At 46.1% G+C, this 115343-nt stretch carries 109 protein-coding genes, 2 pseudogenes and 4 riboswitches; of the genes and pseudogenes, 65 read left to right on the top strand and 46 right to left on the bottom strand.

What is annotated here, in order from left to right; translation table 11 throughout:
• Positions 1 to 13: 13 nt before the first annotated feature.
• The 9 genes from yycF to L985_RS16625 all read left to right on the top strand — a co-directional run bounded on the left by yycF (position 14) and on the right by L985_RS16625 (position 10174).
• Positions 14 to 721 carry a response regulator YycF gene (gene yycF, locus L985_RS16665; RefSeq protein WP_023469844.1) on the top strand — a complete coding sequence of 236 codons (708 nt, stop codon included), beginning with the start codon at positions 14 to 16 and terminating at the stop codon, positions 719 to 721.
• Between the two features lie 2 nt (positions 722 to 723).
• Positions 724 to 2574: a cell wall metabolism sensor histidine kinase WalK gene (walK, locus tag L985_RS16660; protein WP_029343019.1), complete on the top strand. Its 1851-nt coding sequence runs from the start codon at positions 724 to 726 to the stop codon at positions 2572 to 2574.
• Positions 2571 to 3887 carry a two-component system activity regulator YycH gene (yycH, locus tag L985_RS16655; protein WP_047394943.1) on the top strand — a complete coding sequence of 439 codons (1317 nt, stop codon included), beginning with the start codon at positions 2571 to 2573 and terminating at the stop codon, positions 3885 to 3887. Before walK ends, yycH begins: the two co-directional genes overlap by 4 nt.
• 6 nt (positions 3888 to 3893) lie before the next feature.
• Entirely contained in the window at positions 3894 to 4730 is an 837-nt protein-coding gene (locus L985_RS16650; protein ID WP_023469841.1) for a two-component system regulatory protein YycI, read from the top strand.
• A 10-nt stretch (positions 4731 to 4740) separates the two neighbouring features.
• Entirely contained in the window at positions 4741 to 5532 is a 792-nt protein-coding gene (locus L985_RS16645) for an MBL fold metallo-hydrolase (RefSeq protein WP_023469840.1), read from the top strand.
• 106 nt (positions 5533 to 5638) lie between these two features.
• The gene (locus L985_RS16640; RefSeq protein WP_047394940.1) at positions 5639 to 6928 is read left to right on the top strand and encodes a S1C family serine protease; all 1290 of its coding nucleotides are present in this window, start codon (positions 5639 to 5641) and stop codon (positions 6926 to 6928) included.
• A 145-nt stretch (positions 6929 to 7073) separates the two neighbouring features.
• On the top strand, positions 7074 to 7235 hold the full coding sequence (locus L985_RS16635) for a CxxH/CxxC protein (RefSeq protein ID WP_071908844.1): 162 nt from the start codon (positions 7074 to 7076) through the stop codon (positions 7233 to 7235).
• 72 nt (positions 7236 to 7307) lie between these two features.
• Positions 7308 to 7787: a 23S rRNA (pseudouridine(1915)-N(3))-methyltransferase RlmH gene (gene rlmH / locus L985_RS16630; RefSeq protein WP_023469837.1), complete on the top strand. Its 480-nt coding sequence runs from the start codon at positions 7308 to 7310 to the stop codon at positions 7785 to 7787.
• 134 nt (positions 7788 to 7921) lie between these two features.
• Positions 7922 to 10174, top strand: a complete 2253-nt coding sequence (locus L985_RS16625) for a P-loop NTPase fold protein (protein ID WP_047394937.1) — start codon at positions 7922 to 7924, stop codon at positions 10172 to 10174.
• Here the strand turns inward: L985_RS16625 and L985_RS16620 are convergent.
• Positions 10149 to 10280, bottom strand: a pseudogene (locus tag L985_RS16620) (helix-turn-helix domain-containing protein); the annotation flags it as partial. The gene L985_RS16625 and the pseudogene L985_RS16620 sit on opposite strands and share 26 nt — an antisense overlap.
• A 213-nt stretch (positions 10281 to 10493) precedes the next feature.
• Between L985_RS16620 and L985_RS16615 the strand changes: the two are divergent.
• Entirely contained in the window at positions 10494 to 12809 is a 2316-nt protein-coding gene (locus L985_RS16615; RefSeq protein ID WP_047394933.1) for an AAA family ATPase, read from the top strand.
• Positions 12810 to 13022: 213 nt separating this feature from the next.
• Here the strand turns inward: L985_RS16615 and L985_RS16610 are convergent, their stop codons facing one another.
• A complete protein-coding gene (locus tag L985_RS16610) occupies positions 13023 to 13262 on the bottom strand; it encodes a hypothetical protein (protein ID WP_047394930.1) in 240 nt (79 codons plus the stop codon).
• Between the two features lie 15 nt (positions 13263 to 13277).
• Entirely contained in the window at positions 13278 to 13898 is a 621-nt protein-coding gene (locus tag L985_RS16605; protein ID WP_442856724.1) for an HNH endonuclease family protein, read from the bottom strand.
• Positions 13899 to 14090: 192 nt separating this feature from the next.
• On the opposite strand from L985_RS16605, the gene L985_RS16600 reads away from it, so the two are divergent.
• The 5 genes from L985_RS16600 to L985_RS16580 all read left to right on the top strand — a co-directional run bounded on the left by L985_RS16600 (position 14091) and on the right by L985_RS16580 (position 20135).
• A complete protein-coding gene (locus L985_RS16600; RefSeq protein ID WP_047394923.1) occupies positions 14091 to 14288 on the top strand; it encodes a hypothetical protein in 198 nt (65 codons plus the stop codon).
• 82 nt (positions 14289 to 14370) lie between these two features.
• Positions 14371 to 15558 (top strand): DUF4317 domain-containing protein, encoded by a 1188-nt coding sequence (locus tag L985_RS16595; protein WP_035395462.1) that lies wholly within the window; start codon positions 14371 to 14373, stop codon positions 15556 to 15558.
• Positions 15559 to 15750: 192 nt separating this feature from the next.
• Entirely contained in the window at positions 15751 to 16815 is a 1065-nt protein-coding gene (locus L985_RS16590; RefSeq protein WP_047394920.1) for an alpha/beta hydrolase, read from the top strand.
• 16 nt (positions 16816 to 16831) lie between these two features.
• Positions 16832 to 19591: a glycoside hydrolase family 3 protein gene (locus tag L985_RS16585; RefSeq protein WP_047394915.1), complete on the top strand. Its 2760-nt coding sequence runs from the start codon at positions 16832 to 16834 to the stop codon at positions 19589 to 19591.
• 31 nt (positions 19592 to 19622) lie between these two features.
• The gene (locus tag L985_RS16580) at positions 19623 to 20135 is read left to right on the top strand and encodes an SF0329 family protein (protein WP_047394912.1); all 513 of its coding nucleotides are present in this window, start codon (positions 19623 to 19625) and stop codon (positions 20133 to 20135) included.
• A 45-nt stretch (positions 20136 to 20180) separates the two neighbouring features.
• On the opposite strand, the gene L985_RS16575 is transcribed toward L985_RS16580, so the two are convergent.
• Positions 20181 to 21176, bottom strand: a complete 996-nt coding sequence (locus tag L985_RS16575; RefSeq protein WP_047394909.1) for a tRNA dihydrouridine synthase — start codon at positions 21174 to 21176, stop codon at positions 20181 to 20183.
• Between the two features lie 230 nt (positions 21177 to 21406).
• On the opposite strand from L985_RS16575, the gene L985_RS16570 reads away from it, so the two are divergent.
• Both L985_RS16570 and L985_RS16565 read left to right on the top strand, forming a co-directional pair.
• The gene (locus tag L985_RS16570; protein ID WP_047394907.1) at positions 21407 to 21901 is read left to right on the top strand and encodes an LURP-one-related/scramblase family protein; all 495 of its coding nucleotides are present in this window, start codon (positions 21407 to 21409) and stop codon (positions 21899 to 21901) included.
• Between the two features lie 18 nt (positions 21902 to 21919).
• Complete coding sequence (locus L985_RS16565) at positions 21920 to 22441, top strand: NUDIX hydrolase (protein WP_047394902.1); 522 nt, start codon at positions 21920 to 21922, stop codon at positions 22439 to 22441.
• Between the two features lie 57 nt (positions 22442 to 22498).
• Here L985_RS16565 and L985_RS17305 read toward each other — a convergent pair whose 3' ends face one another.
• From L985_RS17305 to L985_RS16550, 4 genes and pseudogenes are all read right to left on the bottom strand, one after another.
• The gene (locus L985_RS17305) at positions 22499 to 23353 is read right to left on the bottom strand and encodes an IS3 family transposase (RefSeq protein ID WP_419718458.1); all 855 of its coding nucleotides are present in this window, start codon (positions 23351 to 23353) and stop codon (positions 22499 to 22501) included.
• Positions 23338 to 23496, bottom strand: a complete 159-nt coding sequence (locus L985_RS17300) for a hypothetical protein (RefSeq protein ID WP_235147593.1) — start codon at positions 23494 to 23496, stop codon at positions 23338 to 23340. The genes L985_RS17305 and L985_RS17300 overlap by 16 nt, the downstream gene beginning before the upstream one ends.
• 18 nt (positions 23497 to 23514) lie before the next feature.
• Positions 23515 to 23655, bottom strand: a pseudogene (locus tag L985_RS17295) (helix-turn-helix domain-containing protein); the annotation flags it as partial.
• Between the two features lie 272 nt (positions 23656 to 23927).
• A complete protein-coding gene (locus L985_RS16550) occupies positions 23928 to 25151 on the bottom strand; it encodes an MFS transporter (RefSeq protein WP_052169462.1) in 1224 nt (407 codons plus the stop codon).
• Positions 25152 to 25372: 221 nt separating this feature from the next.
• On the opposite strand from L985_RS16550, the gene L985_RS16545 reads away from it, so the two are divergent.
• Positions 25373 to 26347, top strand: coding sequence for a PD-(D/E)XK nuclease family protein (locus L985_RS16545; RefSeq protein ID WP_052169463.1), 975 nt, complete (start codon positions 25373 to 25375; stop codon positions 26345 to 26347).
• Here L985_RS16545 and L985_RS16540 read toward each other — a convergent pair.
• Entirely contained in the window at positions 26339 to 26878 is a 540-nt protein-coding gene (locus L985_RS16540) for a histidine phosphatase family protein (protein ID WP_047394056.1), read from the bottom strand. The two genes, L985_RS16545 and L985_RS16540, sit on opposite strands and share 9 nt — an antisense overlap.
• 209 nt (positions 26879 to 27087) lie before the next feature.
• Positions 27088 to 27165: riboswitch (glycine riboswitch) on the top strand.
• A 160-nt stretch (positions 27166 to 27325) separates the two neighbouring features.
• Between L985_RS16540 and L985_RS16535 the strand changes: the two genes are divergently transcribed.
• Positions 27326 to 28693 (top strand): amino acid permease, encoded by a 1368-nt coding sequence (locus L985_RS16535; protein ID WP_047394058.1) that lies wholly within the window; start codon positions 27326 to 27328, stop codon positions 28691 to 28693.
• A 40-nt stretch (positions 28694 to 28733) separates the two neighbouring features.
• Here the strand turns inward: L985_RS16535 and L985_RS16530 are convergent, their stop codons facing one another.
• Positions 28734 to 30263, bottom strand: coding sequence for a cryptochrome/photolyase family protein (locus L985_RS16530; protein WP_047394059.1), 1530 nt, complete (start codon positions 30261 to 30263; stop codon positions 28734 to 28736).
• Between the two features lie 244 nt (positions 30264 to 30507).
• On the opposite strand from L985_RS16530, the gene L985_RS16525 reads away from it, so the two are divergent.
• Positions 30508 to 32001: a malate:quinone oxidoreductase gene (locus L985_RS16525; protein WP_047394061.1), complete on the top strand. Its 1494-nt coding sequence runs from the start codon at positions 30508 to 30510 to the stop codon at positions 31999 to 32001.
• A 45-nt stretch (positions 32002 to 32046) separates the two neighbouring features.
• Here the strand turns inward: L985_RS16525 and L985_RS16520 are convergent, their stop codons facing one another.
• Positions 32047 to 32589 (bottom strand): ECF transporter S component, encoded by a 543-nt coding sequence (locus L985_RS16520; protein WP_047394067.1) that lies wholly within the window; start codon positions 32587 to 32589, stop codon positions 32047 to 32049.
• Positions 32590 to 32839: 250 nt separating this feature from the next.
• On the opposite strand from L985_RS16520, the gene L985_RS16515 reads away from it, so the two are divergent.
• Complete coding sequence (locus L985_RS16515; RefSeq protein WP_047394071.1) at positions 32840 to 33409, top strand: hypothetical protein; 570 nt, start codon at positions 32840 to 32842, stop codon at positions 33407 to 33409.
• A gap of 43 nt (positions 33410 to 33452) precedes the next feature.
• Here L985_RS16515 and ahpF read toward each other — a convergent pair whose 3' ends face one another.
• From ahpF to L985_RS16485, 6 genes are all read right to left on the bottom strand, one after another.
• A complete protein-coding gene (ahpF, locus tag L985_RS16510) occupies positions 33453 to 34982 on the bottom strand; it encodes an alkyl hydroperoxide reductase subunit F (protein ID WP_047394074.1) in 1530 nt (509 codons plus the stop codon).
• 14 nt (positions 34983 to 34996) lie between these two features.
• Positions 34997 to 35560, bottom strand: a complete 564-nt coding sequence (gene ahpC / locus L985_RS16505) for an alkyl hydroperoxide reductase subunit C (RefSeq protein WP_012371860.1) — start codon at positions 35558 to 35560, stop codon at positions 34997 to 34999.
• A 221-nt stretch (positions 35561 to 35781) separates the two neighbouring features.
• On the bottom strand, positions 35782 to 37182 hold the full coding sequence (gene gnd, locus L985_RS16500) for a decarboxylating NADP(+)-dependent phosphogluconate dehydrogenase (RefSeq protein WP_029342996.1): 1401 nt from the start codon (positions 37180 to 37182) through the stop codon (positions 35782 to 35784).
• 20 nt (positions 37183 to 37202) lie between these two features.
• Entirely contained in the window at positions 37203 to 38549 is a 1347-nt protein-coding gene (locus L985_RS16495) for a GntP family permease (protein ID WP_029342995.1), read from the bottom strand.
• Between the two features lie 24 nt (positions 38550 to 38573).
• The gene (gntK, locus tag L985_RS16490) at positions 38574 to 40115 is read right to left on the bottom strand and encodes a gluconokinase (RefSeq protein WP_047394083.1); all 1542 of its coding nucleotides are present in this window, start codon (positions 40113 to 40115) and stop codon (positions 38574 to 38576) included.
• A complete protein-coding gene (locus tag L985_RS16485; protein ID WP_023469811.1) occupies positions 40108 to 40824 on the bottom strand; it encodes a GntR family transcriptional regulator in 717 nt (238 codons plus the stop codon). Before L985_RS16485 ends, gntK begins: the two co-directional genes overlap by 8 nt.
• 182 nt (positions 40825 to 41006) lie before the next feature.
• On the opposite strand from L985_RS16485, the gene L985_RS16480 reads away from it, so the two are divergent.
• The 4 genes from L985_RS16480 to mmuM all read left to right on the top strand — a co-directional run bounded on the left by L985_RS16480 (position 41007) and on the right by mmuM (position 46196).
• Positions 41007 to 41921: a ketopantoate reductase family protein gene (locus tag L985_RS16480; RefSeq protein WP_029342992.1), complete on the top strand. Its 915-nt coding sequence runs from the start codon at positions 41007 to 41009 to the stop codon at positions 41919 to 41921.
• Between the two features lie 206 nt (positions 41922 to 42127).
• Complete coding sequence (locus L985_RS16475; protein ID WP_029342991.1) at positions 42128 to 43594, top strand: polysaccharide pyruvyl transferase family protein; 1467 nt, start codon at positions 42128 to 42130, stop codon at positions 43592 to 43594.
• Between the two features lie 109 nt (positions 43595 to 43703).
• Positions 43704 to 43805: riboswitch (SAM riboswitch) on the top strand.
• Between the two features lie 77 nt (positions 43806 to 43882).
• Positions 43883 to 45286, top strand: coding sequence for an amino acid permease (locus L985_RS16470; RefSeq protein WP_047394090.1), 1404 nt, complete (start codon positions 43883 to 43885; stop codon positions 45284 to 45286).
• Entirely contained in the window at positions 45261 to 46196 is a 936-nt protein-coding gene (mmuM, locus tag L985_RS16465; RefSeq protein WP_047394094.1) for a homocysteine S-methyltransferase, read from the top strand. The genes L985_RS16470 and mmuM overlap by 26 nt, the downstream gene beginning before the upstream one ends.
• 67 nt (positions 46197 to 46263) lie before the next feature.
• Here the strand turns inward: mmuM and L985_RS16460 are convergent, their stop codons facing one another.
• Entirely contained in the window at positions 46264 to 46686 is a 423-nt protein-coding gene (locus L985_RS16460; protein WP_047394099.1) for a MarR family winged helix-turn-helix transcriptional regulator, read from the bottom strand.
• A gap of 182 nt (positions 46687 to 46868) precedes the next feature.
• On the opposite strand from L985_RS16460, the gene L985_RS16455 reads away from it, so the two are divergent.
• Complete coding sequence (locus L985_RS16455; RefSeq protein WP_047394102.1) at positions 46869 to 47324, top strand: CBS domain-containing protein; 456 nt, start codon at positions 46869 to 46871, stop codon at positions 47322 to 47324.
• Between the two features lie 26 nt (positions 47325 to 47350).
• The gene (locus L985_RS16450; RefSeq protein ID WP_047394105.1) at positions 47351 to 48589 is read left to right on the top strand and encodes an MFS transporter; all 1239 of its coding nucleotides are present in this window, start codon (positions 47351 to 47353) and stop codon (positions 48587 to 48589) included.
• Between the two features lie 50 nt (positions 48590 to 48639).
• Here L985_RS16450 and L985_RS16445 read toward each other — a convergent pair whose 3' ends face one another.
• Entirely contained in the window at positions 48640 to 49065 is a 426-nt protein-coding gene (locus tag L985_RS16445) for a DUF1801 domain-containing protein (protein ID WP_047394110.1), read from the bottom strand.
• A gap of 91 nt (positions 49066 to 49156) precedes the next feature.
• Here L985_RS16445 and L985_RS16440 point away from each other — a divergent pair, with 91 nt between their 5' ends.
• Positions 49157 to 49504: a WapI family immunity protein gene (locus tag L985_RS16440; protein ID WP_047394116.1), complete on the top strand. Its 348-nt coding sequence runs from the start codon at positions 49157 to 49159 to the stop codon at positions 49502 to 49504.
• A 66-nt stretch (positions 49505 to 49570) separates the two neighbouring features.
• Here L985_RS16440 and L985_RS16435 read toward each other — a convergent pair whose 3' ends face one another.
• Positions 49571 to 50743: a M20 family metallopeptidase gene (locus L985_RS16435; RefSeq protein WP_052169464.1), complete on the bottom strand. Its 1173-nt coding sequence runs from the start codon at positions 50741 to 50743 to the stop codon at positions 49571 to 49573.
• 139 nt (positions 50744 to 50882) lie between these two features.
• A complete protein-coding gene (locus L985_RS16430; protein ID WP_029342982.1) occupies positions 50883 to 51713 on the bottom strand; it encodes an SDR family oxidoreductase in 831 nt (276 codons plus the stop codon).
• Positions 51714 to 51848: 135 nt separating this feature from the next.
• Here L985_RS16430 and L985_RS16425 point away from each other — a divergent pair, with 135 nt between their 5' ends.
• On the top strand, positions 51849 to 52718 hold the full coding sequence (locus tag L985_RS16425; protein WP_029342981.1) for a hypothetical protein: 870 nt from the start codon (positions 51849 to 51851) through the stop codon (positions 52716 to 52718).
• 82 nt (positions 52719 to 52800) lie between these two features.
• Positions 52801 to 54663, top strand: coding sequence for a molecular chaperone HtpG (htpG, locus tag L985_RS16420; protein ID WP_029342980.1), 1863 nt, complete (start codon positions 52801 to 52803; stop codon positions 54661 to 54663).
• A gap of 65 nt (positions 54664 to 54728) precedes the next feature.
• Here the strand turns inward: htpG and L985_RS16415 are convergent, their stop codons facing one another.
• From L985_RS16415 to L985_RS16405, 3 genes are all read right to left on the bottom strand, one after another.
• Entirely contained in the window at positions 54729 to 56312 is a 1584-nt protein-coding gene (locus L985_RS16415) for a Na+/H+ antiporter NhaC family protein (RefSeq protein ID WP_047394119.1), read from the bottom strand.
• A 111-nt stretch (positions 56313 to 56423) separates the two neighbouring features.
• Positions 56424 to 56602, bottom strand: a riboswitch (Lysine riboswitch).
• A 92-nt stretch (positions 56603 to 56694) separates the two neighbouring features.
• A complete protein-coding gene (locus tag L985_RS16410; protein ID WP_047394122.1) occupies positions 56695 to 57432 on the bottom strand; it encodes a uracil-DNA glycosylase family protein in 738 nt (245 codons plus the stop codon).
• Positions 57433 to 57556: 124 nt separating this feature from the next.
• A complete protein-coding gene (locus tag L985_RS16405; RefSeq protein WP_023469797.1) occupies positions 57557 to 57877 on the bottom strand; it encodes a heme oxygenase in 321 nt (106 codons plus the stop codon).
• Between the two features lie 89 nt (positions 57878 to 57966).
• Here L985_RS16405 and L985_RS16400 point away from each other — a divergent pair, with 89 nt between their 5' ends.
• The 5 genes from L985_RS16400 (at position 57967) to L985_RS16380 (ending at position 63021) form a co-directional block, all read left to right on the top strand.
• Complete coding sequence (locus L985_RS16400) at positions 57967 to 58626, top strand: methyltransferase (protein ID WP_069940104.1); 660 nt, start codon at positions 57967 to 57969, stop codon at positions 58624 to 58626.
• Positions 58627 to 58638: 12 nt separating this feature from the next.
• Positions 58639 to 59520 (top strand): ABC transporter ATP-binding protein, encoded by an 882-nt coding sequence (locus tag L985_RS16395; RefSeq protein ID WP_047394125.1) that lies wholly within the window; start codon positions 58639 to 58641, stop codon positions 59518 to 59520.
• Complete coding sequence (locus L985_RS16390) at positions 59517 to 60323, top strand: ABC transporter permease subunit (protein ID WP_029342975.1); 807 nt, start codon at positions 59517 to 59519, stop codon at positions 60321 to 60323. The genes L985_RS16395 and L985_RS16390 overlap by 4 nt, the downstream gene beginning before the upstream one ends.
• 124 nt (positions 60324 to 60447) lie before the next feature.
• Positions 60448 to 61521, top strand: coding sequence for a dual-specificity RNA methyltransferase RlmN (rlmN, locus tag L985_RS16385; protein WP_023469793.1), 1074 nt, complete (start codon positions 60448 to 60450; stop codon positions 61519 to 61521).
• Positions 61522 to 61584: 63 nt separating this feature from the next.
• A complete protein-coding gene (locus tag L985_RS16380) occupies positions 61585 to 63021 on the top strand; it encodes a DEAD/DEAH box helicase (RefSeq protein ID WP_047394137.1) in 1437 nt (478 codons plus the stop codon).
• Between the two features lie 21 nt (positions 63022 to 63042).
• Here the strand turns inward: L985_RS16380 and L985_RS16375 are convergent, their stop codons facing one another.
• The 5 genes from L985_RS16375 to L985_RS16355 all read right to left on the bottom strand — a co-directional run bounded on the left by L985_RS16375 (position 63043) and on the right by L985_RS16355 (position 67082).
• Positions 63043 to 64359 carry an NAD(P)/FAD-dependent oxidoreductase gene (locus tag L985_RS16375; RefSeq protein WP_029342973.1) on the bottom strand — a complete coding sequence of 439 codons (1317 nt, stop codon included), beginning with the start codon at positions 64357 to 64359 and terminating at the stop codon, positions 63043 to 63045.
• A 76-nt stretch (positions 64360 to 64435) separates the two neighbouring features.
• Positions 64436 to 65071, bottom strand: a complete 636-nt coding sequence (locus L985_RS16370) for a nitroreductase family protein (protein WP_029342972.1) — start codon at positions 65069 to 65071, stop codon at positions 64436 to 64438.
• 50 nt (positions 65072 to 65121) lie between these two features.
• Entirely contained in the window at positions 65122 to 65757 is a 636-nt protein-coding gene (locus tag L985_RS16365; RefSeq protein ID WP_029342971.1) for a nitroreductase family protein, read from the bottom strand.
• Between the two features lies 1 nt (position 65758).
• Positions 65759 to 66214, bottom strand: a complete 456-nt coding sequence (locus tag L985_RS16360) for a MarR family winged helix-turn-helix transcriptional regulator (protein WP_029342970.1) — start codon at positions 66212 to 66214, stop codon at positions 65759 to 65761.
• 154 nt (positions 66215 to 66368) lie between these two features.
• Complete coding sequence (locus L985_RS16355; RefSeq protein WP_235609848.1) at positions 66369 to 67082, bottom strand: YczE/YyaS/YitT family protein; 714 nt, start codon at positions 67080 to 67082, stop codon at positions 66369 to 66371.
• A gap of 103 nt (positions 67083 to 67185) precedes the next feature.
• Between L985_RS16355 and L985_RS16350 the strand changes: the two genes are divergently transcribed.
• The 6 genes from L985_RS16350 to L985_RS16325 all read left to right on the top strand — a co-directional run bounded on the left by L985_RS16350 (position 67186) and on the right by L985_RS16325 (position 72864).
• On the top strand, positions 67186 to 67971 hold the full coding sequence (locus L985_RS16350) for a DUF817 domain-containing protein (RefSeq protein WP_047394154.1): 786 nt from the start codon (positions 67186 to 67188) through the stop codon (positions 67969 to 67971).
• An 87-nt stretch (positions 67972 to 68058) separates the two neighbouring features.
• Complete coding sequence (locus L985_RS16345; RefSeq protein WP_047394157.1) at positions 68059 to 69324, top strand: DUF2325 domain-containing protein; 1266 nt, start codon at positions 68059 to 68061, stop codon at positions 69322 to 69324.
• 63 nt (positions 69325 to 69387) lie between these two features.
• Complete coding sequence (locus L985_RS16340) at positions 69388 to 70026, top strand: DUF975 family protein (RefSeq protein WP_047394162.1); 639 nt, start codon at positions 69388 to 69390, stop codon at positions 70024 to 70026.
• Between the two features lie 113 nt (positions 70027 to 70139).
• Positions 70140 to 70242: riboswitch (SAM riboswitch) on the top strand.
• Between the two features lie 75 nt (positions 70243 to 70317).
• On the top strand, positions 70318 to 71376 hold the full coding sequence (locus L985_RS16335; RefSeq protein WP_029342965.1) for an LLM class flavin-dependent oxidoreductase: 1059 nt from the start codon (positions 70318 to 70320) through the stop codon (positions 71374 to 71376).
• Positions 71373 to 72320, top strand: coding sequence for an ATP-grasp domain-containing protein (locus L985_RS16330; RefSeq protein WP_047394164.1), 948 nt, complete (start codon positions 71373 to 71375; stop codon positions 72318 to 72320). The genes L985_RS16335 and L985_RS16330 overlap by 4 nt, the downstream gene beginning before the upstream one ends.
• Before the next feature lie 76 nt (positions 72321 to 72396).
• Positions 72397 to 72864 carry an SRPBCC family protein gene (locus L985_RS16325; RefSeq protein WP_029342963.1) on the top strand — a complete coding sequence of 156 codons (468 nt, stop codon included), beginning with the start codon at positions 72397 to 72399 and terminating at the stop codon, positions 72862 to 72864.
• Between the two features lie 222 nt (positions 72865 to 73086).
• Here the strand turns inward: L985_RS16325 and L985_RS16320 are convergent, their stop codons facing one another.
• Together L985_RS16320 and L985_RS16315 are read right to left on the bottom strand one after the other, a co-directional pair.
• Entirely contained in the window at positions 73087 to 73467 is a 381-nt protein-coding gene (locus L985_RS16320; RefSeq protein ID WP_051656320.1) for an NUDIX domain-containing protein, read from the bottom strand.
• Positions 73468 to 73533: 66 nt separating this feature from the next.
• Positions 73534 to 75156, bottom strand: a complete 1623-nt coding sequence (locus L985_RS16315; protein WP_023469778.1) for an ABC-F family ATP-binding cassette domain-containing protein — start codon at positions 75154 to 75156, stop codon at positions 73534 to 73536.
• 299 nt (positions 75157 to 75455) lie between these two features.
• On the opposite strand from L985_RS16315, the gene L985_RS16310 reads away from it, so the two are divergent.
• The 4 genes from L985_RS16310 to L985_RS16295 all read left to right on the top strand — a co-directional run bounded on the left by L985_RS16310 (position 75456) and on the right by L985_RS16295 (position 79931).
• Positions 75456 to 76325: a prohibitin family protein gene (locus L985_RS16310; protein WP_047394168.1), complete on the top strand. Its 870-nt coding sequence runs from the start codon at positions 75456 to 75458 to the stop codon at positions 76323 to 76325.
• A 213-nt stretch (positions 76326 to 76538) separates the two neighbouring features.
• Positions 76539 to 78179, top strand: coding sequence for a hypothetical protein (locus L985_RS17085; RefSeq protein ID WP_071908840.1), 1641 nt, complete (start codon positions 76539 to 76541; stop codon positions 78177 to 78179).
• 16 nt (positions 78180 to 78195) lie between these two features.
• The gene (locus tag L985_RS16300; protein WP_029342959.1) at positions 78196 to 78888 is read left to right on the top strand and encodes a WxL domain-containing protein; all 693 of its coding nucleotides are present in this window, start codon (positions 78196 to 78198) and stop codon (positions 78886 to 78888) included.
• A 23-nt stretch (positions 78889 to 78911) separates the two neighbouring features.
• Positions 78912 to 79931, top strand: coding sequence for a WxLIP family cell surface protein (locus L985_RS16295; protein ID WP_047390631.1), 1020 nt, complete (start codon positions 78912 to 78914; stop codon positions 79929 to 79931).
• Between the two features lie 39 nt (positions 79932 to 79970).
• Here L985_RS16295 and pepT read toward each other — a convergent pair whose 3' ends face one another.
• Complete coding sequence (gene pepT, locus L985_RS16290) at positions 79971 to 81206, bottom strand: peptidase T (protein WP_047390634.1); 1236 nt, start codon at positions 81204 to 81206, stop codon at positions 79971 to 79973.
• Positions 81207 to 81315: 109 nt separating this feature from the next.
• Here pepT and L985_RS16285 point away from each other — a divergent pair, with 109 nt between their 5' ends.
• On the top strand, positions 81316 to 82314 hold the full coding sequence (locus tag L985_RS16285; protein ID WP_029342956.1) for a zinc-binding dehydrogenase: 999 nt from the start codon (positions 81316 to 81318) through the stop codon (positions 82312 to 82314).
• Between the two features lie 85 nt (positions 82315 to 82399).
• Here L985_RS16285 and L985_RS16280 read toward each other — a convergent pair whose 3' ends face one another.
• Positions 82400 to 83584 carry a class I SAM-dependent rRNA methyltransferase gene (locus L985_RS16280; RefSeq protein WP_047390637.1) on the bottom strand — a complete coding sequence of 395 codons (1185 nt, stop codon included), beginning with the start codon at positions 83582 to 83584 and terminating at the stop codon, positions 82400 to 82402.
• Between the two features lie 196 nt (positions 83585 to 83780).
• Here L985_RS16280 and L985_RS16275 point away from each other — a divergent pair, with 196 nt between their 5' ends.
• A complete protein-coding gene (locus tag L985_RS16275) occupies positions 83781 to 85034 on the top strand; it encodes a DNA cytosine methyltransferase (protein ID WP_047390639.1) in 1254 nt (417 codons plus the stop codon).
• A gap of 47 nt (positions 85035 to 85081) precedes the next feature.
• Here L985_RS16275 and L985_RS16270 read toward each other — a convergent pair whose 3' ends face one another.
• Positions 85082 to 86800: a hypothetical protein gene (locus L985_RS16270; RefSeq protein ID WP_047390642.1), complete on the bottom strand. Its 1719-nt coding sequence runs from the start codon at positions 86798 to 86800 to the stop codon at positions 85082 to 85084.
• Positions 86801 to 86840: 40 nt separating this feature from the next.
• Between L985_RS16270 and L985_RS16265 the strand changes: the two genes are divergently transcribed.
• Complete coding sequence (locus tag L985_RS16265) at positions 86841 to 87659, top strand: HNH endonuclease (RefSeq protein WP_052169373.1); 819 nt, start codon at positions 86841 to 86843, stop codon at positions 87657 to 87659.
• Between the two features lie 81 nt (positions 87660 to 87740).
• Here L985_RS16265 and L985_RS16260 read toward each other — a convergent pair whose 3' ends face one another.
• From L985_RS16260 to L985_RS16245, 4 genes are all read right to left on the bottom strand, one after another.
• Positions 87741 to 88187, bottom strand: a complete 447-nt coding sequence (locus L985_RS16260) for an OsmC family protein (protein ID WP_047390777.1) — start codon at positions 88185 to 88187, stop codon at positions 87741 to 87743.
• 80 nt (positions 88188 to 88267) lie between these two features.
• Complete coding sequence (locus L985_RS16255) at positions 88268 to 89200, bottom strand: aldo/keto reductase (protein ID WP_029342952.1); 933 nt, start codon at positions 89198 to 89200, stop codon at positions 88268 to 88270.
• Positions 89201 to 89213: 13 nt separating this feature from the next.
• The gene (locus L985_RS16250; RefSeq protein ID WP_047390645.1) at positions 89214 to 90104 is read right to left on the bottom strand and encodes an aldo/keto reductase; all 891 of its coding nucleotides are present in this window, start codon (positions 90102 to 90104) and stop codon (positions 89214 to 89216) included.
• Between the two features lie 86 nt (positions 90105 to 90190).
• Positions 90191 to 90676, bottom strand: coding sequence for a cupin domain-containing protein (locus tag L985_RS16245; protein WP_029342950.1), 486 nt, complete (start codon positions 90674 to 90676; stop codon positions 90191 to 90193).
• Between the two features lie 156 nt (positions 90677 to 90832).
• Here L985_RS16245 and L985_RS16240 point away from each other — a divergent pair, with 156 nt between their 5' ends.
• The 3 genes from L985_RS16240 (at position 90833) to L985_RS16230 (ending at position 93670) form a co-directional block, all read left to right on the top strand.
• Entirely contained in the window at positions 90833 to 91114 is a 282-nt protein-coding gene (locus L985_RS16240) for a putative quinol monooxygenase (protein WP_029342949.1), read from the top strand.
• A gap of 231 nt (positions 91115 to 91345) precedes the next feature.
• Positions 91346 to 92749 (top strand): YfcC family protein, encoded by a 1404-nt coding sequence (locus tag L985_RS16235; RefSeq protein WP_047390648.1) that lies wholly within the window; start codon positions 91346 to 91348, stop codon positions 92747 to 92749.
• A 99-nt stretch (positions 92750 to 92848) separates the two neighbouring features.
• Positions 92849 to 93670: a DUF1028 domain-containing protein gene (locus L985_RS16230; protein ID WP_047390650.1), complete on the top strand. Its 822-nt coding sequence runs from the start codon at positions 92849 to 92851 to the stop codon at positions 93668 to 93670.
• Between the two features lie 41 nt (positions 93671 to 93711).
• Here the strand turns inward: L985_RS16230 and L985_RS16225 are convergent, their stop codons facing one another.
• A complete protein-coding gene (locus L985_RS16225; RefSeq protein WP_034786150.1) occupies positions 93712 to 95349 on the bottom strand; it encodes a glycosyl hydrolase family 28-related protein in 1638 nt (545 codons plus the stop codon).
• Between the two features lie 139 nt (positions 95350 to 95488).
• Between L985_RS16225 and L985_RS16220 the strand changes: the two genes are divergently transcribed.
• From L985_RS16220 to L985_RS16205, 4 genes are all read left to right on the top strand, one after another.
• On the top strand, positions 95489 to 96262 hold the full coding sequence (locus tag L985_RS16220; protein ID WP_047390653.1) for a hypothetical protein: 774 nt from the start codon (positions 95489 to 95491) through the stop codon (positions 96260 to 96262).
• Positions 96263 to 96311: 49 nt separating this feature from the next.
• Positions 96312 to 96818, top strand: coding sequence for a hypothetical protein (locus L985_RS16215; RefSeq protein ID WP_029342945.1), 507 nt, complete (start codon positions 96312 to 96314; stop codon positions 96816 to 96818).
• 254 nt (positions 96819 to 97072) lie between these two features.
• The gene (locus tag L985_RS16210; protein WP_029342944.1) at positions 97073 to 98056 is read left to right on the top strand and encodes a YhdH/YhfP family quinone oxidoreductase; all 984 of its coding nucleotides are present in this window, start codon (positions 97073 to 97075) and stop codon (positions 98054 to 98056) included.
• A gap of 68 nt (positions 98057 to 98124) precedes the next feature.
• A complete protein-coding gene (locus L985_RS16205) occupies positions 98125 to 98991 on the top strand; it encodes a hypothetical protein (RefSeq protein ID WP_029342943.1) in 867 nt (288 codons plus the stop codon).
• Between the two features lie 106 nt (positions 98992 to 99097).
• On the opposite strand, the gene L985_RS16200 is transcribed toward L985_RS16205, so the two are convergent.
• The 3 genes from L985_RS16200 to L985_RS16190 form a co-directional block, all read right to left on the bottom strand.
• Positions 99098 to 100594 (bottom strand): M4 family metallopeptidase, encoded by a 1497-nt coding sequence (locus L985_RS16200; RefSeq protein WP_029342942.1) that lies wholly within the window; start codon positions 100592 to 100594, stop codon positions 99098 to 99100.
• A 173-nt stretch (positions 100595 to 100767) separates the two neighbouring features.
• Complete coding sequence (locus L985_RS16195) at positions 100768 to 101199, bottom strand: GyrI-like domain-containing protein (protein WP_029342941.1); 432 nt, start codon at positions 101197 to 101199, stop codon at positions 100768 to 100770.
• Positions 101200 to 101218: 19 nt separating this feature from the next.
• The gene (locus L985_RS16190) at positions 101219 to 102706 is read right to left on the bottom strand and encodes an HD domain-containing phosphohydrolase (RefSeq protein WP_047390656.1); all 1488 of its coding nucleotides are present in this window, start codon (positions 102704 to 102706) and stop codon (positions 101219 to 101221) included.
• Between the two features lie 254 nt (positions 102707 to 102960).
• On the opposite strand from L985_RS16190, the gene L985_RS16185 reads away from it, so the two are divergent.
• From L985_RS16185 to L985_RS16155, 7 genes are all read left to right on the top strand, one after another.
• Positions 102961 to 105351 (top strand): immune inhibitor A domain-containing protein, encoded by a 2391-nt coding sequence (locus tag L985_RS16185; protein ID WP_047390658.1) that lies wholly within the window; start codon positions 102961 to 102963, stop codon positions 105349 to 105351.
• Between the two features lie 275 nt (positions 105352 to 105626).
• Positions 105627 to 105827 (top strand): cold-shock protein, encoded by a 201-nt coding sequence (locus L985_RS16180; protein WP_023469752.1) that lies wholly within the window; start codon positions 105627 to 105629, stop codon positions 105825 to 105827.
• Between the two features lie 119 nt (positions 105828 to 105946).
• Positions 105947 to 106912, top strand: a complete 966-nt coding sequence (locus tag L985_RS16175; RefSeq protein ID WP_029342938.1) for a ring-cleaving dioxygenase — start codon at positions 105947 to 105949, stop codon at positions 106910 to 106912.
• A gap of 78 nt (positions 106913 to 106990) precedes the next feature.
• Positions 106991 to 107290, top strand: coding sequence for a DUF3817 domain-containing protein (locus L985_RS16170; protein ID WP_023469750.1), 300 nt, complete (start codon positions 106991 to 106993; stop codon positions 107288 to 107290).
• Positions 107291 to 107394: 104 nt separating this feature from the next.
• Complete coding sequence (locus L985_RS16165; RefSeq protein ID WP_047390664.1) at positions 107395 to 108627, top strand: DEAD/DEAH box helicase; 1233 nt, start codon at positions 107395 to 107397, stop codon at positions 108625 to 108627.
• A gap of 292 nt (positions 108628 to 108919) precedes the next feature.
• Complete coding sequence (locus L985_RS16160) at positions 108920 to 109180, top strand: FAD:protein FMN transferase (protein WP_052169374.1); 261 nt, start codon at positions 108920 to 108922, stop codon at positions 109178 to 109180.
• A gap of 1 nt (position 109181) precedes the next feature.
• Positions 109182 to 109736 carry a hypothetical protein gene (locus L985_RS16155; RefSeq protein ID WP_235609847.1) on the top strand — a complete coding sequence of 185 codons (555 nt, stop codon included), beginning with the start codon at positions 109182 to 109184 and terminating at the stop codon, positions 109734 to 109736.
• A 9-nt stretch (positions 109737 to 109745) separates the two neighbouring features.
• Here L985_RS16155 and L985_RS16150 read toward each other — a convergent pair whose 3' ends face one another.
• From L985_RS16150 to L985_RS16140, 4 genes are all read right to left on the bottom strand, one after another.
• The gene (locus tag L985_RS16150) at positions 109746 to 110531 is read right to left on the bottom strand and encodes an alpha/beta hydrolase family protein (protein ID WP_047390666.1); all 786 of its coding nucleotides are present in this window, start codon (positions 110529 to 110531) and stop codon (positions 109746 to 109748) included.
• Between the two features lie 132 nt (positions 110532 to 110663).
• Positions 110664 to 112220, bottom strand: coding sequence for an ABC-F family ATP-binding cassette domain-containing protein (locus L985_RS16145; protein ID WP_029342933.1), 1557 nt, complete (start codon positions 112218 to 112220; stop codon positions 110664 to 110666).
• A gap of 31 nt (positions 112221 to 112251) precedes the next feature.
• Positions 112252 to 112425: a hypothetical protein gene (locus tag L985_RS17080; protein WP_197499335.1), complete on the bottom strand. Its 174-nt coding sequence runs from the start codon at positions 112423 to 112425 to the stop codon at positions 112252 to 112254.
• 86 nt (positions 112426 to 112511) lie between these two features.
• A complete protein-coding gene (locus L985_RS16140; RefSeq protein WP_029342932.1) occupies positions 112512 to 112955 on the bottom strand; it encodes a hypothetical protein in 444 nt (147 codons plus the stop codon).
• A gap of 147 nt (positions 112956 to 113102) precedes the next feature.
• On the opposite strand from L985_RS16140, the gene L985_RS16135 reads away from it, so the two are divergent.
• From L985_RS16135 to L985_RS16125, 3 genes are read left to right on the top strand one after another with little or no spacing between them, the layout of a single operon-like run.
• Positions 113103 to 113432: a hypothetical protein gene (locus L985_RS16135; protein WP_029342931.1), complete on the top strand. Its 330-nt coding sequence runs from the start codon at positions 113103 to 113105 to the stop codon at positions 113430 to 113432.
• On the top strand, positions 113429 to 114652 hold the full coding sequence (locus L985_RS16130; RefSeq protein WP_047390668.1) for a glutathionylspermidine synthase family protein: 1224 nt from the start codon (positions 113429 to 113431) through the stop codon (positions 114650 to 114652). The genes L985_RS16135 and L985_RS16130 overlap by 4 nt, the downstream gene beginning before the upstream one ends.
• Positions 114649 to 115284, top strand: a complete 636-nt coding sequence (locus L985_RS16125; protein WP_029342929.1) for a Rossmann-fold NAD(P)-binding domain-containing protein — start codon at positions 114649 to 114651, stop codon at positions 115282 to 115284. The genes L985_RS16130 and L985_RS16125 overlap by 4 nt, the downstream gene beginning before the upstream one ends.
• Positions 115285 to 115343: the final 59 nt, after the last annotated feature.

Here is a 115343-nt window from a genome sequence, read left to right as displayed (position 1 = left end):
GGGGGCACACCCAGTGACGGAACGCAAAATTCTAGTCGTCGATGACGAGTTACCGATTGCAGATATACTCAAGTTTAAATTAGAAAAAGAAGGCTACCAGGTCGCGATCGCAAATGACGGCGTGGAGGCATTAGAGAAATTCGAGGAGTTCAAACCGGATTTGATGTTACTCGACATCATGCTCCCGTTAATGGACGGGATGGAGGTCTGCCGGGAAGTCCGGAAGACGTCGAAGATTCCGATTATCATGTTGACAGCGAAGGATTCCGAGATCGATACGGTACTTGGTCTTGAGCTTGGCGCGAACGATTATGTGACGAAGCCATTCAGCTCACGTGAGTTACTCGCCCGTGTCAAAGTCCACCTCCGCAACACAAGCCCGGAAGCTACACCACAACCGGTTGGACCAGGTCCACTCAAAGTCGGGGAACTGTATATCGATACGAATTCGCATACGGTGACACGGAAGGATCAAAAAATCGAGCTGACGCAGCGTGAGTTCGAATTGTTGCACTACCTCGCGAAAAATATCGGTCAAGTCATGACACGTGAGCATTTGTTGCAAACGGTCTGGGGCTATGACTACTTCGGTGATGTCCGGACAGTCGACGTGACAGTACGTCGTCTCCGTGAGAAAGTCGAAGATAACCCAAGTACGCCGGTTTACATCATGACGCGTCGTGGTGTCGGCTATTATCTCCAAGACGGGGAGAATGAATAACGATGTTAAAAGGAACGAACTTCTTTAAATCCATCCAATGGAAACTCGTCGTCATCTATGCCTTATTGATTTTAGTGGCGATGCAGGTCATTGGCGTCTATTTCGTTCGTTCCCTTGAAAAGCAGTACATTACGAACTTCTCGAAGTCGGTCGAGGACCGAGCAGGCCTTGTCGCCTATAACGTCGGGAAGGAATTCGATAAAACAGGCGATGATGACGCCTCCAAGCGGCAGTTGTCCCAATCACTAGGGCAACTGCTGTCTGAGTTTAGTAATGGCTCCACCTCAAGGAACGACATCCTCGAAGTCCAGATCATCGACCAGGACTCAATCATCCAAGCGACATCGGATAACGAGAACCAATCAGCAGTCGGACAACGGGCGACGAATTCACTGATTAAAAAGGCACAGGCAACGAGCTCGACCCGGACGGACACCGTGCTTGATCCGGAATCAGAGGATAAGATCCGGATCTTTGCCGTACCGGTCACCTCGGAACGAGACGGTGTCACGACCGGGATGATTTATGTTCGCGCTTCGATGGAGTCAATCTATTCGCAGATGCAACAGGTCACACGGATTCTCGCGACCGGAACGGTCATCGCCCTCGTCATCACGTCGATTCTTGGTGTCTTGCTGTCGCGGACGATCACGCGTCCGATTTCCGATATGCGGCGTCAAGCAATCGAAATGCGACGCGGGAACTTCTCGCGGAAGGTTAAGGTCTATTCGGACGATGAGATCGGGCAACTTGCTCGTTCCTTCAACGAATTAACAGATGAGCTACTCGAAGCGAACGCGACGACGGAAGCCGAACGACGGAAGTTGACGAGCGTCCTTGAGAACATGACCGATGGCGTCATCGCGACGGATCGAACACTGCGCGTCATCTTGATGAACGATCAAGCGAAGGATATCGTCGGTGCGGACGATGCGAGCGTCGTCGGAACGAACTTGAAGGACTTACTGGCACTCGGTGATGATTTCATGATTCCGGAAGACGGTACGATGCCACCGCGTCTGCTTGATTTCAGTAGTGAGGACGAACTGTTCCTCGTCCGGGCATTCTTCTCGCCCGTCAAGAAACACAGTGGTCCGATTACCGGGATGATCGTCGTCCTGCATGACGTCACGGAACAGGAGCAGGTCGAACAGGATCGTCGCGAATTCGTCGCGAACGTCAGTCACGAGCTCCGAACACCGCTGACGACGATGCGCAGCTATCTTGAAGCCTTGGCAGAAGGCGCGTATCAGGACGAGGAGCTCGCACCACGTTTCCTTGAGACGACACAGAACGAGACGGAGCGGATGATCCGCCTCGTCACCGATCTCTTACAACTGTCGAAGATGGACAGTAAGGAATACAAAATGAACAAGGTCCGCTTTGATTACATTCAGTTCCTGAATGAGATTCTCGATCGCCATGACATGACGAAGCCGGAACGGATTCGTTTCCGTCGTAAGATCATGAAGCGGAAAGTCTATATCCGTGGTGATCAGGATAAATTGATTCAGGTCGCAGATAACATCCTGACGAACGCAATCAAGTACTCACCGGAAGGCGGAACGATCACCGTCAGGACGATGCTCCGGGCAAAACGGATCGTCATCAGCATCAAGGATGAAGGTGTCGGAATCCCGAAAGCGAATCTCCAAAAAATCTTCGAACGCTTCTATCGTGTCGATAAAGCCCGCGCCCGTAAAATCGGCGGCACCGGTCTTGGTCTGTCGATCGCAAAAGACGTCGTTTCGGCACATGGTGGCGACATCTGGGCAGAAAGTGAATGGGGACGCGGCACGACGATTTACTTCACGCTTCCGTATGAGGTGATCGAAGAGGTGGATGCCGGATGAAGAGACAACACTGGAGTTCGCTGTTACTCGTCCTGCTCGTCGCCGGTTCGATCGCTCAGACAGCGATGCTCTGGACCTATCATCCAAGCAGTGAATCAATCGAGCGGGAACAGGTCTCGTTCAACGAGATCGATGCCTCAAAGACGATTGAAAGCAACCAACTGATTAACCCGGAACTACTCGTCTATTCGGATCAGGAAGGGATCTATCAGACACAAATCATCGGTCGGACCTTCCTTAACCGAATCGGTGCGTCGTTTAACATCGGTGTCCTCGTCTTGACGGATAAAGCGAATAACATCCCGGTCGGTGACCGGAGTGTCGAGATGATTTTCCCGACACCGATCAGTGCGACGATTCTTGAAGAGTTACTCGGAGAAAAACAAATCGCCTTCTCGGAACCGATCAAACGGCTCTATTTACTCGATTATGATGGACCGATCCTCCGTCTTGAGTCGGCGACCGGTCGCCTGAAGGACTTCAAGCTCGTCGGTGATGAGACGGTTCTGAAGCGACTATTCGCGCATGATAAGAAAAAACCGATGACACGCGTCGAACTCAAAGGTGGCGATTATACGTATGTCGCGAGCGGTACGACGCGACTAGAGCAAGTCTTCGTCTATGACGAGGTCGGACAATCGCCAAAACCACTCGATCGCATTCGGAGTGCCTTTTTCGCCGAGAACTCGAACGTCCAGCAAATCAAGAGTCGGGATGATCTCGACGTCTTGACGGACGGTGTCAGCGTTTCGACGTATGACCGAAACTATAATGTGTATCGTTTCAATACATTATCGCCGAATACCCAAAGCTCGACTGTCGATTACAGCACGCTCGTCAGCTATGTCAACATTCATGGGGGCTGGCTCGATCAAGATACCCAACGCAGTGGCTTCCGGTATTACTTTGATCAGATGAGTAAAAAGAGTGAGGAACAGACGGCGACGTTCCGATTGTACTTGAACCGGTATCCGGTATTTGGGGAGAGTGGTCCACTACTTGAACAGACGAAGTTCGATCTCGCGACACTCAAGATCATGTATGAGGAGAACCAAGTCCGGTCGCTCAGTCGTAGCATGCTCCGAGCGAAGCGGAAACTGATCCTTCGGGAAGAAACGGTGCCAGCCGTTGAAACGGTTCTCGAACGTCTGAACCGTGCTGATCTCTTAAAAGAGATCAGTGGAATCCGGATTGGATATGAGATGACGTATAAGATTTCAACGAGCCGCTATGCCGTCTTTGAGCCGACGTGGTTCATCAAAATCGACGGCGTCTGGCAATCGATCAATCAAGCTGTCGGGAATGAGGGGTGAGGATGAATGGACTGGAGTAAAGCGAAGACCTTATTGATGCTGACCTTTTTGATCCTGAACGTCTACCTTGCCATTCAATTGATGGACCGGATGGTCGAACCGCGGATCGTCGCGACGAGTGCGACCGGTAAATCGATCTTGAAGGATCGTCAAATCGATGAGAAAAAACTACAACCGGTTACGCGAGACATCGGCTATTTAACAGCCGAAGTCGATGCGCGGACGCTAGCGCCACTCGCGAGTTCACCGATTCGTGACGCGGTCGCTTCCGTCAAGAACGATGTCGAGTGGTCGGTCCGGTTGACGAAACCGTATCGACTCGATGCGAAGACGATGCGGGATTCTGCTTCATCGTTCGTTCAAGCGTCCGTTCGATATGGTGCCGAATATACATTTTGGAAGTATGATAGTAAGTATCAGGAGATGACATTCGTTCAGACGTATAAGGGACAGCCGCTCTATTCGACACCACAGCAGTCGCGTGAGGACGATGCGATGATCGGACCGTCCCTGCTCGTCTTGCAGCTGAATGATGCAAAGGAAATCGTCAGCTACAAACAACGCCACTTGAACAAGGTCGTCCGGCAAGCACAGGACGTGACGTTGTTATCGGCAAGTGAAGCAATCGTCCAGTTGTCGGAGCAAGGCTTGTTCCCGGCATCAAAACGGTTGACGAGTCACAAGCTCGGTTATTTTTGTCTCGTCACGGAAGGCACGGAATCGGTTCAAATCCTGCCGCCGACGTGGCAAATCGAGCTCGACAATGAAGAAGTCTACTTCGTCAATGCGATTGACGGCGGTGTCCAGACCGTCGAACGATTGGATACAGTCTCAGAGAAATGAGGAATGCACGATGAGCCTACACTACAGCGTTATGGCCAGTGGCTCGACGGGGAACGCCCTCTATATCGAAAGTGAACAGACCCGCTTGCTCGTCGACGCGGGACTGACCGGCAAGGCGATGCTCGCCTTGTTCGACCAGATCGACCGGTCGCCGCATGGCATCGATGGTCTGTTCGTCACCCATGAACACTCCGACCATATCAAAGGCGTCGGCATCATGGCACGGAAGTACAACATCCCGCTCTATGCGAATGAAAAGACATGGGCAGCGATGGAAGCGAAGATCGGTAAGATTGATCCGGCGCTGAAGTTCCTCTGGGAAGTCGGAGAGGTCAAGCAGTTCGGTGACATCGAAGTCGAATCATTCAACGTCAGTCATGATGCAGCGGATCCGATGTTCTTCCAGTTCGCCCATGAGGGAAAACGATTGGCGCATATCACCGATACCGGATACGTCTCGGACCGGATGAAAGGTGTCATTCGGGGCGCTGATGCCTACATCTTCGAAGCGAACCATGACATCGGCATGCTCCAGATGGGACATTACCCGTGGAGCGTCAAACGACGGATCCTCGGAGATTACGGACACGTCTCGAACGAGGACGCCGCAATCGCGATGAGCGAGGTCCTTGATGACCGGACGAAACGCATCCACATGGCTCACTTAAGCAAGGACAACAACATGAAGGAACTCGCCCGGATGAGTGTCTCCCAGACGCTCGCGAGCCGTGACGTCGATCTGAGTAAGATTCAGCTTCTCGACACGGATCCGGTCATTCCGACGCCTCTCCTAAAGCTTTGATTATGGGAAATTACTGAATATGCTCAAAAGACCCCCACATTTGGCTCACTTGCCACGTGATGGGGGTATACTTGTGTAAAGAGAGTCATAAAGGAGGCGTATGTCGATGGATCGACCCGAAGAACCACGGAACGAATCCGAACGATACGAACAGTCATCCGATGAGAGCGGCTTCCCGCCCCGTCAGCCGGCAACGAGCGAACCGGTCAGCCCTTATCGTGAACCATATGAAGAACAACCAGAACCACCGCGTCGTCGCGGTGCCGGAAAAGCCTTTTTCGTCGGTCTGATCGGCGGAATCGTCGGAGCCTTGTTGATTGCTCTTGTCGCGTGGCCGTTCGTCCGCGATGAGATGACGAGTCCGACTCCGGTTTCGTCGACGACAGCGGAACAGACTGCAACACAGACGACAGAGGATGAAGCCGATATCGTCGGTGCGGTCGGTAAGACGAAGGAAGCCGTCGTGAGCGTGACGAACCTTCAGAGTTCGTTCCAAGGAACCGATCAGGAAACGGGTGCAGGGTCCGGCGTCATCTATAAAAAAGACGGCAATAAAGCTTACGTCGTTACGAACTACCACGTCGTTGAAGGGGCGAGCCGCTTGTCTGTCACGTTATCCGACGGAACAGCACTCGAGGCAAAAGTCCTCGGCGAAGATCCGACGTACGATTTAGCGGTCCTCTCGATTGATTCATCGAAAGTGACACAAGTCGCAAAACTGGGGGATTCGGATACGTTACGTGCCGGTGAAACGGTGCTTGCGATCGGAAATCCGCTCGGGATTTTTGCAAACTCAGTCACGCGAGGTGTCATCAGTGCGCAGCAACGGACGGTTCCAGTCGATACGAACAAGGATGGACAGCAAGACTTCAATACGGAAGTTATCCAAACGGATGCAGCGATCAACCCGGGTAACTCCGGTGGAGCGCTCATCAACACAGCTGGTCAATTGATCGGGATCAACTCGATGAAGATTGCGGAAGCGAGCGTCGAAGGAGTCGGATTTGCGATTCCAATCAACGAAGCGTTACCAATCATGCGTGATCTCGAGCAAAACGGTGAAGTCGTTCGTCCACAGCTCGGGATTCAGATCCGTGACGTGCAGGAATTCCCAAGCGGATACCGCGAAGATCGGTTAAAATTACCAAACGATGTCACGAAAGGGATCGTCGTCGTCGGTTTGACACGTAATAGCGGAGCCGAAAAAGCGGGAATGAAAGCAAACGATGTCATCGTTGAAATCAACGGAAAAGCAATCGCGTCGTTCGCTGATCTGAAAAGTGTCCTCTACCGGGATGCAAAAGTCGGTGATACGGTCAAAGTCACGTTCTACCGTGGCGGTGAAAAACAGACAGCAGATGTGAAGTTGTCGGCTCAGTCACCAACTGTTCAATAAGGCATAACCTGAAAAACCATCCACAGGTCCGACCTGTGGATGGTTTTTTTGAGCGAGGAAACCTGCGGCTTTTTCGGTCAGGAAGGTCGATATTTGTTATACTGGAAGCGGATAAATGTGGATAAGTGAAAGGAGGAGACCACCTGTGGATAAGTACGTTTGTTTAGAACATGTCGAGCTCGCACTCGACGAAATCGTAGATGAAACAGAACAATACCCGATTCTCGATCAGCTAAATCCAGAAAAAAACATCACGTGTGAATACTGCGAGGCATCGGCAACATATCTTGTGTCAAGCAAAAAATAAATATCAACATGTGGATTTGTGGATAACTCTGTGGATAACTCCTGAATTTTCTGTCAGAAAGCGAGAAAAAAGATGCAAATTACCATCATTACAGTCGGAAAGCTAAAAGAGAAGTATTTGAAGCAAGGCATCGCTGAATATACGAAGCGTCTCGGCGCCTACTGTTCGATCCAAGAAATCGAGGTCGCGGACGAAAAAGCACCAGAGCAATTGAGTGAAGCGGAGATGGCGCAAGTGAAGAAAAAAGAGGGCGAACGGATTTTAGCGAAGATCGGACCGGACGTTCATGTCCTCGCACTTGCTATCGAAGGAAAACAACGGACGAGTGAACAGTTCGCAAAAGAACTCGATCAACTCGCGACATATGGCAAGAGCAAAATTGCCTTCGTCATTGGTGGATCACTCGGTCTTGCACCAGAAGTAATGCAGCGTGCGAACGATACGATTTCGTTTTCGAAGATGACATTCCCGCATCAATTGATGAAGATGATCCTCTGTGAACAGATTTATCGGGCGTATCGGATTAATCGGAATGAGCCGTATCATAAATAATTTAAGCTTTTAGTATAAGTGTAATAAGACAAAAAACGAATGCATATCAATATTTCCGATAGATTGTAACTTAGTGAATCTTGTAAATGAATAAGTTAATTACAAAATAATTCTGTTTGGAGCAAATTTACATTATGAAAATAAAAATAGATTCACAAAAAATAAATTCTAATTATATAGATGGAGATGTACGAAACACCAATGTAGAAGTGCAAGAAATCAAAGATCAATTAGTGCAACAATTAAAATTTGGTAATAATTCTTCTTTTTTAATATCCGGATATAGAGGCGCAGGTAAAACAACTTTAATTAGTGATATAGAAGATGAAATTAAAAAAGACAACAACTATGTGTTTGTACATTTAAATATCTCTAAATATGAAAGCTATTCTTTAATATTACGAAAGCTTATCCGAGAAATATACCTCACGTTGTCATCGAGTGAGGTATATAAAAAAATAGAAGATAAACAATTGAAAGAAACAATCGAACTTTTGTATGATCATACATTTTATGAAGTTTTTAAAAGTTCAAGTGTTAAAAATTTAAAAGAACTTAATATTAGCATGGAGGGAAGTTTTAATTTAAAGGATGTATTAAAAGCTATAAGTCCTTTATTAGCTGTAATTATAGCAAGTTTAAATATTAGCTTTGATATCATCTCTATTATGTCAGGATTTTGGAATATTATAGTACTAATTTTAAGTATATGCTGGTTTTTTATTACAAGCTTTAAGTTAAATTTAAAAAAACAAAAAAATAATTCTGCTTTGGAAGAATTAAATAGAAAATCATTATACGATGATGAAATAGCTGAATATCACTTAAAGAATATTTTAGAAAAATTAAAAAAAGAGGATATAAAAGTAATATTTGTTTTTGATGAGTTGGATAAAATTGAAAACGAAGTGGATATGAATAATACTATATCTGACTTAAAGCCACTTCTATTATCAAACTTGGCAAGCTTTATTGTTATATCAGGTCAAAAACTATATTATAAATTTATAAATTCAAGTGTTTTAGATGATTCGATTATGACAAGTATATTTGCAAAGACTATACATGTTCCATTGTCTACAAATATAAGTTTAAAGAAATTATTTAATTCTTATATAAATGAACCGTCGGATGTTAACAACGAATTAATAAATAATTACAGCGATTCATTGATATTAAATTCTTATAGAACACTAAGAAAATTTAATAATTTAATATTACAAAATATAGAATGGGAAAATAATGAATCTTATTTATACATAGATGAATTTAATCTAAATTCGTATAAAACTGACTCAATAATATTAGAAATATTAATGGAAATGACAGAAAATAGCATTGAAATTTCTGATCATGATAATGGTGTGAAAGATTTTTTAACTTATCAATTATTTATTTGGATAAAAAAGATGAAGTTAAAAGGAAAGTTGTATTTTACTAATAATGAAATATATTCGTTTGAAGAAGATTATTCAGAGCAATATCCAATTTGGACTAAATTTCAGTTAAATGAAATATGTAATGAATTAATTAGTAAATTATTAGATAAAAAACTACTTGAAAAAACTATTCTTAACGATGGTGACGAAATTTTATATCGGTGGACAGTAAAAGCCGATATAAAAGTAGAAGGTATCAATAAAGAAGATGAGCAATCTATAGATAAAATAAGGTTTTTAGACAGTATGAATGAAATAGAAAGACATTCTAGAAATATATTAATGGATTTAAAAGAAAATGATCAGGATTATAATAAAAAGAGCTTAAATAAAATTAGAGAAGAATTAATAAATATAGGTATAGTAAAGGAATACTGGTTAAATAATAAAAATATAGATTTAGTTGAAGTAAGTAGTAAAATTAAGCATGGTCAAAAATTAAGTGTAAAAGATACTGATAATATATTAAAAAACAGCAATTATGTTAGAAATGTTATGCCACAATTATTTGAAAACTATTGTTTTTATGTCGTAGATAAATATTTATCACCTTTGAATTATAATGTAACTAAAAACAATAGAGAGCTTGACATCATTGCGCAACATAATGAGTTACCTGATATTGTTATTGAAGTAAAATATAAGAATTTTTCGACAAATCATGATATCGATATAGCATATAGACTATTAAAAACGCTAGAAAAGTATAATGATAATACTCAAAAGAAAAATAAGTTAGTATTATTTTGGTTCTCTCGAGAGAATGAAAAAGCGTATGAAAAGTTTAAAAATCAAATTAAGAAAATAATTTCAAATGATTATCCTGAATTAAAAGATGATGTGTATCTATTTTATGCATCTGAAAATGAATCTGGTGTCAATTCAGATAAAATGAAAGTTTATCTAGATGAAGTAATCCAATCCTCTTCAGTTCGCACAAGATTGTAGACGGGTGACACTCTAAAAGGTTAGCGATCTTTCGTATTGAAAATCCAAGTTCTAGATAAGTTTCTATATTGACTCTTGCTGATGTAGTAAGATGAACATAGCTCATAATGAATCCTCCGTTGAATGTGGTGTATTAACTTTATTCTACACGAGGTCGTTATGAGTTTTTTCGTGTTTTCCGTTAGATTTTGCACTTAATATTACAATTCGTCCTTCAAATAGAACATTTGAATTAAAACTATTAATTTTCTATTTAGTTATTATCTTATATTCATTATATAATAGTAAAAAAAGTATATTTTGGAAAGAAGGTACTATATTGATTGAAAAAATAAACATTGAATCTTTTGGAACGTTTAAAGATTTTAAGTGGACGAAATGTGTCGATTCAAATTTAGGAAAATTGAATATTATTTATGGTAGAAATTATTCAGGTAAAACTACATTGTCAAGAATTTTCAGATCTATTGAACAAAAAAAGATGCACAGTGATTTTGAAAATGGAAGTTTTACAATTGATTGTTCTGACCAAAAATCTTTGTCATCTATTAATTTAGAAAATAATGATTTAAAGTTTCGAGTATACAATTCAGATTTTAAGTTAGAAAATCTAAGTTTTCTCTCAAACAAATCTGGAGATATTTTACCATTTGCAATTTTAGGCGAACACAACGTAGAAATCGAAAAAATGATTGTTGAAAAAAATAAACAATTAGATCAATTAAAAATTTCTCTTTACGGTAATGAAAGAGAACAAAATAGTATAAAGTTTGAAGCTGATGAAGCGAAAAAAGAGCTAAAAAACTTGAATGAAAGCTTAGACAATAAATTAAGAACTCGAGCTAAAAATATTAAAAGGAATTCGAAATTATTTCGAATAGGTATGAGGGGTGATTATAATATAAAAAATATAAAAAATGAAATAGAATTTGCTAATGAACTTTCTGAGACCGAAGTAACTAAGCTTGAACAAGTATTGAATGAAGAATTAAAAAAAACACTAAAAAAGTTACCACAGTTTAAAAATAAAATAAAAGAATACATAGAAAAAAGTAGCCAATTAGTCCAAAAATCAATTAATCCAAGTGAAGCAATTAGCTACTTAATAAATAATCCTGACTTACAAGACTGGGTAAAAGAAGGAATTAGACATCATAAACATAAAAAAGATCGTTGTGCATTTTGTAACTCTGAACTAACGAATATTATTTGGAGTCAATTAGAGAAACATTTTACCGAAGAAGCTGAGACACATAAAAAATTAGTAAATAGTTTAATTCATGATATTGAAAATCATATAAAGAATGTGAACTCAAAAAACCTTTATAAAAAAGAAGATTTTTATATAGAATTTCAAGATGAATATCAAACTCAGCTAGAAAAATTAGCAAAATACGAAAATATTTATTTTGATAATTTAAATTATTTATTAAGCAAACTTATGCTAAAATCTTCAAATATTTATAATGAATATTTTATTGATAAGACACTAATCAATGATTCTCAATCGAAGATAGATAATTGTATTTCTTATATCAATAGCCTAATTGAAAAAAATAATAAGTTTAGTTCAGGAATAGAAAAAAGAGAAGACACTTCATTAAAAAAATTAAGGCTACACGACATTAAAAAGTTTATCGATGAAATAGAGTATCAAAAAGAAATTGAAAAGATTCAACTACAAGCTGAAAAATGTACAAAAAAAAATAGGGAAATGAATAATACAGAAATTAGAATTCGTCGGTTGACTAAAGAAATTTATCAGTTAAAAAGTCAATTAAGTGATGAATTGAAAGCAGCAAAAAAGGTGAATGAATATTTAAGTGTTTATTTAGGACATCCAGAACTATTTTTAGAAGTAAATCAGAATGAATCTCATAGTACTTTTGTAATAAAAAGAGGCGATGAGATTGCATATAATTTAAGTGAAGGAGAACAAACTTTAATATCTTTTAGTTATTTTTTAGCTACACTAAAAGATATTTCAAAAGATAAAAAGAATGAGTATTCAATTTTTATAGATGATCCAATTTGTAGCTTAGATGGTAATAACATATTTTATATTTTCAGTTTAATTGATTCTGAAATTGTTGAAGAACAATACAAACAGATTTTTATTTCTACTCATAATCTTGATTTTTTCAAATATCTTCGACGTGTTGGAAAAAAGAAAACATATCTAATGATTGAGCGACAAGAAAAGGAAGAAAACTTTAGCAATAGTATATTGATGAATATGCCAAATTACATGAAGGAATATGTTACTGAATTTATTTTTCTTTTTAATCAAATAAATATAGTAGCAACAAAGCCTCAAAATAATGAAAATTATCACATTTTCTATAATTTTCCTAATAATGCGAGAAAATTTTTAGAGAGTTATTTATTCTTTAAATATCCAAATACTAAAATTAAAAATGATCATAGAATGAAACTATTTTTTAAAGATTCCCCGGAATTAATTTCATTTATGCAGAGAATTAACAATGAATATTCACATGGCGAAGAGCAATTTGATAGACTATCGAAGCCCATAGATATTCCAGAATTTCAAAAGGAAGCAAAATTAATTTTGAATACTATTGAAAAAATAGATAAAGAACAATACGATGCTTTTATTAATAATATCTCGTAAGCTTTTTACAATCTTTAATTTCAAAATTTTTCTTCGATTTTGTGATGAATTTCTCAGTTGAATTTTAAGATTAATTTATATTCAAATTTTTTTATTTTATTGCAACAAGTCTTTTAGTTAAGAACAGATTTAATGAATTATTGTATGACATTTATTAATAACTAATAATTTAAACAGACGCCGTCCATTGACTTGGACAGCGTCTGTTTTTCATTATGTTCGCTCTAGTATATTGACGAGCATCTGATGGATGACGTCATGATCACGGACGTCGTGGACACGATAACTTCCGGGTAACGTATAGACATCTATCGCTCCGACGTAAGCAATCTTCAGTTCCAACGTCCCATCCTCCTGACAGGTCGTCCGGAGTTCGAGTTCACCGCTGATGACACCGACTTCTTGCGTCATGACACCATGTGTGGCGGTAAAAGTAGAGGTTTTCGTTTCCATCGAATCGACTCCTTTTTAGTATGTACATGTGTTCAACATCGTTTGTAAGGCGGTTTTTTCACTCGACTGTAAGCTGAGGTTCCAGCGGCTCTTCGTATTGATCCACATCTTTGAGTAAGCACAGCTCGCACCTGCTCGTGTCGGCTTCCATGTCGACGGATCCTGATCCCCTTTTGAACGGTTCGAGCTTGCAGAGACAGCAATCAATTGCGGACCTGTTAAATCGTTTGCGAACGCTTGACGTGTCGTCGTCGTCCAGCTGCTTGCTCCTGAACGCCATGCTTCCGCAAGCGATACGACGTGATCGATGTCGAGGTCAGACGGATTCGTGAATGTCAGTCCGTCATAGTAACTATACCAAGAACCGGATGTAACGGGGCACGATCCGACATATGAATCGGCGTCACGTTTTAAGACGACTTGTCGTGTGTCACAGCCGCTTCCTTGACTGCTCCAGTGCGGGAACAAATCACGTGAATAACCGGTCATGCTGCCTTCTGTTTTAACCGTTAAGGCATCGAGTTGAGACTGGGCCGTCGCTTTCGATGAGATGCCCGATGGTAACGCGGAAACAGACGTCGTATCAAATTGGAAAGCGGTCAGGCAGACGAGCGTAGTGATGACGATGGACTTGATGGCTTTGAACACGTGTCATTCCTCCTATGTATGAGACGAGATGATGTGAAGACACCCTTCACAATTTTTAGTATGGCATCACTTATTTAGGAGAAAATGAATATCGTGTAAATGTTATTAAAATTAAACTTTTGTCATTATATTGAAGAGTCTGATGTTAGGATTTAGGTGGAGAAGAAAGGGGACTACATCATGAACGAACGAATCAGAGGATGGTTGATCGTGTTCGGTATCTTTTTAGTCGTAAGTGGCACTTTGACGGAAGCGCAACGTTATTTCAACACAAAAGAACTAGAAAATTGTATCGCGCAAGCTCGCGCTGCCAACCAAGAATATGAATATGAGATCGTTAATCCTGTCACACGCGCGTATTCATTCCGTGCGCATTAATTTTCTAAAAGATGTCGGGTCATCTCGCATATGGTACGCTTTTCAGGAAGCAGGATTTTAATGATTCGAGGAGCTGGTATGCATGAATAAAAAAGACATCGCCGACATCCGTCGTCACTTCAAGATGGATGCCGATTTACTAAAAATCCATGAAATCTACAACGTCTATATTCGAAAAGAGACGAGTGAAATCTATCATGAGGAAGCCCGACCGTTTCCATTGCTTGATCCGGAGCAACAGGAGCTGTTTCTTGCGAACTTCAAGAAAGTACTAGGTGGAAAACTCGACGTTAAGCTGTTCGAGGTCAAGTTCACCCATCCGGAAGAAGGAGAGACGGGTCATACGCAACAGCTCCTTTATGAAGGACTGTATGCGGAAGAGCCGGAGGACTGGGTCGAACAGATGCAGACGATGGCGTTGAAGATGGTTCAAGACGTCCAGTACGAGAATGACCTCGTCGTCACGTTCATTCGCGGACAATACTATAAAACGACGAAGCGCCAAGCGGATGAGACAGAGATCGATCCGAATGACGACGTCTATACGACGCCGTTCATCCTCGGTAGCCTTAACTTAACGGAGTTACCGAAACAATCGCTCGTCTTTGATTTTGTCGAACGGGAATTCAAGTCGAACTTATTCATCAATCCGGTCATCAAACTGGCGTCGCCGATCGGTGGATTTCTCTTCCCGACCTTTACCGACAACGCAGCAGACGTCAATCATGTCTTGTATGCGGCGGGCAAACCGAATAAACCGGATTTCGGCTTCCTTGAAAACGTCTTGAACGGTCAACCAATCGTCACGGCAGATGAGGATAAAGCGATCTTCGAGGAGATTGTCAAATCAGTCGTCGGTGAATCGATGGATACGAAGACGTTAGCTGGTGTCTATGAAAACATCAACCAGTTGATCGTCGTCGAAGAGGATCAGGATGAAGAAGAAGTACCGATGCTCGACGTCCAGGAAGTCGAGCGTGTCCTCAAGGCGAGCGGTGTCGAAGACGTCAGCACGGAGCAGGTCGAACGGGCGTTCAAGACGGTCGTCGACGATCCGACATACGAGATGAAGGCGAGTAACATCGTCCCGAACTATGAAGCGAAATCGATTAAAATCAATACGAAGGTCGCAAACATCGCAATCAGTCCGCAAGACTTGAAGTACGTCAAACAAGTCAACTACCAAGGCAAACGCTGCCTGTTGATCGAGGTTGAGGAAGACACGGTCATCGATGGTTTTACGATCGTTTCACAAGAACAATTACGATGAGGATCAGCGCAGGTGACTGCGCTGATTTTTTTAGGTGAAACATTTGCTTCTCCTGTCAAAGACAGGTATATTGTGATGTAAGCGGTCTTTTTTTTGAAAAAGAGGCATTCGAAATTTTTTTTAGTGGTTATCGAAAGCGCTTTCGATAACGGTTTGAACAGAAAGGAAGCGATCCATTTGTCTACCGCCTCGATGCAAGATTTGCTACGAACGTTACGAAATCGTTCATCCATCCATCAAGACGGACTTGAAATCGTCGATAAGCCAATTCCTGACGTCTTGACCCCGGGAACACTCGATCCGCGTGTCCGTGAGGTCGTTCTCACGCAACGTCCATCGGTCTCGATGCCAGAAGGGGCGTCGCCAGTTGAACTGGCGCGTGCCGGCATGGGCTGGGACAACGAAGACGTGACGACTCGGCAAATCTCAACGGATGTCCTCGTGATCCCAAGACCCGGTACCACGATCGAAGCACGGCTGTATCGTCCGGAAGCGGCGCGTCCGCTCCCACTCGTCGTCTATTTCCACGGCGGTGGTTTTTTCGGTGGCGCGCTCGAGACGGTCGAGAATCCATGTAAGGCATTAGCCGATAAAGGGAACGTCGCTGTCTTGTCGGTCGGCTATCGATTGGCTCCGGAGCATCCGTTTCCGACAGGACTTGAGGATTGTCATGCAGCGATCGATTGGGCAGTCGAACACGCTGATCGACTTGGGATTGATCCGGGTGCAATCGCTGTCGCCGGCGATAGCGCCGGTGGGAACTTGGCGACGGTCTGTTGTTTACTTGACCGCGAGCGTCCGACGCCGTACATTCGCTATCAAGTCTTGTATTATCCAGTCGTCAATGTTGGTGAACATCCGAATTCGGAATATAACTGGACGCTTGAAGCGTATGATCGACAAACGGAACCGCAGTTACTCGAACGGATCATTCTCTCGCTTCAAGATGAAGAGGGTGTACTCGAGCAATGGTATGTCCAAGCGAGTGATTCAAAGGATCAACGGATTTCACCGTTGTTCGCGACGCTCGATGATCTACCAGAGGCACTCGTCATTACGGGAGAGTTTGATTACTTACGTCTTGAAGGAGAAGCGTATGCGAAAAAACTGGCGCGCGCCGGCGTCAAGACCCGTTATCTCCAGTACCGCGGGATGGAACATGCCTTTCTTGATAAACTCGGTCTGTATCCGCAAGCCGAAGACAGCTTAGACGAAATCGCGAAGGACTTAAAACGATTCTTTTCTCAAACTAACTAACAAAGGTGGATGACGCATGACATACACGCTCGATTGGCAAGCCTATACAAAACTCGCACGACAGACCGTTGCGGAAGGGGCGGTCCTCTTACAAAATGATGGTGTGCTCCCGTTGCAACCCGCATCGACGGTCGCTGTCTTCGGACGTAATCAGTTCAACTACTATAAAAGTGGAACAGGATCAGGCGGGATGGTCAACGTTACGAACGTCGTCAGTCCGCTCGACATGCTACGCGAAGACGTAACGCTGAATGCAGACGTCCTCAAGGCGTACGAGAACTGGCTTGAAGACCATCCGTTTGACCAAGGGGAAGGCTGGGCAGCCGAGCCGTGGTCGCAAGAAGAGATGCCGCTTGACGCGACACTCGTTCAGCAAGCAGCGCTTGACTCCAATGTTGCCTTGATCATGATCGGTCGTACGGCTGGGGAAGACCGCGACAATACGGCGGATCCAGGGAGTTATTTTTTAACGGAGACAGAACAGGAGATGCTCGGACTCGTGACGACACACTTCAAACAGACCGTCGTCGTCTTGAACGTCGGGAACATCATCGATATGCGCTGGGTTGAAGAAACGGCGCCAAGTGCTGTCCTCTACGCGTGGCAAGGAGGAATGGAAGGGGGAACCGGACTGAGTGATCTTTTGCTCGGCCGCGTCTCACCGTCCGGAAAATTACCGGATACGATCGTCCGTTCACTCGATGATTATCCGTCAACACCACACTTCGGTCATGCCGATCGCGCGTTGTATCAAGAAGACATCTATGTCGGGTACCGTTATTTCGAGACGTTCGCACCGGAAGCGGTCTTGTATCCGTTCGGGTATGGATTATCGTATACGTCGTTTGACCTGACGACAGACGTGACGACGTCAGCTGATGCTTGGACTGTTACAGCGACGGTGACGAATACCGGGCAGACGAGTGGGAAGGAAGTCGTACAAGGATACCTCGAGAAACCACAGGGACAACTCGGGAACCCGACGCGTCAACTTGTTACGTTCGGAAAGACAGAAGAACTCGCACCAGGTGAGCAAGAATCTCTCACACTCGTCGTACCGTTCGCCTCATTTGCGAGTTATGACGATAGTGGCGTCACCGGGCATAAATCGTCTTATGTCATAGAACCTGGCACGTATCAGCTCTATCTCGGAACGGACGTCCGGTCGGCGGTTCCAGTCGCAAGCCATTCCGTCGAGACGCTTGACGTCACGGACATCTTAACGGAGAACATGGCACCGGTGACGGCGTTTGAACGCATCAAACCGCAAGCGACCGAAACGGGATATACGGTGACGTATGAAGCGACACCATTGCGGACGATCGATCCGGAACAACGTCGTCAACAGGAGCGTCCTGTTGAACGGACGCAGACGGAAGACGCTGGTTGGAAGTTACGCGACGTTAAAGAAGAACAGGTCACGCTCGAGACGTTCCTCGATCAATTGACGGATGCGGATCTCGCAGCGATCGTCCGAGGGGAAGGGATGAACTCACCGCGCGTCACACCGGGAACGGCGGGCGCCTTCGGTGGCGTGACGGCAGAACTCGAAGCACTTGGCATTCCAGCAGGTTGCTGTGCGGATGGTCCGTCCGGAATCCGGATGGACATCGGGACGAAAGCCTTCTCGTTACCGAACGGAACATTGCTTGCCTCGACGTTCAACACAACATTGATTGCCGATCTATTTGAGATGACAGGTCTTGAGTTACGGAAGAACGAGATCGATACGTTGCTTGGACCCGGGATGAACCTCCACCGTCATCCACTCAACGGACGGAACTTTGAGTATTTCTCGGAAGATTCGTATCTGACCGGAAAAATGACCGTGGCGCAGCTTGACGGGATGCACCGTGTTGGTGTGACGGGAACGTTGAAGCACTTCAGTGCCAACAACCAAGAGTTCCACCGACACGATCTGGATTCGATCGTATCAGAACGGGCGTTACGTGAGTTGTACCTGAAAGGATTCGAGATGGCCGTCAAGGACGGGAAAGCTTACTCGATCATGACGACGTATGGTGCCGTCAATGGGATCTGGACTGCTGGCTTGTACGATCAGAACACACGCATCTTGCGCGATGAGTGGGGCTTTGACGGAATCGTCATGACCGACTGGTGGGCGAAGATTAACGCGGAGGGAACGGAAGCAAACCGCCAACAAACGGCGACGATGGTCCGTTCGCAAAACGATCTCTACATGGTCGTCGGCGAACCAGGAACGAATCCGTTCGAGGATGATACGTTGACGGCTCTCGCTGACGGAACACTTCGACGTTCCGAGTTACTGCGGAGTGCCGCGAACATCTGTCAGTTCTTACTCCGGTCACCGATTATGGACCGTGTGATGGGAACAGCAACATCGATTGAAGTCCTCGGGGCACCGGTCGAAGAAGAGACACTCGAAGATCAAGCCGTCTCGCACCAACGTCTCGTCAGTGGGGATGCCTTCTCGTTAACGGATGTCGCGACGACGACGGGCAGCAGTCACGTCTTCGCTGTCACGGCAGAAGAGACAGGGATGTATCAGGTCACGTTGACGGCACGTTCGAATGCCGGTGAGCTGGCGCAGATGCCGGTGACGTTGTTTGCGAACAACATGCCGGTCGCGACATTTACTTTCAACGGGACGAACGGCGAGTGGGTCAGTCAGACGAAGGACGTCTTCGTCTTCAACCCGCACAACTATTTAAAACTCTACTTTGCACTCGGTGGTCTGGAGTTAAAAGAGTTGACGTTTACACTTGCGGAATCGTTTCATATGAAGAACGGCTAATCACATTAGCCGGACGGAAAGGACGGATCGCTTGCAGTTTTCCATCATCAAAAAACGGGTCGAGCAACTGCTTGCCCCGTCGTTACAGGGGCGGATTGCTTTTCATGCAGCTGTCTACCGGATTCAAGATAGTCCTAGTCGCGTCTGGGTGACGTTTGACGGAGAAGAGATTCTCGGAGCAGACGACTTTCACTTCGAACGGGAAGTCGAGCGGCGTTATGCGTTACAAGCTGCACAGTTACCGGAAAAATCAGCCGGATTGCTAGGGCAGTCCGACTGGTTGAAGCAGTCGCATGCGTTATCCGCTGAAATTGAACGACAGGTCAAACAAGACGGGTATCTAGAGAACTATGAGATGCAACAAGATTTGTTGCAGTACCCGAATCTCGCGTTTGAACAAGCGCTCGTTCATCCACATCCTTTCATCCGTGGCATCGCACGGCTCGATCGGCGACTCGGCAAACGACGTTTCCTGTCGCTGACGCATCAGTCTGACTTTGAACGGTGGTGTGCAGATACGCGGCAAACCGTTGAACACTGGTGACACGAAAAAGCACGCTTCCTCAAGACGAGGAGGCGTGCTTTGCTGTTAGATTGAAAACGAGTTGACCTCGTGAATCCCTTCTTCTTCAACGAAGGCGTCGAGTAAGGCACGCACTTCGTCCGTTGAGTTCGTCTCCATCAATTTGACCCGCAGTTCACTCGCACCGCGGAATCCGCGGACGTAAATCTTGAAGAACCGGCGTAATGGCTTGAAGAGACGTGGCTCGAATTGAGTCGAGTAATGATCGTGCAGATCAAGCTGCAGACGTAACAAATCGAGGAGTTCTTGGCTCGAATGTTCTTTTTTCTCGACTTCGAACGCGAACGGGTTGTGGAAGATCCCGCGACCGATCATGACACCGTCGACACCGTATTTCTCGACGAGTTCAAGCCCGTGTTGGCGATCGTTGATATCCCCGTTGATCGTCAGTAACGTCTGTGGTGCGATCTCATCGCGTAACTTCTTGATTTCCGGAATCAATTCGAAGTGCGCTGGAACGGCGCTCATCTCTTTACGTGTCCGGAGGTGAATCGAGAGATTCGCGATATCTTGCTCGAGGATGTGGCGCAACCAATCGTGCCACTCTTCGACCTTCGTATAACCGAGACGCGTTTTGACGCTGACCGGGAGACCGCCCGCTTTTGCAGCTTGGATCAGTTCAGCTGCGACTTCCGGACGATTGATCAAACCGGAGCCTTTACCGTTAACAGCAACGTTATGGACGGGACAACCCATGTTGATGTCGATCCCGCTAAAGCCCATCTCTGCCATGCCGATACTCATTTCGCGGAAATATTCCGGTTTGTCGCCCCAGATGTGAGCAACCATTGGTTGTTCATCCTCCGTGAACTCAAGACGTCCGCGGACGCTCTGTTTGCCTTTCGGGTGACAATAGCTTTCTGTATTCGTGAATTCCGTGAAGAAGACGTCCGGACGCGCCGCTTTTGCGACGACGTGGCGGAAGACGACGTCGGTGACGTCTTCCATCGGAGCTAAGACGAAAAATGGTCGTGGTAAGTCCTGCCAAAAGTTCTTTTTCATAGTATATTAAACCCTTTCCTTAAGGTAATGCACATGTGTGGTTAAAGAATTTCATCAACTATACACTTTAAGCGCTCTGGCTAAAAAGTGCAAGTAAGGGATGCGATTCACTAGATGCAGGAGGGAATGAAGGAAATAAGAGAAAGTTGGACGGAGGTAGTTTCCAGATATTGAATCTTTTCCGTCGATGATCGCGTAAATGAGACTATACATTAAAGGAGGAGACCGGTATGCATACACTCTATATGAAAGAAAAAGCGTTTAGTTTACGTGGACGATTCTCGATTCAAGACGAGGCAGGGCACGACGCCTATCACATCGAGGGCAGTTTTATGAAACTTCCGAAGTCGTTCAGCGTGACGAACCGAGATGGAGAGGAAGTCGCGGAAATCACGAAGAAAACGTTCAGTTTCCGACCGGTCTTTTATGTCGAAGCAGCAGGGCAATCGTTTGAAATCATTAAAGAGTTCACGTTCTTCAAGGACCGCTATACGATCAACTCGGATCAATTCGAAGTGACGGGTGACTGGTGGGATGTTGATTTTGAAGTCCTACAACAAGGGCAACGGATTGGTCGCGTTCAGAAAAAATGGATTTCTTGGACCGATCAGTACATCATTGAAGTCGAAGATGAAGCGATGGAAGAATTGTTGATCGCCCTCGTCGTCGCGATTGATTGCGTCAAGGCGGAGGAAAGTTCGAACTCTACATCTTTCATTGATTAAAAAGGGGAATGATTTAGGATGGAACAGTGGGACGTATATACAGCAGATCGCAAGAAAACAGGACGACTCTGGACACGGGGAACGCCACATACAGCCGGGGATTATCACATGACGATCCACGTCTGTGTCTTTAACGCCAAAGGAGAGATGCTCGTCCAACAACGGCAACCGTTCAAATCTGGTTGGCCGAACATGTGGGATGTGACGGTCGGCGGCAGTGCGATTAGTGGGGATACGAGTCAGATGGCGGCGCAACGTGAATTGGCGGAAGAGCTTGGACTCGACATCGATTTCACGGGCATTCGTCCCCATCTGACGATTCCGTTTGAAATCGGTTTTGATGATTATTATCTCGTCGAGCAGGAAGTGGATCTGTCGACGTTGACGCTACAGGAAGAAGAAGTCCAGCGCGTCGCCTGGATGACAGAAGAAGCGATCGTCAACGGGATCGAAGAAGGATGGTTCATCGGTTATCATGAATCATTGATTCGGCTGTTATTTGCTCTTCGTCATAGTTACGGCGCGCATAATGAAGTATAAAAACAAGCCCTTCCGGTGATTGAACTGAACCAAAAAAGTTAGACAATAAATAATTTGTCAGGCGACCTTGAGGACCTGAGTCCGGTATTCCACCGGGCTCAGGTTTTTTAGTCGTCTCTTGATACGACGATGGTTATAGTACTCGATGTAACGCTCGAGCTCACATTTGAAGTGGTCCATGTCATCGAACTCCTTGAGATACAGGAGCTCTGACTTGAGCACAGCGAAGAAGCTTTCGATGGCTGCGTTGTCGAGGCAGTTGCCCTTACGGGACATGCTTTGCGTAATGCCGTGCTCGTGAAGCGTACCGACGAACGCTCGATATTGATAATGCCACCCTTGGTCGGAATGCAGAATCGGTCGGGCTTTCCCGTCGAGCTTCCCGATTGCCTGATCCAACATTTCACCAACGAATTGATAGGTAGGGCGGTCCGATAGGGTATAAGCAATGATCTCACGATTTCCCAAGTCCATCATCGGCGAGAGGTAGAGTTTCTCCCCGAACAGGTGAAACTCAGTGACGTCAGTCACCCATTTCTGGTTCAGGCCGGTGGCCTTGAAGTCACGTTGGAGAAGATTCGGTGCGACCTTTCCGACCCGTCCTTTATAGGAGCGGTATCGCTTCATACGGACAAGACATTTTAGACCGAGCTCATTCATGAGACGGCGTACGGTCTTCGGATCGTGCCGGAAGCCTTGGCGTTCGAGAAGTGCGTGGATGCGACGATAGCCACATCGTCCCTCGTGTTCGTGGAAGAGAGTATGGATAGCTGTCTTCACCTCCGCATACTTGTCCTCGCCCGTCAGGCGCGTCCGCCAATAGTAATAGACGCTTCGTGCCATACCGAGCACGCGAAGGAGTCCCGGAACGGGATAGACTGACCGCAATTCGTCGATTACTTGTGCCTTGATCCGGTTCGTCGCGCATTCTCTTCTTGAACCAAGGCTTTCAATTTTTTTAACGCAGCGTTCTCCATCTCGAGATACTCGATCCGCTCTTTGAGCTTCTCGACTTCTGTCATCTCTTCAAATTCCTTCTTCTTGCGTCTCGCCATCGGGGCACGTCCTTTCGGTCTGGCGACCAGACCTGCGGTCCCTTCCCGTTCATACGTCGATCGCCATCTCGAGATCGTCCCTGGGGAAGAAATTCGGTACTTTACGGCCGCCTCTATATTGGACAGCCTGTTGGTCACCATGTCGTTTAATACCTCCAGTTTAAATGCCAGCGAGTGGCTTGTATAGGAAGGATCGAAGATCGTTTCCCCCCAACGCTCATAGAGACGCGACCACTCGCGGATCAGTTCACGTGCTATCCCGAATTCTATCGCTACACCTCAGTATCCGTCTCGTCCTGTCAGATAACGCTCAGCGACTTGGACTTTAAACGCCTTTGTATATTTGACCATAAAAAACACCCCATAAAAGTTGGATTTTTATGTCCAACTTTTATGGGGCAGTTCATGATTCGGAAGGGCTTGTTGGTGGATTAAGCGGATTTTCGAAGTGCATCCGTCCGTTTTGGTTTTGTTTCTGGTAAGAAGAACGTGAAGAACAGATACACGGAACAGCAGAGGAAGAAGACGATCATTGAGACCGTGTACCCCGCATGTCCGAGTGCATAACTCCAAATGATCGTAAAGATCGTCTGCGTCGCATAAGCGATTGCCCAGAAGAGACCGAATAAGACGGTGATCTTTTGCGGTGTCATACCTTTTCGTTCGTGTGCCAAGTTCATGAAAATCGGATACTGGATGTACATCGCAAATCCGGAAATGAACGCAAAGACATACGAAACGACTGGCGAGATGTTTCCGAACAAGATCGTGACGAGGAAACTCGCGATCATGATCGTCCCGCTGATCAACAGAATCGGTTTACGAGGTGTTCCTTTGTTACCGATCCGTAGACCAACGAACGTCCCGACGATACCAGCACCTGAGACCAACAGGTTGACGAGCGAACCGTTCAACTGCGTATACGTATCGAAAACGGGTTTCAAGCCGACGAGCGATAAGATATAGAGCGTCAAGAAACCGCCGAAGGCAACCGCATATTTCCAAAGGAATGGATCGCGGACAGCATCTCCATAACCGTAAGGCGTTTCGTCTGCGTCCGCAGCATCGTTCAACTCGAACGACTCACTACCAATCCACCATGCGAAGAAGAGGATTGCTGTCAGACTCGCGAAGATCGTCAACGTCAGTTTCCAGTCACTGACGAATTGATCAGCGAACAAGGTGAACAAGAGTGACACGACGAATGCACCTACGTTATACGAGACGGTATTGAAAGCGTTGATCCGTAATTTTTCAGCCGGATCCTGGACGTAACGTGTCACTACCGGATTCATATAGACGATGACCATCGAACCACCGAGTCCCATGACCATGCGAGCGACTGTATACGCCCAGTAGTTCGGTAGATAGATGGCGACGATCGACATCATCAGGAACAACAATGCGAGTAACGGTGCTTTTTTCGGACCGAGCTTCATCAAGATGAGCGCAGCGAGAATGTTCGCGAAAACACGTGCCGTCGTGATCGAATAGTTGACGAGTTGTGAGATGAGGGGGTCAACGGTCTGATTGCCGAAGAAATACGCCGTGATTTGTGGTGTCAACGACGAACCCGCGACCCAGTTCATGGCGAAGGTCGCATAGGCGAACCAGAGAACGATCATCATGAAATAGCCTTTTTTTGTGGTAGACATAAAAATCCCTTCTTTTCTGAAGTTCCGCTTCATACATGAATCGAAAACTACTTAACTTTATTATCAATTCATTCAATATAAAGCCGTTCCGAAGGGAAGTAAAATAGATAGTTCTTATGAAATATATAAGCAAATTGAATGAGTAGGGTTAGTTATTATTCTTCAAATGAATAATAAAAGGGAATTAAATGGTTATAATTGTAATAAAAGGAGGCGTTCATTTGAAACCTAATATTTTTGATTATGCCACAAGTGAGTTATCGCAAGATGCTTTTCTATGTTGGTTATTGAAGTGGGCAGAAGAAGAAGCACGAAGTGACGATGCACAACTCCATACGATTGCAAATGTATTTATTAAAGAAATTTTTGATCTTCATAACTGTCAATTAAACGAATCGATTCAAAGTGTGTGTATTAAAAGACAGTTCAATAGTCTAGATATATTAGCGATCATCAATGAGAAATATGCCATTATGATTGAGGACAAAGTATTTACGAGTCATCATTCAGATCAATTACGTCGATATCTAGAAATTGTCAAAACTCACCCCGAAACATGGTATTTGAAGCCGATACCGATTTATTACAAAATCGTAGAACAAGGCGACTACTCCGGCGTGACAGAGGCAGAATATAAAATATTTACGCGAACGAAGATGATCGAAGTACTGAGCGGTCTTCATGTTTCGACGACCAATGATATTTTGAACGATTATCTTAAGTATCTCAAGCAGATCGACACTTCGATCGAATCGTATAAATCACTACCAATCACCGAATGGAATTCTTTCTCTTGGCAAGGATTCTATAGAGATCTGCAAAAAGAATTGAAGAACGGAAAATGGGGACGCGTTGCAAATGCACGTGGAGGATTTTGGGCATTCTGGTGGAAAGGAGACGATAGTCAACCGCACTATTGGCAGTTAGAAGAATCAGTGTTAAAAGCAAAGGTAGAAGCTGCTGATAGTCAAAATATAAGAGAGTATCGAGATCACTGTATGCAAGCATTACTAGAGTATTCTCAAAAAAATAAGTTGAATTTAAGTCGACCAAAAAGTGTTCGTAGTGGAAAAACGATGACGATTGCACAACGCCCCGATTACATACAAGTCTTTGATGATCAAAAAATTAATTTTGAACAAACCGTATTAGAGTTGAAGCGTTATGCGTATTTTAGTCAGGCTCCGTTAGTGTAGATCGATTCGTTGAAAAGATATTACATCATCTACTTGTGTCACCTTAAAAATATCCGGATTCTTCAGCTGTAAACTTTCTTCGAATCCAAACGTTGGATCAATTGAATGCAGATATAAAGATAATAAATTCCCATGTGTCACAAGAATCGATCCATCATGCTGTTGCAACGCTTCCTCAACGACACGCGTGATGCGCTTAGTTGCTATCCGGCTAGATTCACCACCAGGACACGTATAGTCTGGATCGCTGAACGTTCGACGAAGATGGTCCTGCCAATCGTCAAGTGGAACAGCACTTAACCGTCGTTCTTTTAAGTCCTCTTCTTGTGCAACGGACAGTTTCAGAGCAGTCGCAAGGGGTTGAATCGAGTCGAGCGCACGACGATACGGACTCGAAATAAGATGCGTGATCGGAAGCTCAAGTAGCTGCATACACAGTCGTTGCGCCTGTTCTTCTCCACGAGGTGTTAATGGGGCATCAGGTGCTTGACCAGTCGTTTCGCAGTGGCGAATCAAGTAAATTGTCAACATGTCTCATCTTTCCTTTCGTGATCAAGTCGTGCTGTATGATTTCTGGAAAAGATGGTAAAGTCCTTTTCATGAATTGAAAAATCATTTTGAAAAAGGCGTTGACAAACGCTGTCGAGATTACTAGAATTAGAAACAATTCATCGATGCAGCGACGCATCGGATAATCAAATAAAGAGAAAGCTATGATTGTCATGGGTCACACTATGGCAGGAGCAGCTTCTGGAGAGACCGTGTTGACACGGCGCCGAAGGGTTCACAATCTCAGGCAAACGGACAGAAGAGTAATCACATGCAGCGACGGGCATTCATGGAATGTCGTAGTGGCGTGTATGGGTTATTCCTTTGATTTTGTTGAGATTGGACATTCGTCCAGTCTCTTTTTTTCTTTTTCAGGACCGACAGAACGGTCTGAAGCGTAGAGAAGCCATCATAAGGAGGAGTTCAGGTTTGGAACAGCAAGGATTAAAGCGGGATTTATCGAATCGTCATGTACAGTTGATTGCCATTGGTGGAACGATCGGAACGGGCTTGTTTTTAGGATCAGGAAAAGCGATCCAACTCGCCGGCCCATCGATCATTTTTGCTTACTTACTCGTCGGGATCGCAATCTTCTTCGTCATGCGCGCACTTGGGGAATTGTTATTGTCAAAAGCAGGCTATCAGTCACTCACGGATATCGCAGAAGATTATCTCGGACCACGTGCCGCGTTCGTGACCGGTTGGACGTACTGGTTCTGTTGGATCATGACGGCAATGGCGGACATCATCGCCGTCGGTCTGTACGTCAAGTATTGGTTTGATATCCCGCAATGGATTCCAGCCGTTCTTGCGCTCTTGATTTTACTTGGTTTTAACTTATTGACCGTTAAATTGTTCGGAGAACTCGAGTTTTGGTTCGCCTTGATCAAGGTCGTGACGATCCTCGCCTTGATTGGTGTCGGAATCGTCCTGCTCATCATCGGTTTTAAAACGGACGCTGGTCCTGTGACGGTGTCGAACCTCTGGTCACATGGTGGCTGGATGCCAAACGGAATTACTGGATTCTTGCTATCGTTCCAAATGGTCGTCTTCGCCTATGTCGGCGTCGAGCTCGTTGGGGTGTCAGCAGCAGAAACAGCGGATCCAAAAAAGAACATTCCGTCCGCGATCAATAAGATTCCGCTTCGGATCTTATTCTTCTATGTCGGTGCTTTACTCGTCCTCTTGATGATCAACCCATGGACAGGACTGAGTGCGACAGAAAGTCCGTTCGTCAAGACGTTCAGTCTGATCGGGATTCCACTCGCAGCAGGAATCATCAACTTCGTCGTACTGACGTCTGCTGCTTCTGCGTGTAATAGCGGAATGTTCTCGACGAGCCGGATTCTGTATAACCTGGGAAATCAACAGCAAGCGTCGAACAAGTTCTCGAAGTTGAACAAAAACCATGTCCCAGCAAACGCCTTGTTCGTCTCGACGATCGTCGTCTCAGTTGGTGCTTTGCTCAGTAAAATGTTACCAGGACAAGCATTTAGTATCGTCACGACGATCAGTGCAATCTGCTTCATCTGGGTTTGGGGTGTCATCCTCGTCTGTCATCTCCGGTACAAGAAACAAAATCCGGAATTGCATGCGGCGTCGACATTTAAAGCACCATTGACACCATTCGTCAATTACCTCGTGCTCGGATTGTTTGCAGTCATTCTCGTCGTCATGCTGTTTGCTGACGATACACGTCCAGCCTTATTGCTGACACCGGTTTGGTTCCTCGGACTATTCGGACTGTATCATCTCCGAAAAAAGAAACAACAAGCAGTTGACCAAAAAAGTGCGTAATTCAAAACAAGCCGGTCGGATCTAATCCGAGCGGCTTGTTTCATGGTGTATCGAAAGCGCCATCCTGTAGTTGTTTCCGAAGTGCTTTCGCTTTCTTTCGAATATCACGTTTGCTGTCCGCATCGCGTTTTCCCCATTGCCGATACATCATCGACATCCGCTGATTATAAGCGAAGCGTTTTTCGTGCCGGTCGATGAAGTCCCAGTACAAGGCGTTAAACGGACAGGCATCCTCTCCGAGCATGTCCTTTTGATGAAAAGGACATCCCTTGCAATAATCACTCATCTTATGGATGTAATTCGCCGAAGCGATGTACGGTTTAGTCGATAATGTTCCTCCGTCGGCATGAAGCGCCATCCCGAGGACGTTCGGTAAGACGACCCAGTCATAGGCATCGATGTACATCTCGTTGAACCAATCTGCCGTCTGTTGCGGCGAGATCGCAAACAGATTAGCGAAGTTTCCGAGCACCATCAAGCGCTGGATATGGTGATTATGGGCATGCTCGACGACGGGACATAACGATTCAGCGACACAGTTCATGTTCGTCTTCCCGGTCCAGAAAAAGTCCGGTAAATTCGCTTCATGACGTAGCGCATTGACGGAAGCATAGTCTGGCATCTCGGCTAGGTAGACGGCACGCATGTACTCGCGCCAGCCGAGGATTTGTCGAATAAAACCTTCGACCGCATTGAGCGGAGCATCTTGATCTTCGAGGGCTGCCTCGACTTGACGAATGACCTCTTCCGGTGTCAATAGACCAAGATTGATTGCTGCTGACAAGAGCGAATGCGATAGCGTATCTTCACCGGTCAGCATGGCGTCTTGATACGTTCCGAACGTCTCGAGTCGTTCTTCGATGAAACGATGGAGAGCCCGCGTCGCTTCCTTGCGCGTGACCGGCCAATGGAAGGAATCAAGTGCTCCCGGATGATTGGAAAAATCACGCTCGACCTTGTCGATGACGTCCTTTGTGATGCGATCGGGACGAAACTGAACAGGATCCGGAAACGTTATACCGGACTTCGCTGGTTTTCGGTTCTCGGCGTCAAACGACCACTTTCCACCAATCGGTTTGGAGCCGTTCATGAGAACGTTTCGTTCCTTACGCAGTTTGCGATAAAACCGATCCATCTTGTATGGCTTGTCGCCGATTGCTTCGACCGCTTCTTCTTGTGTCATTAAAAACAATGGTACGTCGGAACAGACTTCGACCGTGATCTTCTTCGGTAAAGCGTCCTGCCATTTCTGCATCGCCTTGCGCATCGGTTCGTCCGTGATTGCCGTATAGAATACATGATCCGGATCATGATCTTTCTGGTGTGCCTTGAATGCCTGATCAAACGAATCGGCTTCCCGGTAATCGACGGTGAAGCCTTTTTCGCGCAGTTCTTCCGCAAAATGTCGCATCGCTGAGAAGACGAGGACGAGCTTTTGTTTATGGTACGTCTTCCACTTGGAGCGCGAAGTCGCTTCGACCATCAGGATGACGTCGTTTTGTTTGTTTGCTTCCTGCAATAAGGGGAGATCGTGATTCAATTGATTGCCGAATATCCAGCGTGTCGCCATGAGCGTTCCTCCTTTTACTTTCGTTATATGATTACCGTTTTTCGTCAAAGTCATGCCTGATTGTGTGCCGGCTGACGAAAATCAACTTACCTGAATCATCGCTTTTACACATTTCTGAATGTAAAAGAAGTTCCTTTCTGTGCAAGCTATGATAGGGTTATAATGGAAAGGTAAGTTGTCGTCATGAGGGGGAAGTTTTTCATGACAGGTAGTCCATAATATCAACGGGGATAGGAAGGATATCATGAGCAGTATGCCTAAAAAAACAGACGTTATTTTAATTGGTGCCGGAGTCATGAGCGCGACGTTAGGGGTCTTGTTAAAAGAACTCGCGCCTGAGATGAACATCAAGGTATTCGAGAAACTCGCGAGTGCCGGGGAAGAGAGCTCGAATGAGTGGAACAATGCAGGAACAGGTCACGCCGCACTATGCGAACTAAACTATACGACGGAAAACGCCGATGGTTCGATCGATATCAGTAAAGCGGTCAAAGTAAATGAACAGTTCCAACTGTCACGTCAATTCTGGTCGCATCTCGTCAAGGAAGGTGTCTTGCCGAATCCGAAAGAATTCATCATGCCGATTCCACATATGAGCATGGTTGAAGGAACAGAAAACGTCGAATTTCTGAAAAAACGATTGGAAGCGCTATCAGCGAATCCGTTGTTTGCGGGAATGGAATATTCAGAGGATCCAGCGAAATTAGCCGAGTGGATTCCACTCATCATGAACGGTCGGACGTCACCAGAGCCGATCGCTGCGACAAAAATCGATTCAGGAACGGACGTCAACTTTGGTGCGTTGACACGAATCCTGTTTGAATATCTCGCACAGCACGATGTTACAATCAACTACCAGCACGGTGTCGAGGATTTGAAGCGTGTTGACGGTGGTTGGGAAGTCAAAGTGAAGAATGAGCGCGATCACCGGATCGAGCATCATACGGCGCAGTTCGTCTTCATCGGGGGTGGCGGCGGTAGTCTACCGTTGCTGCAAAAAACAGGCATCGAAGAATCGAAGCAAATTGGTGGTTTTCCGGTCAGCGGCTTGTTCCTCGTTTGTAAAAATCCTGAGATCATTGAACAACACCATGCGAAAGTCTACGGAAAAGCGAAAGTCGGAGCACCGCCGATGTCAGTACCGCACTTGGATACACGGTACATCGATGGAAAGAAATCGCTCCTCTTCGGACCATTCGCTGGCTTTTCACCGAAGTTCCTTAAGACAGGATCGAATCTTGATTTGATCGCGTCCGTCAAACCGAATAACGTCTTGACGATGCTTGCTGCGGGAGCAAAAGAGATGGGATTAACGAAGTATCTGATCGAACAAGTTCTCTTGTCGACGGAACAACGGATGAACGAATTACGGGAGTTCATCCCGAATGCGAAGACGGAAGACTGGGATGTCGTCGTCGCTGGTCAACGTGTTCAAGTCATCAAGGATACACCGCAAGGAAAAGGGACACTCCAGTTCGGGACAGAGGTCGTCAGTGCAGCCGACGGATCTGTCGCTGCTTTACTTGGAGCATCTCCAGGTGCCTCAACAGCGGTTCCGGTCATGCTTGAAGTACTCGGAAAATGTTTCCTGTCCGAATTACCGGCGTGGGAAGCAAAAATCAAGGAGATGATTCCGTCTTACGGGATCTCACTTGTTGAACATCCGGAACTGTTCGAACAGATCCATGCCGAAACAGCTAAAACGCTTGAGCTTGAACAAGGTCAACCGATTCGCTAAACGAAAACCGTCCGGCTCTACGAGGAGCCGGACGGTTTTTTTGATTTAGCGGAAGTTACGGAAGAAGCGAGTTTTCTTCAGTGCGATCCCGACTGGAATCGCGACAAGGATTCCGAGGACGTTTTGAATAATGTTTCCTGTAATTGAACCTAATGGTGCGACCCAGTTGCTGAACATAATCCCTTCATGCACGAAGTAGACGAGCAGCATGACAGGAGCGGAAGCGATCATCCCGATCAAGTTGAACGTGACATTCGTTCCGTTACGACCACCCGACCACGCGATGTAACCAACGATTAATCCTTGAAGTCCACGTGCGATGATCGTACCAGGTGCCCAAATTGTATAGCCCAATAAAAGATCGAATAACCCCATCCCAACAGCACCGGCAATCAATGCTGTCCGTGGACCGAATAAAATTGCGATGAGAAAGAGCATCGCTGTTCCCATATGAATGAGACCACCGTTTGGAGCGATGGGTAATTTGATATTGATGAACATTGTTGCGACAAGAACAAGTGCGATCGACATCGCAGTGATGACGAGCTGGCGGGTACGAGTGCTAGAATACGGTGCTGCTTTTTGCATGTGGCTAACCTTCTTTATGATAGATTTTAAGATATCTTCAATCTATCAGATGACTGGACTAGTCAAAAGTGTCAACTTTGAATTATTTATAGGGGTCAGATTGACTGAACAATCCTCATTTGTTCTTAATTCTAGAAGCGTACAATCTATTGATATCGTATTGAATGAAAAAATCTCTAAAACGGTTGTCGTTTTCGAATCTATTCCTCATTTTTTTCGTACAATGAACAGCGAAAGGAAGGGGAAATCAATGAAATATCAGATCGCGACAGCCGTTCTCATACTTGCTTCATTATCACCAGTCACATCGGAGGCAAAGGATCAGACGACACAACATCAACGCTATTACGCAGCATATGAAAAAATCGTGCGAGAACTGAATCGGACACATGAAAATGCGGACGTCACATTGCTTGCAGCAAATCAATTCGCAGATGAGGATTGGGTTTCACCGGAACGTTTTCAGGAACGGACAATCAAACGGTTAAAACCGTTGCGTGTTCAATTAAGTATTTATGGAGATGGTCAACGAGCACTTGAACGAACACAAGGTGGAAAAGAAGTTCGGATCACAGGGAATTTCGAAACCGAACTTTTGGAGCGAAGTGAGCGACAATGGTTCTCTGATGTCTTTTCGATGACATCTCAAGCCATCAATGATGGCATTTGGACACAGAAAGGATTCGATGGTACCCGAATTGATGCAGGACAAACGATGGTCGTAACAGTCAGTGGTACATACGCGAAGCAAGGCATCTTAACAAAGCACCACATCACAAAAGAATTTCATTGTTCATCCGTTGGTGAAATCTACTATTGAAATAGAAAAAGAGCGAAACTCGTCTGAGTTCCGCTCTTTTCATTTAATTTCGGATCAAGTGATCGAAAGCACCGAGTGCAGCTGTTGCACCAGATCCCATCGAGATGATGATCTGTTTATACGCGCTATCCGTGCAGTCTCCTGCTGCGAAAACGCCTGGTACGTTCGTTGCGCCGTGGCGATCGACTTGGACTTCACCGAACTTGTTACGGCTCACCGTTTCACCGAGCCAGTCCGTGTTTGGTACGAGACCGATCTGGACGAAGACACCTTCGAGCTCGACGTGACGTTCGACGTTCGTTTCGCGCTCGATGTACGTGATACCGTTCACTTTGTCCGTTCCTGTGATTTCCTTCGTCTGTGCGTTGACGACGACCGTGACGTTCGGAAGTGAAGCGAGGCGTTCTTGAAGAACAGCGTCTGCTTTTAGTTCCGGTGCGAATTCAAGGACCGTGACATGCTTGACGATTCCTGCGAGATCGATAGCTGCTTCGATCCCTGAGTTTCCACCACCGATGACTGCGACACGTTTTCCTTCGAACAATGGACCATCACAGTGTGGGCAGTAGGCGACACCTTTGTTCTTGAATTCGAGTTCGCCTGGGACGCCGACGTTACGCCAGCGTGCACCTGTCGAAAGGATCAAACTCTTCGTCTTCAAGACAGCACCGTTCTCAAGCTCGAGCTCGAGGAGGTCCTTCTTCTCAAGACGAGTTGCCCGCTGCAGGTTCATGACATCAATGCCATACTCCTTGACGTGCTCTTCAAGACTTGCGACGAGTTTTGGTCCTTCCGTGTACTTCATGCTGATGAAGTTTTCGATGCTCATCGTATCCATGACTTGTCCACCGAAGCGCTCTGCGACGATTCCTGTCCGGATGCCTTTACGAGCTGCATAGATGGCAGCACTCGATCCAGCTGGACCACCACCGACGACGAGAACGTCGTATGGATCTTTATCAGCGAAATCAGCAGCATCGGCACCTGTGCCAAGCTTCGCCAAGATTTCTTCAAGTGACATCCGTCCGTTACCGAACGCTTCGCCGTTGACGAAGACCGTCGGAACAGCCATGATCTCTTTTTGTTCGACTTCTTCCTTAAATGCCGCGCCATCAATCATCGTGTGACTGATGTTCGGGTTGAGGACGCTCATGACGTTCAACGCTTGTACGACATCCGGGCAGTTGTGGCAGCTCAAGCTGATGTACGACTCGAAGTGGTACGTTTCTTGAATGCCTTGAATCTGCTTGATGACGTCCGCGTCGACCTTCGGTGCTCGACCGCTGACTTGGAGCAGTGCGAGAACGAGGGACGTGAACTCATGACCGAGTGGAATTCCCGCGAACGTGATGCCACTTGTTTCACCGACACGGTTGACTGTGAAACTTGGTGTCCGGGGAAGACTTGCCTGCTCGACGGAGATGCGTGGTGTCATGCTTGCGATCTCTTCGACGAGTGCGCTCATCTCAAGCGAGACGGCGTCTGTCCCAGCGCTAACCGCTAGGACGAGATCGCCTTCGAGAAGCTCGAGGTATTGCGCGAGTTGTGCTTTAATGTCTGGTGCTAAAGCCATCGCGAATCCGCTCCTTAAATTTTTCCGACGAGGTCAAGGCTTGGTGTGAGTGTTGCAGAGCCTTCTTCCCATTTCGCTGGGCAGACTTCGCCTGGATTGTTACGTACATATTGTGCCGCTTTGATTTTGTTGACGAGCGTGCTTGCATCGCGACCGATACCGCCTGCGTTGATCTCAACTGTTTGGATGACGCCGTCTGGATCGATGATGAACGTACCGCGGTCAGCAAGACCATCTTGTTCGTTCAAGACTTCGAAGTTACGTGAGATGACGTGTGATGGGTCACCGATCATAACGTACTCGATTTTACCGATTGTTTCTGATGTTTCGTGCCATGCTTTATGTGTGAAATGCGTATCTGTTGAAACAGAGTAAACTTCAACGTCAAGCGCTTTGAGTGTTGCGTATTGGTTTTGAAGATCTTCGAGTTCTGTCGGGCAAACGAATGTAAAGTCTGCAGGGTAGAAACATACGACACTCCATTTACCGCGAAGGTTGGCATCCGTTAGGTCAACGAATTCTCCGTTGTGGAATGCTGATGCGCTGAATGGTTTTACTTCACTTCCGATTAAAGACATGATAAAAATCCTCCTCAAGGGTTCTATATTTAGAATCTGTTCTAGTGCATACAAGGAATCTGTATTTATCACACTAGAATAATTCTAATCTAATACTAATTTCATATAGACCAACACTTTTGTCAAGGTATAATCGGCAATTTCTTATTTCAGGAAAGATTGTGTGAACAAAAAAAGAAATCCCGACTCCTAAATGAAACAGGAGTCGGGAGCTGTATTCTTTATTGCCAGTCCGTGTGGAAGATCCCTTCGCGGTCTGTCCGTGCATACGTATGAGCACCGAAATAATCGCGTTGTGCTTGCAACATGTTGGCATTCGAATTCGCTGTCCGGTAGCTATCGTAATACGTCAACGACGTCGAGAGACACGGTAGAGCGAAACCAGACAAAGCACCCTCAGCAACGACGTGACGTAACGATTCTTGATACGCTTGTACTTTCTCAGCGAAGAACGGGGCGAGCATCAAGTTCGAGAGGTTCGCATCATTTTTGAACGCTTCACTGATGACGTTCAAGAAGTCGGCCCGGATGATACATCCACCACGGAAGATCAAGGCGATCTCCTCAAGGCGTAAGTTCCAGTCATACAACTCAGACGACATTCGGTACTGGGTGAAGCCTTGCGCGTATGCGGCAACTTTCCCCATATAAAGCGCTTGACGAATCCGTTCGACCCAAGCGTCTCGCTCAAGCGTTGACAGGTCTTCTGGTCCCTTTAGGACAGCAGACGCTGCGACGCGTTCTTCTTTAACAGCCGAGAGGTAACGTGCGAACAAGGCTTCCGTGATAATCGAAGAGGCGATGCCATTATCAATGGCTTGCAGGCTCGTCCATTTTCCGGTTCCTTTTTGACCGGCCTGATCGAGAATGACATCAATCAACGGTTGACCTGTCTCGTCATCCGTTTTCCGGAGGATGTCCGCTGTGATTTCAATCAGATAACTCTTCAGTTCGCCTGCATTCCACTCGGCGAATATGTCCGCAACTTCCGTGACGTCGAGTCCGAGACGGAAACGGAGGAAGCTATATGCTTCCGCGATCAGTTGCATGTCAGCATACTCAATCCCGTTGTGGACCATTTTAACGAAGTGACCAGCGCCCTTCGGACCGATATAGACACAACATGGATCTCCTTCGACATGGGCGGCGATCTTCGTCAAGATCGGTGCGACATGGTCGTAGGCTTCTTTCGATCCACCCGGCATGATCGCAGGACCGGTCCGCGCACCGACTTCACCACCCGATACACCGACACCGATGTATTCAATCCCGTGGCGTTGTAACTCGTCGAAACGACGCTCTGTATCGAGGAAGTGAGAGTTCCCACCATCCATGATGATATCGCCTGTTTCGAGATGCGGAAGTAACGATTCGATAACTGAATCAATCGCGCTACCAGCCGTGACCATCATGAAGATCTTACGTGGGCGAGCGAGTGATTGAACGAATGCTTCAATGTCGTAATACGGATGAAGGGGTAGTCCTTCATCGTGTGCGACGAGATCGTCTGTTAGATCACGTGTGTAGTTATAGATGGCGACTTCTTCTTGATGACTCGCCATGTTCAGTGCTAAGTTGCGGCCCATGACACCAAGACCGATGACTCCGATAGAATGTTGCATAAGTAGAACGACTCCTTTTTTTAGACGACGAGGCTGAGGAGAAGAACGAACCCAAGTCCACAAACGGAAATGATCGTCTCAAGCACAGTCCATGTCGCAAACGTTTCTTTTAATGATAATCCGAAATACTCTTTAAACATCCAGAAGCCCGCATCATTGACGTGTGAAGCGATCAGACTACCTGCACCAGTCGCGAGAACGACGAGCGCTAAGTTGACGTCGGATTGCTCTAGTAACGGAATGACGAGACCTGCCGTTGATAGGGCAGCGACTGTCGCGGAACCAAGTGAGATCCGGAGAATCGCAGCGATCAACCAAGCGAGTAGAATCGGAGATAACGCTGATCCCTCAAATAATTGTGCGACGTATTTCCCAACACCGCCGTCGATCAAGACTTGCTTGAAGGCACCGCCACCGCCGATGATCAATAGCATCATCCCGATTTGGGCGATCGCCGTCGTACAAGACTCCATGACCGTTTGCATCGGAATCTGACGCGCGATCCCCATCGTGTAGACCGCGACGAGTAATGAAATCAACATCGCCGTCGAGGCGTTCCCGATGAACTCGATTGCCGAGATGACGCTGTTTTCACCCCAGCCGAGTGTTTCTTGTAAAAGCGTGAAGATTGTTGCGACCGACATCAAAAGAACCGGTAGCATCGCCGTGAAGACACTGATGCCGAAGCCTGGTGTCTCGTCTAAATCAAATTCTTTTTGTTCCCCGAGTGACGCGATGTTTCCTGTCCGTGTAAACGATTCAGGAACGAGTCGTTTGGCGATTTTTGTAAAGATAGGACCGGCGATGATGACCGTCGGAACAGCAACGATGAAACCATACAGTAAGACTTCCCCGATATTTGCTTTATACTCCCCGGCGATGACAGTCGGACCCGGGTGTGGCGGTAAGAATCCGTGCGTGACGGACAGCGCTGCGACCATCGGGATCCCGAGATATAGGATCGAGACGCGGAGCTGACGTGAAATCGCAAAGACGATTGGAATCAACAGAACGAGTCCGACTTCGAAGAAGAGTGCGATCCCGATGATGAATGAAGCGACGACGACCGCCCATTGGATGTTCTTTTCCCCGAATCGGGCGACAAGCGTCATCGCGATTCGCTGCGCCCCCCCGGCGTCAGCGATCAGCTTTCCAAGCATCGCACCAAGACCAAAGATTAGTGCGAGGTGACCAAGCGTTCCGCCGATACCGGCTTCAATCGTCTTGACGATCTGATCGAGCGGCATGCCGAGCAGTAATGCAACGCCAAAGGAAACGATGATGAGTGAGACAAACGTATTTAATTTCAACCCCATGATGAGAACGAGCAACGCAACGATCCCAATTCCTACGATGACTAATGGCATGATGACTTCCCCCAAAAGATTATGTTAGTTTTCTTCTTGAATCAAACTCCGTTGATACGTAGCGATTCGTTTGTGATCCTCGGACAATGTCCGGGCCAGACTAATGAAAATTGGTAAGAGCTGACGGTATTCATGCATCGCTTCTTCATTTGGTACATGGCGATGTGTTTCCCCGATCATCTCGGAGACGACTTCGAACGAATCGACTTCCCCAGTCGCATACAGTCCGAGAATACAAGCACCGAGACATGAACTTTCGAAACTTTCCGGAATGACGACTTCCGACTCGAAGATGTCCGCCATCATTTGGCGCCAGACTTCAGACCGGGCAAAGCCACCTGTTGCCTGAATCCGTGTCACGGGACCATCCATGCACTCGACGAGGGCGAGGAAGACGGTATACAGATTGTAGATGACACCCTCTAGTGCTGCCCGGATCATATGCTCTTTTTTGTGTGAGAGAGTCAGACCGAAGAACGAACCGCTGACATCCGGATTCCACAGTGGTGCTCGTTCGCCGGACAAGTAAGGATGGAACAATAGCCCGTCGGATCCTGGACGGACGCGTTCGGCAATCTTCGTCAGGACAGCGTACGGATCGATGCCGAGGCGTTTTGCTGTCTCGACTTCTGCTGAAGCGAGTTCATCTCGGATCCACCGTAAGACCATTCCGCCATTGTTGACAGGACCACCGATGACCCAGTGGTCCTCGGTCAGGGCGTAACAGAACGTTCGTCCTTTTTCATCGGTCTGTGGACGATCAATAATCGTTCGGATGGCGCCGCTTGTCCCGATCGTGATCGCAATTTCCCCTTTACGAATCGCGTTAACACCTAAGTTAGAAAGGACACCATCACTGGCACCGACTAGGAACGGCGTATCGATGGAAAGTCCCATTTGTCGTGCGTAATCGGCATTCAGTCCAGTACATGACGTCGTCGTCGGTACCGGCTCTGATAAGTAGCTCGCATCGATGCCAGCAACGTGTAACGCGCCCGTATCCCAGCCTAATTCATGAATATTGAAGAGACCGGTTGCTGAAGCAAGAGAGTGGTCAATGACATATCTGCCGAACAGTCTTTGGAACACGAACTCCTTGATCCCGACATATTTTTTCGTTTGAGCGTGGAGCTCCGGACGATCTTCGACGAGCCAACTGATTTTGCTGAGCGGTGACATCGGGTGGATCGGTGTCCCGGTCCGGTGATAGATCGATAGACCATATTGTTCCTTGATCTTGTTCGACCATGCTTCACTCCGACTGTCTGCCCACGTGATGCAGGCAGTCAATGGTTGATGCTGTGCGTCCATTGCGATCAAACTGTGCATGGCACTGCTGAACGCAACGAACTTCGGTGGCATGCTCGGATGACGTTTTGTGATCAAGCGGATCGATTCGAGTACGGCATCGAAAATTTCTTCCGGATCCTGCTCCGCCGTCGAGCGGTTTGGTGTATGGAGTGGGTAACCGACGTTCGTTTGTCCGATGACCTCTCCTTTTGTCGTAAATAAGACCGCTTTCGTACTCGTCGTTCCGATATCGACGCCTAACATATATTCAGTCATGTGAATCGACTCCTTTCGACATCATTTGTTGCGTTTTCCAGAGATCTTCGACTTCCTGGACGTCATCAAAGTTCTGATGCAAGGAAGCAACCATCCGTTCACGATCCCCTGTCTCGATCGCTTCGATGTACAAGGCGTGGTTCGCGAGGATGCGTTCGAAGTCTTCGATGTCTTCCTCGAATCGTACCCGCATCGATAGGAGGATGAAACTTTCCATGACCGGTTTGAGATTTTGCCAAATCATGCTGACATATCCATGATCAATCGAGCGGATGATCGTTTCATGAAATAGTACGTCCTGGAAGGAGAATTCATCAGCATCCTTATATTTGATGGCTACCTTCATCATTTCGAGAATTTTACTGAGTTCCCGGACGAGTTCAGCCCGTTCGATCTTAACGAGTCGTTCGAAGACGAACGTTTCGATGAGTAGCCGAACATCATAGATTTCTTGAATGTCGCGCTCGGACAAACCGACGACGACCGCTCCCATTCGTTCGAGACGAATTAATTGTTCGGATGCAAGGACCTTTAACGCATCACGGACGGGCGAGCGACTGACTGAAAAATCAGAGGCTAGTTTGTTTTCAGATAAAATGGTACCGCTTTCAATCTTTCCTGAAATGATGCGCATCCGTAACTCGTGTGCGACACGATCTCCAGCGGAAGCTTTTGCTAACCACTTCAAGGGGTATAACAGTTCTGACATGGAATCACCTGATTTCTAAAGTGAGTATACTTGTATACAAGTTAGTATATACGTTTTTTTCTAAAATGCAAACGCTTAACTTAAAACAAATCAATCCACGCAGAAATCAGGAAAACGGTTCCAAATATGTTAGGGTGAAGGAGTAAGCAACGTACAGAACGGGTAAGGAGGAGGTAGTACATATGAACATGTTAGTTGTAGGTGCAGGGGCAGTTGGAGGCTATTTCGGAGGTCGTCTTGCTGAGCAAGGAGAACAGGTGACCTTCCTTGTCCGTCCGAATCGATATGAACAACTACAAAAAACAGGACTACACATCACTAGTCCTCATGGTGATATCGCGATTACACCTCAGTTGATAACACGAGACATGCGACCGGATCGTGCATTTGATGTCATCTTGCTTTCGACGAAAGCCTATCACTTAGATGACGTCCTACAGGACCTTGCGCCATTCGTTTCGAGCGAGACGTACATCATTCCTTTGTTGAACGGCATGCAACACATACGACGGTTAACAGAAGTCTTTGGAGAAGATCGAGTACTAGGAGGTCTTTGCTTCATTGAGTCGACGCTTGATGCAGAAGGGCGCATTTTACAGACAAGCCCGTCCCATCGGCTGTTGTTTGGTTCACGAACCGGTAAACCAACAGCGCGTCTAGAGGAGATCGCAGCGTGTTTTGCGAAAGCGAAGGCACCAATGACGTACTCGATGCATATCATGGATGACATGTGGCAAAAGTATCTCTTCATTTCGACATTCGCCGGCGTGACGACGCTATTTCGCTCAGCTATTGGTCCGATTCGGCAAGAAGCTGTCGGGCGTCAAATGATCCTAGACGTCATGAAGGAAGCGAAACAGGCGATGGAAGAACAAGGCGCAGTCTTTAATGACGATGTAGAAGCGGTGCTGTTGAAACAGATGCATGGAATGGAAAACACGATGAAATCGTCGATGTTACGGGACATGGAAAAGGGTCAGCCCGTCGAAGTGGAACATTTTTTCAGTGCGTTATTGAAGCCTTCTACGACTGATCAGATGAATGCCTTGAAATTAGTCGAAGCGAATCTGCGCATGTATCTCAAAACGATTAAATAGTTACATTTTTCTATTTTAGAAAAATTATGGAGTAATGCAAATGTTTCGTTTTGATGACGAAAGACCTGTTTCCCTTAGGAATCGTTGACTTCCGAAATAAAATTCATCTATTCTTAATGAGATTGAAAAAAACTGATAATATATTTTCCCGTATTTTTTTTCTTGCGAGGACGAATGAAGCAGACGAGAGGGGAAGTTTATCCATTATGAAACGTATTATTATTCGTGCAGGTATGACACCATTCGAACAGTTCGATGCTCCTTATTTGATGAAACATAATTCCATTGGAGGAAACGTTGGAAATCTTATCTATCAATACAGTATCTTTCGGACGTTGATGACAGAAGGTACGACGATTACACCTGACTATTACTATTACGACGAAGAACGGGCAGACGAAATCAATGCCAACTTTGATCTTTATGTCATTCCGTTAGCGGACGCATTCCGAAAAGAATTCGTACCGACGTTACGGAAATATACACGTCTCATCAAAAAATTAAAGATTCCAGTCGTCGTCATCGGTGTAGGATTACGTGCACCGTTTGAACCAGACTTAGATGGTGGATTCCCATTCGATGAAGATGTTAAAGCATTCGTCAGTGCCGTTCTCGAGCGCTCAAGCATGCTTGGTCTTCGCGGAGAGATCACATCGAAATACTTAACACGTCTTGGTTTCCGCGAAGGGATCGATCATCGTGTCATTGGATGTCCTTCGATGTACGCGTTTGGTCGCGACTTGCACATCCGTGAAACGAACATCACACCTGAGTCGATGATTACGGTCAACTCGTCACGTTTGGCTCCACAAAACGTCCTTGATTTCATTACACGCGGAATGGAAGAATACCCGAATCATTACTTCATTCCCCAGTGGATGAAGGAACTGAAGTTAACGTACACAGGAACGCACCCGATCGCAGATCTTTCAGTGACGAACTATCCGGTGAAGATGTCGGATCCTGCTTATATGAATGATCGGGTCCGTTTCTTCTTGAACGCACAGACATGGTTCGATTTCATCGGACAAGCAGACCTTAGTTTTGGTGCGCGCTTGCACGGAAACATCACAGCGACGCTTGCGGGTACGCCGAGTATCCTCATTCCAAAAGATGCACGGATGCGCGAATTGACGGATTACCATCAATTGACGCACATTTGGGCGAACGACATCAAAGCGGATACACAATTATCCGACATCGTAGCCAACGCTGACTTCCAAAGTCCAGCACGTGTTCAAGCGCGTAACTTCGACAACTTCGTTGACTTCTTGAACGTGAATGATCTTGAGCATATCTATCAAGAGACGAACTATCCTGAGAATGTACCGTTTGACCGTCAAATGGCGCAAACTGAGTTGCTCCCACCAGTCCAGCCGATTTCTGGCGTAAGTCTTGAAGAAGCAGTAGCCCGTTTCGAACGGTTCTTCCCGGAACAAGAGAAGAAGATTGCGGATGCGCAAAAACAGACGAAAGCACAATTAGCTGAAAAAGATAAGAAAATCAAAGCATTGCAGAAACAAACAGGAACGGCTCAAAAGGATCAAGAGATTGCGGCGCTCAAAGCGCAACTGGCTGCCCAAACGAAGAAAATGAAACATCAGCAAGGGACATTGAACCGGAAAGCGGTTCGTGCAGCCTTGAAAACAGCGGATTTATTCGCCAAAAAATAAGACATCCAAACATTCCGGAACGATACGATGCGGAATGTTTTTTGGGTAGAAGTATTCTGAATTGTGTTGACAATTCGAAAAAGACTTGATAGGGTTAGGAACAATTACATACTTATCCAGAGAGGTGGAGGGACTGGCCCTATGAAACCTCAGCAACAGGTCGAAAGATACTGTGCTAATTCCTGCGGGTGCTGCACCCGATCGATAAGATTTCCGAATTGTCGACCGACGCATCCGTGAGGATGCGTTTTTTGTTTGAAATAGGTGGAATGAGGAGGAAACGAATTCATGAAAACGAGTGGGGCTTTTCGACGCAAGATGGAATCACGTCATCTGATTATGCTGTCGTTAGGTGGTGTCATTGGAACAGGATTGTTTTTAAGTACAGGTTATACGTTAGAACAAGCAGGACGGGTCGGGACGATTTTGTCGTATTTGATTGGGGCAGTCGTCGTCTACTTAGTTATGTTAAGTCTCGGTGAACTCGCCGTGCACATGCCGGAAACCGGTTCATTTCATAAATACGCAACGAATTACATCGGACCCGGTACCGGTTACACAGTCGCCTGGCTCTACTGGCTGACGTGGACGGTCGCCCTTGGTTCAGAATTCACGGCAGCAGGTATTTTGATGCAACGTTGGTTCCCGTTGATTCCGGTGTGGGTGTTCAGCGCCTTATTCGCTGCGATGATCCTTGGTATCAACGTCTTGAAGGTCCGCGTGTTCGCTGAAGTCGAGTTTTGGTTTTCAGCGATTAAGGTCGTGACGATCATTGCTTTCATTTTACTTGGTGCGGGAGCCATCGTCGACTTCATTCCACTGCAAGATGGTAGTCCGGCTCCATTCTTTTCTTCGTTAACCGAAGGCGGGTTGTTCCCAAATGGCGCTTTCGTCATCTTCATGACGATGCTTGCCGTGAACTTTGCTTACTCGGGAACGGAACTGATCGGTGTAGCAGCAGGTGAAGCAGTCGATCCGAAACGGACGATTCCGCTTGCGATCCGGACGACGATTTTACGACTGGTTCTCTTTTTCGTCGGTACGATCATCGTGTTAGCCGTCTTGTTGCCAACGGAAGGGAAAGGCGTACTCGAAAGTCCGTTCGTCGCCGTGTTTGAACGAATCGGAATTCCTTACGCAGCAGACGTGATGAACTTTGTCATTTTGACAGCGATCTTGTCGGCAGCGAACTCTGGACTTTACGCCGCCTCTCGGATGCTCTGGTCGCTTGCGAACGAACGCATGATTCCACGCTTCTTCGCCCAGGTGACGCCAAATGGGGTGCCACTACGAGCCGTATTGTTCAGCATGCTTGGCGGAGGACTTGCCTTGCTGTCTAGCATCTATGCAGCAGGAAGTGTCTATATTGCGCTCGTCTCGATTTCCGGTCTCGCTGTCGTCGTCGTTTGGATGAGTATCAGCGTTGCCCAGTATCGCTTCCGGAAACAATTCCTCCGTGAAGGGCATACGGTCGACGAATTGGTCTATCGCACACCACTCTTTCCATTCGTCCCGATCGTTGCTTTCGTCGTTTGTTTGATTTCCCTGATTGGTATCGGATTTGATCCGACCCAACGCATTGCCTTGTACTGTGGTATTCCATTCATCGTGATCTGTTATGTCGTTCATGCGTTCACGAATTCTTCTCAGAAACGGAGTGTTGAAGATGTCCCGAATCAAAAATCCAGTTGATCAACGATTACAGGAAGTTCCCTTTCTCATTTTAGATGGTGCCCTTGCAACCGAACTTGAACAGAAGGGATTCGACCTGAACGACCCGCTTTGGTCAGCACGTCTCTTAATCGAAGCACCGGAACAGATCGAACACGTCCATCGTGACTACTTTGAAGTAGGTGCCGATGTTGCCATCACTTCAAGCTATCAAGCAAGTATTGAAGGATTCAAGCAACGTCATATTAAGACAGAGGAAGCACAGGCGCTGATTCGAAAAACAGTCACCTTGGCGCAAAATGCACGCTCGCGTAGCGGAAAGAGTGACGCATTAATCGCGGGATCAGTGGGTCCTTATGGTGCCTACTTAGCAGATGGCTCTGAGTATCGCGGTCATTACGGGGTGTCAGCAGATGTGCTAGAAGCCTTTCACAGACCACGTATCGAAGCGTTGATTGAAGCAGGAGCGGATCTGCTGGCATTCGAGACGATTCCGTCGCTCGAGGAAGCGGTCGTGTTGTTCCGGATACTTGAAGCGTACCCAGAAGTGTCTGCTTGGCTGACGTTCTCGCTTCAAGATGCGACACATATCAGTGAAGGAACGGCACTTGCGACGTGTATTGAGACGGTTGGACAACACCCGCAACTGGCAGCAATCGGTGCAAATTGTTTTCCGGCATCTTACGCGACTGACTTTATCCGTCACGTCAAGGCGTTGACGGACGTGCCAATCATCGTCTATCCGAACTCTGGTGAGGTCTATGATCCGGTCGCAAAAACATGGTCGGGTACGAATCAGTGTACGTCGTTCCAAACCGTCGCGAAGACATGGTATGAGGCAGGGGCACGATTGATCGGTGGTTGTTGCCGAACGTCACCTGAACACATCGCACAAATTCGTTCGGTTTATCAGGTTGCTCATACATCATGAATAATGACGAAAAAACGGACGCGAAATCGATTGATTTCGCATCCGTTTTTTTAATGGTGTGATTCCGTTATCGTTCGCGCAAGGCACGATTAAATTGTTGGAGCAGGCGTCCAAAATCTTTGGCATCATCCGATGGCCAGTCCATCAGGAGACGTTCGATGCTCGCGAGGCGCGCTGTCCGGTAAATCGTGAGCTCTTCTTGTCCTTTATCTGTGATGTGATAGAAGAAGGCACGTCCATCTGTCGGATCTTTTACTTTTTCAACAAGTTGCTTCTGATCGAGTGCCGCAGCTTGGCGACTGACGGTCGAGACATCAAGCTGAAGTTCACGGGCAAGTGTTTTAACACCGACCTTGCCGGAATCCGCTAATTGTCGCAGTAACAGGTAGGAAGCACGATCCAAATTACGATTGTCTGCCGTCGCTGTCGTCAAGCGCCGGATCAGGATCGCTAACTCCAATTCAATGGTTTCGAGTGCTTGTTGAGACATCGGGTATCTCCCCTTTCAAAAAAGTCTCTCTGTCCCTCATGATTACCCAATGTGGATAAGCTGTCAATCCGAAAAGCAGGAGGCTTGACAGAGTTGTAGTTGTATTATACAATCATTTTTGTTCTTTTAATTGTATCATACAACTTTTTTATATGAGAAACGAACGACAAAGGAGAATTCAGATGAAAGCTAATGAGTCGATGAAACAAGAAGTCATCACGGTAAACGATACAGATCTGATTCGGACGGTCATCGAACGATTCATTCAGTCTGGTATTAGCGGCGTCCCTGTCATCAATGCTGAGCAAGAAGTCGTCGGATATATCAGTGACGGAGATATCATGCGCGCGATCGGAAAACACAAGGACATCATCGTCGATACATTCTTATATGTAGATGTCATTAAAGGAGACGAAGAAGATTATGAAGACCGGATTCGTCATATCTTGAACCGACCTGTCATGGAACTGGCACGCCGGAAAGTCGTAACAGCGGACGCTGACACCGAAATGGAAGAGATTGCGGCGACACTTGGCGCAAAACGGATTAAAAAGCTTCCAATCCTTCAAGCAGGACGTCTTGTTGGGATCATTAGTCGAGGCGACGTCATTCGCCATTCGTTTAAACAGTTCATGTAACACATTCAATAGAAAGAAGGGACACTATGGCACTTGCTGAAAAAACAACGACGCTTGAGCCGGAAACGGTATTAGCAGAAAGCAAACATGGATTATTCCATCAACCGGTTGCTGTCTGGGCAGTCTTTTTCGCCAGTATTACAGCATTCATGGGAATGGGGCTCGTCAATCCTGTCTTACCGACGATTGCCGAGAATTTAGAAGCGTCAAAAAGTGAAGTAACGCTCTTATTTACAAGTTATAACGCCGTCATGGCATTCGCGATGTTAATTACAGGCGCGATCTCATCACGGATTGGTCAAAAAGGAACATTGATGCTCGGGATTGCCGTCATCGCAATCGTTGCTGGTTTTGCTTCGCAAGCAGACAGCATTTGGACGCTCGTCGCGTTACGCGGGGGATGGGGACTTGGGAACGCTTTGTTCGTCGCAACAGCACTCGCTGCGATCGTTTCGCTATCATCAGGCGGAACAGCAAAAGCGATCATTTTGTATGAAGCAGCCGTTGGTCTTGGGATTTCGATTGGACCACTTTTAGGCGGAACGCTCGGTTCAATCACATGGCGCGCTCCATTCATGGGTGTTGCGACGATCATGGTCATCGCATTCCTCGTCTTGCTCTTCTTGATGCCAAAACCAGCAGCATCTGCTGCACTGAAACAGAAGTTATCATTAAAAGCACCGTTCCAAGCGATGAAGCATCGTTCGCTATTGACACTCGGAATCGTTGCGGCACTTTATAACGTTGGGTTCTTTACAATCATGGCCTATGCACCATTCGTCATGAAACTACCAGCGCAAGGACTCGGCTTCGTCTTCCTCGGTTGGGGAATGTTGCTTGCGATCACGTCGGTCTTAACGGCTCCGAAACTGAAACAATGGTTCGGAACGATCAAAGCAATGGTCATGATGTTGATTACATTCGCAATCTTGCTTCTTTTAATGGGGATCTTCACGGAAACGCCAGCCGTCGTCATCGTCTGTGTCATCTTAGCGGGAGCCGTGCTTGGGAATAACAACACGCTCATCACGACAGCTGTCATGGACGCAGCACCTGTCGAACGTTCGACAGCATCTGCGGCATACAGTTTCCTACGTTTTCTCGGGGCAGCCATCGCGCCATTCATGGCCGGTAAATTGGCTGAAATCTTCAACGCAAACCTACCGTTTTATGTCGGAAGTGGCTTTGTCCTCTTATCCGTCATCATCATCGGGGTCAATCTCAAACACATTCGCCATATCGATCGGACGGAAGGCGGACATTAATTTTAAAAAAACAGCCGAAGCGAATCTGCTTCGGCTGTTTTTGATTGAAATCAAGAAGGGTACCTGTCTCTTAACGTGCGGATCGAGTGCTCGATCATTTCCCGAAGTACGTCTAAATCGATGTCAGTCAGTCGTTTTACGTAGAGGCAGGATTTACCGCGTCGATACGTACCGAGACGGGCAAGTAGTCGTTCTGAGATTTCGTCTTCACCAAGCGCGAGATAAAGGACGAGATTCGTCTTGCGCGGAGAAAAGCCGACATAAAAGCTGTCGCCCTCGCGACCAGAGGCATAGCGATAATGGTAGGAACCAAAACCAATCAAGGATGAACCCCAAAGGACGGCTTCGTATTTCGTGACATCTTCGAAGAACTGACGTAATGTGATACCATCTGCTTGACGTAGTGGCGGTTCGACTTGTGCCAGAAAGACATCAACGGACTGTTCGATAGGACCTGTCTTTGGCGTATCAGACATAAGCAGACTCCTTTCGGATTAAGACGATACCAGTTACTTTTACTTTCGAGAAGTGCTAGTAAATATCCTGTGGCTCAGAGGTGGAAATCGAATGAAGCATCGCATCGTGTTTCGAGGAGAAGAAGGCAGTGTATCATGGGACATCTTACACGTCTATCCAACACAAGAAGAACTAACGATTCAGATGAAGGAACAAGATAGTGAACGCAACATTTCAGTTTCATTTGACGAATATGATCTGTTCATCCGTGCCTTTGCTCGCGTCCATGAGTCGTTACACGGTGAAGTCGTATTCGAGCAGGGCGTGATTCGTCTCCGTTTACGATATGACCGGCTTGGTCGTGTTTTCATCAGTTGGTCTGACGGACGAACAAGTCAAGAGTTTCGTAGTGATCAAAGTTATTTAAGTGAGGCGTTGGCACAGCTTGGTGTGTACTAAACTAAACACAGTAAAAGTAAAAGGAACGACTTTAGGTATTGCACCCGAAAGTCGTTCCTTTTTTATTTAAAGCGATGGAAGTGATTGATGTAATGGTGTGTTGATCAAGTTGAAGCAAAACGCAATCGTTTGTTCATACTCGGATAACGGAATCGACTCATCGACTTGATGCGCGAGACGAAAATCATGGAAAGAAGCAATCGCAATCGGAAATGCTTTTTTCGCTTGGCTGAACATCGCACCATCCGTTCCACCTGGGATGGCGATTTTTCGTGGTGTCACGCCGCTGACCTGTTCCATCGTATCTGCGACATGTTGTAAGAAAGGTGCTTGTTCATCGGTTTCACAAGAAGGAATATCCTTAATGACGGTCACGCTCATGTCAAAGTCGGGATCTTCTGCAACAAGTCGACGCTCAATATCCGTAAAGGCAGCAAGTACGTCCGCTCGACCGAATCCAGGAATCGTCCGGATATCCATATAAAACGAAGCCTGACTCGGAACGACGTTTGGTCCCTCGCCTCCTGAAATCGATGTGATTGACGCTACGACCGGACCGAGTGCCGAGTGATGATTCGTCGTGATCGAGAAGCGTTCCGATTTCACTTCCTGAATGACACGATACATGTCATCAATCGCATTACGTCCCAGTTGCGGGGCAGAACTGTGTGCACTTTTCCCGCGGCATGTCACTTCGATCCCGACGACACCTTTTTGTGCATAACCGATCATCCCACTCGTCGGTTCTGTGATTAGTAGAGCATCTAAATCATCCGCATACCCTTGTTCGGTCAAATGACGAGCTCCTGTCATTCCATTCTCTTCATCGGATGTAATCAGAAGTTTGACGGTGTTCGGACGGTTTTGACGTTCCTTGTATTGAATGAGCGCTTGCACCATCGCCATGACACCTGATTTCATATCTGAAGCCCCACGACCATAAATGCGTCCGTCTTCGATTTCACCACCGTATGGATCTTTCGTCCAGCCGTCTCCTTGGACAGGAACCGTATCGAGATGACCAGATAATCCGAGTACAGCAGGACGTGAAAATTCCTCGCTCGCAGGAACGATCGCGACGAGACAGATTCGTTTTGGTGAGACTTCAATCCATTCTGTCGAGATCTGATGATCAACCAGTACATCGTACACATAACGTGCGACGACTTCTTCTCCGTCCATTGGGTTGACGCTTGGAATTTGAAGACACCGTTGTAAGTAAGTAATTGCTGTTTGCATAAGTATTTCCCCCTTTACCTATCCTGTACCCTGATAAAAATACTTCAGGGAGGTAAACGAATTCGTAAAATAATTTACGGGGCTGAACGTCTTGAGATAAAAGAAAACGGTGCAACCAGAGGGTTACACCGTACCTTCCTCATTCACTTTTTTCTGCTTCGTCTTTCCATTTCGAATCGATTAACATCTCTCCCGGCCATGTATAAGCCATGATACCGCCGTCTGCTGTGATGTCCTCACCTGTGACATATGAGCTGTCGTCAGAAGCAAGGAAGAGGGCGACCGTTGCCATCTCGCGTGGTTTACCGAGTCGTCCGAGTGGTGTGATCCAAGCGTTCGCATCGCGGAACTGTTTACCTTGCTCTTTTTCTTTTTCACCAACAAGTGTATCGATGAGTGGTGTTTCGATTGTTCCTGGCGACAACGAATTGACACGAATGCCATGACGCGCATAATCGATTGCCATCGCGCGTGTGAAGTTCGCAATCCCGCCTTTCGCTGCGTTATAACCGGACCGGTTCAAGTCAGCTGCACGACCAGACATCGATGATGTATTGATGATTGAACCACCGTTATCAAGCATGAGTGGAATCAAGAATTTACTGACGAGGAATGTACCGCGCAAGTCGACCGCGATGATCCGATCGAAGAGATCGATGGGATACTCATGGACTTTCCCGCCTTGTTCATCGATTCCGGCATTATTGAAGAGGACGTCGACCGTACCGTATGTCTCTTTGATGTGCTTCGCAAGTTGCTCGACACTCTCGACGTCTGAGACGTCAACATGGACGGCTTCCGCTTTTCCACCGTGTTGTGTAATCTGTTCTACTGTTTGTTGTGCTTTTTCAAGTGAGACATCGGCACAGATGACCGTTGCTCCCTGTTCTGCGAAGACAAGGGCGGTCGCTTGTCCAATCCCTGTTGCCGAGCCGGTAATGACAGCTACTTTTTGCTCGAGTCTACCCATTGCTAAATCCCTCCTAAGTCATATCGTTCACCTTATGAAACATTCCCGGAGAAATAGAGATTAAACCCATCGATGCGTCTAGTGTTGGTGGATAGGGGGTACATCTACAACAGCACAATCGCTGTAAAAAGGGAGATGAGAACGCTGACATCCGATCAATGGCATCTTGCCAAAAAATTATTACACGAAGCCGTCCAGTACCAAATGACACTCGAGAAGAGTGCATTTGCAAGTGAATTGATCGACCAAACGACACCTGTCCTCTGGTTTGGTGATGCGACGCGTAGCAGTTGGGTAACGATCGCGACGAACCCATCCCGATCGCAGTTTTTAGACCGAACAGGTGCATTACGATTTGACGAGCACGGTCCACTTTTCATACGTCCACAATCCATGACGTGGAATGCATATTTACAAGAAGAGACATTGACGGAATCGATCCGACGCTTCAATCGTTACTTCAAACAACCAAATGTGTACCGAACCTGGTTCGGTCGACCAGGTGGCGGTAAGCTCGAAGGATTCTTGAATGGATTGGGTGCGTCGTTTTACGAGAAGACGTTTGATCCAGTCATTCACTTGGATTTTTTCCCGTTTCCGACACACCACTACATGGGAGCAATCAAAGAACGCAGAGTGTTGGAAGATAGTCCGTTCGGTCAGACATTTTTGTTACGCCTGCTCGAACTGTTTTCGATAAAAGGAATCATCCTGCTCGGGAAGGAACACACGGAACGATTTGCGAAGCTTGAACCAGACATCGATTGGACGATCTATCGACCGACGGATTATCCGGACGCGATTTTTCAAGTCGGCGTCTCGTCACGATTTCAGGTACCCGTTGTCGGGCTCCACTTCAAACCAAGTGAGCAGTTCATCGGTCTCGGTAATCGAAAGGATGAAAACGGCGTCAGTCATGGCACCTACGGGTCAGCAGAGCACTTACGTCAAATTGGAGAGATTGTCTTTGAAAAAGTCGCGACATACAGTGAAAAAGGAGATTGACAGATATTTCGAACTCCCTAATAATAGGAGATGAATTAGCACTCTATATGATTGAGTGCTAAAAAAGGGAGGCAGAATGAGCATGGAAACGAAACAATTTAAGGCGGAATCAAAACGATTGCTGGAGATGATGATTCATTCCATCTATACGCATAAGGAGATTTTCCTGCGCGAATTGATCTCGAATGCAAGTGACGCCATGGATAAGATGTACTATAAAGCATTGACGGACGAGACGATTTCGTTCGAGAAGGAACACTACAAAATTACGATTGAACCAAACAAAGAAGCGCGTCAACTGATCATTCGTGATACGGGAATCGGAATGACGAAAGAAGAACTAGAAGAGAATCTCGGTACGATCGCGAAGAGTGGATCGCTTGCCTTCAAGGCAGAGAACGAGGCACAAGATGGTCATGATATCATTGGTCAATTCGGTGTCGGATTCTATTCTGCATTCATGGTCGCAGACGTCGTCACCGTCGTTACGAAACCGTTCGGCAGTGCAGTCGCTTATAAATGGGAATCTCGTGGTGTCGAAGGTTATACGATCGAGGAGGTCGACAAAGAAACCGTCGGAACGGAGATTACGCTCCACATCAAGGCGAACGAGGAAGAAGAATCGTATGACGAATACCTCGAGACATATCGTTTGCGCAGTATCATCAAAAAATACTCGGACTTCATCCGTTATCCGATCGAGATGAAGGAACTCGAACGTCAGCCAATCGAAGGCAGTGATGAGACGGAAGAGGTCGAAGTCGTCAAGACGATCAACAGCATGGTGCCGATCTGGCGGAAGAACAAACGGGAATTGACAGACAAGGACTATACGAACTTCTACCAAGAGAAGCGGTATGGTTTTGACACACCGGCAAAACACATTCATATCAGTGTCGATGGTGCCGTTCGTTATCAATCGATCTTATTCATTCCGGAGCAGGCACCGTACGATTATTATTCGAAGGAATTTGAAAAAGGTCTCGAGCTTTATGCGAATGGTGTCTTGATCATGGAAAAATGCAGTGACTTGCTGCCGGACCATTTCAGTTTCGTCAAAGGAATGGTCGACTCGGAGGACTTATCGCTCAACATCTCGCGTGAACTTCTACAACACGATCGTCAATTGAAGCTGATCGCGAAAAACATCCAAAGTAAGATCAAGACACAACTTGAAGCCCTCTTGCGTGAAGATCGCGCGAAGTACGAAACGTTCTATCAAGCGTTCGGACGTCAGCTGAAGTTCGGTATGTACAATGATTACGGCATGCACAAGGAACAGGTGCAGGACCTCATCCTCTTCTACTCGGCGAAGGAGAAGAAGTTGATCACACTCGCGGAATACGTCGCAGCGATGCCAGAAGATCAAGCGCATATCTACTACGCCGCTGGTGAGAGTACGAATCGTTTAGATAAGTTACCACAATCCGAGCTCGTCCGTGATAAAGGATACGACATCTTGTACTTCACGGAAGAGATCGATGAGTTCGCGATCCAGATGCTCGTGACGTACAACGAGAAGACGTTCAAGTCGGTCACGAGTAGCGATCTAGGGATTGAAGCAGAAGAAGCGGAGACGACGGACGCACAAGCAGAGATGTTCCAAGCGATGCAGGAAGTGCTAAGTGGACAAGTCAAGGAAGTTAAGGCATCGACGCGTCTCAAATCGCATCCCGTCTGTTTTGCGACGGATGGCGCCGTCTCGATCGAGATGGAGAAAATCCTGAAGGCGATGCCGAATAACGAAGGGGTAGAAGCGGTCAAGATTCTTGAATTGAATCCGTCACACGCGGTATTCCACTCTCTTGAAACGGCGTATCAAAACGATCGTTCGAAATTCGAGCGCTATACCAAACTGATGTACCAACAAGCATTGCTTGTCGAAGGGCTTCCACTCGAGGATCCAGTAGCGTTTGCGAATGATGTGTGTTTACTGATGGTGTGAAACGAATAGATATAAAAAAGGCATTGGATGCGCGCATCCAATGCCTTTTTTCGTAAAATGCTACATTAATCCGTCTGTAAATCCGAAGCGGTTTCTCCTTTTTTTGAGAGAACGTTCAAGACGACGATGAAGAGTACGAATGTGACAAGAGCTCCGATGAAACCGTAGACCGAAGACTCCGTGAAACCGATGACTAAATAACCGACTGCTGCAGTGACGGCACCGACTAGCGCATACGGTAACTGTGTCGTAACGTGGTCGATATGATGTGATCCAGCCCCTGTCGAACTGAGGATCGTCGTATCGGAAATCGGTGAACAATGGTCACCGAAGACAGATCCAGCAAGAACGGCAGCAAGCGTCGGTAACAAGAGTGAGGCATCGACAGCCATGACGAGATCCGCACCGATTGGCAACATGATCCCGAATGTGCCCCAACTTGTTCCTGTCGAGAATGCCATCAAGCCGGCAATCAAGAATAACAAGAATGGCAAGTACGAAGCAGAAATCGAGTTGCTGACGAAGCTTGCAAGATAGTCACCGGTTTTCATGTCACCGATGACAGCGATGATCGTCCAAGCGAATAACAGAATCACGACTGCTGGCCACATCGAACGCATACCAGCAACGATGCTTACCCGGTAATCGCGACCCGGAATTTTCCGTCCGATCAGCATCAGGAAAGCGACGATTAAACTAATGACGACACCTGCGACGAGTGAACGTGTGACGTCTGTCGATTCAAATGCTCCAATTAAAGTAAACGGGCGATTGTCGGCAGCAAGTGCCTGAGCACCTGTTCCGAGCAACGCACTGATCGTAGCGATGACGAGAACGACGATCGGAACGACGAGATCCCGTACTTTTCCATTCGTATGTTCGTTGACATCTTTTGCCATCCCCATCGGTGTTCCTTTTGATGCATCAAAAAGTTCACCTTTCGCGGCACGACGTTCATGCTGTTTCATCGGTCCGACAGAGACGCCAGAGTAAGCGATGTAAAGTGTTAAAAGTAACGCGAAAATCGCATAGAAGTTCATTGGAACGATCATCATGAAGGCACTAAACGCTGAGTAATCCGTAATCGAGTGCGTCGTTAAGATACCGGCGATGATGGAGATGATGAATGCGCCCCAACTCGAAAGCGGACTGATGACACAAACAGGCGCAGCTGTTGAGTCGATCAAATAGGCAAGTTTCGCTCGTGAGACACCACGACGATCCGTTAACGGACGACTAACGTTTCCGACAGCAAGACTATTGAAGTAATCATCGATGAAAATCAAGATACCGAGTCCGAAGGCGACTAAGCGTGCACCACGCGCCGTTTTGACGTGCGTAGAAGCCCATTCACCGAAGGCACGAGCGCCACCTGATGTCTGAATGAGCGTGGAAAGGACGCCGAGCAATAACAAGAAGACAAGTAATAAGACGTTCCACTCGTTCAAGGCACCGTCCGCCCAAAACAGGCTGAAGATGTTCTTGCCGAGATAGGTTATCGTATCGATCGGATTAAAACGGTGGAGTAACAGGGCACCGACGAGAATGCCGACACCTAACGAAAGAACGACCTTTCGTGTAAAGATGGCTAATAAGATAGCTAGTAAAGCAGGTACAAGGGCAATGATGGAATCTGAATAGTTGACCATGAAAAATATCCTCCTCTTTAATAAATGGCTTAAAGATGAGACCCCGCGGCACAAAAAAAGCAAGGGCACCGGCAACAAAGCCGACACCCTCGCTGGATGCGTCTTTCTTAGCCGAATTGGAGCGCTCCATACAAGTACTATGTATGGCAATCGATCGGGTGTTTCCCGAATCGACCAACGACGATATGTTAGACACATACTGTCATTTCGGCGATGTCACCTTTCCTGTAGTCGTCTTCGTTGTCATCCTCGGACCAAGTACTGATTGAAATCGCGCCTCTACCTCATCGATAGAATAGTCATATTCTGTTCTTATGGACACTTTATCATGTAATTCAGAAACGATTCAACCATATATTCTGATAATTTAAGATAAAGTTATTTATTCAGCAAAATGTTGAATGAGCTGTTTCATCAAATAGGCTTGGTTTTCTTCGAATTGTTTTTTTCGATGACCATTCGCACCAGAGGGATGAGGGAATCCCGAAAGAAGCTGATGCTGTTCGATTCGTCCGTCATGAATCAACCCACGGACTTGTGTCTCGACGACACGACCGAGCGGAATCAATAGCGCCGGTTCGCGTAGCTGATTGATTTCAGCGACGAAGTGTTCTTCTGCATAATGTTTTAGCAAAGGACTACGGCTGATTTTCGGTTGATGACCCGAGTAATTCTTTTCGCGATAAAAGACGGGTTGCTTTAACAGCGACGTCGGTTGCAATAATTTTTGATGTTGATGAAATAAGCTAGCTGTCGTCTCAATTCCGAGCAATGCTGGAAGTTCGAGTGTATCAAGCATCTGAACGAGGTTACGTCGCATCGTTCCGGCAAAGCTTGCTGTATATTTGACGAGGCGTGCCGTCTCTTCTAATGAAACACCATGATGGAGGGCATCCGTCGCTTCTTCGAAAGCGATTCGCATCTGTTCAAAACCTGGTGTGATCCCGATGATGACGACTTTTGCTTCAGTATTGACATATTCGCCAATCGGAGAGTAATAGACGGTCAGCTCGTTCTCCTGTTGCAATAAAAAATCGTCCGTCCATAATTCATCACGTCGTAACGTACGATCGTCAGGTAAGCTACGAATGGCTTGTTCAAATATAGTTAATGAATTCATGAAGGACCCTCTCTCTCTGTAATGGCACTATGATAACAAATAATACCATTTGTGACAATTCGACCCTTTCACTATTTGTATATAGGTATCTAAAAAAGGACTCGAGACGAGTCCTTTTCGTGCATCATGCGCGTTCTTTGACCGAAGCGACTTCATATGTCAGAATCTCGCTGCCGAGCATTGGCGATTCTCCTGCCTCACTACTCGCAGGTCGACTATGTGACGCTTTGAAATCGTCACTTTCCCGCCACGCTTGAAAACTCTTCATGTCTTCCCAGTACATGTTGACGTTCATTTCATCGTGTTCTTCGATATTTTGCGTCAATAAGACCTCGACGCGGATGAATCCGTCCATCGTATCGAGTCCACTTGGACGCGTAAAACGAGGAGCGAGAGCTGCAGCCATCCCTTTTTTGACTTTAATCCGGTTCGTAACGACGATCATCATAAAATCCCCTTTCAAAAAACGAGTAACGTACTTCTTCAGTATAGTACGATGAGGGTAAGAATGCCGGAAAGAAGGAACAAAAGACGATGAATGAACAGGAATACGATCAACGATTACGAATCGAGACCATTGAGATGCAACATCTATATGGTGTGTTTAGTCACTATAATCGATATGAACCGACACCTTATGCGGCACTAGACGAATTATGCGAAACCTATCCGTTTCAAAAACAGGACACTGTCATTGATTTCGGGTGTGGGAAAGGGCGTTTGAACTTTTACTTACACGACCGATTCGATTGTTCCGTCATCGGAATCGAGATGAATGGACAATTTTACGAAGATGCGCTTCGGAACATGGCGAATTACGAAAGTAGACGAAAGCGACGTTCGGGAAGTTTACGATTTGAACAGGCGTATGCTGAGCAGTACGTCATTCCGGACGAGGCGAATAAGTTTTATTTCTTCAATCCATTCTCTTCCCAAATTTTCATGAAAGTGATTGATCAGATTTTAAGTTCGGTCGAGCGTTCCTCGCGTTCGGTAGATCTCATCTTGTATTACCCGACCGATGAATACCGGGAATATTTAGAGCGACATACCGTATTCGAGCAAGTCGATGAGATTCGATTACGAGACCTCTACGAAAAAAATCATGACGAGCGGTTCGTCATCTATCGCTTTGATCCGAACAAACTGCTTCAAAACGGGTATGAATACAGTGATGAGAAAAATAGGGGATGAGGAGGTCGGATGATGATCCGTTTGGAGCATGTCACGAAAGAGTTTGCACCGGGGCGTGGGATATTCGATGTCAGTTTTACAGTTGATCCGGGTACGATATTCGGTTTCATCGGACCAAACGGATCTGGAAAATCAACGACACTCCGACATTTGATGGGATTACTGGCTGCGGACGATGGAAAGGCGACGATCGGTGGTTTTGATTGCTGGAAGCAAAGTAAAGAAGTGAAGCAATTGGTCGGTTATTTGCCGGGAGAAATTAGTTTGCCTGGAGACATGACAGGAGCAGACATGCTCGATTTGATGCAACGACTGCATGGTAGTGACCTGGCACGGCGACAACTGTTGTTGAAACGCTTTCCCTTTGAGACGAAGACAAAAATCCGTAAGATGTCAAAAGGGATGAAACAAAAACTGGCACTTGTCGGTTGCTTTATGAAGGACGCACCCGTCTATCTCCTTGATGAGCCGACCAGTGGACTGGATCCTTTGATGCAGGAGTGTTTTTTAGAGTGGATCGAACAGGAGAAGCATGCTGGAAAAGCGATTCTGATGAGTTCACACCACTTTCCGGAGATGGAAAAATCGTGCGATCGAGCGGCTTTAATCAAAGCAGGGCGCATCATCGTCGAATCGGATATTCATGAGTTGGTTCGATCGAGTCGAAAGACATACACGATCGTCTTCCGAACGGAGGTGGAGGCGGCACAGTTCGCGATGCAAGTCGGTGTTGAATCGAAGCGGCTGGAAGTCAGTTTTCAAACGGACGAGACACTGAGCTTAAATCAGGCGATCGCTTATTTGACCCAGTATGATGTACGGCTGATTCGTCCGTCAGCAGATGATTTAGAACAGGTCTTCTTGCATTATTATGGAGAGGAGGAATCGTCGTGATAGTGCTGATCCGCTCTTTATTCAAGCAGGTCAGAAAGCCCGTGCTTGCTTACGCGATTGGAACGAGTCTCTACTTATTGATGCTTGCGTTGCTTTATCCATCGATGATGAAGACCGGTTTGCTAGAAGCGAAGCTAGAAGCGTTACCTCCGGAGGTCTTAAAAGCATTTCAATACGATAAGGTGACAGGATTCGATAATGTACTGGATCTGCTCGGTGGGAACTATTATGGACTGATTTTTCAAGTCATTGCGAGTCTATTCCTGCTCTCATTAGCAGCGCGCCTCGTTGCGCGACCGATCGACAACGGAGAGCTGATCGTCTATCTCGCAGCCCCGATCACACGGAATGCGTATACGTTTGCTGTCGCGATCGTCATGGGTATCGCAAGTATGGTTCTCGTAGGACTGAATGGACTTGTCTTGATGGTGGCTGACTGGTGGATGACAGATATTTCAATCAATGACGTCATCTTATGGCGGATTCAACTCAATGCGCTATTGTTACTCTTGGCGATCGGTGCCTTTACGTTATTCGTTGCGACGTTATTTGATGAAGAACGTCGTGCTTTTTCGCTTGCTGGTAGTGTACTGGTTCTATCGATCGTCTTGACGATTCTGTCGGAACTAAGTGACAAGACTGAGTGGCTCCGTTATCTATCCGTCTTCTCCTTATTCAACACGACGCAACTATTAGAAGGAACCGATCATTTTCTTCTTCACTCCATTCTTTTACTCATCCTCTGTCTCGTGTTCTTGACCGGGGCATTTGTTCAATTCGGGCGTCGGAGTCTGTCGATTTGATCGAAAGTGGCGCAAAAACTTTACAGAAAGTGAACATTTAGGATTTGAACGTTGCGTCACGCGCTGATTTTTACTAAGATAAAGGAATGTTGTAGTTCTGGAAAAAGAAATGAGGTCTTTCGAAATGAATAAACCATCCATTTATGGATTAACGCTTGAGCAGATGACAGAATGGTTATCGAATCAAGGGCACAAACCATTCCGTGCCAAACAAGTATGGGACTGGCTCTACCGTAAACGTGTCACGACTTTCGCGGAAATGACGAATGTCAACAAGGATTGCCTTGAGTTGTTAGATCAGAGTTTTACGATTGACTCGATGACAGAAGCGGTCAAGCAAGAATCAGCAGACGGAACAATCAAGTTCCTTTTCAAATTATATGATGGCAACTTGATTGAAACGGTTCTGATGCGTCATAAGTACGGTCTTTCTGTCTGTGTTACGACGCAGGTTGGCTGTAACATCGGCTGTAGCTTCTGTGCAAGTGGTCTCATCAAGAAGAGCCGTGACTTGTCAGCAGGCGAAATCGTCGAGCAGATCATGAACGTCCAGCATCACCTCGATGCCGTCGGTAACGAAGAACGTGTCAGCCACGTCGTCGTCATGGGTATCGGTGAACCGTTCGATAACTTCGACAACATGGTCGACTTCTTGAACGTCATCAAGGACCACAATGGTCTTGCAATCGGCGCGCGTCACATCACGGTTTCAACAAGTGGTTTGGCAGACAAGATCTACAAGTTTGCTGACTTGAAACTCCAAGTCAACTTAGCGATCTCACTTCACGCACCAAACAATGAATTGCGTACGCAAATCATGAAAATCAACCGGGCGATTCCGCTTGAGAAATTGATGCCAGCGATCGATTATTACGTTCAAACGACGAACCGTAAAATCACGATCGAGTACATCTTGCTTCGTGGCGTCAACGACCAAAAGGAACACGCAGTCGAACTCGCGAAACTGTTCGAAGACAAACGTCACCTGACGTATGTCAACTTGATTCCGTACAACCCGGTCGATGAGCACGGTCAATATCAGCGCAGTACGTCTGAAGACATCACAACGTTCTACGATACGTTGAAAAAGAACGGCTTAAACTGTGGTGTTCGTCTTGAGCACGGAACAGACATCGATGCTGCGTGTGGTCAATTACGTAGTAAGCAAATCAAAAAAGATAAAGTAGCATCCAAATAATTCGTTGGGCTTCTCATCGTTTCGGTGGGAAGCTTTTTTTACGATAAGAAATGAGGACATCCGATGACACGTACACAATTTAATGATTTTAACTTAAGCACACCGATTCTCGATTCAATCGAGCAACTCGGTTATACGACACCAACCGAAGTTCAACAATCCGTCATTCCCGTCGTATTGTCTGGAAAAGACGTCATCGTCAAATCACGGACAGGGAGCGGGAAAACGGCATCGTTTGCGATTCCACTCTGTGAACTCGTCGAGTGGGAAGAAAATAAACCACAAGTTTTAGTCTTGACGCCAACACGTGAGCTTGCTTTGCAGGTCAAAGAAGACATCATGAACATCGGTCGTTATAAGCGGATCAAAGCGACTGCCGTCTTCGGCAAGCAACCGTTCCGCGGGCAAGTCACGGAGCTCAAGCAAAAGACACACGTCGTCGTCGGTACACCGGGTCGCGTACGCGATCATATCGAGCGGGGCACGTTATCGCTTGAGAAAGTCCGTTACGTCGTCTTAGATGAAGCGGATGAAATGCTGAATATGGGCTTCTTAGATCAAGTCGATGCCATCTTGTCCGAGTTACCAAAAGAGCGGATGACACTGTTGTTCTCTGCGACCTTCCCTGAAGATATCGCACAGCTAAGTGACCGTTACATGGACGCGCCGAAACGAATCGAAGCAGGCGAGACGGTCGTCTCGACGATCACACATAGTTATATTTCGGTAACGGAAAAGACGAAATTCGCGATTTTGAAAGATGTTCTCGTCGCTGAAAACCCGGATCGCTGCATGATCTTCTGTCGGACGAAAGAACACGTCGATTTCGTCGCGAATGGTCTCCGCGCACATGACTATCCGGTTGAAGCAATTCACGGTGGAATGGAACAAGACGATCGACTTGATGCGATGAAAGCCTTCCGTGCCGGGAAGTTCCGAATTCTCGTCGCAACAGACGTCGCAGCACGCGGCATCGATATTGAAAACATCACGCATGTCATCCAGTATGATCTCCCTGTCGAACGGGAAAGTTACGTGCACCGGACCGGTCGGACGGGACGTGCAGGAGCAGCAGGACAAGCGATCAGTCTCGTCACGCCGGCAGACGAACGTCGTCTCAAGGAAATCGAGCAGTATCACGGGAAGCTGACTCGTCGCCAAGCACCGACAGAAAAGGACTTGATGCGGACAGCGGATGCGTTCGAAGAGAAGATGGCGACGGAAGATACGCGTTCTTCGAAAACGGAGCAGCTTGATGCGGACATCATGAAATTGTTCTTTAACGGCGGGAAAAAGAAAAAACTCCGTGCCGTCGACTTCGTTGGAACGATCGCGAAGATTGAAGGCGTCACAGCAGACGACATCGGCATCATCTCGATTCAGGATACGTTGACGTATGTCGATATCCTCAACGGGAAAGGTCCGCTTGTCCTCCGGGCGATGAAGACGACGAAGGTCAAAGGGAAACAATTGAAAGTGTACGAAGCATTCAAGAAATAAGACAAGCCGGTCGTTCTCCGCTTAGGCGAAGAGGGACCGGCTGTTTTGTGTCAAGGCATGTCCGAGATGAATTCCGCTTGCGGCTGCTTGGGCAAGCGAGTGCGTTGCACCGGAACAATCTCCGATTGCATAGACACGGGGACATGTCGTCTCAAACGTTTCTGACGTCTCAAGCATAGGTGCGTAAAACTTACCATCTAATCCGTAAAGTAACGTATCTTCCGGAAGTTCCGTCTCAAGGAGTCGCTCAAGACGCTCCAAAAAACCGTCTAAGACGAGCAGGTCTTCCGCAGGCACTTCCACGTGTAAATCTCCAGGGGAAGCAACTAGCGAAGGGATGATTCCGTTATGAAGCAATTGATCCGTTGTCGTCGCTTGCGATTTTCGAAAATCACCGAGTCGTTGAACGAGAATGCGATCCTGTCCTTGATTGATTCCTCCGATAATGCACGTGGCATACGCATTCGCTTTCGCTAGTGTCGAAAAATAACGCGGGAGAAATAGTGTAAAGTTCAGATTTGTCGAACCGTCTGCCGACTCGTGGACATTTTGACCATCCGGCATGACGAGTCCTTCTTGATATTTGCGGATGATCCGTCCGCGCGGATTCATGCAATAGGTGACGGCTTGACCGTAAGGCGAGTCGTAACCGAGCTTCGTCTCGAACGTCTCCTGTAACAATGTCCGAAATAGTACTTCATCCGTCTCAATCCGCACCCCGAGATCAAGTCGAGTCCGCTGTGGGGTGACACCAAGCGTCGCTAATTGGTGCAACGTAAAGTCCGCACCAGAACGACCCGTCGCGAACACGATTCGTTGACTGACGAAAATCTCGTCCGCTGTTTTGATCGCAAACGGCTCCGATTTCGTAATTTGCTCGATCGTCGTTTCGAACCGGACATCGAGACGTGGTAATAAGGCGTCTTCAAACGCTGTGAAGACGGCAGCGGTTCGTGCCGTGCCTAAATGACGGACGGTCGTCTCGACCGTGTGCAGACCGGCGCGACGGGCACGAGACGCTACAGTAGGGGAATGCGTCGAGTATGTCTCGACTGTACCTCCACCATATGTACATAAGAGATCATCGACTTCTTGGAACAGTCGTCGTGTTGTCTCTTCACCGATTTTTGAGACGAGTTCGCCGCCGAATCCCGTCGCATAATTGAACTTTCCTTCTGATTTGCCAAGCCCTGCGAATCCAAGATACGCATCTTCTGTCGTTCGTTCACGGATTGGTTTTCCGGCGTCAATCAATAAGACGCGTTGCCCATCTTCAACAAGCTGATGGGCGAGGAAAATTCCTGCCACACCGGCTCCGATAATCGTCACATCATACATCACTGACAGCTCCTTTTCTTTGAGTATACAAAAAAGCCGGATTCCTATGAAAGGAATCCGGACTAGGTGATATCGCTTATTTCCACTCTGCGATGTCAGCGATTGGTAGACGAACCGATGGGTATCCTGCGTCCACTGCTTTACCGATTGAAAGCAACATGACTGGGAGATAACGCTCTTTTTCAAGACCGAATGCTTCTGCGATTTGGTCTTTCTCGTAACCACCAATTGGGTTTGTATCGTAACCGTGTGCACGAGCAACGAGCATCAATTGCATCGAAACGAGACCTGAGTCGATCAAGATGCTATCACGTAATGTTTCAACGTCTTCTGGACGGTAGAAACCTTTGATAGCTGGTACTTGGCGATCACGTACTTCTTGTGGCATAAGCCCTTTTTCAACAGCCATGTCGTAGATTGTCTCGATGCTGTCGACCGCGTTCATGTCACCGAAGACGGCGATGACAGCAGAAGATGTCTCGACTTGAACTTGGTTGAATTTCGCGAGTGGTGCGAGTTTCGCTTTACCTTCTTCGCTATCGATGACGAGGAAACGCCATGGTTGCATGTTAACTGAAGATGGAGCAAGTGTTGCTTCTTCAAGGATTTGTGTCATTTCTTCTTTTGAAATTTTTACGTTTGTGTCGTAGTTGCGAATCGAGCGGCGTCCTTTGACGATTTCCATGAAGTCCGTTGTTGTTTGAGTAGTCATAATTATTCAATCTCCCTTGTGTGTTTTCTCTTTTTTATAGTGTAAAAAACTTATTTCCAGTCTGCGATATCGTTGATTGGTAGGCGAACCGATGGATATCCAGCGTCGACTGCTTTACCGATCGATAGCAACATGACCGGTACATAGCGTTCTTTTTCAAGACCGAATGCTTCCGCGATTTGATCTTTCTCGTAACCACCGATTGGGTTTGTATCATAACCGTGTGCACGAGCGACTAGCATCAATTGCATCGAGACGAGACCCGAGTCGATCAAGATGCTGTCTTTCAAATCGTTCGCCGATACACTGCTGTACATCCCTTGGATCGCTGGTACTTGGCGATCGCGTACTTCTTGTGGCATGAGTCCTTTTGCAACAGCTGTATCGTAGATGTTCTCGAGTTGATCAACAGCGTTCATGTCGCCGAAGACGGCGATGACAGCAGAAGATGTCTCGACTTGAACTTGGTTGAATTTCGCGAGTGGTGCAAGTGTTGCTTTACCTTCTTCGCTATCGATGACGAGGAAACGCCATGGTTGCATGTTGACGGAAGAAGGTGCGAGTGTTGCTTCTTCAAGGATTTGTGTCATTTCTTCTTTTGAGATCTTCACGTCTGTATCGTAGTTACGAATCGAACGGCGTCCTTTGACGATTTCCATGAAGTCTGTTTGAGTTTGCGTTGCCATATTAAATCGACTCCTCTTTTAATTTAGGTAATGTGTCGGCGTTCGCTTCGATGCGTTGAATCATCTCAGCTAACGTCCGTTGTTCTTCAGCGGAGAATCCTTCGAGTAAGTTCTCGAGGAACTCATCTTTTTGTTCGCGTAATCGTGCGATGCGCGTCGCCCCTTGTTCCGTTAAGGAAACAAGAATCACCCGATTGTCAGCGGCTGAACGCTCACGAGCAATCATCCCGGTCGATTCTAGGTGTTTGAGGTGACGGGTCACCGCCGCGTGATCGACATTGACGCGTTTTTGCAATTCTTTTTGACTGATCGTTTGATCGACTTGTAGTTGAGCAAGTAGATCCATTCGCGTCTGACTGAAACCATCCGTACAGAGATCGAATTTTTGAGCAATCGTCTTATTGACGGAGACGAGTGCATAGATCAAACGTCCTTTTTCGTTGCAGGAAATACTCAATCCATCACATCCTTCCCTTCGTTCGAAGAAACCTTTGACGTATCAAAGATTGATATGTAAACGAATATAACGTGTTTATTTTGGTGACGCAACTTATCTGCTTCTGACATAAAAAAAGATATCATTCACGCAGAATGATATCGAGTCAGGCGACTTAACTAATATGGCGTTCAGACGCTGAAAGTCCTTTTGCATCAATCGCTGCAATGATCCGGCGGAAATAGAACAACCAAAATTGCAGGAACGGTCCGATTAAGAAAATCGAGAGGATCGTACCGAAGAAAACAGGTCCCCCAAGCAACCAGCCAATGCCGCATGCCGTAACTTCCATGATCGTCCGCATCAGACGAATCGACGTTCCAAAGCGCTCTGCAAGTGTCAATGTCAACCCATCGCGTGGACCGGCCCCGTATCCGACAGCGACATACAGACCAGCGCCCATTCCAATGATAAAGATGCCGAAAATCAGCCAGAGTGTATTCAACCAGATCGATTCAAAAGACGGTAAGAGATGAGAACCAAGAACAAGATTCATGAAGACACCGACGAAAATCGCGTTGACGAGCGTTCCGATTTGCGGTGTGACACGGTCTAACGCGTATTTAACGAACACGAGTAAGAGACCAACAAGCAAGATGATCGTTCCGACGGATAGTGGTGTCTTCTTTTGAAGACCGAGATGCAACACGTCCCACGTCGAGACACCGAGTTCAGCCGTGATCATCATCGATGAGCCAAGAGCGAGTAAAAATAAACCGAGTAGGAAGAGTCCCCACTTTAACGTAGCGCGTAACAACCAGGAAGCGCGATGACGCGTCATGTCTGGCACCTCATTTCTTAAAAATAATTGATTCGTTAACTGTATCATGAGGAAAGTGGAAGAAGAAAGACGAAATTTTCCGTTTTTTCCATCTTAAGAAGGAGGGGAAGGTCAAAAGAGAAACGTATACTGAAGAAAAAGGAGGGATAGAATGAAAGCGATCCGGCACCTGATTCGTTTTACATATATAGAAGCCGTCTGTTGCGTCTTTCCCGTGATGATTTTCGCAGCGCTTGCTCTTTCACGTTATCTTCCTACTGAACCGGTTGCTCGATACGATCTCCTGTTGCTCTGGTGTATTCTCATCCAAATCGTCTTACTCGTCACGCGTTATGAAACGATGGAAGAATTCAAACTGATCTTATTGTTTCACGTCATCGGTCTAGCACTTGAACTGTTCAAGGTGAACGTCGGGTCTTGGAGTTATCCGGAAGACGCTTTGACGAAAGTGGCTGGTGTTCCCTTATATGCAGGATTCATGTATGCAAGCGTCGCGAGCTATGTCTGCCAGGCGTTTCGGCGATTTCAATTACGATTCATAGCATTTCCTCCCCCGTGGCTTGCGATTAGCGTCGGCAGTCTCGTCTATCTCAACTTCTTCACCCACCACTGGATCTTCGATGCACGCTGGCTATTGATGGTCCTCGTCGTCCTTGTCTTCTATAAGTCTTGGGTTCATTTTACGATCGAGCAGACGATCTACCGGATGCCGCTCGTCCTGTCCTTTTTACTGATCGCCTTTTTCATTTGGATTGCAGAGAATATCGTGACGTTCTTTAAAGGCTGGGTCTATCCGCATCAAGAAGGAGGCTGGGCAGTCGTTGATCTTGGAAAATTGTCTTCTTGGTTCCTGCTTGTGATCATCACGGTTTTAATTGTCATCGTTGCAAAATATAAGCGTCAGGATCCGGCTGTGGAAATTCAGCAACGTACCTAAATAAAAAAACAACCCGGTTATTTTTTTGAACTACTTCCACGTTTTTTCGTTGCTATAGTGAAAAAAACGCAAAGGAAGTGGTTACGGATGATGCAACAGGTGTTGGAACGAGCAACTGAATTGGTACAGATGAAATTAGCAGTCGTGGAGCGGTATGAAGATTGGCAACTCTGGCTCGACGAAGTGAACGGAATCGACGAATGGGTCAAGATGTCAGCGTATTATGCACCGCGCGATGTTCAAGAAACACTAGTCATCGACGAAGTGAAACGAGAGAAGCAGACCGTCGTAATGCCACCACAAGTACCGATCGAGCCAGTACGCAAGCAACGTTATGCCTATACGTTTCAGCGGGGATTAAAAGGCGGTACTTTACTAGAGTGGTCCGGCAGTCATATTTCAGAACGAGACGTCCGCGATTGGAATCTCGAGCACGGCATGGAAGTTCGGATCCGTGTCGATCATCAGGATGATCAAAAAACGATGTGCCGTGTTGAAGCCGTCGTCTCGACGGAGCGAATGAGAGAAAATCCGGAACGTGTCGTGTTTGAACAAGCCATCGTCAAGGCACATGGAATCATTGAGGAAACGGTGAATGGTCCACTGCAAGATGAGTCGGACAGACCGTTTTATTATGTCGTACCAGTAGAAGACATGCGCTATTTCCGACTAGAAGCAGGACAACTCGTCGATCTCGCCATGTGGCGCGGACGGAAAGATACACTAACGATTGCTTGGAAACATCCGTTCACGTATGAAGAGCCGATCGTCAACACATCATCAAACCGTCCATCTGAGGTCAAGCAACCGGTAGTGAAGACGCCTGTGACAACGAAAAAGTCAAATCGGTATGCACGAAAAATGAAACGACAAACGGTTCCGAAGGCTAAAAAAGTGCAGCAGCGCATTCGTGTTCAAAAAGAGCGAAAGATCGAACCAATCGTGACGACAGCTGTACCTGGACAATTGATGGATTTCGTCGATAAGACACCGCTTGATTTCACGCGCTTCACAGGTATGCGCCTCGTCATCGTTGGAAACGAACAACAAACGGCTGTTTATCGTGAGTTCTTTGCGCCAACAGGAATCGAATTGATTCATCTCGCAGGAGACGCACAGTCTGCGAAAAAGATTGCTTGTCTCTCCAAAAAGACGGATGCCATCGTCGTCGTGACGAGCCGTGTCTCTCATGCGGCGAGTGCACATGTCATTGCACAGGCGAAAAAACATGGTATTCCGTTCGCGATGGAACGCCTCGACGGTCGACGATCGCTATATACAGCGTGTGAACGACAACTTGAGCGTGCTTGGCTCAACCAGCAACGAGACGGGAAATTATTGAAAAAAGAGTGAAACATTAGAAGAATTCGACCGTAAAGTAAGGTGAGAACTTATTTTTCAAGGAGGACCTTACTCATGTCATCTCAATTAAAAAAAGCAGCGAAGGAGTCGCTCAGCGGTCGTTGGGGATTTGCAGTCCTAGCATTCCTGCTGTTTAGTATCATTCAGGGTGTTCCTAACTTATTTGGATCGGATATCGATGAGCCGTCAAATAGCATGGATCTCGTCGTAATGTTAGTATCGATTTTACTGATTCCATTAGGAGTCGGTTGGACATGGATTGCCATGTCGATTGCTCGTGGAGAAGAAGCGAAAGTGACAGGTCTATTTGAGCCATACGGGATGTTCCTGAAAGTGGTCGGGCTCGCAATCGTTCAATTCATTTTCATCGCACTTTGGACGTTGCTCTTGATCATTCCAGGGATCATCAAATCGTTCTCTTACTTGTTGACGTTCTACATCCTTCGGGATGAACCGTCGATTGGTATCCTCGAGGCAATCACACGCTCGCGTCAACTCATGGACGGTCATAAGATGGAAGCATTCTTACTCTTCCTATCATTCATTGGTTGGGCATTACTCGTGATCGTTACTCTTGGTCTTGCTATCCTGTGGGTCGGACCATACTTCAGCGTCACACTAGCCAAGTTCTATGATCGTGTTCGTGGTGAACAAGCACCAGAGCAGACATCAGATTTCGTCGCACCATATTAATACCGGATCCCGACACTACGTCGGGATTTTTTTATGCTCGAAATAATTCCGATTGGAAAAGACGGTTTAATGGTTGCTTTAGTTCAGTGAATTTTGTACGATGAATGCAACACATCTTATCTAGAGAAGTCGAGGGACTGGCCCGAAGACACTTCAGCAACCCCGCTGTGGCGGAAGGTGCTACTTCCAGGAAGGGATACCTTCTGAAGATAAGAGCGGACAGGACAAGATACCGTCGCTCTTTTCGAACTTCGAAAAGAGCGTTTTTTTTATGATAAGGGGGACGATGGAGTGGAGTATGGTTTTTGGTTACCGATTTTTGGGGGATGGTTACGTAACGTCGAGGATGAACAGATGCCACCGACATTCGATTATGCAAAACAAGTCGCACAAACAGCAGAACGGATCGGCTTCTCGACGACGTTGATCGCGGAATTGAACTTGAACGACATCAAAGGCATCAAGGAACCGAGTCTTGAGGCATGGACGACGGCAGCTGCGATTGCTGCAACGACAGAACGCTTAGAAATCATGACAGCGGTTCGTCCTGGGTTCCATAATCCAGCGACGACGGCGAAGATGGCGGCAAACATCGATCAGTTGAGTGGTGGACGCTTTACGCTCAACGTCGTTTCGGCGTGGTGGGCAGAGGAAGCCAAACAATACAACGGTATCTTCACAGCACACGATGAACGCTATGCTCGGACGGAAGAATTCGTCACGGTCATGAAAGGATTATGGGCAGATGCGTCACCGTATAGCTTCTCCGGTAATCACTACACGATCGAGCAGGCGGAACTTCATCCGAAGCCCGTCCAGCGTCCAGGCATCAAGCTCTACGCTGGTGGAGAGAGTGAAGCTGGAAAGCGGACAATCGTCGAACACTGTGACGCTTATGTCATGCACGGGGGCACGGTCGAAGAAGTAGCCCATAAAATCAACGATATGAAAGTACGCCGGGAATCGACGGGACACGCACCGCTCGAGAGTTTCGGTCTTGCTGCCTACATCATTTGTCGGGATACGGAAGAAGAAGCGCTTCTTGAGTGGCAACGCATTACGGACGTCAAGGAAGACAGCGCCGGTTATGCCGGTTATCAGGATTTCATCAGTAAATCGCAACTGGAGCAACAGGTCGAGCGAAACGATTATTCCGTCTCGAACCGTGGTCTAAGACCGAACTTGATCGGAACACCAGAACAAATTGCGGAACGCATTCTAGCGTTCGAAGCCGTCGGTGTCACGTTACTCTTGTTACAATTCTCACCACAACTCGAAGAAATGGAACGCTTTGCTCGTGACGTAATGCCACTGGTCGAAGCGAAACGAAAGGTAGGTCAACAATCATGACAAAAATTCATATTCTCCACGAAAACCAAGAATGGACGGACCATCTCATCAAACGTCTCGAAGAACTTGAGTTACCGTATGAAGAGTGGCATCTAAATGAAGGAATCGTTCCACTCGATGAACTACCGCCAGAAGGCGTCTTTTACAGCCGGATGAGTGCCTCTTCGCATACACGCGGGCACCGTTACGCGCCGGAGTTGACGGAAGGGGTCCTTGCTTGGTTAGAAGAACACGACCGGACCGTCTTCAACGGAACGCGTGCGCTCCGCCTTGAAGTCAGCAAAGTCAATCAGTATACAGCACTACGTAAAGCAGGCATCCGTGTACCAAAGACGACGGCTGCAGTCGGACGTGATCAAATCGTGCAAGCGGCAAAAGAGATCGGCGTTTCGTCATTCATCACGAAACACAACCGTGCCGGGAAAGGTCTCGGCGTCCAGTTATTCCACTCAATTGAAGCACTTGAAGCCTACCTCGATGGTCCGACATTTGACGAACCAGTCGATGGCATCACGTTGATTCAAGAGTACATCCAAGCACCAGAACCGTATATCACGCGCTGTGAGTTCGTGGGTGGAAAATTCGTCTACGCGGTCCAAGTCGATACGTCGGAAGGATTCGAACTTTGCCCAGCGGATGCGTGTGTGATTGACGACCTGTTTTGCCCAGTTGGTGAAGAAGCACCGCAAACGCCGATGAAGTTCCAAATTGTTGAAAGCTTCGATGATCCGATCATCCAAAAGTATGAAGCCTTCCTCCAAGCGAACCAGATTGCGGTCGCAGGCATCGAGTTCATCAAGGATGCGTCAGGTACGATCTATACGTATGACGTCAATACGAATACGAACTATAATTCGGATGCTGAGGCAGCTGCAGGACGCTACGGTATGCTCGAACTGGCCAAGTTCCTCGGTGCAGCCCTTGAAACAAGCACAGTAAAATAAGAATCTGCTCCCGCCCTGTCACCGGACGTTACAAGACCGGATGACAGGGTATTTCTATAGAAAAGGGGGCGGATCTATGATTACGTGGAGAGAAGAACGACAGCTCGATATTCCGATTGAGGAAGCATGGCACTTGTTTGATCACACGCGATTGCAGCGTTTGATTCCAAACGTCGTCCAGCACGAGGTAATCGAACGAAAACCGGGTGTGGTCGGTTCGACGTATCGTCAAACGTACATGCAGGGTAACCGACTTGAAACCTATATCGTGACCGATTTGGCTTATACGAACGAACCCGACTTCAAACAAAATACGATCGGATTTACGTTGGCTAAAATATTCAAGATCGAGATGACATTTACACTCAAACCACTCGGACCTGATCGATGTCTGTTGATTTATACAGGGAAGAACGAAGGAGCCAATTTTGTTGGAAAGAGTCTGTTGTCGCTTGGAGGCGAGCGAGAGAATGAGAAAATCGTTCATGGGCTGTTGCAACGTGTCGAAGAAGAAGCGGCGAAACAAAAGAAGAACAACGCATGAAAAAACGGATTCCCGTGCCTGGGAATCCGTTTTAGCATCTTATCGATTCGTATATGATTTTTGACCGCTCGTTAAGCCGGATAGATGACCAATACGCATACCGATTCCATCTTTCATCGACTGTTCACGTACTTTTGGATCAACTAAAAGATCAGTTACCGACTGCTAATTTTAAATATAAGTATTGTGATTAAACTTTCGTTTCATCAAATGATTATATCGTTACGATAGTAGGCGCAAACGGGAAATCTGAGGATCATTTTGCATCTCATTCAGTGGTCGAAATCGAACAGCTCGTAATTCTTGTTGATCAAGTGGTAGTTCAGGATCAATCCCGAGTTGAAGTACAGAACTATTCGTGACACGTCGGACGAGAAAACACGTCTCCGTTCCTTGATCGATCGAAATCTCGTAGAGTTGTCGTTCGACCGTGACGTGAAGATGTGTCTCTTCTAATACTTCACGTACGATAGCTTCTTCTTTTGTTTCATTGCTCTCGACACCTCCGCCCGGTAACGTCCAAAATGTCCGGGAAGGCGTGTGTAACTCGACCATTAGGATCTGTTGCTCTTCAATCAACGCCGCGCATACGCGATGCCGCATATCGCATTCCTCCTTTAATGTGTTCAAAAAAAGAGACCGAAACGACAGTTCCGGTCTCTTTTAAAATCATTGCGCGTATAACGCTGTTAGTTGCTGTTGGATCGTATCATTGTTCAAGTACTCATCGTATGTCGTTTCTTTATCGACGATACCGTTTGGCGTCAACTCGATGATCCGGTTCGCGATTGTTTCGACGAACTGATGGTCATGCGAGCTGAAGAGCATTGCGCCTTTATAAGCGATCAAGCCATCGTTGAGTGCCGTAATTGATTCGAGATCCAAGTGGTTCGTTGGATCGTCGAGTACGAGGACGTTAGCACCGCTGAGCATTGCTTTTGAAAGCATACAACGGACTTTTTCGCCCCCAGATAAGACAGAAGCTTTCTTCATGACTTCTTCTCCTGAGAAGAGCATCCGACCGAGGAATCCACGGAGGAACGTATCGCTCTCATCTGCCGGCGAATACTGACGGAGCCAATCGAGAATCGTTTTATCCGAGCCTTCAAAGAATTCCGAGTTGTCTTTTGGCAAGTACGACTGCGAAGTCGTAACGCCCCATTTGAACGTACCGCTGTCCGGTTCCATCTCACCCATAAGGATTTTGAACAGTGTTGTGATTGCGATATCACTCTGGCTGATGAACGCGACCTTATCCGTTTTGTTCAATGAGAAACGAACGTTATCAAGGACTTTGACACCATCGATCGTCTTCGAGATACCGTCGACCATCAAGAGATCATTTCCGATTTCACGTTCCGGTGTGAAACCGACGAACGGATAACGGCGTGACGACGGACGAATGTCATCGAGTGTGATTTTATCAAGCAATTTCTTCCGTGACGTCGCTTGTTTCGCTTTCGAAGCGTTTGAGCTGAAACGCGCGATGAAGGCTTGAAGTTCTTTGATCTTCTCTTCTTTTTTCTTGTTTTGGTCACTTGCCATACGTGAAGCAAGCTGACTTGATTCATACCAGAAATCGTAGTTTCCGATATATAGTTGAATCTTACCGTAATCTAGATCCGCCATGTGCGTACAGACGTTGTTCAAGAAGTGACGGTCGTGGGAAATGACGATGACCGTATTCTCAAATCCGATTAGGAATTCCTCGAGCCATTTGACGGCTTTCAAATCAAGTCCGTTCGTCGGCTCATCGAGTAAGAGAATGTCTGGTTTACCGAACAACGCTTGGGCAAGCAAGACTTTGACCTTTTCCGATCCTGTCAGCTCAGCCATCGTTTTCGAATGAAGGTCTTCTTTAATGCCAAGTCCTTGAAGAAGCATTGCTGCTTCCGACTCCGCTTCCCAACCGTTCATTTCAGCGAATTCACCTTCGAGTTCAGCAGCACGCATGCCGTCCTCGTCTGAGAAGTCTTCTTTCATATAGATCGCATCTTTTTCTTTCATGACTTCGTAGAGACGTTTGTGTCCCATCATAACCGTTTCGATGACTTGGAATTCTTCGTATTCGTAATGGTTCTGACGGAGAACGCCTAACCGTTCGCCTGGTGTGATGATGACATCGCCTTGTTGTGCTTCGATATCACCAGCGAGAATTTTCAGGAATGTCGATTTACCGGCACCATTCGCGCCGATTAGACCATAACAGTTACCTGGTGTGAATTTGATGTTGACGTCTTCGAATAATTTTCGGTCTGCAAAGCGAAGACCGACGTTTTGTACTGTAATCATATAGAGATGAACCCTCGTTTCTAGTAAGTGATGTGCTCATTCGAGTGTACCACAAATCGTGATCTGTCGTAGAGCAGGCAAAGTTCCCTCCATATTAGGACAGAAATTAAAAATAAGCAACCAGACATTTTAAAAAATGAAACATTTTCCAGATGAATGCGTAGAACAAGATAAGGAATTCGTTAGAGGAGGGGTTAGATGGCCATCTTTTTCACATTATTGTTTTTCGCCCTCATCGTTTTGCTTGGCATGGAACTCTACCGCTATATCCAAGAAAAGATCGATAAAGGAGATTCAGAATGAGAGAAATCAAACCGAAGAAAAAAATTCGCCCATCGATGATCATCGCTGGTGTGCTCGTACTAGCGTTGCTTGCAACAACGCCGTTCATCGTTGAACAAATCGAACCTGGACAAGTTGGTGTCGTCTATACACCGTCAAGCGGTGTCAAAGATGAGACGTTATCGCAAGGCTGGCATGTTGTTTCACCGATCACACGAGTGACGGAGTATCCGATTCGGACACAGACAAAAGCACTTGAGAACATGACGCTTGCGACCAAGGACGGAAAGAACATCGTCGTTGACTTTACATACAGCTTCTCCGTCTCACCGGATAAGGTGACGAAAGTCTTCAATAAGTTCGGACCGATTGAAATCGATGAGATTGCAAAAGGGTATCTGAAACAACGTCTCTATGATGCATCGCGTGAGCAAATCTCGAAAGTTACTGTCCTTGAACTGTTCGGTGAAAAATCAGGGAATGTCTCGACGAGCATTCAGACGCAGTTTGCAGAAGACGTCAAGGACATCGGTTTTATCATCGAAGATGTCGCACTCGGTGCGCCGAAACCAGATGAAAAGACACAGGAAGCAATCGATGCGCGTGTCAAAGCGTCGCAGGAACTCGATAAAAAGAAAACGGATCTTGAAATCGCTAAAGCAGAAGCAGAGCGTCTTCGCGTAGAAGCGAAAGGAGCAGCAGATGCCCGTTTGATCGAAGCCCAAGGTTTAGCAAAAGCTCAAAAAGAACTACAGAAGACACTGACAGAAGAAATGATTCAATACGAAGCTGTCAAGAAATGGGACGGGAAGTCACCACTCGTCAGTGGATCGGGGAGTATGGTCCAACTACCGATTCCAGATGCTACAACAGAAGAAAAGAATTAAAACTCGATGTGCTTGGAGACAAGCACATCTTTTTATTTCATTATAATAAATCAACTGACTAAACCTTTATTGGTACTAAATTTTATTATATTAATAAATAACGATACATTTTTTATCTTTTAAATTCCATTTTAATGGTTTATTTACCTTATTCAGAAGGTAGATAGAGATATAGGTCAATAGAAATAGGTCATAAGGATGGGAGGGGTGCATTTGTATCGAAATCGATCGCCGAATCTTTTTATCATCTTAATGATTCTACTGGCAACAAGCTTTCCGATTCCGCACAGTCATGCGACGACTGAGGAATTCGAGATTCCAGACCCTTTGACGTCATCGTTTTGTGAAGAGACGTTGAGTGATCCAAAGAAAAAGGACTTGTTGGAAAAAGAGGAAATTGAACAATGCGAAGAGCTTGTAGAAGTAGAGAAGACGCCATCAACCGAGAGTGAAGACCCATCAACACCTGAGACACCTCCAACCGAAAATGAAGATCCACCAACACCTGAGACACCTCCAACCGAAAATGAAGATCCACCAACACCTGAGACACCTCCAACCGAAAATGAAGATCCACCAACACCTGAGACACCTCCAACCGAAAATGAAGATCCACCAACACCTGAGACACCTCCAACCGAAAATGAAGATCCACCAACACCTGAGACACCTCCAACCGAAAATGAAGATCCACCAACACCTGAGACACCTCCAACCGAGAGTGAAGACCCACCGACACCCGAGACACCTCCAACCGAGAGTGAAGACCCACCGACACCCGAGACACCTCCAACCGAGAGCGAAGACCTACCAACACCTGAGACACCCCCAACCGAGAATGAAGATTCATCAACACCTGAGATAGCTCCAGATGAAGAGGACAATGAAGTTCCCGAGCAGCCTGATTCTGAAGAAGAATCATCGAGCGAAATTACAGCACCTGTCTTAAATCCAATTAAACCAAGACAAGAGAAGCAACAAGCGGTTGCACCGACACTTGCTGGAGTAGCACTGCTCGGAACATCAAGCTTAGATGCTTCCTATAATGGAACGACTCAAACGATTACATTAGAAAATACTGTTTCTGGATTGTTGAGCTTAAATTTATCAAGTGGATATATTATTTTTCGACTACCACCAGAAGTGATGCGAAGTATTGAAACGAGTTCCGTCCAACTGCAATATCGCTATAGTGGATTACTTGGGATTGGAACGCAAACGAGAGATGTGACAGCAATAATCGATCGAACAAATAACCAAATCTATGCTGATGTTAGCTCTTTATTAAAGCTATCTCTTCTAAGTAGCGATCGATTCACCTTATCTTTCAAAGTTGGAAATTTACCAGTCGGAGTCGATAAAGTCTACACATTTCGGAGTGTTTTAGCAGAGGGGTTAGTCGATTTAAATGTTTTAAGTGGTGGTACGGCAACAGCAACACTTGGAATCGGACCAACATTCAACTTAATCGTACCGGATTCGTTAGACTTCGGAGGTCATGAGTTGACAGGACGTGAGAAAATTATTCCTCGCTTGTCTCCAATGACGATTTCTATTTCGCATGAAAATGCAGAAGGTTACAACTGGAAGTTACAAGCAAGTCTCAGTCGTCCTTTGACGAGTAAAGAAAATCATGTGTTAAATGATGTTCTTTATTTTAAGACAACTTCCAAAACTCAATTGTTACAAGCGACTGCTATTGAAATCGCAACAGGAACGATGTCGGTAAGCTCGAATCAGACACCGTTAACCTACGCAGAAAACGAAGGGATTATTCTCGACTTAACTGGCAAATATCCAAAACCTTCATCGTATAGCGCGGACATCCAATGGAGTTTAATCAATGCACCATGAAAAGGAGAGAACAGAGATGAAGAAACGTTTCGCTGTTTCGACGGTATTGATGAGTACGGCTTTGGTTTTAGGAACAACCACTGCATGGGCGGCGACTTCTACTGGCGAGTCGACGGCAAAAATTACGTTCACGTCGAATGAAGCACCGGTCATCGTGGATCCAGATGATCGGGATCCGAACAATCCATATGAACCAGACAAAAACGGCGGAAATACACCTACAGGAAATACTGGAGCATTGACACTCGACTATGCACCTAACTTTGATTTTGGATCAAACGAATTGCTTTCCAATAAAGCTGAGTTTAAGGCGACCGATCAAAAACCATTTCTCCAAGTAACGGATCGACGGGTTAATCGGACAGAATGGGAAGTAACCGTGAAGTTGGGAGACTTTATAGATGGAGGTGGAACACCCTCGTTAATAGGTTCGACGTTATCCATTGATGCCGGTACTGTTCAAACATTAGTGAATGTATCAGGATTCGCGGCACCTACGACAGGAGATATAACATTGACACCAGGAAATGCAGGAGATGCGCAAACGATATTAACATCCCCAGAAGGAACGTTCTCAACTTGGCAAATTTACTGGAAGGGTAACGGAACCGATAACGATTACATCAAACTCAATGTACCAATCAATTCTCAAGTGCAAGGCACACACACCGCAACACTCGACTGGACGCTTACGGATGTCGTGAATTGACTTGAAAGCAGGTGAAGACAAAGATGAAACGATGGGGAGCCAGTTGTCTTGCTATACTACTTTATGGATTGTTATTCTGCGTCATACCTTCGACTAGTTTTGCAGAAGATCGCGTCAATTTTTCGATTGAAGCCGTTCCGAATGCCTACCAAGTGGATTCTGGTGTCTCGTACTTTGATTTACGTATGACGGCAAAACAAAAGACGAACATTCAAGTTCGGATTTTCAATCACGGACCTGATGATCATACGTTTTTGACATCAATCCGGAATGCAACGACGAACGATAATGGTTTGATCGTTTACGATCAAAAGAAACCGGTCCCGTTAGCTCCGACTTCGTTGACGGATCTCATTCAACCGAACGCGACATCGACGTTCATCAAGGGCGGCGAATCGAAAGTCGTTTCTTTACCACTTGAGATCGTGAACGATTTAGACGGTACCTTGTTAGCTGGTGTTCGGGTCGAGAAGAAACCAGAAAAAGAAACAGCTGAAAAAAATACAATCGGTATTCAAAATCGTCACTCTTACATCATCGGTTTGAAAGTCCGATCTTCGATTAAAGATCTGGCGCCCGAGATTACGTACGAAGGGGTAGAGGCAAAGTCGTCTTTTTCTAGACCGACTGTCTTTGTTAAGCTAGCCAATCAGGTACCGACGATCAGTCAGCCTATGAAGTTCGAAGCCGTCGTCACGCAAGGCAAAAAAGTCGTCGTTCGGAAAGCGACGGAAGTTCGATTTGCTCCGTCGATTTATATGAGAACACCGATTGAAACGACAGGAATCTTAGAACCAGGTACGTATCAAATTAATATCCGTGTTGAAGGAAAAGAAAAGACGTGGAAGTGGAAAGACAGCTTTAAAATCACGAAGCGCCAAGCAGACCAGATGAAAGAACAGATGCCTGAGCGAGAGATTGAGGAAAATTCCAACTCCTTCGTCGGTGAATGGTCGAAGGAACTCATGATTGCCTCGACGTTGATTATCTTTTTGCTGATTGGTTACATCTATCGCTTGAAAAAACAACAACGCCAGACATGAGAAAAAGCAGATTCTCAGCGCTGAGAATCTGCTTTTTAATTAGCGCGAAGCTTGTTCAAATCCTTGAGCGATGGTAATGATCACTTGTGTTGCTTTGACCATATTATCGACCGAAATGAATTCAAACTTGCCATGGTAGTTCTCGCCACCGGTAAAGATGTTCGGTGTCGGAAGACCCATGTATGAAAGTTGTGATCCATCCGTTCCACCACGAATTGGCTTAATAATTGGTGTGATGTCAAGCGACTCCATCGCTGCATGAGCGATATCGACGATGTGCATATGGGGTTCGATTTTTTCGCGCATGTTGTAGTACTGATCGTGTAAATCGATTTCGACACTGCCGGCGCCATACTTTTTGTTCCACTCATCGACAAGGGCAGACAAGAAATGTTTCCGTCCTTCGAACGCCTCACGATCGAAATCACGAATGATGTAGTCGAGCGTCGTTTTTTCGACAGAACCGTCAAAGGAAATCAGGTGGAAGAATCCTTCAAAACCATCCGTGAATTCAGGAGACTCTTCTCCAGGAAGACGATCGTGGAATGCCATCGCATGTTTCTGCGAATTAACCATCTTATCTTTTGCTGTTCCTGGATGAACATTCGTTCCGTGGAAGACGATTTTTGCCGCCGCCGCATTAAAGCTTTCGTATTCGAGTTCACCTAGCGGACCGCCGTCGACCGTATAAGCATACGTGGCATCGAATGCTTCGACATTGAATTGATGCGGTCCACGACCGATTTCTTCATCTGGCGTAAAGGCAACACGAATACGACCATGTTTGATTTCTGGATGTGAAATCAAATGATGCATTGCTGTCATGATTTCTGCGATTCCGGCTTTATTATCGGCACCGAGTAATGTCGTACCATCCGTTGTTATTAAGGTATGACCAACATAGTTGTGTAGTGCCGGAAAATCAGTTGGCGACAGGATGACGGACGGTACTTCACTTAACGTGATTGGATTTCCGTCATATGCTTCCACGAGTTGCGGACGGACATTCGTACCTGTAAAGTCCGTTGCCGTATCCAGGTGAGCAAGGAAACCAATTGTCGGAATGTCTGCATCTGTATTAGCGGGTAACGTCGCCATGACATAACCATTGTCATCGACCGTGACCTCTTCCATGCCAATTGTCTTTAATTCTTCTACGAGCAAACGAGCCAGTGTCCATTGCCCTTCAGTTGTTGGAACAGTTGTACTCTCATAGTTCGACTGTGTATCGACTTTCACGTATGTAGTTAGACGATCAATCAATTCTTGTTTCAAATCAAAAACGTCCCTTCTCGTCATAAGATACCTTCATCATAGCATGAACGACTAATGTGAGAGAATTCTGAATCATGATAGACTAATAATGAAAAAGGGGGAATTCTTCATGAGAGCATTCGTAGTCGATCGGTATGGAAAAGACGCATCACTTACAGAAAAAGACGTCACACCTGAAAAAGCGGGGAAACACGAATTACGGGTTCAAATCGAGGGGTCGAGCATCAATCCACTTGATACGAAGATGTTCTTCGGACATGTGGCGGCGGCTTCGACGACTGGAATCCTCCAGGGCGATGTAACGGGGAAAGTCATTGAGATCGGCGAGGGTGTGACGTCTTTTTCTATCGGCGATCGCATCGTCGCATTCGGTGGCGGACTTGGAACACGTGCCGGTGCGCTAGCGGAAGAAATGCTTGTACCTGAACAGATGGCAGTCTTACGACCGGAAGGGGTCTCGGCTGAGGTTGCTGGTTGTTTACCGGTGATTGGGTTGACGGCGATGGAAATTTTAAAAGAGCGGATCGCGATTACCCCAGGCATCCGTGTTTATGTAGCAGGTGGAACGGGTGGAGTAGGACATCTTACCGTACAACTTGCTCGTCATTATGGATGTGACGTCACAGCGAGCGCCTCTTCTGACGAGAAGGCAGCTTGGCTAGAAGCAAAAGGGATCCGCGTTCATCGGTACAAGGAAGAATCGGCTGAAGCGTTGCTAAACCGACTGGATCTGGACGGATTCGACGTCATCATTGATACAGTCGGCGGTGACCATTTACAAGAATCGTTCATACTCGCAAAAGAGCGGGGACGCATCATTTCGATCGCGACACGGACGACACAAGATTTAACGATGATGCATAGTAAAGCCTTGTCCCTTGAAGCTGTGTTCGTCGCGCTTCCGTTACTGAAAGGAAAAGTAGAGGAGATGAAACAACAGCAACGTCACTTATCAGAACTCGTTCATTTAGTGGAAGAGGGTGTCATCGAGATTCGGATTGAAGAGCAGATTCCTTATGAACGCGATGCGTTAAACGATCTCTATCAACGATTTGATCAAACATCACATTTTGGTAAGGTAAGTGTCTATCCAACTCATAAAAAATGATTCTCCATTCATTTTACATTTCCTGTTAAAATTATAAAAAAATCCGTTACTGAAAAATTCAGTAGCGGATTTTTTAGATAACAGATCATTTACGGCGAACAAGAATGCTTTTTGGAGCGAGTTGTGGCATGGAAGGAGGAGTCGGGAAATCTTTCTGCTCCGGTTGCTCCCACACGACTTCGAATTTTTGACGCAATTTGTTGAAAGCCTGCTCCACAGCTTTTTTCAATTGTGACGCATCAAGAGTAGGACTATCTGTCGTAATCGCAAGCAGTCCTCCGCGATTCGTCAGATGAATGACTTTTTGGATCCAAAGGGCGAGATCCTGTTCGGTCCGAAACTGACGTGTCCGTGTATTGACTTGTACAGGCGGATGGAACAAGACAACGTCAAAACGAGTCTTTTTATCCGCTTGTTCGATGTAGTCGAACGCATCCTGAACTAAAATCTTCTGTTTCTCAGGAGTAAAACTATTCAACATCAGATTATCTTTTGTCTTATTTCGACTACGTGTCGAGAAATCAACGCTTGTCGTTCGAGCAGCTTCACCATAAAGGGCAGTTACTGTCAGCGTTCCTGTATCGGAAAAGAGGTTAAGTACGGTCTTTCGTTCGACGGAATCGAGAAGGATTCGGCGAAGTTCACGTTGGGCGATGTCAAAACCAGTCCGCATACCAGCGTCCAAGTCATATTCATACAACACACCATATTCTTGCGCGACTTCAGGAAAATCGCCTCGTTCCCCCTTCAAAAAGTCGTCACCTTTGACCGGTTGAAGATCGACTAGGAAGTCTCGTTTTTCATAAATGCTTCTATAATTTAGTAGTGATTCAAGAGCTTCAAGAATCAGTGGACGGAATGTATAGATGCCTTCATTTTCGAATGTAATGAGGTAATGATGATCATAACAATCAATCGTCAATCCACCGATACCATCCCCAGCGCCGTTAAAAATACGGAAGGCTTCTGAGTACTCTTCAAAAAATTCATTTCGTTTGTCTAACGCTTTTTCAAAAAGTTGCTTGAAGAAGGCGACATCGATCGCTTCTTGCTCGTCCATCGAGAGGGTCCAACCGACACCTTTTTCCTGCTTGCCAAAATAACCAGTCGCGAGGTATTCTTTATGTTCTGTCATCAGATGAAGCAGTCCGCCTGCCTCTTTGACATGGTGCAAAGCTTCGAACATTTCTTTGCGTAAAGCGGGATAACCGCTTCGAATCGATTCAATCCATTCTGATTTGACGACGATTGGATAAAGTTCACGAGACATGTTAGTTTCCTCATTTCTACTTGTGGATAAGTGCCATAAGTATACCATAAATGGGGTTATCCACATGTGGATAACTGGTATTCAAAAAAATAGGGTGTCTCAAAATCAATTATTCTACGATTTAATTAGAACGCTGGCCTTTTAACAGATGCTCGCTTATAATAAAGGCAAGAGGATGTTGCCAGGAGGTAAACTCATGAAACTAAACGAACGAGGACGAGCAAAGTACCGTCCTTTAACTGAATATGAAGAAATAGACGTGAAAAATGTGTTGTTTGAAAAAATCCAAGAGGAAACGAATCGTATTTTTGAGACAGATGATACAGCATTGTTTTCTGATATTAAACGCTCAACAAAAGCGCATAGCGTGATTAGCCTATTTTCTGGAGCAGGAGGATTAGACTTAGGACTAGAACTTGCTGGTTTTGTCAGTCTTCACGGAGAAGATGTCATCAAACGAGTCTTTCGATCAAAAGAGACTTTTGATGAGTTGGTATCAAAAGGGAACGTGACAGAGACAATCTTTTCGAATGATATGTTTCGAGAATCCGCAGTCACATACAAGATGAACTTTTCGACAGACGTCTTTCAAGACGGTCGAGACATACGGAAAATCAAACACTTTCCTGAATGTGATGTCATACTTGGTGGATTTCCTTGTCCTGGATTCAGTTCAGCGGGTCCACGCTTGATTGATGATGAGCGAAATTTTTTATATATCCATTTCATTCGAGCGATCATGCAAGCACGACCTAAAGTATTCGTCGCTGAAAACGTAAAAGGATTATTGACTTTAGGAAAAGGGGAAGTAGCGCGCCAAATCATTGAAGACTTTGCTGCAGCAGGATATGAAGTGAATTACCAACTGGTCAATGCTCGAGACTACGGGGTGCCGCAACTTCGGGAACGTGTCTTTATCATCGGTGTACGAAAAGATGTCTCATTCAGATATACATTTCCAGAGCCTACGCATGGCCCTTTAGGAAAATATCCTTACGTGACTTTAGAAGAGACGATTTCAGATTTACCGAAGGAACCAGCTGATGTGTATAGTGGTGGCTTTTCTCCGATGTATTTATCTCGCAATCGTAAAAAGAAATGGACAGAACAAGCCTTTACGATTCAAGCATCTGGTAGACAAGCACAATTGTGGCCAGGCGGAGAAGCAATGCAAAAAATAGGAAAAGATGAATGGAGCTTAGTGGGTTCTAATCGTCGTATGAGTGTTCGGGAATCGGCCCGTATCCAGACGTTTCCGGATTGGTTCGAATTTTATGATGGTGGTAATATGAAAACGCAATTAAATAACCGGTTAGATAAGCAGTATAAGCAAATTGGAAATGCTGTGCCTGTACTCTTAGCGTTGCGTATTCTGCAACCCATCACAGACTGGTTGAAATCAGAGGAGTTAGTTGCAGAGCAATCAGAACAACAATTGAAACTTTTTTAAACGTGAAACGGACCTGCTCTTTGATGAGTAGGTCCGTTTTTTTAGTATTATGTGACGGAGCGTTCGCACGATAATTTAAGGGACGACCATCCATGAGAGGCACCAGCACTGAACTTGACTCGAAAGTTTAAGTATTCGTTACCGTTAGACCAAGTCAAGCGTGTCGTAGTCGATGAATGTTGAGATACACGAATATGCCCTCCGACTTCAATCGGTGGATGAATGGAGCACGTTAAATTTTGATAAAAAGAGACAATCGATAAGTTCGTTCCAATCATTTTTTTCAATCCAGAAACAAGAGACGTTTGTGAAGCGATGGAAAGGTGTTTTGTGATTTCGTTTGATACTTCAGAGAGTACTTCCTGACGTGAAATCAAACCAATCAAATATTTTTCTTTTATCCTTGCAATGAACTCCTGCATTTCGTCGAAAACATCAAAATATTGATAGGAAAGAATCGTACCAGCACCTGGATTTTTAATTGTCATGACAGAATTATGAGCTTTTAGTGCTTTTAAGGACAAGGGAAGCTCAATCAAGTTTTGTTCGTATCGAAGAGTGAGTAAGATGTCTGCTGTTTCTAATTTATTCGCGACATAGCTATCTGATACTAGTTGAACTTGTTCAATTTGAGACTGACCATACATTTCTTTTAAGTATCGAAGTAATACGGAAGTTGTAACGTGAGCACTTTCAATAAGCTGTTGTAACATGTCTGATTCAAGATACGCATAGTAAGCCGTTAATGTGTGATGAACTTGGTTGGGATCGACTAAATGAATCGTTGGATTGTGTTTGATGAATTGATATAACGTAAGAACTTCATGACAGCGACCGATTGCATTACTTTTATTCGAATGAGTAAGTAATGTATGAGTATGTAGAGAATCTTCAAAGGAGCTTAACCATTTTGTATTGAGTTGCCTCGTTTTTTGTTGGAATTGATCTGTTAGTTCATGAGTATGCGATAGTTTCGTCGCTAATTTAATGGAAGATGTCAAAGAAGACTCGAACTTGAATCGAAGCTCGAGTTCATAGTCGTCCACTAAGATATGAATCGATGAATTATTCTTTTTCAACAGATGTACGGATTCGAATGTTTGAATCGTCTGTTGTTCTAGTTTGATTTCAGAGGTTTCTTCGATGAATATGACTTTATATTCTTCAATCATCGATAGATGCTTGAAACCTCTAAAAAAATCAGATTGCTGCTCATTCAGGCTATCAAGAAGGAGCGAATAACAATGATCTCGAATACTTTCTAAGAATCGTCTACGATAGCTTTTAAGTATGTTCTCATCTAACTGCAATTCATGAATTGATTTTTTTAATGCTACTTCTGACACATATAAATCAGTTATTCCGTGGTGTATCGCAATATCTTTGAAAAGATTAGAACGCGCCTGATCCAGTAATGTGTTGAATGTATGTTGAGCCCCCATTAAACCAAAATACTTGCTTAAGAAGGATTTAGCACCAGGATTTTTAGGTTGAATCGTTGTATTTTTCTTAAGAGAAAATAGATGAATCGGATAAACATGTTCGTCTTGATAGATATACAAGTCAGCATGATGATCAGCACGTTCAAAATCAAATTTAGTTTTGACTTCACTCGTTCTCGGAAATTGGGTGAATAAAAATTGAGCAACGACTACTGCTGGAAGTTTTTCTTGTGGAAGAAATAATTTTTCTTGAATTAGTTGTTCTAGATACATCGCAACATCTTTCGTATGTTGGTTTCCTGAAAATTTTTGTTTTCTTATCATGAATACAATCCTCCAAATGAAGCGAGAGTAGGGATAGATCGTGCAAAAAGACATTGTAAGTGTAATGAAAAAGTTAACAAAAGAGTGGTTAAAATCGTTGTCTGATCAATATAATGTATCATTTAAATCAGAAAAGAATAAGCAAATTTTAGATGGTAAACGTATCGGAATAAGAGGTGCAACGGGTGGAATGTATGGCATTCGAGATACGAAAGTAACCGAATATGATTACTTTATTTTTTGTATTACCAATGAGGAAGAATTAGTCAGAATAAATGATGTACGATTTGTATTGCTGAATCAAAATGAAGTAATCAACTTAAAAAAAGATCTGAACGGATCAGATAAATCATTCAAACTAGAAAAATTTCATCCCTTTATGACTTTTGATACTTTCGAGAGTAAATTTAAAGAATATTTTGCTTTTCAAGTAGACTACTATACCGACGAAAGTGAAGTACTTAACTCGCACATTGCTGAAAGTTTACTGGAAGATGAGCGTTATACAGAAGGCGAAAAGCGACTCGCCACGCATTACATAACAGAACGAAATGCAAAAGTGGTTAAAAAAGCAAAAGAACAGTTTGCAATTAAACATGCTGGGCAATTATTCTGTGATATTTGTGAGATGAATTATGAGGAAGTTTATGGAGTTATCGGGAAAGGTTATATTGAAGCGCATCATAAAAATCAATTAAGTATAAGTGGCATAACAGATACTCAGACTGAAGACTTAGCTTTATTATGTGCAAGTTGCCATCGAATAATTCATAAATTAATGAGACAAGATGAGAATGCCTCTTACGAGATGCTAAAAGAGGAGATACAATGCTCTTTGAAAACTCCTTATCGTTATTAAGTTCAGTAAAAAATACTCCTTTAACTGTGATTTAGAAAATACATAGTTAAAGGAGTATTTGATTTCTAATTGAAAATTAACTTACACGCGTTCTACAACAGCCTCAAGCGATACTTTGACGTTACCTGCTAATGCCCGCGTAATCATACACGAACCTTCCGCTTTTTCAGCGAGACGTTGTGCCTTCTCTACATCACGATCCGACAGATCGGCTGGTAATAAGAGAGTAGGGCGATGAATAATCGCGTCGTAAGTGAAGACACCGTTCGTAACATCGACGATACCTTCAGATTCCATCGTTAACGAAACCTTTGGAATGTGACTACGCTCAAGCATCGCGGCAAGCGTGATGATGTAGCACGTAGCAGCTGCCCCAAGTAACATCTCATCTGGATTCGTACCAACTCCTGGACCATCCATGGCGTCTGGAATTGAGATTTTTGTTTTTAGTTCACCCGTCTCGATCTGACCAACATCATTGCGATTGCCCGGCCAGTCTGCGGTTAAATGAAAATGGTGCTTCATGATCAATCGCCTCCATGCCTCCATCATACGAAGTTCAGCATGATTTTTCGCCTATTCTGCTCATGTTCATAAAAAGAGAACGATCAGCTAAAAATTTGGTCGATCTTTTCGATATCTTCTTGCGACAACTGAACGTCTAATGTACGCAACGTATCCGTCACCTGATCTGGTCGTTTTGCACCAGGAATGATGGCATCGATACCGTCCTGTGCCAGATACCACGCGAGTACGATGTGTGCGACTTCTGCATCGTGTGCTTCTGCAATCGGGCGCAGTTGATCGACTTTTGCGAGGTTTTGTTCGAAGACATCTTTTTGGAACAAGGGATCGTTTTTTCGTAAATCGTCAAATGTCGTCTCTTTCGTATATTTCCCTGCCAATAATCCAGCAGCGAGTGGGAAGTACGGGACGAAGGACATACCGTTCTCAACGATGTACGGGAGTAACTCTTTTTCCGCATCCCGTTTGAATAGGTTGTATTCTCCTTGATAGACGTCGACGTGTCCGTCTTTATTCGCTTCCTTCAGTTGTTCGAGTGAGAAATTCGAGACACCGATTGCGCGAATCTTTCCTTCTTTTTTCAGTTCAGCAAGTGCTGCGACGGCTTCGTCCTTTGGTGTCGATTCATCCGGAAAATGAATGTAATACAAATCGATATAGTCTGTCTGAAGACGTTTTAAACTCTCTTCGACCGATTGACGGAGAAAGTCTGGTGAATTGTTCATGACGACGTTTCCGTCAACGAACTGATGCGCACCTTTCGTCGCGAGCACGACATCTTCTCGAGCGACTGTGTCGTTCCAGACCTCACCGACGAGTTCCTCCGAACGTTCTGGTCCGTAGATGAAAGCTGTATCGAGGAAATTGATTCCTTGCTTCAAAGCGACACGGACGAGATCGCGTCCGGCTTGCTCATCGAGATTTGGATACAAGTTGTGTCCACCGACAGCATTCGTACCGAGACCGATGGGGTGAACGAATAATTTAGATTGACCGAGTTGAACATGTTTTGTCATGAAAATGACCTCCTTAAACGATATCGAGTGGTTCTTTTTTTGTTGGTGCTGGGAATGCTTGATCAAGTGCAACCAGCTCTTCCTCTGTCAAATTCAGGAGCGCGGCGCGACCGTTGGCTTCGACATGATGTGCTTGTCCTGCTTTAGGAATTGCGATGACGTCACCTTCACGCATCGCCCAAGCAAGTAAAATCTGTGCCGGTTCAACACCATGTGTCTCAGCGAGTTCCTCAACGGTTGGATGATTCAGGAGTTGATCGCGTAGTGAACCACCTTCAGCTAGTGGGCAATACGCCATTACTGGAATACCATGTTCGCGTAGTAACGGTAGCAATTCATACTCGATTCCGCGTGATCCGAGATGATAGAGTACCTGATTGACAGCGCATTGATCACCGTTTGGCAGTGCCAACAGTTCTTTCATGTCTGATACGTCAAAGTTTGATACACCCCAACGGCGAATCTTGCCTTCCTGTTTTAAAGCTTCCAGTCCTTCGACGGTTTCTTCAAGTGGAATGTCACCACGCCAATGAAGAAGATAGAGATCAAGATAATCCGTACCGAGGCGTTCAAGCGATTCGGAACAAGCTTTTTTTAACGCTTCCCCACCAGCGTGATGCGGGTAGACTTTCGAGACGAGAAAGACTTCTTCTCGTCGATCAGCGATCGCGTCACGAATCAATTCTTCAGAAGCACCTTCTCCATACATCTCTGCCGTATCGATGAGTTCCATCCCACTGTCGAGACCGACACGGAGCGCTTCGATTTCAGCCTCATGCTTCTCCGACTCTTCCCCCATGCGCCATGTACCTTGTCCGAGTGCCCGAACGTGCGTCTGATCGGGAAGCGTCACCGTTTTTTGCTTTAATGCAGCGAGTATCAACGTCTTTTCTGTTTCGTTCATCGTTCTTCCTCCTTTAGTAGAGAGACAATAGTAGGGTTTACCACGCGAACTCGGAACAAAAACGTCTTCTTCAAGAGAAGGAGACGTCACCAATGTTCAAACAAGGGACCGTGATCACCGAATACAGGATCTTGAGTAGGACGCCTCACCTGACGAATACGTTGAAGATTTTCCGGGCGTTCACTTGTTTGACCTGTCAGGGTGTCGTAATCTTGACCATCCGGATAGGCACCGATTACTCGAAAGTGTCGACTTGTATCAAGTGCTTTATGGCCCGTACCGGCAGGAAGTAAGAGAACATCGCCACTCGTCAAAGTGAAGGTCTTACCGAGCGGACCACCCAGCTGAACGGTTGCATGCCCTTCGAGAATACCGATCACTTCATGGGCGATACTATGATAATGATGAAAGTCAAAAATGCCATCCACCCAGCTGTTACGCCAGTCATGTGCATGGAAGGTCTGTTTGATGTGTGATGGCTCTTCAAATGCATGCCGATAAATCAACACCGGGAATGTCGGGTTGTTCGGAATGTGACCGTCATCCTCAAAATAAAATACCTCAACGCGCATCTTCGTTGCTCCTTTCTCTGATGTGGCACAAAGTAATAATTACATCTGTAATTACCCGTAATTAAATATCATCAATCGTCCGAGCATCTTTATGGCGTAACGAATTCGGAGGTGCTAAGATGCTTAAGTTAACGAAATTACAAAGGAGGCTTTCCGATGATCGCCATCGAAGCAAAATTAGAAGTACAACCCGCAAAACGAGAAGAATTTTTAGAAGCAACTAAAACACTAGTGGCAGGATCACGTGCTGAAGCAGGTAACATCAGCTATGACTTGTTCCAAAGCACAGAAGACGAAAATGTCTTCATGATGATTGAAAAATGGGAAGACCAAGCTGCAATTGAAGCACACAACACGAGTGCCCATTTCGGACAATTCGTTGCGTTTGCTCAAACGGCTCTTGCTAAACCATTAGACGTTCAATCGTTCCAAGCATAATCATAAGAGATTGACGTAACACATAAGGAAGGTATTCGGGGTTCATGGCCTAGAATACCTTCCTTTTTTATTTCATGCGACACGGTTGATCAAAGCCTCTACTTTTAACGAAACTTTAAGTTAGCAGTATTCCACTTTTCTTTTACAATCATATGACATTTCATTGAAACTGTTAGTTTTTCCCTGATTAGGGCATTATTCTTATAAAGACACAAAAAGGAGGCTTTTATCATGAATGAACGAACGAATGCACCAGGGTCGAAGCGATCATTCTTCAAGATGCCTCATACATACGCCATTATCATGGCAATTCTCATCATCTCAGTCATCTTGACGTATACACTTCCAGCAGGACAATTCGATCGTGAAAAGCAAGATGGACAGACTGTCGTCATCGATGGTACATATCGCGCGGTAGAGTCTGCGCCTGTCAATCTCTTTGGTTTATTTGAAGCAATTCCGCAAGGCATGGAAGCGGGTGCTGCGATCATTTTTTACATTTTCTTAGTTGGCGGTGTCTTCGGTATCATTCGTCAAACCGGTGCTATTGAAGCGGGAATCAATCAATTAATCCGTCGATTTGGTCAAAAAGGGCACATCATGATTCCGATGACGATGTTCGTCTTTTCGATTGCCGGAGCAACGATTGGTATGGCAGAGGAAACGATCATCTTCGTGCCGATTGGGATCATGTTAGCGCGTGCCCTTGGATATGATGCGATGACAGGAGCCGCGATTGTCAGTCTAGGGGCGGCGGTTGGTTTTGCCGGCGGGATGTTGAATCCGTTTACGGTAGGTGTCGCTCAATCAATTGCGGAAGTACCGCTCTTTAGTGGTCTTGGGTATCGAACGGCTGTGTATATCGTATTTTTAGCGGTGACAATTCTTTATGTCATGAACTACGCACGGAAAGTCAAACATGATCCGGCGCGCAGTCTTGTTTATGATCTAGAACAACGTCGTTCGGAAGAAGCAGCGACGACGATTTCGCGCTTTTCGAAACGTCATGCTTTCGTCTTACTGGTTTTAATCGGTGGGATCACGCTCAATGTGATCGGAATCTTTGAGTGGGGCTGGTATTTGACGGAATTAACCGCATCCTTCTTGATCATCGGGATGATTACGGGAATCGTTACGCTTGGTGTGAACGGTACGTTCGAGAGTTTGATTGACGGCGCAAAAGCCGTAACGTTCGGCGCGTTGATTGTTGGATTTGCTCGTGCGATTGTCGTCATTCTCGAAGAAGGACGTGTTATCGATACGGTCATTTACGGCTTATCGAATGCCGTAGGACATTTACCGACGTTCTTTGCCGTCATCGGGATGTACGCCGTGCAATTGATTACGAATTTCTTCATTCCATCGGGAAGTGGACAAGCGGCGACGACGATGCCCATCATGGCACCATTGTCGGATTTACTGGGAATCGAGCGTCAAGTGGCTGTCTTAGCATTCCAATATGGAGATGGACTGACGAACATGATTTTCCCGACGAGTGCTCATTTGATGGCATTTCTCGCAATCGCAGGCATTCCGTACGAAAAATGGCTTCGTTTCGTCTGGAAGCTTTTCGCGATCTGGATTGCCTTGGCATGTGCCGCCTTACTACTTGCCGTGACACTTGGCATTCAATGAAGTCTACCTTCCGGACAGATGTTCGGAAGGTTTTTCAGTTGCAGGAATCGGGAAGCGTTATCACGAACGGAATAGGTAATGACTAAAGGGGGAACTGAAGTGACATATTCAATCGTTGGGTATTGTGAAAAAGAACAAGCATGGGGCGTTGCCGTTCAGTCGAAGTTTTTAGCCGTTGGGAGCGCTGTTCCGTTTGCGAAGGCGGGAGTAGGTGCTGTAGCGACACAATCGTTTGCAAATACGACGTATGGTCCTGAAGGATTACGGATGATCGAACAAGGGGCTTCAGCAGACGAAGTACTGCGTCGATTGACGGAAGCAGATGAAGGACGAGCGGATCGTCAGGTCGGAATCATTGATGCGAATGGTAAGAGTGCGACATTCACGGGAGAAGGATGTAACGACTGGGCAGGCGGTATTGCCGGGAAACACTTTGCAGCGCAAGGGAATATTCTTGTAGACGGTAATACGGTGAAAGAGATGGCACGTGTCTTTGAATCAACGCAAGGTCCGCTTGCAGAACGTTTATTGCGTGCGTTAGCAGCAGGTCAAGCAGCAGGTGGGGACTCACGCGGAATGCAGTCAGCGGCACTTCTCGTCGTCAAGGAGGGTGGCGGATACGGTGGATTCAACGACCGCTATATTGATTTACGCGTTGACGATCATCCGAGTCCGATTGAAGAACTCGAACGCATCTATCAACTGCATACCCTTTATCTACAACCGAGTAAGCCGGAAGAAATCAAGCCGATTGATGACGCCTTAGAGTCAGAGTTGATGGATAAGTTGTTATCGCTTGGTTACCGCGGTGATTTCGAAGACGCGTTCCGAACGTATCTGCATACGGAAAACTTCGAGATGCGCGAACAAGCGGATCGTGCGATTGATACACGTGTTCTCGCATATATTCGATCTCAATGAAAAAATGACAGGATGGACCGCGGTCCATCCTGTCATTTTGTTCATACTTGTGTCGACTGGGCGCGAATCGGTACTTTGAATCCGGTCGCGATGAATCGTTCCATTTCCGGTTCCGATTTAGCGTTCAAACCGACTGTTCCGTCTCCTTTTAGTGCTACGTTCGTCAGCTTGACGTGAGTGATGTCTGGACCGATCGTAATCCCATGTTTGGCGGAATCTTCAATGCGGATATCACGAAGGCGCACGTCTTCAGCCCCGTTTTCTCCACCAAAGATTTGGATGTCTGTTTTCGCTTGACGGAATCCGCTCATCTTCAACTGACTGATCGTGACGTTCCGTGCCTTATATTGAATCCCAATCATCGGTTGTTCTTGATAGTCATAATACGGATCACCGAGCACCGTGAAATCATGAATGACGACATTACGATAAGCAGAAACGACGAGTGCGCGCGGTTTTGAATTCGCATATAGCTCCGTATATTGAGGTGTCTGAGCGATCAAACGCGTTGCGATGATATTATAAGCCGTCTGAGACGTCGGATCAGTTGCTTGATGATGTCCGATGTGTCGGAAGTTAAAGGCGCGATGATCATCAATCGATAGGTGTCCGACGATTTTGACGGTCGAGGCAGCAGAAGAGGTCGCATGTGCCTTAATCTCAAGTCCACCGAAACAACGACTTGTTGCGTTGTTGAACAACCAGACGTCGCGTGATCCATCATCGATCTCGATTCCATTTGAATTGGAGAAGCCTTCTGCATGGGCACGTCCACTTGGATCATGCATGAAACAGTTCGAGATGAAGAGGTGATCACTATGATGCGTCGTAATCCCGTCATCTCCGAATCCAGAACCGGTCAATCCATCGAACCAGATGAATGAACTACTTAAATTTGCTCGAGCTCCGTCTCCATTGTAATTGTAATACGGTGTCGAGATATCAAAACAGTGAAGTCCCGGGTTGACGGCCTCGACATCAAAGACCCAGCCATAGGTGACATGCGCATACGTAAGACAACTGGAGTGATTGCCCCATGTGCTACTTTTTTTCGCGTCACCGATGCGCTTAATGTTCCAGTCAAGTGTCATTTTCTCGACGAGTAGGTGATGATTGCCGAGAAGATAATTTTGGTTCGTCACGAGACGACGACCTTTGGGTGCGTCATCGTGCATCTTTAAAATCGTTTTCCCTTTGCCGGCTCCTGTTAAGATCGTATAACTAGGCAAACGAATTCCCCGAACGATGTACGTACCGGCTGGGACATGGACTTGTCGATGTCCATCACCGAGTGCGTCGATGAATGCTTGTGTATCATCCGTTTGTCCATCACCGACTGCTCCAAAGTCAGTGACATCGACGGTTTCGACATCGCTGATCAAATGTTCGAACTCATGATTGAGACGGCCGAACCAACTTGGTCGAATCTCATCGCGTGGCGTTACAAAAGCCGGTGTCAGCGGTAGAATATGTTTATCACGATTCGTCAAAAATAATGGTGAGATCATCGAACGAAGTGTCCGACTAAGATTAGGATCACGTCGTGGTGCGATGAATGGACTATCATGTAGCAGTTGTTCCGCTTGTCGAACTGCTTGTTCGTTGGTTGACGTTTCAACATATTCCTGAATCAACGCCGCATTTTGATACGGATCATGCGTGTGATCGAGTTTTAACATGAAATGGTTCCCCTCTCTGAATAGGTCTGTCTACCTTTTCCCCTCTCCTTACACAATCATTCCTCGTTTCGATACATCCATAAAAATACATGTAAAATTCTTAAATGGATTATAATGGATGTTAAAAGGGGGTCTTCTGATGTCACTTCGCAAACGACTCATAACGGGTATCGGACTGATTTTGCTAATCTTAGGGATTGGTAAGCCACTGACAGAAGCGGCTGTTCAAGCACTGAAGCCAAAAGCGGTTCAGACGTCTGTGGTCGAAACGAATGGATCGTGTAAACCGAACTGCAATAGAAACGGCAAGCTGTTAAATATTCCGTTTCTTTCGTGGTTGCCTAAAAAGCAAATGAAGAACGATGAAGATCTACGTGTTTGGGACACGAATGAAAAGCCAAAGAAACAGAAAGACCTCAAACCGAAAAAGAAAAAGAATAAGCTCATCGTTGTAGGGGTTGAAAATGCTAAGCGAGGTACGAACGAAAAAGGGGGATCGTCCTCATCGATGTTACTGATGAGCCTGCTTGTTTTACCTCTAGTCATAATAGGTTATATCGTTTGGCGAAAACGTCGAAAGACCAAGAAGCAGGACGAGGAATCGATAAGAGCCGACATCCCGTTACAGCCCTTATCCAACGACTTTGTTTTAACTGAGAATCCGGTCGAGCTACCAGATGCCTGGATTCGCAAACAACTCATTCAGTTCAATCACATACTCCCGGCCCGCTCACGACGACATGATACAGAAAAACTTCAGGAATGGTGCCTGCGGATCGGATTCAAACCGTCACATATCCTAATAAAAGCCTACCTCTTAGAACGCTACACAGAACGAACTGCTACGATATCGGAGATGGACAAGCAAACGATTCAGGGAGAATTTGGTGCCTTCGTCCATCAATTTGATTGAAACCTTTTGAAAGGAATGACGTAAATGGAACAGGAAAGGGGAGATGATGATGTACCTAGCAGATGCCGTGAAACTAAAGAGTATTTTGAGGAAGCAACTCGATCAGCTAATCGAAGAAATGGATCGCGTCGCGTTCATTGATTTAGAAAAGGGAGAAGCACTCCCCGCGCAACAAGGACGGACTTTAATCGACGTCGAAGCCGCGATGGACATCGTGCGTCACGATATGCGAGTCTTGGATCGTCTCGTCTATTCAGCGAATCTAAACACTGTGATCGTGACAGATGAAGGAGAAATGCCGCTCGTCGAAGCAATCGAATGGGCTACCCAATTACGAGCGAAAGCACAAAATTACCAGATGCTTGCAAGTCGACCGAAACGCGAGTTCCAATATGGATTCGAAGGGACGACGGTCATTCGCCATGCCTTATTCGATCCCGATACTTATCGCCTAAAAGCGGAGGAAGTGGAGCGACAAGCGCACAAAGTATCAAATGCGATTAATGCCGCGAACTACCAGACGACGATCGATTTTGATGGTGGACGTTACATGTAGCTCCTTGGCGTGGTGAGACTCCACGTCAAGGGGAGGGGACGGACCTCAATTTTCCTCTGTGGAGAAGAAATGGCGACGGCAAACCGATGACCACGAACCATTGACAGATTGACCTGTTACCTTTGACCACCTATGGAACCCTGATGCTTTTTCCGTCCCCGATCCCTGCCGTTTCTTTGAGAAACGGCAGGGATTTTTAGTGTGTCGATGGAAACAACAGGGTATAGAGAAGCACAAGAGAAAGGAGAGAAATCATGGAACACACTTTTTCAGCCTTCGTCGTACGAGAAGTGGACGGATCGTATAAGGGAACAATCGAGACGAAACGTGTCGACGATTTACCGGAGGGAGACGTCCTGATTCGTGTCACGCACTCATGTGTCAACTATAAGGATGCTTTATCGATGTCGGGTAATCGAGGGGTGACAAAATCCTATCCGCATACACCAGGCGTTGATGCAGCAGGATACATCGAGCAGACGACAGATGAACGTTTTCAAACGGGTCAAGCCGTCGTTGTCAATGGCTTTGATTTCGGGATGAACACTTCAGGCGGATTTCAAGAATACATACGTGTGCCGGCCGATTGGGTAACGCCACTCCCGGAAACAATCCGTCCGTTAGAAGCGATGCAATACGGAACGGCAGGATTGACGGCGGCGCAATCGGTTGATGAATTGTCACGAATCGTCTCGAAGGATGCAGGACCGATTCTTGTAACAGGTGCGACGGGCGGTGTTGGTACGATTACGATCGCCTTACTCATTCGCTTAGGCTATACGGTACACGCCGTGACCGGTAAACGCGCAGAACAAGAACGGCTGCTAAAAAAGGGTGTGGCTGAGGTGTTAGACCGCACTACGTTCTTAGACGAAACGGTCCGTCCATTAAAAAAAGGAACATATGCTGGTGTCATAGATACGGTAGGAGGACCATTGCTCGCGTCCGTCATTCGCTTCGTACAATATAGTGGTGTCGTCACGACGTGTGGGAACGTCGGTGGGGCAGAAATGACGTTGACAGTCTATCCGTTCATCCTACGTGGCGTCCGCTTGATTGGAATCGATGCGGTACAAACACCAATCGCCTATCGTGAAGAGCTATGGCAACGTTTAGCGAGTGACTGGCAGGTCGATCTTGCGTCAGAAGTCGATGTCAAAACACTAAACGATTTACCTGAAATCGCAGAAGCCTTGCTGACTTCACGTCATCGTGGTCGAACTGTCATCGAAATTTAAATCTTTCGAGTAAACATTGGTGGTATAGTGGGGAAAAACTGTGTCGACTTTTTCAGGAGGAACCATACATGAGTGAACACCAACAAGAACAAGAACGACAGTCTCGACAAGAAAGACGGAAACAAAAACGAAATCGTCGAGGGATTGCCTTTGGTGGTATTCTCGCGACATTATTCATCGTCGGTGGTTGGTTGTATATGTTGACGAATAACGATGCTTCTCAAGCAACATCAACACTCGAGAAGCCGAAAACGACGGATCAAGCAACGAAAAACGATGAGTCGAAAAAAGAAACAGCAACAACGGATGATAAAAAAGAAGCGAAAAAAGAAAAGAAGAAATCAAAGAAAAAAGCAGCAGAGTATGCGCAAGCGGCTTGGGTAACGCGTCCGTTTGCGAACGTCTACGGCGATGCGAGTCGTAGTAGTGTCATCTACAAAGCAGATTTAGGTGATGTCTATGAGGTACTGGATGCGAAGGACGGCATGGTCCATCTCAAACTCAATGACAGCATCGAAGGATACTTACCGGAAAGTGATGTTCGTTTGGAAGCACCAAAAGGGACGTCAGACGAAGCCGTTCTTGCGGCGCTCTCGCAAGCAGTCGCCAACCAACCGATCGACAAGCCGGAGCAATATCTCGGAAAACCGATCGCTGAATTCGAAGCGAAGTATGGTGCTGTCGGGAATACACAACAGGATGCTGTCAATACGTATTATTTCTCGAATGCTGGATATCTGCTCGTCGTTTCGGATGGAATCATTGAAGCGATCGACTGGACGAATGCTTCGACTGGTGGATTATCGACACTGGGTGAACCCGTCGTCGATACGAGCTACGGTACGTGGTACGAAGGAGAATCCTTACAACTAAAAGTGTTCCCGGATAACGGAAAGATGCGTTTACGTCTTGCGCGTGATCCTGGACAAGAATGAATGAACGGCGGATTCGCTTGAAGCGAATCCGTCCTTTTTTGCGCAAAAAACCTCCCGAGTCCGACACTCGGGAGGAAATATGAAAATCCTTTGGGAGGAGATTTTCTTAGTAGACGCCTACTGCATCAAATGATTTTGCTGCAGCTGTTGCTTCTGCACTTGTTGAACCATAAAGGTCTTTCGCCGATTGAACGACTGCTGCACGGAGTGAGCTGAAGTTCGAGTTCGGAGTCAAGTACACGTTGAGAGCACGGTAGTAGATCGCACCGAGTTTCGGTACGCCGATTCCTGTGACAGATACGTTGTAGAACGTTCCACCGTTACCGAGGAGGTAAGCCGCTTTGTTGATGATACCAGAGTTGATGTGGACACCACCGTTATCTTGTGTACCTGTGTAACGTTTAGAGTAGTGATCTGGATCGCCGTAAGCAGCTGGGTTAGACATCGAACGGAGGGCGTCACCGCTGACTCCAGGTGTGTAGATGTCTTCTCCTACGAGCCAGTCGAAGTTCGATCCAACTGTATATTCAGCTACTGTACCCATGATATCTGAAACGGCTTCGTTGATCGCACCAGATTCGTTTTGATACACGAGACCAGCTGTGTATTCTGTGACAGCGTGCGTCAATTCGTGAGCGACGACGTCAAGTGCGCCTGAGAGTGCGACGAATGTCGTGCCATCTCCGTCACCATAGACCATCTTCGTGCCATCCCAGAATGCGTTGTTGTAGTTCGTTGAATAGTGGACCGTTGAGTTCAAGCGTGCACCAGCGTTATCGTAACTGTTACGACCATATGTGTTTTTATAGAAGTCATATGTTTTTGCAGCGTTGACGTGTGCACTGACAGCAGCGCGGTCATATGTTGCGTTGAAGACGTTATCTGCATCTGCCCAGAGTGTTCCCGGAAGTGATGTCCGGTTTTTCGCGTCGTATGTGTAGACACCTTTTCCGCGCGTCGTATCTTGAAGATAGTATTTCCCAGCACTCAACGTCGTGTTGAATGTTGCGCTTGTGCCAAGTACTGTCGTACCTGTTGCGTGAGCGAGTTGGTCGAACTTGTTAAGTACTTTACCTGAGTTCGCATCGATGAAGTATGTCCAACGTGATGGCTCTTTGCCAGCGAGGACAGTCGATGTGACTTTGTATGCATAGACAGCATCATCTTTTACTGGATAGATGACGAGTTCTGCTTTTGGAGCGACTTCGAATTTAGAAGCCTTGATTGCTTTTTGATAAAGTTTGATCGCTTTCTTTTCAGAGAGCGTTGCTTTTTTCGCGAGACCTGGTTTTCCTTTGACGTTGATCGCATCGTTTACGACTGCTTTCAAAGTACCGTCTTTCGCGACGTTCCCGACGACGACACTACCAAAGACAGGGACGCCATCCACTTCTTGTTGGAGACGTACGATCTGTGAAGATCCGTCTTTTTCGACGTTCTGAACAGCAAAGTCACCTTTTTTGTTCACGAAATCTTTAACGATCGTTGCAGCTGGTTCTGACGAAGCTTTCGTGAGTTTACCAGCTTGAAGACCTTCTGCACCTACGACCGTAGGAACAACAAGTACACTTGCGACAAGCGATGTAGCGAGAAACTTTTTCAAAATAAATCGCCTCCTTGTTTGGGTTGAGTCTAACTATGCCAAAGAATTAGAGAAGCGAGAATAAGTCATTCGAATTAAATCGAATTTTCTGAATATAGTCCGTAGTACCTGTACTGAATTATTAAGTGTGAAAGATATTTCAACGCAAAAAAAGAACCATTCAAGAGAATGGTTCATCGAATCCTTTGGTAGAGATGATGGACATCGTCTCGTGTCTCATCAATCTTAAAGTCATGAGGATCAAGTTCAATCCCTTGTTTTGAGGCAAAGCGTTGAATCTTTTCGAATGACTTCCAAATTTCGATATCGGGTCCTTCATGTTTCCAAAAGACATAACGCGCAGCAGGGATCCGGTGACCTTTCATTCCTTTTGGAATACCGTCGAGTGATGCAACAGGATACCCGACACATTGCGAGTATTTGGTTCCGTTTCGTTCGAGTGAGATATCGAGCGGATAGCTATCTGGTTTCGCAGGAATCTCATGCGAACGTCTTGAAAATTCACGCCAGAGTTCCGGCATCAACGTATGCAGTTCGTTTTCTTCACATGTCAGTCCAAGACCGACAAAATAAAATTCATGACGTTCCACGATTTTAGGATGCATGAGAAACTCCTTTCCGTACTTATGACACGTCTTCGATCGGCGAACGTTTCAAGTCTAGAAAAAGACGCGTAAAGGTGGCGTCCCACTGTGTACCCATGCCCTCTTCCAAGATGGATAAAGCTTTTTCCACTGGCATTCCTTTTCGATAAGGACGATCGGATGTCATCGCATCATAGGCATCGGCAATCGCCATGATTCGACCAAAGAGTGGGATGTCCTCTCCTATAAGACCTTCCGGATACCCCTTTCCGTCGTAGCGTTCGTGATGGTACTTTACCCCAGGAAGAATCGGTTGTAACGTCTTTGGAAGCTGAACTTGCGATAGAATGTGCACGCCGATCACTGGATGTTGCTGAATGGCATGAAATTCTTCATCGGTGAGGCGTCCTTCTTTCAATAACACATCGTCTCGAATCCCAATTTTCCCGATGTCATGCAACAGCGCTGATTTACGTAATAGTTCGATTTGTTCGTTCGATAGATTGGCAGCGGTCGCGATTTCGACTGAATAGGCAGCGACACGAACGGAATGACCGGCTGTGTAAGGATCGCGGGCATCTAATGTCGCGGCAAACAAGGTGAACAAACTATCTAGTAACTGTTCGTTTTCCGCATCACGCTTTTTGATACCTTCCATCATCAAGTTAAAACCAGAAACGAGGTGGGAGAACTCGTCCGAATAGGGATTCGGTAACGAGACGAGTCGATTGCTTTCGACATCTTGAATCCCTTGTTGCAGGGTGACGATCGGTTTGCGAATATTTTCATACAGAAGAAGACTACAAAACGTCGCAACGGATAAGATGACGATTAAAATGAGTGTCGCCCAACTCCAGTAAGAGCGAAGACTTTCATTTTCCGTTAACTGGACAGCAGAGGCGAGAACGAACAGCATGACGGGAAAAACACCGATGATCAGTGTACTGATCAGCATTTTTTGCTTTAGCGTGACGACCGTCGTTTTTTCAGGAAAATCAAATTCGTGTTCGAACGCGTATTTTTCTAACGTAAGTAGCATGCGTTCGGTAACACGATAAGTAAGAAAAAACTCAATTAAAGCATGAAGGATGGCGACGAGGACCGCACCAAAACAAGCAAGACCAATTAAATAGTACGGCATCTGTAACCACCCTTGAGAGATCGCCAGGGCTGTCAGAAGTGAAGCAGGAACGGAAAGACCTAAAAAGTGTGGTCCCATGATGCGCTTTACAGTCAGTATCGGAAAACGATGTGTCGTTTGATAGGCCTCTTGAAACGAGACGAGAGAAGGAATATCGTTTTTGAAAAAGCGGCGTAAGGAAGCGACATGTCGGGAGTAGAGCATGTATTCCAGTGAAAACATCAGGCTGACGGATGCAGCCATGATACCGATTAAAATCAATTGTTCTATTCCGGTGAAGGTAAGCGTCTCGAAAATAAATAGGCAACCGACGCCGAAGACAGCGACGAATGAACCAATCAGATAGTTTCTAAGTAAATGATGTTCAAAATGTTGTAAAGGGCTCATTGGATCCTCCTTATGGTAATCAGAGTGCCTTCAGCGTAACGTTTTCTAAAATGAGAGAAGCGTATTTTTTTGAAAAAGAGGTGAAAGAATCCTTTGAAAATCATTTAAAATTATTACCTAAAAATAGGTATGGTTACAAAGCACTAATTGTCTTAAAAGCAATTGATTAACGAAATAAAATAATCTATGATTTGAATATTCAGAAAAGTATAGTAATCACATGCTTTTCACTACTACATAGGGGGTCAATTCACGTGGGAAAAAAGAAAAAGCTTAGCCTAGCCGTTCTATCTGGAATTACGGCAGCTGCTTTTGCTGTTGGTCCGGTCTTACCTGGTGGGCAGGTAACGTCCGTACAAGCAGCAGAAAAAGTAGCACCTGGTGCACCGATGGACTTGAACACGGTCGATCAGGATCGATTAGCAAAAGTGCTTGAAAAACGTGGGGTCATCTCAAAAGCAGCTTCAGCAGAAGCAAAACAAAAAGCCGTTCAAAAGTATCTAGATAAAAAGGCGAATGGAAAACCGGCCGTCGATCATGACCACGATCATGAATCAAATAAAGAAGCAGCGTTTGATAAGAAAACAAAAGACTTCTTAACAAAACAAAAGGAACAACTTGCTAAACAATTGAAGAAAAAACACGACAACTACAAAAAAGGCAATCCGAATGGCTTCGTCAAAGTTGATAAAGCAAAACAGGCAGCCTATAACGGTGCTACACGAACGGATAAAGTCCTCGTCCTCCTCGTCGAGTACAGCGACTTCAAGCACAATAATGTCGTTCAAGAGCCTGGATATATGTATTCGGATGACTTCAACCAAAAACATTATCAAGATTTAATGTTTGGTGATCAAGAGTTCGAACTCTTCAACGGAGACAAAGTAAAGACGTTCAAGCAATATTATGAAGAACAATCAGGTGGTAGTTATTCGGTAGATGGTACGGTGTCCAATTGGTTGACTGTTCCTGGAACAGCTAAAGATTATGGTGCTGACAGTCCTGTGAGTGGAAATGATAACCTTCCTGGCGCAAAAGGCCCACGCGGTCTCGTCAAGGATTCCTTGAATGCAGCTGTTAAAGCCGGCATTAACTTAGCCGATTACGATAAGTTCGACCAGTACGATATGGACGGCGATGGCGACTTGAATGAGCCAGATGGTCTCGTCGATCACTTGATGATCATTCATGCTGGTACAGGACAAGAAGCAGGCGGCGGTAAGCTCGGTGACGACGCGATCTGGTCACACCGCTGGACACTTGGTAGCGTGTATCCTGTAGCGGATACGACGGCAAGCGTCAATTACTGGGGCGGAAAAATGGCTGCTTATGATTACACAGTTCAACCAGAAGATGGCGCGGTCGGTGTCTTCGCGCACGAATTTGGTCATGATCTAGGACTTCCTGATGAGTACGATACACAGTATACAGGTCAAGGTGAACCGGTCGCTTCATGGTCGATCATGAGTGGTGGTAGCTGGAATGGTAACATCGCCGGAACAGAGCCGACAAGTTTCTCGCCACAAAACAAAGAGTTCTTCCAAAATGTGATGGGTGGAAACTGGGCGAACATCCAACAGATTGATTTTGATTCACTCACTAAGGCAGGAACGGCATCATACCTCGACCAAAGTGTTACGAAATCAAAAAATCCAGGAATCATTAAAGTCAACTTACCGAAAAAGCCGGTAAAAGGCATCACACCGGCTTACGGTAAAAAGTATTACTACAGTACGAAAGGTGACGATCTTCATACGTCGATGACATCACCAGAGTTTGATTTGACGAATGCAAAAGAAGCGAAGTTCGACTTCAAAGCTTACTATGATGTTGAATTTGATTACGATTACTTGACAGTCACAGCTACTGCTGACGGTCAATCGAAAGTCATCGATAAAATTGGTGATCAAGATACAGATGGCGATCAGCGTGCCGAATCAACAAAAGGAGCATGGGTCGATAAATCATATGACCTGAGCGAATTTGCGGGTAAAAAAGTCACGTTGAAATTTGAATATGTGACAGATGGTGGACTTGCACTAGACGGATTTGCACTTGATAACGCGAAGTTGACAGTTGACGGTAAAGTCGTCTTTGAAGATGATGCAGAGGGTACTCCTAAGTTCACTCTAGATGGTTTCGTTGCTTCAGACGGTTTCTCTTATGCAGATAACGCGTACTACCTCGAATGGCGTAACTATGCAGGCTCGGATAAAGCACTCGAGCATGCACGAGGCGTTAAGTACAACACAGGTCTTGTCGTCTGGTATGGCGATTCAAGCTTCAACGATAACTGGGTTGGCGTACACCCAGGTGAAGGATTCCTCGGAGTCGTCGACTCACATCCTGAAGCAATCGTTGGAACACTCAACGGTAAGCCGGTCACGACAGGAAGCACACGTTACCAGATCGCAGATGCTGCTTTCAGTTATGATAAAGCACCTGCATGGCTCATCGATTCGCCATCACGTGGACTCTATGACTACAAAGGTCTCCCTGGTGTGACGAAGTTTGATGATTCGAAATCGTACATCAACCAGTTGATTCCGGACGCAGGGAAATTGCTTCCGAACAACGGGCTGAAGATTCAAGTCATCGGTGAAGCGAAAGATAACTCTGCTGGAGCAGTCTGGATCCACCGTTAAAAACAGAAGAACAGGTTCAGTTTCGGCTGAACCTGTTTTTTATTTTGATTATGTATAAGAAGTGGAATCAATTGGAAAAAACATTGGTCTGACAACTTGACTTTTAAAGCGCATCCATTCTATACTTACGTTAGCTTAATATTGTTATTGTCATTACGGATTCACATCGTGTCACGAACAATCTTTTCGTTGCTCCATGTATTTCGGGACAATAATGAATTCTTTTCATATGCCCAGCATATGTATTAAGTAATTTATTTTTGGAGGTTGTTCCCATGAACACAGGTAAAGTAAAATGGTTTAACGCAGAAAAAGGTTTCGGTTTCATCGAAGTTGAAGGCGGAGAAGACGTATTCGTACATTTCTCAGCAATCACTGGTGAAGGCTTCAAAACTCTTGACGAAGGTCAAGAAGTTGAGTTCGAAATCACTGAAGGCGCACGTGGAGCACAAGCTGCTAACGTCGTAAAACTTTAATTTCAACTATTCAATCGTCCCTTTTCGGAGGGACGGTTTTTTATTAGACTAATATCTTGAATTCAAGATAAATATGAGATATACTCCAATTACCAAATCATTGACAAGGAGTGAGGAAAATGGAATTACTCGGAATTCATCATGTATCGATCTTAACAGGCATGGCGGAACGCAATTATCAATTCTACACACAAATACTTGGCATGCGTCTGATCAAAAAGACTGTCAATCAAGATGACACGACATCGTATCATTTGTTTTATGGAGATGCGGAAGGGAATCCAGGAACAGACTTGACGTTTTTTGATATTCCGCATCTTGGAACGGGCGTACCGGGGGCATCGAGTATCTCTTCGACATCGCTTCGTGTCAAAACAACGGCTGCACTTCATTTTTGGAAACAACGTTTTGAAGCGAAAAATGTGGATCACGATGAAATCGTCGAACGAGCAGGGCGTCGAACACTCGCCTTTCGCGATCAGGAAGGAACACGTTTGATTCTTGTTGCGGAAGATGGTGAGGTAGGTGTCGCAGGTGGTGTACCGTGGCCGCAAAAAGAGATTCCATCGGATTATGCCATCGTTGGACTGGGAGCCGTCACATTGACGGTCAACGATCCGACGTTGACGATTCGTGTACTGACGGAAGTGATGGGATTCCGAAAAGTAGGTTCTTATCCATCTTTAGCAGGGGACTTTGCACCGATTGAAGTCTATGCAACGGGAGAAGGTGGTATCGGAGCAGAGATTCATATTGAGGCACGGCCAGATCTCGACCGAGAACGTCTAGGTCGTGGTGGTGTGCATCACGTTGCGTTCCGAGTGCCGAACAGTGATGAATATGAAAAGTGGGTCGAACGCTTGAATGCCTATCACTTACCGAACTCCGGTAAAGTCGATCGTCACTATTTCCAAGCTCTTTACTTCCGGGAACCGAACCATATTTTGTTTGAACTCTCGACGGATACACCGGGATTCGCGACGGATGAGTCGGTTGAAACGTTAGGGGAGACGCTTGCGTTACCACCGTTTCTTGAACCAAAGCGAGCTGCTATCGAAGCACGGTTACGTCCACTCGAAATCTGACAATCCTGTGACACAGGTCACAGAAGGATCGTCCATCCCGTATACTAAGAACAGGAATTAAGAAAAAGGAGTGACGGGATGTTAAGAACTACGCTTGGGCAATTCCGAATGATTGCGATACTAGAAGGAATCTCGTTTTTAGTCTTACTGTTGATTGCGATGCCGTTGAAGTATATGGCGGATATTCCGCAAGCCGTTTCAGTCGTGGGTGCACTTCACGGTGTCTTGTTCGTCATGTATGCACTCTGGCTCGCGGTCGTGAAATTCAAATACGATTGGTCGATCGTCAAGGCAGGGATTGCGTTCATCGCATCATTCATCCCGTTTGGTACATTTGTGCTCGACTGGAAGCTAAAACAGGAAGCAACAAACGCGTAAATTGTGTATACTGAATAGAGCACGGCTGTGGATAACTGTTTTTGTCTATGCGAAGCAGGTTATCCACAGCTTTTTTCTGTGGATAATTTTTAGGAGGATATATCATGTCAACATTTGAAACATTACACATCAGTGACCTGTGGATAAAAAAATTACAAAAACAAGGCATCAAGGAGCCGACACCGATTCAAGAACAAGCGATTCCGTCATTACTCGAAGGACGCGACTTGATTGGACAGGCGCAAACGGGAACAGGGAAGACGTTGGCGTTTCTCTTACCCATCCTTGAGCAAATTGATGTCGAATCACAAACGGTTCAAGCATTGATCGTCGCACCGACACGTGAACTTGCGCGTCAAATTGCCGACGAGACGCATAAACTGATTCGGAATACAGAGCAGTATCGTGCGCTTGCTGTATACGGCGGACAAGACGTCTTTAAACAGATTCAACGTCTCGGTCGGATGCCACAAATTATCATCGGAACGCCAGGACGGATACTCGATCATGTCGGTCGTGGCACACTTGATTTAAGTGAATTACGGACGCTTGTCTTAGATGAAGCAGATCAAATGCTGCAAATCGGTTTCTTACCAGAAATCGAAGATATCATTGCAGCAGCGCCAGTTGATCGTCAATTCGTCATGTTATCAGCAACGATGCCACCTAAAGTAGAAGAACTGGCGAAAACGTATTTACGTAACCCGGTCGAAGTTCAAGTAGAAGCGGAAAGTATTACGGTAGAAGCGATCGAGCAGTTCGTCGTCGAGACGACGGATCGCCGCAAACAAGCGACACTACGGACGATGCTCGATGAGATGCGTCCGTATGCAGCGATCATTTTCTGCCGTACGCAACGTCGCGTTAGTAAATTGAACGAAGAGATGCAAATGCAAGGTTATCCGACGGATGAATTGCATGGTGGACTGACGCAAGGGAAACGGGAAAAAGCGATGGCGAAGTTCTATCAAGGAAAAACGCAATTCCTGATCGCAACAGATGTTGCTTCTCGTGGACTTGATGTGACAGGTGTGACACACGTCTTTAACTATGATCTACCGGACGATGCGGAAAGCTACGTTCACCGAATCGGTCGGACAGGACGTGCCGGGAACGACGGAATTGCTGTTTCGATCGTGACACCAAAAGATGGTCGGACGTTCCGTGACATGGAGCGGGAATTGAACATCTCGGTCACGCCGATCGTCGTCGAATTGTCTGAAGAGGCGATTCGCGCACAACACGACCAAAGTAAAGGATCACGGAAGACAACAGAAAGACGTGGAAACACACGTCGTTCGAATAACCGTCGCCCGGGACGTGCACATCGTAAATAAACAGAAACAAGATAAAAGAGCCGGTCTACTTCTCTGATAAAAAGAGAAAATAGTCCGGCTCTTGTTTTATTTGGCGTAGACCATTTGACCACCGAGATGACCAGTATAAGCAAGTAATCTGCTACCGACGATGGAAGCAACAAAACTGAGTAATAAAAACATTTTTTGTTTGAGCGGTAACCTAATAACAGAAATAACAGCGAGACACTAAAGGCAACTAGACTGAACAACGCGTCGCTGATGTGCAATTACGACAAGGTGCGATTGCGACATTGAACCGTGCCTATCGATCGTGAAAGACGGACAGACGTATCATCATTTGTTAGATGGACGAACAGGACGTCCGACGAGAAGTCCGATTCTGCAACCGACGGCATCTGCCCCACAACTCTATGAAGCCGAAGTCATGACGAAGCTTGCCTTTCAGATGACAGAGGCAGAACGTCAAGAAAATCTGTTTCGTTGGTTTCCAAAAGGACGATTATTGATCTTGGATACTACTGGGGAATGGCGAAGTGAACAGAAAGGAGTGAGTGAGATATGGACTGGATGAAATGGTTGTTCTCAACATGAACGATGATTCGATTGAGTGGATTAAGTGGGCACTTCTTCATGACGATATGGGATTGCTCGGTTCCCACCCGGCACTCAAAAAACAGAAAGTACGACTGCATCACATGCATTTATATAGTGGCTGGGCAGGTTTACTCGCAATTGTCTTACATGCGACGCTCATCATCGTCGATTCATACGCACCACTGACGATTTTTGAGGTCCTGATTCCGGGGCAAGCTTCTTATGAACCACTCTGGAATGCGCTAGGAACGATCAGTCTCTACTTATTCGGATTCGTTCTCGTGACTTCGGATTTCTTAAAGGAGACGCTAGGCAAGACGCTTTGGAAATTGACACACTGGCTCGTCTTACCTGCTTGGCTATTAATGACGGTACACGGTCTATTCATCGGTACGGATACGGGAACTTTGTTTACGACGATTTGGTACGCTGTCTCAACATTGACGATGTTTACGCTCGTCCTATACCGGATGCGGATCCGTCCTGTTCAACGGACTCGAACTTCAGCAAAAGAGCGCTCAGTCGTACGCTGAGCGCTCTTTTCATTGTCGTGCGAGCCAAGACGTCCATTCGTTAAAGGCAGCATCCCGATTCTCGATATAGTTGTGATCACTATCGACGATCGCTTCCTCGAACGGGCTGTCTGATAGTAGTAAGTCATGATGGAGTGCTTTGATCGACGTTTCGTCCCGTTCTGACGTCATAAGCAACATCGAGCGATCGGCTAGACGTTCTTTTAGCGTCAGTAAGTTCCAAGTCGTATGATGGTGCTTCAACTCGTCGAGTAACGCGTCAGCAGCGGCACCATTTAGGAAAGCAGCTCCTCGCTCGAGTACACCGTGTAGCGCAGCTTCGTATTCTGGATGTTCAAGGACGAGCTGACCGACGAGACCGAAATTAAACGGAGAGATCCCGACATAATGCGCAGCCTCCTGTGTCTCAGCAAAAGCATGTAGACCGGCGAAGCCGCCCATGCTATGACCAACGACGGTAATCTGATCTGCCTTGATGCCATGTTCGGTAGTGAAAGACTCTGAGCAGACGTACTGTAATGTGGCAGTTGCGTCTTCCAAAACATGCTGGAATCGGAATGTTCCGGGACTTCCAATCGTTCCACGATATGACGTGACGAGTACATGGTATCCTGCGCTTTGAAGTTGAACTGCCCAGTCCATATTCAACTGTTTCCCGGGAAATCCGTGGAAGAGGACAATCAGTGGAGCATCCTCTGTGTGTTCAGGTGAATAAAGACGGGCAATCAACTGTTCTGAACCACCGCTTGGAACATGGAGATAGGATAGTGTTGCTTTTTTCGTGATCGTTTCCAAAAAAACACGCTCCTTCATAATCATTTTCTAAGTCTTAGTGTGCGTGAAGATGCACAATCATGCAATGATTAAGTGTGTGAACTAAAAAGATGGGATACCCCTTTGGGCATCCCATCTTTTGTAAAGCATCGCTTAGAATACTTTTGTCGTCCATGATTCACAGTTCCATAAGTCTGTCGCAACAGCTTCATAGAATTCTGGTTCGTGTGAGATCAACAAGACTGTTCCTTTGTACTCTTGTAACGCACGTTTTAATTCTTCTTTGGCTTCGACGTCCAAGTGGTTCGTCGGCTCATCGAGTACGAGGATGTTCGATTCCGTATTCATCAATTTACAAAGACGGACTTTCGCTTTTTCCCCACCGCTGAGCACTTCGATTTTCGATTCGATGTGTTTCGTCATCAAACCACACTTCGCGAGCATGGCGCGGACTTGTTGTTGTGTCAAAGACGGGAACGTATTCCAAATCTCTTCGATACACGTATTCGAGTTCTTCTCTTTAACTTCTTGTTCGAAGTACCCGATGTGCAAGTTCTCGCCTCGCTCAACGACACCCGAGACAGCTGGAATTTCACCGAGCAAACTCTTGAGCAACGTCGATTTCCCAATTCCGTTCGCACCGTGCAAAGCAATCTTCTGCCCACGTTCGATCGTCAGATCGAGAGGACGAGAAAGTGGCTCATCGTATCCGATGACGAGACCTTTTGCTTCGAACATCAATTTACTTGGTGTCCGTGCTTGGAGGAAGTGGAACTCTGGTTTTGGACGTTCTTGCGCAAGTTCGATGACATCCATCTTATCGAGCTTCTTCTGACGTGACATCGCCATATTCCGTGTCGAGACACGCGCCTTGTTCCGTGCTACGAAGTCCTTCAACTCAGAGATTTCCTGCTGTTGACGCTTGAACGCAGACTCGAGTTGTTTTTTCTTCGCTTCATGGATCGTGACGAAGTTGTCGTAATCACCGACATAACGATTCAATTCTTGATTTTCCATGTGATAAATCAAGTTGATGACACTGTTGAGGAATGGAATATCGTGCGAAATCAAGATGAACGCATTCTCATATTCATTCAAGTAGCGTTTCAACCATTCGATATGCTGGACATCGAGATAGTTGGTCGGCTCATCGAGTAAGAGAATATCCGGTTTTTCAAGGAGAAGTTTAGCAAGCAGGATTTTCGTCCGCTGTCCACCACTGAGCTCCTGTACATCCCGATCGAGTCCGATCTCATCGAGACCAAGACCGCGCGCGATTTCTTCAACTTTTGCATCGATCGTATAGAAGTCGTTATTCGTCAAAATATCTTGTAAGACGCCGACTTCTTCGAGCATCTTTTCAAGTTCTTCTGGCTCGACTTCGCCCATTTTACCGTACAAATCATTGATTTCCTGTTCGATGTCGAACATGTACTGGAATGCGCCTTTAAGGGCATCGCGAATTGTTAATCCTTTTTCAAGGACAGCGTGCTGATCCAAGTAACCGACGCGTACATGCTTTGCCCATTCGACTTTTCCATCATCCGGCTCAAGTTGAGACGTGATGATATTCATGAACGTCGATTTTCCTTCACCGTTCGCACCGACGAGACCGATGTGCTCGCCTTTTAACAGGCGGAAGGAGACATTTTCGAAAATGGCGCGGTCACCGAATCCGTGACTTAAGTTAGATACCGTTAAAATACTCATAATTGCTCCTTATTTCATGAATTCCTGTGACTTAGACGCCTGTCCGTTTTTTCTGGTTGTTCGCTTTTTTCGTCTGTTGGCTCGTCAATTGTTTCGTTTGTGTCCCTTGTAAGCCGGTCGGACGTTTTGTTTGCGCTTGTTTTTTTGCCTTCAAGCGCTCGACCATTGCCTCTTGCAATGATAGTTTTTTTGGTTGTTCACTCATGTTCGTTCACCTCGATTGATTCGTTCTTACCTTCTAGTATGCCAAAAAAAACGTCTCTTGGAAATGAAGAGACTTGATTTTACTTCTTAAAGTGTATCTGCGAGATAAACGACGTAACAATTGCGATCGATATCGATTTCACAGCTATCACGCTCGAAAATGCCGTGACCTTCGACTTCGATCTTGTCCTTGATCAAGAAACGCATCGCTTGAACATGGTTCGGAACCGTTGATGTTTTTAAAAGCGGTTGGGCACTATCTGATAGATACTTTCTGAATTCAATGTGGATTTGATGAGGTGGATACACGCGCTCTTCCGTTGCACGGGGCGATGCTTTGATATGGTCGACGATCAATTGATCGTATTCGCCTGCCATTTCATTGGAACGAAGCTCATATTGATGTCCTTCGATGATATGGAATTCACAGAGTTGATGGGCGATGATCTCTTCTGGCTCAATTGCATAGCGATCGTATTGATAAATCGGATGGAATTCATCATTTTCTTCAACATAATAGGCAAGTGACATGCGTAAATCCTCCTTTTTGTTCTATAGATACTATTACCACGTTCGGAGAAAAAAAGTTCCGGTAGAACAAAGAAACTTTTCTCTCTGAAAAAGCGTATACTATCCATAACGAGAGTAAATGGAAAGGGGACTGAGACGGTGAATTGGATGAAACAAGCGACATTAGCTGCAACACTGTTAATTGGAACGACACTGAGTGGTTGCGGATCGGATGATGCACGAGCGGAACGACCAGACGATCCGGATTGTGATGACTATGAATACGATAATGATGAAGGCGTTTGGTACTGTGATGATAGCTCGTCGACCCATTCAGGATTCTATTACTGGGGTGGTAGTTATTTCGCATCCCGTGCCTTGATGCATAGTGCGATGCGAACAAAAGGATATACGCCGAAATCAAAAGCAGTGAAAAGCTATAACACGAAGACAAAAGGATTCGGAACAGGCTCGTCTTCCGGCTTTTTCGGCGGATGAACAAGCGGCAAACGTTTTATGGAGACATTGATCGTTTTTGGGATGTGCTGGACGGGGAACCGTACGCTGTGACGGAAATCATGCCCATCTCGGACGAACGAATCGATCAACTGCATATCGCAGCGCAAGAAGTTTACCAGATATTTGAGAAAGTGCTTCCGATTCTTCGGTCGATGGATGATGAGGCGCTGCTCGAGCTTGGCTTTCCAGTTGAAAGTCTCGCTTTTTTACGACTCGAGACGATGCGACCGTTGACCGTCATCGGACGCTTTGATTTCATTGCGACGGCAAATCGTATTTCACTCATGGAATGGAACGCGGATACGCCGACTTTCATTAAGGAAGTATTTGAAGTCAATGATGTCGTAGCGGAAAAACAAGGTTTTGAACGGGTCAACGATGGGGAAAACAAATGGCTGAAGGCAACGGTCCGTCGTGCGATCGAAGCCGCGACACATCGGACGAAACAGCATCCGCACGTCGTCTTCACCTCACATGGTGACCATATCGAGGATCGGTTGACGGCTGAGTATTTGCAGTCGTTTTGGGATGATGCGACCTACTGTCCACTTCATGCTTTAGAGATTCGTCCGGAAGAAGGTTTGTACGATGAGGCAGGTAAAAGAATCGATATCTTATATCGTCAAACCTTTCCGATTGAGATGGCTTTACTTGACCGGGATGAGGACGGAAGAAATTTAGGACAATTACTCCTGCAACTCGTTGAGACGGGGCGACTGGAAATCATCAACCCGCCGTCTGCCTTTTTAATGCAAGCCAAGTCGGTTCTTGCATTGATTTGGATGTTGCATGAAACCAATCATCCGTACTTGAGCGAAACGGACCACATGATGATTGCGCGTTATTTTTTACCGACATACTTATCCGCTGATCCATTCATTTCAAGTCAGCGATCATTCGTTAAAAAACCGATCTTCGGGCGTGAGGGAGATACTGTGACGGTCCATGATGGACGCGGAAATATCATGCTAAAAAACGAACAGCATACGTTTCGTGATCAACCGGCTGTTTATCAAGCGTATCAAGAATTACCGACGTACTCACTTCGGGAAGAGGGAGAAGTCGCGTATATGTACGGTGTCTTTATTTTAGGAGGAAGACCAAGTGCGATCGGTGTTCGTGCCGGAGAACGGATCACTGGAAACCGTTCCTATTTCGTACCAATTGGTCGACAGCATGAAGGAGGGAGAAACGTATGAGAGCAGCAATTTTAGGAGCATCTGGTCTAGTCGGACAAGAACTCGTCGATCGTTTGTTGGCAGAAGATGCATACAGCGAGGTACATGTTCTCGTTCGCCGCCCGATGCGCCGTTTTCATCCGAAATTGGAAGAATGGGTGATTGATTTTGATCGTGTGACAGAAATTGAATTACCTGTCGTCGACCATGTCTATTGTGCACTGGGCACGACGATCAAACAAGCAGGATCGCAAGAGGCATTTCGTCTGGTTGACTACACATATCCGATTGAACTTGGTCGTGAATTGTTAGACCTCGGGGCGACACGATTTGCCTTGATTTCGGCGCTCGGTGCCCATCCGAATGCCAAAACCTTCTACAATCGCGTAAAAGGGGACACGGAAAACGGATTACGTGTACTGGGGTATGACGCGTTATTGATTTTTAGACCATCATTGTTGCTAGGGGATCGAGATGAATTCCGCTTCGGCGAACAAGCGGCTGCGAAAATTTCAACGGTCTTACGCCCCTTGTTGAAGCGGAGCGCCATTGCTCCGATCGAAGCTGGTCAAGTCGCTGCGGCGATGATCCGTGAAACGTTACATGCACCGCCTGGAATTACAATCATCGAATCGAAACAGATGCAATCCTGAGCAGTCGAGTAATCGACTGCTCTTTTTGTTATTCTTGTAACGTAAATAATATTTGACTC

Origin of the sequence: Exiguobacterium sp. ZWU0009, from assembly GCF_000798935.2 — a bacterium.
Classification (GTDB): domain Bacteria; phylum Bacillota; class Bacilli; order Exiguobacteriales; family Exiguobacteriaceae; genus Exiguobacterium_A; species Exiguobacterium_A acetylicum.
The sequence above is the reverse complement of the archived record's forward strand: the minus strand, read 5'-3'. Positions and strand labels throughout refer to the sequence as shown.

Excerpts from the sequence above, each read along its gene's own strand:
- walK (WP_029343019.1), top strand. The coding sequence starts at position 724 with ATGTTAAAAGGAACGAACTTCTTTAAATCCATCCAATGGAAACTCGTC.
- yycH (WP_047394943.1), top strand. The coding sequence starts at position 2,571 with ATGAAGAGACAACACTGGAGTTCGCTGTTACTCGTCCTGCTCGTCGCC.
- L985_RS16650 (WP_023469841.1), top strand. The coding sequence starts at position 3,894 with ATGGACTGGAGTAAAGCGAAGACCTTATTGATGCTGACCTTTTTGATC.
- L985_RS16645 (WP_023469840.1), top strand. The coding sequence starts at position 4,741 with ATGAGCCTACACTACAGCGTTATGGCCAGTGGCTCGACGGGGAACGCC.
- L985_RS16640 (WP_047394940.1), top strand. The coding sequence starts at position 5,639 with ATGGATCGACCCGAAGAACCACGGAACGAATCCGAACGATACGAACAG.
- rlmH (WP_023469837.1), top strand. The coding sequence starts at position 7,308 with ATGCAAATTACCATCATTACAGTCGGAAAGCTAAAAGAGAAGTATTTG.
- L985_RS16625 (WP_047394937.1), top strand. The coding sequence starts at position 7,922 with ATGAAAATAAAAATAGATTCACAAAAAATAAATTCTAATTATATAGAT.
- L985_RS16610 (WP_047394930.1), bottom strand. The coding sequence starts at position 13,262 with ATGGAAACGAAAACCTCTACTTTTACCGCCACACATGGTGTCATGACG.
- L985_RS16600 (WP_047394923.1), top strand. The coding sequence starts at position 14,091 with ATGAACGAACGAATCAGAGGATGGTTGATCGTGTTCGGTATCTTTTTA.
- L985_RS16595 (WP_035395462.1), top strand. The coding sequence starts at position 14,371 with ATGAATAAAAAAGACATCGCCGACATCCGTCGTCACTTCAAGATGGAT.
- L985_RS16590 (WP_047394920.1), top strand. The coding sequence starts at position 15,751 with ATGCAAGATTTGCTACGAACGTTACGAAATCGTTCATCCATCCATCAA.
- L985_RS16585 (WP_047394915.1), top strand. The coding sequence starts at position 16,832 with ATGACATACACGCTCGATTGGCAAGCCTATACAAAACTCGCACGACAG.
- L985_RS16575 (WP_047394909.1), bottom strand. The coding sequence starts at position 21,176 with ATGAAAAAGAACTTTTGGCAGGACTTACCACGACCATTTTTCGTCTTA.
- L985_RS16570 (WP_047394907.1), top strand. The coding sequence starts at position 21,407 with ATGCATACACTCTATATGAAAGAAAAAGCGTTTAGTTTACGTGGACGA.
- L985_RS16565 (WP_047394902.1), top strand. The coding sequence starts at position 21,920 with ATGGAACAGTGGGACGTATATACAGCAGATCGCAAGAAAACAGGACGA.
- L985_RS17300 (WP_235147593.1), bottom strand. The coding sequence starts at position 23,496 with ATGGCGAGACGCAAGAAGAAGGAATTTGAAGAGATGACAGAAGTCGAG.
- L985_RS16550 (WP_052169462.1), bottom strand. The coding sequence starts at position 25,151 with ATGTCTACCACAAAAAAAGGCTATTTCATGATGATCGTTCTCTGGTTC.
- L985_RS16540 (WP_047394056.1), bottom strand. The coding sequence starts at position 26,878 with ATGTTGACAATTTACTTGATTCGCCACTGCGAAACGACTGGTCAAGCA.
- L985_RS16530 (WP_047394059.1), bottom strand. The coding sequence starts at position 30,263 with ATGGCGACACGCTGGATATTCGGCAATCAATTGAATCACGATCTCCCC.
- L985_RS16525 (WP_047394061.1), top strand. The coding sequence starts at position 30,508 with ATGAGCAGTATGCCTAAAAAAACAGACGTTATTTTAATTGGTGCCGGA.
- L985_RS16520 (WP_047394067.1), bottom strand. The coding sequence starts at position 32,589 with ATGCAAAAAGCAGCACCGTATTCTAGCACTCGTACCCGCCAGCTCGTC.
- L985_RS16515 (WP_047394071.1), top strand. The coding sequence starts at position 32,840 with ATGAAATATCAGATCGCGACAGCCGTTCTCATACTTGCTTCATTATCA.
- ahpF (WP_047394074.1), bottom strand. The coding sequence starts at position 34,982 with ATGGCTTTAGCACCAGACATTAAAGCACAACTCGCGCAATACCTCGAG.
- ahpC (WP_012371860.1), bottom strand. The coding sequence starts at position 35,560 with ATGTCTTTAATCGGAAGTGAAGTAAAACCATTCAGCGCATCAGCATTC.
- gnd (WP_029342996.1), bottom strand. The coding sequence starts at position 37,182 with ATGCAACATTCTATCGGAGTCATCGGTCTTGGTGTCATGGGCCGCAAC.
- L985_RS16495 (WP_029342995.1), bottom strand. The coding sequence starts at position 38,549 with ATGCCATTAGTCATCGTAGGAATTGGGATCGTTGCGTTGCTCGTTCTC.
- gntK (WP_047394083.1), bottom strand. The coding sequence starts at position 40,115 with ATGACTGAATATATGTTAGGCGTCGATATCGGAACGACGAGTACGAAA.
- L985_RS16485 (WP_023469811.1), bottom strand. The coding sequence starts at position 40,824 with ATGTCAGAACTGTTATACCCCTTGAAGTGGTTAGCAAAAGCTTCCGCT.
- L985_RS16480 (WP_029342992.1), top strand. The coding sequence starts at position 41,007 with ATGAACATGTTAGTTGTAGGTGCAGGGGCAGTTGGAGGCTATTTCGGA.
- L985_RS16475 (WP_029342991.1), top strand. The coding sequence starts at position 42,128 with ATGAAACGTATTATTATTCGTGCAGGTATGACACCATTCGAACAGTTC.
- L985_RS16470 (WP_047394090.1), top strand. The coding sequence starts at position 43,883 with ATGAAAACGAGTGGGGCTTTTCGACGCAAGATGGAATCACGTCATCTG.
- mmuM (WP_047394094.1), top strand. The coding sequence starts at position 45,261 with ATGTCCCGAATCAAAAATCCAGTTGATCAACGATTACAGGAAGTTCCC.
- L985_RS16460 (WP_047394099.1), bottom strand. The coding sequence starts at position 46,686 with ATGTCTCAACAAGCACTCGAAACCATTGAATTGGAGTTAGCGATCCTG.
- L985_RS16455 (WP_047394102.1), top strand. The coding sequence starts at position 46,869 with ATGAAAGCTAATGAGTCGATGAAACAAGAAGTCATCACGGTAAACGAT.
- L985_RS16450 (WP_047394105.1), top strand. The coding sequence starts at position 47,351 with ATGGCACTTGCTGAAAAAACAACGACGCTTGAGCCGGAAACGGTATTA.
- L985_RS16445 (WP_047394110.1), bottom strand. The coding sequence starts at position 49,065 with ATGTCTGATACGCCAAAGACAGGTCCTATCGAACAGTCCGTTGATGTC.
- L985_RS16440 (WP_047394116.1), top strand. The coding sequence starts at position 49,157 with ATGAAGCATCGCATCGTGTTTCGAGGAGAAGAAGGCAGTGTATCATGG.
- L985_RS16435 (WP_052169464.1), bottom strand. The coding sequence starts at position 50,743 with ATGCAAACAGCAATTACTTACTTACAACGGTGTCTTCAAATTCCAAGC.
- L985_RS16430 (WP_029342982.1), bottom strand. The coding sequence starts at position 51,713 with ATGGGTAGACTCGAGCAAAAAGTAGCTGTCATTACCGGCTCGGCAACA.
- L985_RS16425 (WP_029342981.1), top strand. The coding sequence starts at position 51,849 with ATGAGAACGCTGACATCCGATCAATGGCATCTTGCCAAAAAATTATTA.
- htpG (WP_029342980.1), top strand. The coding sequence starts at position 52,801 with ATGGAAACGAAACAATTTAAGGCGGAATCAAAACGATTGCTGGAGATG.
- L985_RS16415 (WP_047394119.1), bottom strand. The coding sequence starts at position 56,312 with ATGGTCAACTATTCAGATTCCATCATTGCCCTTGTACCTGCTTTACTA.
- L985_RS16410 (WP_047394122.1), bottom strand. The coding sequence starts at position 57,432 with ATGAATTCATTAACTATATTTGAACAAGCCATTCGTAGCTTACCTGAC.
- L985_RS16405 (WP_023469797.1), bottom strand. The coding sequence starts at position 57,877 with ATGATCGTCGTTACGAACCGGATTAAAGTCAAAAAAGGGATGGCTGCA.
- L985_RS16400 (WP_069940104.1), top strand. The coding sequence starts at position 57,967 with ATGAATGAACAGGAATACGATCAACGATTACGAATCGAGACCATTGAG.
- L985_RS16395 (WP_047394125.1), top strand. The coding sequence starts at position 58,639 with ATGATCCGTTTGGAGCATGTCACGAAAGAGTTTGCACCGGGGCGTGGG.
- rlmN (WP_023469793.1), top strand. The coding sequence starts at position 60,448 with ATGAATAAACCATCCATTTATGGATTAACGCTTGAGCAGATGACAGAA.
- L985_RS16380 (WP_047394137.1), top strand. The coding sequence starts at position 61,585 with ATGACACGTACACAATTTAATGATTTTAACTTAAGCACACCGATTCTC.
- L985_RS16375 (WP_029342973.1), bottom strand. The coding sequence starts at position 64,359 with ATGTATGATGTGACGATTATCGGAGCCGGTGTGGCAGGAATTTTCCTC.
- L985_RS16370 (WP_029342972.1), bottom strand. The coding sequence starts at position 65,071 with ATGACTACTCAAACAACAACGGACTTCATGGAAATCGTCAAAGGACGC.
- L985_RS16365 (WP_029342971.1), bottom strand. The coding sequence starts at position 65,757 with ATGGCAACGCAAACTCAAACAGACTTCATGGAAATCGTCAAAGGACGC.
- L985_RS16355 (WP_235609848.1), bottom strand. The coding sequence starts at position 67,082 with ATGATACAGTTAACGAATCAATTATTTTTAAGAAATGAGGTGCCAGAC.
- L985_RS16350 (WP_047394154.1), top strand. The coding sequence starts at position 67,186 with ATGAAAGCGATCCGGCACCTGATTCGTTTTACATATATAGAAGCCGTC.
- L985_RS16345 (WP_047394157.1), top strand. The coding sequence starts at position 68,059 with ATGATGCAACAGGTGTTGGAACGAGCAACTGAATTGGTACAGATGAAA.
- L985_RS16340 (WP_047394162.1), top strand. The coding sequence starts at position 69,388 with ATGTCATCTCAATTAAAAAAAGCAGCGAAGGAGTCGCTCAGCGGTCGT.
- L985_RS16330 (WP_047394164.1), top strand. The coding sequence starts at position 71,373 with ATGACAAAAATTCATATTCTCCACGAAAACCAAGAATGGACGGACCAT.
- L985_RS16325 (WP_029342963.1), top strand. The coding sequence starts at position 72,397 with ATGATTACGTGGAGAGAAGAACGACAGCTCGATATTCCGATTGAGGAA.
- L985_RS16320 (WP_051656320.1), bottom strand. The coding sequence starts at position 73,467 with ATGCGGCATCGCGTATGCGCGGCGTTGATTGAAGAGCAACAGATCCTA.
- L985_RS16315 (WP_023469778.1), bottom strand. The coding sequence starts at position 75,156 with ATGATTACAGTACAAAACGTCGGTCTTCGCTTTGCAGACCGAAAATTA.
- L985_RS16310 (WP_047394168.1), top strand. The coding sequence starts at position 75,456 with ATGAGAGAAATCAAACCGAAGAAAAAAATTCGCCCATCGATGATCATC.
- L985_RS16300 (WP_029342959.1), top strand. The coding sequence starts at position 78,196 with ATGAAGAAACGTTTCGCTGTTTCGACGGTATTGATGAGTACGGCTTTG.
- L985_RS16295 (WP_047390631.1), top strand. The coding sequence starts at position 78,912 with ATGAAACGATGGGGAGCCAGTTGTCTTGCTATACTACTTTATGGATTG.
- L985_RS16285 (WP_029342956.1), top strand. The coding sequence starts at position 81,316 with ATGAGAGCATTCGTAGTCGATCGGTATGGAAAAGACGCATCACTTACA.
- L985_RS16280 (WP_047390637.1), bottom strand. The coding sequence starts at position 83,584 with ATGTCTCGTGAACTTTATCCAATCGTCGTCAAATCAGAATGGATTGAA.
- L985_RS16275 (WP_047390639.1), top strand. The coding sequence starts at position 83,781 with ATGAAACTAAACGAACGAGGACGAGCAAAGTACCGTCCTTTAACTGAA.
- L985_RS16270 (WP_047390642.1), bottom strand. The coding sequence starts at position 86,800 with ATGATAAGAAAACAAAAATTTTCAGGAAACCAACATACGAAAGATGTT.
- L985_RS16255 (WP_029342952.1), bottom strand. The coding sequence starts at position 89,200 with ATGACAAAACATGTTCAACTCGGTCAATCTAAATTATTCGTTCACCCC.
- L985_RS16250 (WP_047390645.1), bottom strand. The coding sequence starts at position 90,104 with ATGAACGAAACAGAAAAGACGTTGATACTCGCTGCATTAAAGCAAAAA.
- L985_RS16245 (WP_029342950.1), bottom strand. The coding sequence starts at position 90,676 with ATGCGCGTTGAGGTATTTTATTTTGAGGATGACGGTCACATTCCGAAC.
- L985_RS16240 (WP_029342949.1), top strand. The coding sequence starts at position 90,833 with ATGATCGCCATCGAAGCAAAATTAGAAGTACAACCCGCAAAACGAGAA.
- L985_RS16235 (WP_047390648.1), top strand. The coding sequence starts at position 91,346 with ATGAATGAACGAACGAATGCACCAGGGTCGAAGCGATCATTCTTCAAG.
- L985_RS16225 (WP_034786150.1), bottom strand. The coding sequence starts at position 95,349 with ATGTTAAAACTCGATCACACGCATGATCCGTATCAAAATGCGGCGTTG.
- L985_RS16220 (WP_047390653.1), top strand. The coding sequence starts at position 95,489 with ATGTCACTTCGCAAACGACTCATAACGGGTATCGGACTGATTTTGCTA.
- L985_RS16215 (WP_029342945.1), top strand. The coding sequence starts at position 96,312 with ATGTACCTAGCAGATGCCGTGAAACTAAAGAGTATTTTGAGGAAGCAA.
- L985_RS16210 (WP_029342944.1), top strand. The coding sequence starts at position 97,073 with ATGGAACACACTTTTTCAGCCTTCGTCGTACGAGAAGTGGACGGATCG.
- L985_RS16205 (WP_029342943.1), top strand. The coding sequence starts at position 98,125 with ATGAGTGAACACCAACAAGAACAAGAACGACAGTCTCGACAAGAAAGA.
- L985_RS16195 (WP_029342941.1), bottom strand. The coding sequence starts at position 101,199 with ATGCATCCTAAAATCGTGGAACGTCATGAATTTTATTTTGTCGGTCTT.
- L985_RS16190 (WP_047390656.1), bottom strand. The coding sequence starts at position 102,706 with ATGAGCCCTTTACAACATTTTGAACATCATTTACTTAGAAACTATCTG.
- L985_RS16180 (WP_023469752.1), top strand. The coding sequence starts at position 105,627 with ATGAACACAGGTAAAGTAAAATGGTTTAACGCAGAAAAAGGTTTCGGT.
- L985_RS16175 (WP_029342938.1), top strand. The coding sequence starts at position 105,947 with ATGGAATTACTCGGAATTCATCATGTATCGATCTTAACAGGCATGGCG.
- L985_RS16170 (WP_023469750.1), top strand. The coding sequence starts at position 106,991 with ATGTTAAGAACTACGCTTGGGCAATTCCGAATGATTGCGATACTAGAA.
- L985_RS16165 (WP_047390664.1), top strand. The coding sequence starts at position 107,395 with ATGTCAACATTTGAAACATTACACATCAGTGACCTGTGGATAAAAAAA.
- L985_RS16155 (WP_235609847.1), top strand. The coding sequence starts at position 109,182 with ATGGTTGTTCTCAACATGAACGATGATTCGATTGAGTGGATTAAGTGG.
- L985_RS16145 (WP_029342933.1), bottom strand. The coding sequence starts at position 112,220 with ATGAGTATTTTAACGGTATCTAACTTAAGTCACGGATTCGGTGACCGC.
- L985_RS17080 (WP_197499335.1), bottom strand. The coding sequence starts at position 112,425 with ATGAGTGAACAACCAAAAAAACTATCATTGCAAGAGGCAATGGTCGAG.
- L985_RS16140 (WP_029342932.1), bottom strand. The coding sequence starts at position 112,955 with ATGTCACTTGCCTATTATGTTGAAGAAAATGATGAATTCCATCCGATT.
- L985_RS16135 (WP_029342931.1), top strand. The coding sequence starts at position 113,103 with ATGAAACAAGCGACATTAGCTGCAACACTGTTAATTGGAACGACACTG.
- L985_RS16130 (WP_047390668.1), top strand. The coding sequence starts at position 113,429 with ATGAACAAGCGGCAAACGTTTTATGGAGACATTGATCGTTTTTGGGAT.
- L985_RS16125 (WP_029342929.1), top strand. The coding sequence starts at position 114,649 with ATGAGAGCAGCAATTTTAGGAGCATCTGGTCTAGTCGGACAAGAACTC.